Consider the following 113,295-nt stretch of genomic DNA (forward strand, 5'->3'; position numbering starts at 1 on the left):
AGAACCGCCTTGGCTCAAAGCCATCATAATAATCCTGTGGGGTTGACACCTCTTCTTCACCGCTAGGCTCAACCCACTCCAGCTTCTTTAGCATGTTGAAATACATGACGAAGGAGTGGTACCGGCACTTCACCAGTTTGTAGGGAATACCCCGCAGGTGCCAGTCTACCCGCTCGGCGTACTCCAATTCGGTGTAGGGCTCAAGTCCGGCTTTAATGCGCCAGTCATTTTCCCAGGCGGTGGCCTCTTCAGCATAGGCGGTATGAAGGGCGACCTTGTAATGGTAAAAGATATCAGCTTGGGGGGCGCCGCGGTTGGTATCAATTTTAGGTCTGCCCTCCGGACCGTGACCGAGAAGAAACTCCCTGATGAACCAGCCACAGCCGAAGGGGCGCAAGAACCCGCCCTGGGCTGGCCTTAACAGCTCAACCACCATTCTTCTCCTACAACCACGCCCGAGTCCTCATGAACTATCCTTCTTCCACAGCTTCCGATACCACTCGCGGTGCTCCTTGCCCGACACCTTCCTGTACTTAGCCGTTGTGTTGAAGCTCTGATGACCAAGATGCTCTTGCAATAGCCTGAGTCCATCCCCTGAGTCATCCAGTTTTACTGCATGGGTAGCAAATGCGTCTCGTAGTCTATGGGGGCTCACCCCGTGTATCTTGCCTGTCTCTGGGTTTATAAGGTTGGGGAGGCCAGCCCTCTTGGCACACTCTCGAACTACCTGCCAGGCTCGATGGCGGTTTATGCCGAAGATGAGTCTTTTGCCTTCTCTTGGGACTGGCCCGCCTCGCTGGATGTAATCCCTAAGCATCCGTAAGGTATTGTCATCGATGGGTAGTGTTCTCATTCGGCGGTGCTCTTGCTCTTGAGCCAATGCCTTCTCGACGCCGTTGCCGCAGAGTGGGCAGAATTTGTGGCTTTTGCCCAATCTTGTTCCGCACTTCGGGCAACTTATCTTCATCCGATACTTTAGATGCTCAATGACGACCGCACTGCTTCCAAAGGCAATGTCTTTTACCTCAAGGGCCAACGCCTCAGAGATACGACACCCTAAATGGAAAAGCAGTCTGATAAGCAATCGATCCCTGAGGTTGGCAGCTGACTCCTCTAGGCGTGCTATCTCATCGGGTTCCAAGTAGGCTCGGCTCGCTCTGATAGCTCTTCCAACATTCTGTAAGGGTTTTATGGATTCCCTTCGTCGCATACCGTTTCTCCTAATCGTAATGCTTGCACGCCGGTTTCTCACTAAGACTAATCGGCAATAATGGTCTGTCCTGACTATGTAGCCAAACATGGATAAGTAACGCACTCAGCCGGATCACTTTCACTACGAATAATGAGAAAAAAGTGTTAACCATTCCCTTTGCCGGTTCTGTTAGGACTCAACCGTTCCTTTTTTGGGGGATTTGAACAAAGGAGTTTCACCAGCCAAAAGCTTGTCCAATTGCGCTTTCGGCACTAGCAGGCGTTTCCCAACTCTGATTATTGGGATCTCGCCTCTAGCTACAGCCTCATAAGCTGAATTGCGCCCGATCCCAAGCCGTTTCGCACACTCTTCTACAGATAGCGTTAATCTGTCGTCCACCATTTCCATGCCTCCCCGTTGACATTACTTCTTTTTGGTATTATCCTATCATATATATACATATTTATTAGCCAATGAGCGCATGTGATAAAGCTAAGAATGTATTAATGCGCATTAATCATAACGAAGTTTTATTACAAGAAAGTGCGCATTAATCACTCTAAAGAGGTGCGAATATGGCAAGGGGACATTCCAGGAATGTAGAAGATTACGTTAAAGATGCAATCGTGAAGGTGAAGAAAGATAACCGTGATTTTTCCGCTAATCAAATCCGTAACCATCTACTTAGGGAGCACGACAAATATGGTCTGAAGAAAGAAGAAATACCTCAAAAAAGATCAATTCAAAAAATAATAGCCGACAAAATTTCTAACTTGCGGGACATGTGGACTAGCCCTCAAGAAAAACCCTGGACTTTGGGGAACTTAGAGCATCTCCTGCTTTCGCCAGACTCTTTAGCAATGCTGCTAAAAATGCAAATTTACTGGATGGAGAAAAGACTTACGCCTATGAGCAGACGCGAAGCAATATGGGTATCAAGGTTATACCCCACAATATTGACTTTGAATGAAGGCAAAGAGCCTCCCAACATCACTTGGTGGCTTTTTTGGTGGGTTTACGAATATAGTACGATGGAGCAAATATACCAAATCAAACACGGTAATCTAAAAGATTTTGAAACGTTCGAATTAGACTTAGATTTATTTCAATCAAAAGGCGAACCCGAGAAATCGAAAATTTGGGTTTTAACGCCTATTTGTTTAACTCAGCCTAAGGACGCACAGAGAGACTACACAAATTATTTGAATTCGTGTATGAAGTACCTTCCTTCTTTCAAGGGCCCGGTTCTAAAAAAAAGAACACCGGAAGAAAAAGAGATGATATTGGAAGCAATCAGCAAAGCTGCTGATGAAATTATTGAAGTTAAACCCGAGGAGGTACAAAAATGAGAGGACATATTGAAAAAAGGGGTAAGGATAGCTATTCTATTGCTATCAGCATGGGGAGGGACAATACTGGCAAGTATAAGTATCAATGGGTGAGTGTAAAGGGGATAAAGAAGGATGCTGAAAAGCGCCTAGCAGAAATGCTTCACCAGATTGATAATGGGACTTTTGTTAAGCCGGGTAAGACTACCCTTGCCGATTACTTGGAGAAGTGGCTAAAGGACTATGCTTGGCCTAATCTAGCTCCTAGGACGGCTGAAGGTTACGAATCCATTGTACGCCAGCACCTTATCCCTTCTCTCGGGAATATACCACTAACACAGCTAAAACCTGAACACCTTCAGCAATATTACTCTGAAAAACTATCAGGTGGCCGCTGTGACAGTAAGGGCGGTCTAAGCCGGACAACGGTTTCTCACCATCACACGTGTCTTCACCGTGCCCTAAAAATGGCCTTAAAGTGGGGACTCGTGAGTCGGAATCCGGCCGAGGCGGTTACTGCCCCACGCCCCCAGCATTCCGATATGCAAACTATGAATGAAGAGGAAGTGCAGACTTTTCTTGAAGCTGCTAAAAAGACGCTTTATTATCCCTTATTCTACATGGCCCTTTTTACGGGAATGAGGCGAAGTGAATTACTGGCCTTGCGCTGGCAGGACGTGGATTTACTCTTCTGCCAAGTACACATTTCCCGCTCTCTTCACCACCTGAGGGATGGTAGCATAATATTTAGAGCCCCAAAAACAGCTAAGGGACGCCGAATGATAGCCTTAACGCCGTCCACTGCCCTGATGCTTGGGAAGTATAGAGAAAATCAAGAAGCAACTAGAGCCATGTTGGGGATACCGTTGAAGGATGATGACCTAGTATTCAGCCATTTTGACGGGAAGCCGTTACTACCGGATACGATAAGCCATGCTTGGACTAAGATAGTGGAACATGCTGGCCTGAAGCATTTCAGATTGCATGATGGAAGGCATACCCACGCCTCACTCCTCTTAAAACAGAATGTGCATCCGAAGATAGTACAAGAGCGACTGGGCCATGCCACTATCTCAACAACGCTAGACCTCTATAGCCATGTCGCCCCTGGACTTCAAGAAGCCGCAGCCCGGCGCTTTGACGAGGCATTAAGTCCCAAGTATAATGAAATGGCTGATAGAGTAAGGCATGAAAATGAGGCTAATGAAAAGGTCTATTAGCAAATTATTAGCAACTTTTAGTTATGTCTACTTGGGGAACGCCTCAATGTCGTCATTTTAGCTTCAAAATAGAGCATATGCCAGCGTAGCTCAGGGGTAGAGCAGCGGTTTCGTAAACCGCCGGTCGTCGGTTCGAATCCGACCGCTGGCTCGGTGATTTTGGAGGCTGAAGAGGAGAATGGGCGGTTTGCTCTTCGGAACGGCGGGGGTTCCGCGCAGTGCCTGGCCACCATCAACAATCGGCGGCATTGAGCGTATTGCCGAGCTGGGACTGGGCTGCATGGAGATAGAGTTTGTCCAGGGTGTGAAGATGGGGGAGACAGCCGCGAGATTGGTTGGTGAGGCCGCGATTCGAACCGGTGTGAGATTGTCCGCGCACGCTCCCTATTATATAAATCTGAATTCTGATGATATGGAAAAGGTGAGGGCCAGTCAGAGCCGCATTTTACAGACGGCACGCATCGCCTCGCTCTGCCGGGCCGAAAACGTGGTCTTTCATCCCGCATTTTATATGGGACGACCGCCGGAAGAAGTATATAGTACTGTGAAGAATTACCTGGGTGAAATACTGGACCAGCTTGAGCGCGAGAGGATTCAGGTATGTATCAGGCCGGAAGTAACCGGCAAAGGCAGCCAGTTTGGCACCATTGAGGAACTGGTAAACCTCAGCGCCGAACTTGAGGGTGTGGCACTCTGCCTCGACTTCTCCCACTGGCACGCCCGTACCGGCAAGTTCAATTCCTATCCGGAGTTTGAAGCCGTCCTGCTCCAGATGAGGCAACGTCTGGGAGAGGCGGCACTGGAAAACATGCATATTCACGTTTCCGGTATCAGCTACGGTAAGAAGGGTGAATTGAAGCACCTCAATCTGGGTGAGTCTGATTTCCAGTACAGAGAACTGCTCAGGGTGCTGAAGGACTACGATGTCAAAGGCATGGTGATATGTGAAAGCCCGAACCTGGAGGAAGATGCGCTGCGGCTGCAGGCGACTTATAACAGTCTGTAATCCACAGCGAATACAAATGCATGTTATCCTGTGGTATAATGGAATGGCTAAAAGAGCCAGTATTAGGAGTGAAGTGTGAAACCAAGCTGGAAACGGAGTAGTTTAATTTACATCGCCATCCTGTTGGCGGCGGTGGCGTTGTTCGTTAATATCTTACCGTCGGCGAACAAACCTGAGGAAGTGCCCCTTAGTGAAATAATTGCCATGTCGCAGAATAAGGAAATCGCCGAGATTACGGTGGAGGACGACCTGCTGCTCATCACCACGCGTGATGAGACTGAACTGCGGGCATTCAAGGAGAGCAATGCCAGCATCTATGAGATAGAGGGTCTCAATCTTGAAGGCATCGTGGTGAATATCAAAGGCTCGTCTGGCATCGACTGGGGGAGCCTGATGCTCAGCTTCCTGCCGCTTATCATTTTCGGTGGTCTGCTGTTCTTCCTCTTTCGTCAGGCAAGAGGGGCAAATAATCAGGCGATGAGTTTTGGCCGGAGCCGCGCCCGGCTTTTCCCGGCCAATCGGCCTACGGTAACTTTTGGCGATGTAGCCGGTGTGGAGGAGGCCAAGCAGGAGCTGCTGGAGGTGGTTGAATTCCTGAAATCGCGGGAGAAATTCCAGGCGCTGGGCGCGCGCATTCCAAAAGGTGTCCTGCTGGTCGGACCGCCGGGCACGGGCAAGACGCTGATGGCACGCGCGGTGGCCGGTGAGGCTGATGTACCTTTCTTCTCGATAAGCGGCAGCGAATTCGTGGAGATGTTTGTGGGCGTCGGTGCCTCAAGGGTGCGTGACCTCTTTGACCAGGCGAAGCGCAACGCTCCCTGCATTATCTTCATTGATGAGATTGACGCGGTGGGCCGTCAACGCGGTTCTGGTCTGGGCGGTAGCCATGATGAGCGAGAGCAGACTCTCAACCAGATACTGGTGGAGATGGATGGTTTTGATACCAACACTAGCGTCATCGTTATGGCAGCCACCAACCGACCGGACATTCTTGACCCGGCGCTTTTAAGACCCGGTCGTTTTGACCGCAGGGTGATTCTGGACCGGCCGGATATTAACGGTCGGGTGGCCATTCTCAAAGTTCATACCAATGGCAAGCCGCTGGATAAAGAAGTGGACCTGGAGGTTCTGGCCAAGGGTACGGTGGGATTGAGCGGCGCCGACCTGGCCAATCTGGTCAATGAAGCCGCTATCCTGGCAGCGAGGCGCAATAAAAATGCCATTGGTATGTGTGAATTTGAAGAATCGGTGGACAGGGTGATTGCCGGGCCGGAAAGAAAGAGCCGCAAGATAAGCTCCAGGGAGAAAGAGATAACTGCCTATCATGAAGCCGGACATGCTCTGGTTGCCAGGATGCTGCCCAACGCCGACCCGGTGCACAAGATATCGATTGTGGCCCGGGGGATGTCGCTCGGTCATACCCGCCAGCTGCCCGTTGAGGACCGCTACCTGCTGACGAAGTCGCAGTTCAAGGATATGCTGGCCGGGCTCCTGGGAGGGCACACGGCAGAAAAACTTATCTTCAATGAAATGAGCACTGGTGCCCAGAGTGACATCGAGCAGGCTACCAAGATAGCCCGGGCGATGGTCACCAACTTCGGCATGAGTGATAAGCTGGGGCCGCGTACCTTCGGGCGCAAGGAGGAGATGGTCTTCCTCGGTCGTGAGATTTCGGAGCAGAGGGATTACAGCGATAAGATAGCCGAGCTCATTGATGAAGAGGTCTACGGACTTATCGAGGAAGCCCACGGGACTGCGCAGGAGATACTGGGCAAACACAAAGACAGGTTGGTGTCGATTGCGGAGCAGCTTATGGCTAAAGAGACGCTGGAAGGGGAGGAACTGGCAGCTATCCTGGGTGAGACGGCTCCAAAGCCGTCAAAGGAAGTCAAACCGGAACCCAGACCAGTCCCGGTCAAGCCGGTTGGCGAAGCTGAACTGGCGACCAAGCCCCAAAAAGCGCCTATAGTACCCCGTCTGGTCCCGAAGCAAACGCCGGCGGCTCCTGATTAAAGCCGGTGAAAGACGATTGAGAGGGGGCTACGCCCCCTCTTTTTTTGCCCCTATTCTTTACGGGCCACAACGTATTCAGCCAGTGCCAGCAACGCCTCCCGGCTGTTATTCTCCGGCAGGTCATTGAGGTTCTGGCAGGCCCGGGCGCTGTATTCCGAAGCCATAGCGTAGCACTCGTCCACAATCGGTGAGTTCCGCATCAAATCTATTGCCTGCTTAATGTTATCCTTGTCGTCTCGGTTCTCAAAGAGCCGTTTAATCGGGTTGTCTTCGGGGTAACGTTCCATCAGCAGCATCGCCGGCAGGGTAAGGGTTCCCTGCGTCAAATCCGAGCCAACCGGTTTACCCAGTTCTTCCTCGGTGCCGATGAAATCCAGAATATCATCCACGACCTGAAAGGCAATACCCAGGTAATATCCATATTCCCGGAGTATTTTGGTTGATTTCTCCGGGGCCTCGCTCAGGACGGCTCCTGACTCGGTGGCGAGGGAGAAGAGGGAGGCGGTCTTACGGGATATCTTCTTGAAGTACTGTTCCCTGGTCTGTTTCAAATTATATGTGCTGAAGAACTGGTTCAGTTCACCGCTGGAGATGGTGGCCAGCGTCTGTGAGAAGAGCTTGATTACGCGCGGGCACTGGGTATCGGAGACAAATTCGCCTGCCTTGGCGAAGAGGTAATCGCCGAGGAGTATGGCCGGCTCTTCTCCCCAGAGTTTATATATCGTAGCCCTGCCGCGACGCGTCATCGACTTGTCAATGGCGTCATCGTGGATAAGGGTGGCCGTGTGCATGAGTTCCACGGACACGGCCATGGGCAGCAGATATTTCAGATTATACTGGTAGAACTTGCCTGACAGCAGCGTCAGGGCCGGCCGAATACCTTTCCCGCCGCCACCCACCACGTAGTCCAGTTGCTCGGAAAGCCAGGGAAAATCAACTTTGATAATTGACCTGAGGTATTCTTTCACCTGGGACAGGTCATCCTGTATGGACTGGTATATTCCGCTGAGGTCCAAGGGTCTCCTTTCTCACCTACAATGGTGGTTGGCCGAGTTTCTTGGTTTCTTCTTCCACCAGGCTGTCATCAAGCTTGGAGAACAGGGGCTGTGGCGGCAGCAGCTTCTGCCCTGGTGGCAATGACTGTGGTTTCCAGCCGAAATCCTCGATGCTCCCGGTAAAGCCCAGGTATTCGTGCAGCTTCTGGGAGCTGAAAGGCAGGAAGGGATAGAGCATCGTTTTCAGATTGGCAATTACCTGAAGAGCGACATAAAGTGATTTAGCGGCATCCTCTCTATTTTCTTTGATTACTAACCAGGGTGACTTTCCATCGAGGTATCGGTTTGTCTCTTGGGCTAAAAGCATAGCTCGCATTATTGCTTGCCTAAAATGGCATTTTGATATGAGGTCGCCTATCTCACCAAGGAAAGCTTTTGAATCTGCCATGACACTCTTACTGAGGGCATCAAGCTCACCGGGCTCCGGTACACTGCCCTCAAAGTTACGGTAGACAAAGGTGAGCACACGGTGCACCAGGTTGCCGTACGTGGCCACCAGTTCGTCGTTATTGCGGCGCACAAACTCGCGCCAGGAGAAATCGGTATCGGAAGTCTCCGGCATATTGATGGACAGGAGGTAGCGCAGGGGGTCGGGGTCATAGCGGTCGAGGTAGTCAAGCAGCCAGACCGCCCAGTTCTGGCTGGTGGAGAGCTTCCTGCCTTCAATGGTCAGGAACTCGTTTGCCGGAACGTCATAGGGCAGGTTCAGGTTATCCCCGTAGCCCATTAACATCGCCGGCCAAATGAGGGTGTGGAATGGGATATTATCCTTGCCGATGAAATAATAACTCTTGGTATCATTATTCTGCCAGAACTGGCGCCATTTCTCCCCGTCGCTGCTTGAGGCGGCCCATTCTTTGGCGGCAGACAGGTAGCCGATGACAGCTTCAAACCAGACATAAATCCGTTTGTCATCAAAGCCTTCCAGAGGTACGGCCACCCCCCAGTCTATATCACGGGTAATTGCCCGGTCTTTTAATCCCTCCTCAAGGTAACGCGTGGAGAAGTTCAGCACGTTCGGTCTCCAGTGTGTCTGCTGCTTCACCCATTCCAGCAGCTGGTCATTGAAGGCGGTAAGTTTCAGGAAGAAATGCTCGGTATCACGGAAAACGGGCGTAGTGCCGCAGATGCGGCAGCGCGGTTCGATGAGCTCGGCAGGGCTCAGTTGTTTACCGCAGGCCTCGCACTGGTCGCCGCGTGCGCCGGGTGAGTTGCAGTAGGGGCACGTCCCCTCGACATAGCGGTCGGCGAGGAAGCGCTGGCAGTTGGGGCAGTAAGGTTGCGATAGCGTATCCTTGTAAATATAGCCGCGGTCCAGCAGGGTGAGAAAGATATCCTGGGTAACCCGGGCGTGGTTTTCCGTGCCAGTGGTGGTGAAGAGGTCGAACGAGATGCCGAACTTCTGCCAGGACTCGAGGAACTGCTGGTGGTACCTGGCGGCGATTTCGCTCGGTTTCTTACCTTCCTGCTCGGCCTTGATGGTGATGGGTGTCCCATGCTGGTCCGACCCCGAGACCATCAGTACCTCATTGCCTTTGGTGCGATGATAGCGGGCAAAGATATCCGGGGGCAGATAGGCACCGGCAATCTGTCCCAGATGGAGCGAACCGTTAGCATATGGCCAGGCAACGGCAATAAAAATTTTCTCGCTCATGCGACCTCAATCATGTTCTGGAATACCAGACTCAAGGAAGGTCAGTATCTGTTCCCCTTTTTCCGTCTTGTACTGGGCGTAGCCCTTCTTCAGGCAGCATTCAACGCAGTACCGCCTTATTTCACCTTCCTCGTCTTCGACTCCATCCCTTTCATCGACGGCAAGATATCGCTCGGGGTAGGGGATGTCGCGCTGACAATCATCGCATTTTACTTCTCCCAGTGAAACGCATCCACGACGCATTGCTCAACTCCTCTCCAAACTGTGACACGGATTCTGTTTTTTAATCCAGACCTTATTCATTTTAAGCCAGGCCCGGTATAGTTCACGGCGGGAAAGGCCGGTCTCCTCAGCCACTCTGGCGATGGCCTCCTTCGCTTTGACACCACTTTGATACATATCACATAGTCGTTTCTCAATATCCTCACCCGATTTACGTTTTTCTTCGCTTTTACCTTCAATAGCCAGGGTAAATTCGCCTCTGGGCTCGGTGAAGCGGGCGATTGCCTGGCTGATGGTTCCCCGGAACACTTCTTCATGAAGTTTGGTCAATTCACGGCAGACCGCAATCTGCCTGTCGCCAAGGACCAGCTGCAGGTCGTTGAGTGTCGGCTGCAGCCGGTGCGGCGCTTCCAGGATAAGCAGCGTTCCCGTTTCCTGTGCCACTGTCTTCAATGCCTGCTTCCGGGCACCGGCTCTGCGGGGAAGAAAACCGAGGTAGAGGAATCGGTCGGTGGGAAGCCCGGAGACCACCAGGGCCGTGATGACCGCTGATGGACCGGGTACCGGGATAATCGGGATACCGGTTCGGGTCGCTGCCCCGATAAGTTCATAGCCCGGGTCTGATACTCCCGGCATTCCGGCCTCGGAAACCAGTGCCACATCATCTTCCTTTAAGTAGTTTATAATATAATCAAGTTTGGCCTTTTTGTTATGCTCGTGATAGCTGGTCATCGGCGTTTTAATATGGTAAGCATTCAACAGTCGTTTTGTTTTACGCGTATCCTCGGCGGCAATCAGCCTGACTTCACGCAGAACACGGATGGCACGCAGGGATATGTCTTCCAGGTTGCCGATCGGAGTTGCTACCACGTATAAATTAGGCATGAATGTCAATTTTCCTAACGTAATTATTATAGCCTACGCTTCATTACCTGTCTAGCTTTGCGAGGGCGGGCAGGATTTCTTGACTTGTCCGCTGGCTTTTGCTATATTTGATATTCAAATGGTGCAGAAAAAAATGGAATCCCCCCAGTACAAACAACTACGACGTGCCTATGGCTTTGATGAAGTAGCTATCGTCCCCGGAGACGTCACGGTCAATCCTGACCAGATCAATATCGAATTAACCATTGAGAATTACACGTTCGCCCTGCCCATTATCGCCTCGGCTATGGACGCGGTAACCGATGTCGATTTCGCCGTGCTGCTGAGCAAAATGGGTGGCCTTGCCGTTCTCCACCTGGAAGGGGTGCAGACGCGCTACGATAACCCCAGCGAGATACTGGCCAGAATCGCACAGGCACCGCAGTCCGAAATAACCGGACTGATGCAGGAAATCTACGCCCAACCAATCAAGGAAAACCTCATCGGCGAGCGAATTCAGGAAATCAAAAAGCGGGGCGGGAGCTGTGCCGTTTCGGTGACGCCGGCCAACACCAAGACCTTTGCCCCGATTATGGTCGAGGCCGGGGCGGATATACTGTTTGTGCAGTCCACCGTAACCACAGCACGACACATTTCAAAAAGTTACCGTGGCCTGGTTTTCTCCGAGTTACGTGAGATGGTCCCTCTGCCGGTAGTAGTTGGCAACTGTGTCAGCTTCAGCGCCTGCCTCGATATAATGCGGACCGGCATCTCGGCAGTTCTGGTCGGCGTTGGGCCGGGTGCTGCCTGCACCACCAGAGAAGTCCTCGGTGTCGGCGTCCCTCAGGTGACGGCGACAATTGACTGTGCCGCCGCCCGGGACCAGTATTATCGCGAAACAGGAAGATACGTGCCGATAATCACTGACGGCGGCTTTCGCAAGGGTGGTGATGTCTGCAAGGCGCTGGCCGCCGGTGCTGATGCCGTGATGCTGGGTTCTATTTTCGCCCAGGCCAAGGAGGCGCCGGGGCTGGGCTTCCACTGGGGTATGGCCCACCCTCACCCGGCACTGCCCCGGGGAACCCGGATAAAGGTTGGCACCACCGGCACGCTGGAGCAGATACTCTTCGGTCCAGCGTCAGTCACCGATGGCAGTCAGAATATCATCGGGGCCATCCGCACCGCGATGGGCATCTGCGGGGTAACCACCATTCGGGAAATGCATGAGGCGGAAATGGTAATTGCGCCAGCGATTACCACGGAAGGGAAATCCTGGCAGAAGGCTCAGTCCGGTTCCTGAGAGTGTCCTGAGGAAAAGATTACTCTTCCTCCTCCTCCTCTTCCTCCACATCGGTTGTGACGGTGCTGATTTCCTCATGGATGCGCGGCAATAAAGCGGCCACTTTTATTCGCGGTCGTGCGGCGAAGTCCGATTGCTCGATTATCTGACGCAGCTCTTTTAACCTTTCCGCCTGTTTTATGGTTTTCACCGAGATGACTACCCCATCCACCCCTGCTTTCCACAGAGCTTTGAGTTCATCGCTGTCGACCGACGCCGGTACTGTCAGTAGCAGTGGTTTGAACAAAAGGTCGGAAAAACGCTGACAGAGCATGAGCTGATGCCAGGTAAGGGCGGGCTTTTCCTTTTCGTCATCGGTTAGCAGTACGGCTTCGACCGGCAGTTCGTTAATCGTTCTTATCAGGCCTTCACCCAGTGACGACTCTACAAGCAGGATTTTGCTCATTTTCTCAGTACCAGGAAGGCCAAAGTCCAAATTCAGGGGCAGGATGATGAAGTCAGCACCAGCTTCGGCTGATGCTTTTATCTGCTGGCGGCTTTTCTCTTCCAGCCACAGTCCCCAGGTCACGCCGGGCAATGACCGGGCAATATCGGTTACGGTATTCTTCTCTGCGCCAGTTTGAGCAATGATGGCAGCATCGGCACTGGAAACATAATCAGCCAGTTGCGCCATATTTTCTGCTGGCTCAACCCTGGCGATAAGCGCCATTTTCGGTTTTGGCTGGACTGCTCTGGCAGCCCTGAATCCCATTGGCGAGGAAACCGTTTCCGCAGTCTGGATTAGTCTATCGATCAGCTTGCTCACGCCACCTCCGTATGCTAGCTCAGTGTCTAGTCATCTGGCTGACTCTGGATTAGTATAGCACAAAGCTGGCCGCGGTAAGAAATCGACCCTATATCGCTTTTTAACAGAGTTTAAACGCCTCTTTTATGGGGAATTAATCATGCAGCTATAAGATGAAAGTAGCAATTAAAAATCTTTTTGAAAGGACGGTAGAGAAATGATAAAAACGGTGATCAGGCTGAAGGATGATATGGTTATGGTCTTTGATGACAGAGGGGAGCAGATGACTGCTTACCAGGGTCAGTATGAAAGCGTCAAGGAGAAGATACTTAAGGATGCTCCTCTGGAGGCTGTGTTCCTTCACTGGTTTGGCAGTAACTCTATCCCGGTAACCGTAAACATAGAGGAATGGTAGCCCGTGAGGTATTATCGGCAGGTGCGAAATATGTTGACCACCGGAGAAGTTGCCCGCATACTCAATGTCCATCCTAGTACGGTGAGGCGCTGGAACAACGGAAAATTACTGAAGGGTTACCGTATTGGACCGCGGGCAGACCGACGGTATCGACGGGAAGATATTGCGCTTTTCCTCAGGGAGAGATTTATCCAGATACTAGCAAGAGACGATTCCACATGGCTATTTTAGTGGGTTTACTCCCTATTCGCTTCTCTCCTTTAAAGGGCAGGTATCAGGTACATTAAATGAAAAAGCTACTGGTAATAATTGTGACAACGGTGATCGTATTCGCGGCTGGCTTCGGTGTGGGTACTTACTCTACGTATTTAAAAAGCGAGTCCCTGATATACATGTGGATTGAAAACACCCAGGCTTGGCAGCAAGAGGCTTACAAAAGTAAAGTGGCCGCTGATTACTATCGGCAGAACGCAGAGCTTAACATATATACCGCTGAGATATTAAAAGAACTGGTCGACAACTACTCGGCTGAAAATGCCGATCTGTTACATCAAATAGCCCTGTTGCAATACGAACTAAATAGGGCATTAAATCCCGGATGGGGGGTACCGAATTGAGCGAACTATTAATGGTGGCAGCAAACGCAACGTATGAAACAGTCAATGGGATATGCGTTCAACCAAATGCAAACAAAACCAATCCTAATCGGACTGTCTCAAGTAGCTGAATTATCCCCAACTGATGCCCAATTTATACCACCACAATGCTTATTATCCTTCCCCACTTTAAAGCTCACCACTTGCCAATTGGCGAAAATTATCGTGCTTAAATGATATTATTGACATAATCAAAACGTGACACTTGACAATAATAGTATTATTATTCTACAATTGGCACATAAGTAAAGAGGGTTGTGATACTCAAGATGGAGAGTAAGGTTACCGAGCACCAAGAGGCCGTGCTCGATATTCTCCTAGAAAAGGTGTATCGGGACAGCGGCCATGATTTCCGTGACTACCGACGAGGCACTGTGGCACGGCGCCTGGAAAGAAGAATGCTGGCCACGGGCGTAAAGACCTATATTGACTACATGTACTTTCTGGACTCGCACCCCGAGGAGTACGGCCAGTTTGCCAATTACCTCACCATAAAGGTAAGCCGCTTCTTCCGCAGTCCATATACATTTCAGCAGATGGCAGCGTTAGTGATACCGGAACTGTTGTTAAACAGAAAGAGACGGGGAGAGTCCTGCTTGAAGTTCTGGAGTGCCGGCTGCGCCCGCGGCGAAGAACCGTATTCAATAGCGATCATGCTGGCTGATTTCCTGGGAGAATCCCGTTCCGACTATGATATTACGATTTTCGCCTCTGATATTGGCTACCTCGATTTAAACAAATTGCGGTCCGGAATTTACACAGCGGCAGACGTTGAAGACCTGCCTTATTCCATTCTGGACAGGTATTTTATACCTGATGGCGATAACTACGAAGTGAGGGCGGATATCAGGCAGATGGTCCAGTTTTTCCATTTTGACCTTACTTCGGTGAACAGGCAGCCATTACCGGGGATGGACTGCATATTCTGTTGCAACGTATTGATTTACTTTCAAAGGCAACTTCAGGAGAGGGTGCTTGGCAAGTTTTATAATTCGCTGGCCGTGCCCGGATACCTGGTTCTCGGTGAGGTGGAGACCCCGACGAACGGTCTGCTCGAGAAACTGGAATGCCTTGATGGCAAGGCGAAGATATATAAGAAGGTCGATGCCAGTGGTAAGTGAAACATGAGGAGATGACGAGGATGGCGAAGAGTTCAGCTTTGCCGGAGGATGAAATATCCCGAAGAGCGAGCGCAATCAAGGCTCTTTCCCTGGGTATATTTGGCGCCGCCGCAGTCGGCGTGATTCTAACGATCATTTTTTGGCTCGTTGTTCCCTCTTACCCGGTTATCCCGATCACCACTGTAGCTTTGGCGATGATGCTGATAAGCTCGTCAGCCTACCGGCTGGCAAAAGCTGGTCGGGCCAGGTTAGCCGGCTACATTTTTGTGGTTGGCTCTCTCATCGTGGCGGCGGTCATTTCCCCTTTATTTGGGGGATTCATTGGACCGATGACTATTGTCTATCTATTTCCCATCCTGGTTGCCGGCACGGTGCTCGGCATAGGCTATAGCTTCCTCATTGCTACCTTGGCAACTGTCTTTTACTTGGCGATGATACCGGTGGAGCAGGCGGGTCTCCTACCGCAGCTGGTTGTCCAGGAAGAGGAAGCAGCGGTTATTTCTTACCTGGCCGTCGGTTCGCGGATAGTATTCTTCTATCTGGTCGCCTTCCTGAGCTGGTTTGCCGCTAGCCGGCTTCACCGGGCTCTCCAGAACGTCCGTACCTATGCGGCGGAGCTTCAGACCGCCAATGAAAAGCTCCAGTCCAGTGAAGAGGAGCTCAGAGCGGCTAACGAGGAGCTCCGGGCAACTGAGGAAGCACTGCAGGAATCGGAAGAGCGCTACCGCTCCTTGGTTGAGGCTGGGGAACATATGAGGGAGGGCATTTTCCTACTACAGGACACCGACAAAGTGAAAGCAGCCCACCTCTTTGCCAACGAGGAATGGTCTCGGATAACTGGCTACTCCATCAAAGAGCTTAGGGGAATATCGTACTATGACGTCATCCATCCCAGACACCGCGCCGCCGTAGCCGATAGAGTGCGATGGCGGCTGCAGCAGGGACAAGATATTCCTGGCCGCTGGGAAATCTCCGTTATCACCAAAGACGGTACCGAAGTGCCACTTGAAGTTTCTGGCGGCGGCCCGATTACCTACCACGGCAAACTGGCCACAGTCGGTTACGCTCGGGACATCACCGAGCGCAAGCTGGCGGAGGAGGCGCTCCGAGCATCCAATGAAGAGCTTCAGGCAACCAATGAGGAACTGAGGGAAGCGCAGGAGCAGCTGATTCGCTCGGAGCGGCTGGCGGCTATCGGTCAGCTGGCGGGAGGCGTGGGCCACGAGCTCAGAAACCCGCTTGGTGCCATCAAAAATGCCACCTACTATATCAAGGGTAAACTGGCTAAAAGTGAGTTGGCGGAGAAGGAGCCGCGGGTTCTGGAATTTCTTGACATCGTGGATGATGAGATAAATACCTCCAACAAGATCATCAATGACCTGCTCGGGTTTTCCCGTGTCGGCAAGCCAGCGGTTACACCCACGCTGGTGAAGAAGATAGTTGAAGAAGCCCTGGCACGGGCACCTGTTCCGGAAAACATAGAGCTGACCGAGAATCTGGACTCTGACTCGACTGAAATTGCAGTGGACGCGGGGCAGATTCAGCAGGTGTTGATTAACGTGATTACCAATGCGGTGCAGGCAATGCCAAAAGGTGGAAAATTAACCATTAGCACCAGAGAAAAAAGAGGGTTCCTGGAGCTGGATGTAACCGATACCGGAAGCGGCATAACCAATGAGACAAAGGGCAAGATTTTTGACCCCCTGTTTACAACGAAGGCAAAGGGTATTGGCCTGGGACTGGCCGTCAGCAAGTCAATAATTGACCGTCACGGCGGGCAGATCGAGGCCAAGAGCACGGCCGGCAAGGGGACCACGTTTACCATCAGGTTACCACTGAAGACACCGGTTCAGGAGGACAGCTTTGAAAAGCAGTAACGGGCAAACCAATATCCTGGTCGTTGATGACCTGCGCAGCATGCGGCTGACGCTCGGCGGCATACTGGAGGACGAAGGGTACAGTGTCACAACCGTGGAAGACGGCTATCAGGCCATTGAGGCGGTGCGGAATAGGCACTTTGATGCCATTTTCATCGATATCAAGATGCCCGGGATAGATGGAGTGCAGACCTTTCGGGAGATTAAAAAGATAGACCCTGATGCCACCGTGGTGATGATGACCGCTTACTCTGTGGAAGAGCTGGTCAAAGAAGCTCTGGAAGAAGGTGCCTATGCCATTATCTACAAACCGTTCGATATAAGTATGGTCATCGCCATCATCGAGGAAATGCTGACCAATAAAACACTGGTGCTCGTGGTCGATGACCATTTCGCTGACCGGGAGACGTTAAAGGCAATTCTCGAGGAAAAAGGATACCGGGTCGCCACGGCTGCTGATGGTAATGAGGCAATTGAGATGGTCAGGAGTCGCCATTATGACATCATTTTCCTGGACGTCAGGCTGCCCGATATGACCGGCTTCGAGACCTTTGAACAGGTGAAAAAGATAGACCCGCAGGCAACGGTGATAATGATGACCGGCTATGCTGAAGAAGACCTCATCAAAAGTGCCGTTGAGGCTGGTGCCTATACATGTCTATACAAGCCCTTTGATATGGAAAAGGTAATCACTCTGGTTGAGGCAGTGTCCAGGGGGAAACCAAAATGATGTCGGTACCAACCACTATACTGGTCGTGGAGGATGAGGCAGGGGCGAGGTCGACGCTATGTGGCATACTTGAAGAAGTCGACTACAGAGTTATTGGGCTGGAAAAAGGGGCTGACGCGCTAAAGATAATGAAAAAGAGCCCTTTCGATGTCGTTGTTGTTGACATAAAACTACCAGACATCAGCGGCTTGGAGATACTGGAGATGGCCAAGGAAATAAATCCAGAAGCGGCGGTAATTATCACCACGGGCTCTGCCAGCGTTGAGACTGCCGTGGACGCGGTTAACCAAGGGGCTTATGCCTATTTTACGAAACCGGTCAATCCGGATGAAATCAAGAACACCATTGCTAATGCGCTCAAGCAGCAGCGGCTCTCGCTGGAAAATAAAAAGCTGGTGGAAAGACTGCAGCGCTCCAGCAAGCTTCTCTTTGAAACCAATGAAAAGCTGCAGGATGACATCGCTCAGCGGAAGCGAGTCGAGGAAGCGCTGCGACTATCGGCACATCAGTGGCAAACCACTTTTGATGGCATCGGTGATGCGGTCTGTCTACTGGATGATGATGCCAAGATTATACGCTGCAACAAAGCGATGACCAACCTGATAGGCAGGTCGTACAGCGAGATAAACGGTAGAAACTGCTGTGAGCTGTTACACGGCCGGACGGAACCAGTTCAAAGATGCCCTTTTGTGCGCATGAAGAAATCACATCGCCGGGAAACTCAGGTGATATCTCTGGATGATAAGTGGCTCGAGATAGCCGTAGACCCTCTCGCTGACGACCAGGGCAATATCATGGGTGCGGTTCACATTATGGCCGATATTACCGAGCGCCGGCGGTGGGAAGAGATATTGCGGCAGTCTGAAGAGTTCAGTTCCACACTGCTGAAAAACGCTCCCTATCCAATGCTCGTGCTCAATGCCGATACCTCAATTAAATATGTTAATCCGGCACTGGAGGAAATGTCCGGCTTTTCCCTGTCTGAGGTTATTGGCATGAAAGCGCCGTATCCGTGGTGGACGGAAGAGACCTTGGGTAAAACGGACCGAGATTTTAGAGAAGCACGGAGTAAAGGTATCGTTGGAAGGGAGGAGCTATTTAAGAAGAAAAATGGTGAGCGGTTCTGGGTCAATATAAATGCAACCCCTCTCATTATAGACGGGGAGTATAAGTACTATATAGCGAACTGGGTTGATGTTACCGAGCGTAAACGGATAGAGGAACAGTTGAAAGAGAGCCGCGATTACCTGGAAAAGCAAAATGATGCGATTCCTGATGTGATATTCAATGTCAAATTGCCGGAAAGAACAATCCAGTATATTAACCGGTCTATTGAGAGTGCTTTGGGATACAAGCCAGAGGAATGTATAGGACAGAGTGTGGAATTTCTCTATCCCAGTCGGGAAATATACGAAGATGTTGGTAGAAGGATTCAGAAGGGGTTAGAACAGGGTAAAAGTGTAGTCATCTCGGAACACAGCATGAGAAGGAAGGACGGTTCCTTATTCCTTTTTGAAGCCCGAATAACGTTTTTATGGGAGGCCGATAAAGTCGTCGCCGCTATATCTGTGGTCAGGGATATCACCGAGCGCAGGCGAATGGAGCAGGAATTGAAGGAGAAAAGCAGGCTCCTGGAGATAAAAAACAAGGAACTTCAGGCGCAGAGTCAGGCGTTAAGGATGCAGGAGCAGGTGCTTGTTGAGAAGACCAGAGAACTGGAAGTGGCCAGCAAAGCGAAGTCCGAATTCCTGGCTCATATGTCACACGAATTGCGCACTCCGCTCAACGTCGTCATCGGCTTCTCAGAATTGATGCTGGATGGTGCGGTGGGAAGCCTCAATGAGGAACATAAACAGTGCCTCAATGATATTCTGAGTAGCGGGCAGCAACTGTTGAGCCTCATCAACGATATTCTGGACCTCTCTAAGATAGAAGCAGGCAAAATGGAATTAAAAATTAGGAATATCACGCTGAAGAATATTCTCGAGTCATTAAAAAATGAAATAATGCCCATAATTAGTAGGCGTAAGCAAAACCTTGAAGTAGTCATCGAGGACGAGCTGCCGCCGGTGCGAGCTGACAGGGACAAGGTACGGCAGGTGCTGATCAACCTGCTGAGCAATTCAACCAAATTTACTCCAGATGGTGGTCATCTTCGTGTCGAGGTGTTCAAAGACAACGGCTGGTGCCGGGTCAGCGTTATCGATGATGGCATCGGGATAAAAAAGAAGGACCAAAAAATCATTTTTGAACCTTTCAGCCAGCTTGATGGTTCGCTACTGAGAGAATCAGGTGGTACCGGGCTTGGGCTGGCCATTGCCAAGCAAATCATCGAAAAGCACGGTGGCAGAATATGGGTAAACAGTAAGTATGGTAAGGGGAGTCAATTTCATTTTACTTTGCCCTTGGTCATGCCTAGTACTGTTTGTCCCGTATAGGTAAATCTCAGGCGGATTGACGGGAGGTACAAATTGCTGAAGGAAAAAGTAATGATTGTGGAAGATAACCCGCAGAATATGAAATTGATTGAGATGCTTCTAAGGTCGAAGAGCTATGTCCTGCTCAAGGCATATGACGGTGAAGAAGCGCTGGATATAGCTACCCGGGAAGAGCCTGACCTGATTGTCATGGACATGCAGCTTCCCAGAATGAGCGGAATTGAGGTAACAAAGCGGCTCAGACAGATGCCTGTTTTCAGTCATACACCGATTATTGCGCTAACTGCCTATGCGATGAGAGGGGACAAGGAGCGTTTTCTGGAAGCAGGTTGCAATGCCTATCTATCGAAGCCGATCAGCACCCGTGAACTGCCTGTGATAATTGATCAGATGTTACAAGTGCACAAAAAAAATGTTGCTTAGGGTGGTGTGAAGATGGCGAAAAAGATACTGATTGTTGACGATGACCCCGCAATGGTAAGGCTGATTTCGCAGGTCCTAACCAGGAAAGGGTATGAAGTACTGGAGTCCAATAATGGTCAGGAAGCGCTGCGGATACTATACAGCTGCAAGCCAGACCTGGTACTACTTGATGTGGTTATGCCCACAATGGATGGCTGGCAGACCTGCGGTCGCATTCGTGACATATCGGCTACCATACCGATTATCATGCTCACCGGTCGGCGTAAAACGGAGGATGACGTGGCTCGTGGTCTAGATTACGGTGCTGATGACTATCTCATTAAGCCGGTAGGTAATAAGGAGCTGGTGGCAAGGGTGCAGGCAATGCTGCGTCGTGCTGAGATGCCTTCGGCTATGGAAGACCAGGGCAAAGATTCCACATTTAGCAATGGTTACCTTACCACGGATGTTGTCCAGCGTAAAGTGGTGGTAGATGGGAAACGTGTCAAATTAACGCCTATTGAGTTTCGTCTGTTAGCTCTCCTACTGCAGAACACGGGCCGCATTCTGACGCACCAGCAGTTGCTGGAAAAAGTGTGGGGCTGGGAATACGTCGACGACCTCGACTATGTGCGTATCTATATCTCGCATCTGCGGCGAAAGATAGAACCGAATCCTTCCCTCCCCAAATATATCATCACCGAACCCGGCGTTGGCTACTATTTTCAGAAGCCGGCCTGACGGTAAATCTCTTCAGCAAATCTTTAAGGTGAAAGCTCTGTGTCTTATACTTTACCTAATAATCCTGAAGCTGGTATAATCCTAGACGATATGTCAGTAGAGGTGGAGTTACTACAATCGAGTACCTATTTTTCGGGATTGAGTTCGAAAGAGCTTGATTCAATCCGGAAGTATATTTTTGAGAAAACGGTAGCGCGTGGAGAGATAATCCTCTTTGAAGGCGAGCCAGCTCGCGCGGTGCATTTTGTTATATCCGGTGTGGTGAAGGTATTTAAAACCTCCGCCGATGGCAAGGAGCAAATTCTATATCTGGCTCGGGCTGGTGACTCATTTAATGATGTACCCGTCTTTGATGGAGGGCTGAGCTTGGCCAGTGCCGAGGCACTGACACAGGTAGTACTCTACGGGATGGAAAAGGGTGATATGGAAGCGAGGCTGCGGGAACATCAAAAGCTGGCGGAGAATGTATTGCAGGTGCTGTCACAGCGAATTGAGCAGATAGTCTCGCTGGTTGAGGACCTTTCGTTCCGGCGCGTGACCGGGCGGGTGGCCAAGATACTGCTTGAGAATGCTGAAGACACGAGCGGACAACAGCCTAAACTGACCCAGCAGCAGATGGCCGCCATGGCTGGTACGGCAAGAGAAATGATTGGACGGTCGCTCAAACTGCTGGAGGATGAAGGAAAGGTGAGGCTGGAGCGCAATCGTATTGTTATCAGGGATAAGGAGGCGCTGCGAGAAATCGCCGGTGTCGGCACGTGAGACAAAAGTCGCTGACAGGGGGGCAAATCGGGTATTAAACTTTTGCTGTATGGAGAAAATGGGATAAATGACTGAAATGCTAATAATCGACCTTAGCAAGTGCAATGGTTGCGGTCTCTGTGTGGAAGTGTGCATGTGTCAGAAATTGGTCTTGGTTGATAACGTGGTCAAAATAAGGTCAAAGATAGAATGTCGGCAGTGTATGAGATGGTGCACGATGTGTGAAATGGTCTGTCCCACCGGGGCAATACAGTGCCCCTTCGAGGTGGTTACCGAAGAGTAGCAGCGTTTGGCTGACCTGTCCCGGCCATATTGATTTCCGGTTCTTTTTTAAATTCCAGCTATCTTTTAACCTGTTTTTTCGTTATTTTAAATATGGGACAAAAGTCACATACAGGAGCAATCTACCAGTCTAAAATAGGCTAGATAACAAGGAGAGGAGGTGCGTGATGAGGAATAGAAGTAACCTGAAAGTAAGTGAGCCGGTAGAAATAAAAGCCTGCCGGCATTACTGGCATATTGAAGAAGCTGATGGCCCGGTGAGCAGAGGTATCTGTAAGATTTGTGGTGAGGAAAAGGAGTTCCAAAATTCATGGATAGCTTCCAGCTATATGGGTAAGGATGCCCGGGTTTTCGATTTGCCCAACATGCTGGAGAGTGAAGATGAGGAAGAAAGCGGGGAGAAATCGTAGCTGTAGAGAGGTATGTATTCTACCATTCCAGGTTGGCAGCCGCCGCCATCGCTTTACTTAGTTTTAACCTGCTTTCCGTTAGCCTCGAACTGATTACCGCACCAAGGTTTGTCATCACCAAATAGCCTGCTTCTGGTTTTTTCCTGAAAAAGTTAATCAAATCCGAACTATTGATGCAGATGACCTCAGTTCTTTCCTGGCACTTTGCCGATGCCGTGTAGACATATGGCTCCAACATCGCAGACCATCCAAAGAGTTCGCCCGCCCTTGCCGTATGAACTGTGACTTCCATACCCCAGGGCTCGCGAACCTGGACCGTGACATCAACTCTGCCGCTACGGCAAAGGTACAACTCAGTGGCTTTTCTGCCCTGCAGAAAGCAGGAATCACCCTCGCGATAACTGCGTTCATGGCAAAGTTCCGCAATGTCCTTTAGTACCTCATCATTTATGCCCTCAAAAAGTGCAAATTCCTTTAGAATTTCTTGAGATATCATATTCTCCACCTCCATGCCTCAAATCAAAAAGGGTGCCAGCAAACGCATTCAATTTACGGCCACTAGCGTCCCACCGGACAGACTTTAATGCAGACACCACAGGCTAACCCCTTTTCACGTAGTTCAGTCCAGTTAATCCAGCATCTCCTAACATCTGTTCCTGTATTAAGGTTGATAGCCTGTATGGGACAAGCTTCACTACACTTTCTACAGCTATTAGGTGCTTGCTTCTCTAAGCAAATTTCCTCCTTTATCTCTTTACCAAAGTCCAGAGGAGCTTCTGTAACCACGCTAATCCATCTTTGTCTTGCCCCATATTCTGGGGTTAAGACAACTCCGCAGGCGCCAAGTTTCCCTAATCCTGCTGCAACGGCTATAGCCATGTGATTGAAGCAAGGCACAAAGCCAGTGTATCCTGCGTTATATTGTTCCCAGAGAATTGCGTAGCTATCAGTCTCAGGGAAGGTCATACTTCGATAGCCCTTATCCTCCGGCCACCTAACTAAGTTGTAAGCACAAGAGCCTAGCAGCTCGTTGAGGGTATCATAGTGTTTGCTGTAAATGCCGCTCGGAGTCGTCTGAAGTATCGAGTCAATTACTCTAACACCCAAAACTATGACAGACTTAACGCTGGGAAGGTAATCTTGGGGTTTATGACCCTCTGGCGCTCTCTGAAGCTCAGCACAAAAAGGGTCTGCCACTCCGAATAAGTCAAAAGAAAGGGACTCTGCCTTTTCCTTTACCTCTTCTGTCGTTAACATATTCGTTTTTACCTTCATTGGAAGACCTCTGCTCATTAAATCAAAAAGGGTGCCAGCCACCGTCACAATTTCATACGGTCACTGACACCCCATTCTTCATCACACACCTAATCCAATATGCTATTTCTAAGGCTGTATTACATCAGGTAGGATAATTATAAACCTATTTGACGTGATGTCAATACCATTTACCATTGGGGATTTGTCCTTGAACGGCGCCTCGATAGGCTCAAGACTACATTCATGAACACATTTGTTGTAAGATAATAGGGCAATGGTTGACTCAATAAAGCGGGTGGCCGTTCTCGGCTCCACCGGCTCCATTGGCCGGCAAACGCTTGATGTTATCAGGGCATTGCCACAGCGATTTCAGGTGGTCGGGCTGGCGGCGGGGAAAAACCTGGAACTGCTCGCCGAACAGGTTCAAGAGTTCAAGCCGGAATTCATCGGCTGCCCACCGGAAAATGATGACATTGATAAATTAAGAGGATTAGTTGACATAAAAAGTGATTTATTGCCCCTGGATGAGGTGGCGGCACATCCGGATGCAGACATAGCGGTCATTGCCACTTCCGGAAAGGCGGGGCTGAGGCCGACGCTGGCAGCGTTGCGGGCGGGCAAAAATATAGCGCTGGCCAATAAAGAATCGCTGGTCTCGGCGGGTGAGATTATCACCGGTGAAGCAAAGAAAAGCGGCGCCCGGATTCTGCCCGTTGACAGTGAGCACAGTGCCATATGGCAGTGTCTCAACGGTGAAAATCAAGAAGCAGCGAGGATAATTCTGACGGCGTCGGGTGGACCGTTTCGTCGGCTTTCACCAGAGCAATTGAAAGAGGTAACGGTGGCGCAGGCATTGCAGCACCCCTCGTGGAAGATGGGGAAAAAGGTGACCGTAGACTCGGCGACGCTGATGAACAAGGGGCTGGAGGTGATTGAAGCGCACTGGCTTTTCCATATGCCATACGACCGCATTGACGTGCTCATCCATCCCCAGAGCATCATTCATTCCATGGTGGAGTTCATCGATGGCTCAATCAAGGCTCAGCTGAGTTATCCGGATATGCGCCTGCCCATTCAATATGCCCTGTCCTATCCGGAACGATTTATAAATCCCCAGCTCCCCCGGATTGACTGGAGCCTGGTGAGGAGCCTGGATTTTGAACCCCCTGATTACGATAAATTCCCCTGCCTGCGACTGGCAATCGAGGCTGGGAGGTGGGGAGGGACATACCCGGCAGCGCTCTGCGCTGCCGATGAGGTAGCTGTTGAACTTTTCCTCGACGGGCGCATTCTGTTTACGGATATTGCCAGTTCCATCGAGCGGACGCTGGAGCAGCACCAGTCTATCAGTAAACCAGGCCTTGAGGAAATCGAGGCGGCGGATAACTGGGCCAGGGAGACATTGCTCAAAACGATAAGCGGAGTTAAGTAATGGAAGCGTTCATCACCGTAATTGCTTTCCTGGGAGTGCTGGTGGTGCTGATTATCGCCCACGAATTCGGGCACTATATCACTGCTAAAGCCTCGGGGGTCACGGTAGAGGAGGTCGGCATCGGTTTTCCGCCCCGACTGCTTTCGTTAAAGCGCGGTGGAACCATATACTCGCTGAATGCGATACCGCTGGGAGGCTTTGTCAAGATGGCCGGCGAAGAAGACCCCAAGGTTGCCGGAAGCCTCGCCAGCAAGAGCATCCCGGTCAGACTGCTGGCATTCAGCGCCGGTTCGCTGATGAACCTGCTATTGCCCCTGCTCCTCTTCTCGGTGGCATTTATGGTCCCACATAATATTGTCTACGGACAGGTGCAGGTCGATGAGGTATCTGCGAACTCGCCGGCGGCCAGGGCCGGCATCGTTACCGGAGACACTATCCTTGAGGTAAACGGGCAGAAAGTCAATAACATTGGCGATTTGCAGCGCCCTGTCCAGCTCAACCTGGGTCGGGAGATTGCCGTCCTCGTCGAGCATGCCGATGCCTCAACTGAGGAAGTGAGGGTAGTACCGCGCTGGCAGCCACCGGAAGGTGAAGGCGCCATTGGCGTTGCCGTGAGAATGGTTTCCCCAACGGTCGTCCGGCAGAGCTATCCCTTCTGGAGAGCGATACCGATGGGCGTGCGGGAGTGCATTGACACTTTCGTCCTCTTCAAAAACGGCATTATCGGCCTGATTATCGGCAGCGTACCCAGGATTGTCGCCGGGCCGGTGGGCATCGCACAGATAACCGGCGAGGTAGCCCAGGCGGGGCTCAGCCCGCTGCTTGAGTTCGCAGCCTTCCTGAGCATCAATCTGGCCATCATCAACCTTCTCCCCCTGCCCGCGCTGGACGGCGGGAGGATAGCGTTTGTTTTCCTGGAGTGGGTGCGACGCGGCAGGCGAGTGCCGGCCAGAATCGAGGGGATGATTCATATGGCCGGCTTTGCCTTGCTTATCACGTTTATCCTGCTCGTTACCTATCAGGATATCATCCGCATCGTCAGCGGCGAGAGCCTGCTGCCATGATAAAAAGACGCATTTCCAAGCAGATTAATATCGGCGGGGTGGCAATAGGAGGCGGTGCACCGGTTGTGGTGCAGTCGATGACCAGCACGGACACCCGCGATGTAAGGGCGACCATAAAACAGATAAGAGAGCTTGAAGAAGTCGACTGCGAGCTGGTGCGGGTGGCTGTGCCCGATGCCGAAGCCGCCCGGGCGATAATTGAAATTAAAAAAGGCATCCAAATTCCTCTCATTGCCGATATCCACTTTGACTATAGATTAGCGCTGATGGCGCTGGAGGCGGGCGTCGATGGGCTGCGCCTGAACCCGGGCAATATCGGCGAGGCGGAGAAGGTGAAGGCGGTGGCGGTGGCGGCCAAAGAGAGGAGTGTGCCCATCCGCATCGGGGTGAACGCCGGCAGCCTGCCGAAAACAAAGAATCCAGATTTAAGCGTTGCCGAGAGGATGGTCGAGGCAGCTTTAGAGCAGATACGGCTGCTGGAGAGCCTCGACTTCGACCTGATAAAGATATCGCTGAAAGCGTTTGACGTGCCGACAATGATTGAGGCCTACCAGAGCATTGCCAAGAAGATACCTTATCCATTGCACCTGGGCGTTACCGAGGCGGGCACGCCGAAGAAAGGCGTTATCCGCAGCGCGGTGGGCATCGGCACTCTGCTTTATATGGGCATCGGCGATACCATCCGCGTTTCATTGACCGCCCATCCCCGCGAGGAGGTCATCGCCGGCTACGAGATTTTGAAGAGCCTGAACCTGCGCCAGCACGGCCCGGTACTGGTCAGCTGCCCCTCCTGTGGTCGGGCGGAAGTTGATATAGTAAAATTGGCGGAAGAGGTGGAAGAGCAGCTTTTAAAGATAACCAGGCCGGTAAAGGTGGCGGTGATGGGCTGCGTGGTCAACGGCCCCGGCGAGGCCAAAGACGCCGACGTCGGCATCGCCTGCGGGAAGGGGAAAGGTGTTATCTTCAGGAAGGGAAAAAAGGTGGCGGTGGTGGAGGAAAAAGACTTCTTGAGCGCGTTGATGAGGGAAGTAGAAGGACTTTGATGCGTTTTATTAAAGAACACTGGAAGATTTTATTACCTGTAACCTTAATCTGGCTTGGCATATTGATAGGGATATGGACTACATGTAAGGACTGGGATATGCTTGCAGCCATAGGTGCGTGGGTTCTAGTTTTAGGCGTGTTTGCTGCAATTTTGCAAATAAATCAGGCGAAACGAAGCACTAATGCACAAATAGCAATGGGCTTATATAGGGAGTTACGTGATGAAAAAGCTATTCAAAAACTTCGTAATATATATACAATCGATGGAGGAAAGATTAAATATTTATCAAATCAACAGAAACAGGACGTAGATTATATTTTAGATAGACTAGACACATTAGGTAACTTAGTGATAAAAGGCATAGTTGACGATAAGTTGGCAATTGAAGCTTATGGAGGACCTCCAGCCTTAAGGTTCTGGTATGTGTTAAAAGATTATTTCAGAATGATACAGAAGCAGCGTGGTTATTACGGGGAAAATTTTGAAGCTTTTACTAGGCGTTCTCTAGAGTATTTTAAAGAAAATGATATTGAAATTAAATATTATCAAACTAGTATTGAAGATAAGGGGATACCGTTGGTGGAGACGTTAATGAAATTAATTGACGAGCAGAAGAGTGAAGCATTATGGGAAAATAAAAAGTATCCAAGAGGATTAGAAGAAATTAAGGAAGACAGAATGAAGGAACAGGCTAGAAGGCAAACCGAATCATCACAAGAGGGGAGTTCACAAGACAAACCAAACTAGATTGGAGTTTTAGCTTATGCGTCTATCACAGTTATTCGGCAAGACACAGCGGGAAATACCATCCGAGGCAGATACGGCCAGCCACCAGCTGCTGCTACGTGCTGGGATGATAATGCAGGTGGCGGCGGGGGTCTACTCCTATATGCCGCTGGGGTGGCGAGTGCTGAAAAAGATTGAGAACATCATCCGCGAGGAGATGGACCGGGCGGGGGGACAGGAACTATCAATGCCCGTGCTCCAGCCCGTTGAGCTCTGGCAGGAGACGGGGAGAGATAAATCTTTTGGCAAGGGGCTTTTCACCCTGCTCGATCGCCGGGAGCGCACCCTTGTCCTGGGGCCGACCCACGAGGAGGTGCTCACCCAGATGGTCAGCCACCACGTCCAGAGCTACCGCGACCTGCCCAAACTGCTCTACCAGATTCAGACCAAGTTCCGCGACGAGCCGAGGCCGCGCGGCGGGCTGATAAGGGTGCGCGAGTTCATCATGAAGGACCTCTACAGCTTCGACGTTGATGAAGCCGGGCTGGACGTGAGCTACCAGAAAATGATACAGGCCTACCAGAATATCTATGACCGCTGCTTCCTGCCCACGGTGCTTGTCGAGGCGGACAGCGGCGCCATCGGCGGCAAGGACTCCCACGAGTTCATGCTCATCGCCGAGACCGGCGAGGACGAGGTTATCTACTGTGATAGCTGTAAATATGCCGCCAATGCCGACAAGGCGGTCAGCGTGAAAAGAAAGATCGGGCCTGAAGAACCGCTGCCGTTGGAGGAGGTGGCCACCCCGGGCATGAAGACCATAGAGGAACTGGCCAACTTTCTGAATATGCCCAAAGACCATACCCTGAAGGCGGTATTTTACGTCGCTGATGGGCAGGTGGTCTTCGCTATGATAAGGGGCGACCTCGATGTCAACGAGGTGAAGCTGCAGCGACTGCTGAAATGCACCGATCTGCACCTGGCCACCGAGGCTGAGGTGAGTGAAGCGGGCATCGCTGCCGGCTACGCTTCGCCGATGGGCCTGAAAAACATAAAGATAGTGGCCGATGATTCGGTGACGGAGGGGATAAACTTCGTTGCCGGCGGCAACAAACCGGACACGCATATCAAGAACGTCAACTACCCGCGCGACTTCAAGGCAGACATCGTGGCCGATATCGCCCGGGCAAAGGACGGTGACGGCTGTCCCAAGTGCTCCGGTACATTGAAATCCATGCAGGGGATTGAAATCGGCCACGTTTTCAAGCTGGGCACTTTTCTCAGCACTGCACTGGGCGCCAACTTCATCGATGAAAAGGGTAACTCCCACCCGATAATCATGGGCTGCTACGGAATAGGGCTGGGAAGGCTGCTGGCTGCCGCCGTTGAGCACTACCACGACGACAAGGGCATTATATGGCCGCTTTCCATCGCGCCCTATCAGGTCTATCTCTGCCCTCTGTACCGTGAAGACGCAAATATATCGGACACTGCTGAAAAGCTATATGCCGATATGGAAAAAGCTGGCCTCGAGGTGCTCTTTGACGACCGTGAGGAGTCCCCCGGCGTCAAGTTCAACGATGCCGACCTGCTGGGAATACCGTTGCGGGTAACGGTCAGCCCGCGCACGCTGCAAAGCAACAGCGTTGAGGTGAAGTGGCGCTCCGAGAAGGAGGCCGCGCTGGTTCCCATTGATAAGGCGGTAGCCAGAGTGAAGGAACTCGTTAAAGCAAAGTGAGGTAGTACAAGATGGCGCTGATGACGCCGGAGCAGTTCGAGGAGAGCCTGAAAAAACAGAAGCCGCGCGTGTTCATGAACGGGAAAAGGGTGGCGGATGTCCTGGAGAACAGGAACACGCGCACCGTGGTGGAGGCGAACAAAGCCAGCTACGCCTGGGCCCTAGACCCCAGGTATAAAGATATCATGACCTGCTATTCGCCGCTGGTTGATGAGATTGTCAATCGCTATACCCACGTGAGCGCCAGCGTTGATGACCTTATCAAAAAGGCGGAGGCGGGGACCTTCACCGCCGAGATGCTCGGGACGTGCATCTACCGCTGCGTTGGCTACGACGCCTTTCATGCCCTGGCGAGCACCACCTGGGAGATGGACCGCGACCTCGGCACCGAATACCACCCGAGGTTTCTGGAATACCTGAAGACGGTGCAGCGTCAGGACTTGTCTGCGGCCGGCGCCCTCACCGAACCGAGGGGAGCGAGAAGTAAAAAAACACTGGACTGGTCCGACCCGTATCTTTCCTTAAAGGTGGTGGATAAAAACAAGGATGGCATCGTGGTGCGGGGGGCCAAAATCAACATCAGCGGCGCCTACGCCAGCCACGAGCTCGTGGTACTGCCCCAGGGCGCCCATGCCGAGGGTGAGGAAGACTACGCCATCGCCTTTGCCACGCCGGTGGATGCTAAAGGTATCACTTTTGTCTGCCAGTACACGCCCTATTCCGCAGAAAGAGAGCAGGCGGATGACCTTGAAGAGCTGGGTAATCCACTCTACGGCCAGCGCGAGACGTCAATGGTCGTCTTTGACAACGTCTTTGTGCCCTGGGAGCGCGTTTTTCACTGCGGCGAATATCCCTATTCCGGTAAACTGGTGGCCCGCTTTGCCCGGACGCACCGTATGACCTGCGGCGGGACGTGCAAGGTGGGCTTCATGAACCAGATTATCGGTGCATCAAGGCTGATTCAGGAATACAAAGGCCTGGAGAAAGCGGCCCACATCAACGAGCAACTGGCGGAAATGGTGGTGCTGCGGGAGACCAGTCGGGCCTGCGGCCTGGAGGCGGCGCGCCGCGGTGCAGAAGAACCTCCCGGCTCTGGCGTGTTCCTGCCCGACGAGTTGATGGGCAACGTGGCCAAGCTCAATGTCTGCAACGCTTTCTGGCGGGTGATGGCGCTGGCCGGAGATATAGGGGGAGGGCTTATTGTTACCCTGCCCTCGTTGAAGGAGCTGAAAAACCCCGAGGTCAAGAATTACGTGGAGGAGTTCTACAGCTTCGGCTCTGACGAGCCGACGGAAAACATCATGAAGGTTACAAAACTTCTGCAGAACTGGACGGCGGGGTTGCACGGCGTTGGAACCTGGCATGGCGCTGGGCCGGTGCAGACTCAGAAAATCATGCTGCAGCGGGTCATCAACTACGACCACGAGAAAGAGCTGGTCAAGCGACAATTGAAGCTCAAGGAAAAGGGCAAGAAATCAGAATCCAAAGATTAACCCCTTAAGGTGGCGCCCAGCTGCTGGCTCAGCTTCTTCAAGATTTGTTCCTGGACTTTGTTTACCTCTTCGTCGGTGAGGGTGTGGGTGGGCGACTGGTAGGTGATGCGGTAGGCGAGCGATTTCTTTCCTGCGGGCACCTGCTTCCCCGAATAGACATCAAATACGGTCACGCCTTTTACCAGTGAGAAACCTTCGATTATATCACCTATCTGCTGGTGGCTGACGCCGATATCAACAATCAAAGCAATGTCCCTGACCGTGGCCGGGAAGCGTGGTATCGACTGGAACATACGGTGCTCAGCCGTGAAGGGCAGCAGTTCAGTAACGTTGATTTCAAACAAGTAGACCGCTTCTGCAAGGTCGAAGGCTTCCATTACCTTGGGGTGCAGCTCCCCGATGACGCCGATTTCTTTATCATCAATGACAATGGCTGCCTGATGCGTTGGGTGAAAGCTTTCGTCATTACCCGGCTTGAAGCTGGCAGAAATGCCCAATTTCCCGAACAATCCCTCCAGCACAGCCTTGGCATCGAAGAAGTTCAGCGGCCCACCATCGCCGAGCCAGGATATATTGTTTCTGGACCCGCCGAGCAGGCCGCAAAGCACCTCAGGTTCATCGGGTAGCTCTTTTATTCTTGGCAGATAAATTTTGCCGAGCTCGAAAAGTCGGATACCGACTTCTTCATGTCTCCGGTTTGAGACCAGGATTGCCAGCAGATTGGCGCGCAGGTTGGGTCTTAGGTATTCCTGCTCTGCGGTCATGGGATTGGCCAGGCGGGCCGGCATCGGTTCAATCTTCTGGGTTTGAGGCTTGAGTCTGAGCAGCATTTCCAGGCTGGTGAGGGAATAGGTTATGGCTTCCTGAAAACCAAAGCCAACAAGTGTATCCCGTATCTTGCGTTCCAGGTCGAGCATGGACGCCGGACCGTGTGGCGGTATCGACTGACTCAGCATGGTCGTCGGGATTTTATCATAGCCGATAATGCGGGCGACCTCTTCAATGAGGTCAACTTCCTGTGTGATGTCGCTGCGCCAGTAGGGAGCGGTGGCTTTTATCTCGGTGCTTGAGGCACCGGGCTGGCATTCAAACCCCAGCGAGGTCAAAGTACTTATTATCTGGTCGGCGGTGAATTCCACGCCGAGGAGTTGCTTGGTCCGTTCCGTGGAGATAACGATTGGCTCCGGGTGTCGTTTTCCCGGGTAGGCATCCGCCACGCCTTTGGCAGCCTGGCCGCCACCGAGTTGCATTATCAACTGCGTGGCCCGTCTCAGCGCCGGCATGGTCAGTTCAGGGCGAATGCCCCGCTCGAAGCGCATGCAGGCTTCGCTGGGCAGAGACAGATGCTGGCCGGTATAGTGAATGCTGGCCGGGTTGAAATTGGCCGCCTCCAGCAGAATTGAGGTCGTGTCCTCGGTGACCTCACTGTTGGCACCGCCCATCACGCCGGCGATGGCTACCGCCCGCTCGGCATCGGCGATGACCAGCATGTTGCTGGAGAGCTTGCGCTCCGTGCCATCCAGACTGACAAGAATTTCACCCTCGGTGGCCCGGCGGACGATGATTTTCTTGCCTCGTATCAGCTCATAGTCGAAGGCGTGCAGGGGCTGTCCCAGCTCGAGCATAACGTAGTTGGTGACATCGACAATGTTATTAATCGGGCGCATGCCGCAGGCCAGGAGTCGCTGTTGCATCCATGGCGGGGACTCCCCGATTTTGACTCCGGTGATGAGGCTGGCGCAGTACCTGGGGCAGAGGTCGGCGTCAATGATTTCCACCGCGATGTTCTGGTCAATTGATGCGCCTGCTTCTTCGTAGGCTGCCTCATGTGCCTGGAGCTTCTGACTGGTTAATGCCGCCACCTCACTGGCGATGCCGATAACGCAGAGGCAGTCGGGCCGGTTGGGCGTTACATCCAGGTCGAGGACAGCGTCGCCGAGGTAATCGGCTAACGGTGCACCCACCGGCGCATCGGCGGGCAGAACTAAAATCTCAGTATGATTGTCCGAGATGCCGAGTTCCTTTTCCGAGCAGACCATTCCGCTCGACTCGACGCCGCGGATTTTGGCCGGCTTCAACTGGGTCATTTGTCCGGTGTGCCCGTCGATAAGCTCGGCGCCAACGCTGGCAAAAGCCACCTTATCGCCGATGTTGAGGTTCGGCGCACCGCAGACCACCGTCTGTTGCCCGGTGCCGAGGTCAACCGTGGGCAGGCGGAGGCGGTCGGCGTTGGGATGGGGATTGACCGCTGCAATCTGGCCGACCACAATATTATTCCATCTGCCGCCGATTACCTGTATCCCCTTGGCCTCAGTACCGGCCATAGTCAGCCGGTCCGCCACTTCTTCTGGCGTCAGATTGACGTCAACGAATTCCTTGAGCCACTTGAGCGGTACTTTCATCTTATCCTGTTAAAACTGTCTCAAAAATCTGAGGTCGTTACCGTAAAAAAGCCTGATGTCATCAATGCCGTAACGGAGCATGGGCAGGCGTTCGATGCCGATGCCGAAGGCGAAGCTGCTGTACGCGTCAGGGTCGATGCCGCCCCGCCGCAGCACCTCGGGATGGGTCATCCCGGCACCGAGTATTTCTATCCAGCCGCTGTGTCCGCAGAGCCGGCACCCTTTCCCGTTGCAGGTCAGACATTCTATGGCCATCTCAACACCGGGCTCAACGAAGGGGAAGAAATCGCAGCGGAAACGCACCTTTCTCTCCTCGCCGAAAAAGCGGCGGGCAAATTCGTAAAGCGTACCTTTAAGGTCGGCCATGGTGATACCCCTGTCCACGGCGACACCATCGATCTGGTGGAACATGGGAAGGTGGGTGGCATCCGTAGCTTCGTAACGATAGACCTTGCCCGGTTCGATTACCCTTATGGGTGGACTCATTTTTTCAATGACGCGTGCGGTCACCGCCGTGGTATGGGTGCGGAGGAGCATGTTGTACTCACCGCTCTCGGCCTTCGGCTCTACCCAGCAGGTCGACAAGGTATCGCGAGAAGGGTGTTCGTCGGGAATATTCAGGGCCTCAAAGTTATAGTAGTCCCACTCTACGTCCGGCCCTTCGACTATCTGAAAGCCCATGGAGGCAAAGATATCGTAAATTTCATTGAGGGTCTGTGTGATGGGGTGCAGACGACCGGTCGGCAGTGGGCGACTGGGCAGGGTGATATCAATGATTTCCCGCTGTGTTCCGGCAACCAGCTGTGTCTCTCGCAGGGCTTGTTCCTTCTCCTGCAGCCTGTTTTCCAGGTCAGCCTTGACCTGATTGGCCCGGGCACCAGCTGACTTTCTCTCTTCGAGGGGCAACGTGGCCAGGCTGCGCAGAATCTGAGTCAGGGGGCTCTTCTTGCCAAGGTAACGAACTCGCCATGATTCCAGCTCTTTAACGTCCTGTATCTTGTCCAGTTCCTGGAGCGCCTTTGTTTTCAGTTCGTCAAGCTGCTGTATCATTTTCCCGATACGGTCATTCCCTTGGTTTGGAAGGATAAATGAAGGATGGTGGCAAATGCCGATTGTTCCGTTTTGAACTTAAGCCTTCTCTCTCGCGGCGTTGACCAGATTGGTGAAAGCCTCTGGCTCTCTCGCGGCCATTTCGGCCAGCATCTTACGGTTTATGCCAATGCCGGACCTCTTCAGCAGGTTCATAAATTGACCGTACTTCAAGCCTTGGGCACGGCTGGCGGCATTAATCCGCAGAATCCACAGCTTTCTCATATCGCCTTTCCGCTCACGGCGGTGCTGGTAGGCGTAGCTCAAGGAATGCAGCATCGCCTCGTGGGCACGACGATAGAGGGTGTGCCGGGACGCCCTCTGCCCCTTGGTCATGGCGAGTATCTTTTTATGTCGGCGGTGGGTGGTAACCCCTCTTTTCACTCGTGGCAAGGAATGCCCCTCCTATCTAGCCAACCCCGTAGGGAATCAATCTTTTAATTCTGGTCCGGTCGGCGGAATGCAGCTCGATTTTACTATCGAAGAGCTGCTTTACCCGCTTGGCCTTGCGCCTTCGCAGGTGGCTCTTTGGGCCTTTGATGCGCATAATCTTTCCGTTGCTGGTGATATAGAAGCGGCTTTTCGCGCCTTTATGTGTTTTCAGCTTTGGCATCTTGAGTTTCCTTTATCTCTTCTTTGGCTTTCGCTTTGACAACCGGTGTCAGGATGATATTCATCCGTTTCCCTTCTGTAACAGGCTGCCTCTCTATGGAAGAACTATCGTCGAGTGCCTCTGTCATCCGTTGCAGCAGTTTCCAGCCCAGTTCCGGGTGTGTTATCTCACGACCCCGGAAAAGAACCGTTACCTTTACTTTATCACCGTCAGCCAGCAGTTTTCGTGCTTTCCTGGCTTTAGCCTCGAAATCATGAGTGCCAATCTTGGGTCGCAGCCGTATTTCCCTGAGCAAGGAGACTTTCTGGCTCTTTCTCATCTCCTGCTCTTTCTTTGCCTGCTGATATTTGTACTTTCCATAGTCCAGCAGGCGACATACCGGGGGGACGGCGGCCGGGGCGACTTCTACCAGGTCAAGGTCATGCTTTCGGGCGGTCTCCTGTGCCTGACTCAAGGGCATAATTCCTAACTGCTCCCCCTTCTCCCCCACAACACGAACTTCCTGAGCTCTGATCATCTGGTTGATGCGCAGTTGTTTAATTATGTCCTTATCTACCTCCTTCAAGCACGGGTATTATACGTTGAAGAACTATATCATATTATAAGTCAATAATCAAATTCAGAGAAGTATTGAACCATCTTAACCCGTCAATTTGACTTACCACCACCGCTCTCAATGTCTATCGCCCGGCTGGCAATGGCCGATTTAACGGTCTCCTTAAAATGCTCCAGGGACTGGGCAGCGCTCTGCTCGCCGCTGCGCAGGCGAATGGATACAGTTTTGGTCTCCACCTCCCTGTCACCCACCACCAGCATGTAGGGGATTTTTTCCAGCTGTGCCTGCCGAATTTTGGGATTGATTCGTTCCGCCCGGGCATCAACCTCGGCGCGAATGCCCTCATTTTTGAAGTCAGTCTCAATCTGGTAGGCATAATCGAGGTGACGGTCGGCCACGGGGATTACCCGTACCTGAACCGGCGCCAGCCAGACCGGGAAAGCGCCCCCATAATGTTCCAGCAGGGTGGCCAGAAAGCGCTCCATGCTGCCGAGCACGGTGCGGTGCACCATGACCACCGGGTGCTTCTTGCCATCCTCACCAATGAAGGTGACATCAAATCGCGGGGGTAGATTGAAGTCGACCTGAATGGTCGGGCCCTGCCATGCCTTCCCCAGCGCGCTTTCAAATTTAATGTCGATTTTCGGGCCGTAGAAGACACCTTCTCCCGGGTCAACTTTATAGTCGCGACCCGACCGCTCGAGCGCCTTGCGCAGGGTTTCGGTGGCCTCATCCCAGGTTTCCACCGTGCCGGCGTATTTCTCGGGCCTGGTGGAGAGAAGGAGTTGATAGTTCTGGAAATCGAAGGTGTCAATCATGAAGAGGGCGAGGTCAAGGACGCCAACGACCTCGTCCTCCAATTGGTCGGGTCGACAGAAAATATGGGCGTCGTCTTGAGTGAAACCTCTGACGCGGGACAGTCCGTGGAGCACGCCGGAACGCTCGTAACGGTACACGGTACCGAGTTCCGCATAGCGCAGGGGAAGGTCACGGTAGCTGCGCAGCCTGGTCTTGTAAATGGCGATGTGCCCCAGGCAGTTCATCGGCTTGAGGATGTACTCCTGCCCCTCGACGTCCATCGGGCTGTACAGGTAATCTTTATAGAATTCAAGATGTCCGCTGGTCCGCCACAGGTCGATGCGGGCGATGTGCGGTGTATAGACGAGGTCATAGCCACGTTTGGCATGTTCATCCTTCCAGAAGTCTTCAATGACACGGCGGATGACGGCTCCCTTGGGGTGCCAGAGGACAAGGCCGGGGCCATATTCATCCTGAATGCTGAACATATCGAGCTCTTTGCCCAGCTTGCGATGGTCTCTCTTGGCGGCTTCTTCCAGTCGTTTCAGATGTTCCTCTAATGCCTCCTCGGTGTCAAAGGCAACGCCGTATATCCGCTGTAGCATCGGGCGGTGCTCATCGCCTCGCCAGTATGCCCCGGCGACGTTGAGCAGTCTGAAAGCCTTGATTTCTCCGCTTGATTTCACGTGAGGGCCGCGACACATATCCAGGAACGAGCCCTGCTGGTAGAGGCTCACCTTCTCATCGGGCAGCTCTTCAATCAGTTCCAATTTGTAGGGCTGTGAGGCGAGAATCTGCTTTGCCTCTTCTCTATTTACTTCCTTCCGGATAAATGGTGTGTCGGAAGCGATGATTTTTTTCATCTTGTTCTCGATAACCGGCAGGTCATCCGGACCGAGGGGGCGCGGTAAATCAAAGTCGTAATAAAAACCGTCCTCAATGGCCGGACCGATGCCGAACTTGGCATCAGGGAACATGGACTGGACCGCTTCCGCCATAACGTGGGAAGCGGAGTGCCGCATGGTCTCCAGATTCTGTTCTCTTTCCTGGTCTGCCGTCGAAACCACTTTTAGAACCTGTCCTTTATAATGAAAACCTCTCACCCATCTTTGGGACGAGAGGCTTGGCCCATCCCTAGCTGTCCATCAGCCCTATTATACCAGCGACTTTCTACGAGTGCAAACGCTCTTGATAAATAAGTGCCAATTTGCCTCCCGATGTGGCAAACCGCTATAATGCCGAGTATCCACATGATAAAACGAGTATTCCCCATTCTAGCCCTGGCCTTATTTTCTTCCATGCTGGGCGCCGGCATTGTCGTCCCGCTTCTACCGCTTTATGCCGAAAGCATGGGGGCAACCGGCCTCTGGCTGGGGTTTATCTTCGCCGCCTTTTCTATCTCCCGCACCCTGTTCACACCGGTCTTTGCTCGGCTCTCCGACCGCAAAGGTCGGAAGCTGTTTCTCTGCATTGGCCTTTTCACCTACGCTCTGATTTCCTTCATATTTGTCCTGGCCACCGATATCTACCAGCTGGTCTTGATACGCCTGGTGCACGGCGTGGCTGGTGCCATGATTATACCCATTGCGCAGGCATATATTGGTGACCTTTCTCCCGAAGGCGAGGAAGGGAAATGGATGGGGTACTCAAATGCCGCTTTTTTCAGCGGTTTCGGTTTCGGGCCGCTCATGGGTGGGGTACTCGCCACCCAGTGGGGGATGGACCTCGCCTTCATTGCCATGGGTGTGCTTAACTTGCTCGCCTTTTTCATCGCGGCCATTCTGCTGCCCCGCAGCGATTTAAGAAAGCTGGCAGCAGCTCCAACACTGTCTTTCCTGGATATGCGCCATAGCAGCACCATGGTCGGTCTTTTCAGCTTCCGCCTGGCAATCGCGCTGGGCAGGTCTTCTTTTTTCACCTTTTTACCGCTGTTTGCCGCCATGAGCCTCGGCCTGCCGGCGAACCTTATCGGTATCCTGATAGCGGTTCACGTCCTCCTGATGTCAGCACTCGGAGTTCTGGGAGGGAGAGTAGCCGACATCTTTAATCGGCGGGCACTGGTGGTTATCGGGTCTATCGTGACTTTCGCCTATCTGTTTTTGGTGCCAATGTCATCCAGCTTCTCGACGCTGCTGGTACTGTGTACTCTGGGCAGTATCGGCAGTGCCGTCGCCACGCCGGCGGCCATGGCGATGACGGTGGAGGAGGGGAGAAAATACGGCATGGGCTCAGCCATTGCTGCCATCACGATGGCGATGAGCATAGGCATGGCGGTGGGGCCAATTCTGAGCGGCGCTATTGTTGACCTTATAAATATCAACGCCGCGTTCTATTTCAACGCCGGTCTGGCCCTGGTGGGCGCCGGTTTATTCGTGTGGTTTACACGGTCAAGGTAGAGAGGAATCACCGTGCCGTTGACCGGAATCGGCGGTTGACATAACTGACCAGGAAAAGGAGCACACCGCTTATCAGCAACGCTCCCAAATCCAGATACTTGACGGCGAATAGTTTGCTGATGAGGCCCACTGTACCACCACCGATAAGCGCCGCCAGTGCTCCGGCAGGAGTAACCTTCAGACGGTTCCTGAAAAAACCAGCGAGCACGGGTAAAATCACACCCGACGTATATATCGTGTAGGCAAAGAGAAGGGCGCTGATAACCCCCTTGAGCATTAATGCCACGACTAGTGCACATATACCCAGCAATACTATTGCCAACCTGGAACGCGGCAGAATGTTTTTCTGACTCGTTGCCGGTCGGAATCGCCCGATTATGTCTATGCTCAATATGGTGCTGGCGCTTAATAAGGTGGTATCCGCCGAGGACATCACGGCGCAGAGTAAGGCAGCCAGGACTATACCGCTCAGGAGCGGCGAAAACAATTCGCTGATTACCGTGGGAAATGCCTGCTCGGGCGCAATATCTGGGAACAGCGCAGCGGCGCCCATGCCGATGACGGTAATGGCGAAGGCCAGGGGGATGATAAGAGCCGCGGTCCACAGTGTGGCCGTCTTTGCTACCCCGTCATCCCGGGCACAGAAGATGCGGGAATACATGTCTGGCCCGACCACATAGGTCAGGCCAACGAGCAGCAGGAGGGTTATCAGAGCAGCACCGTCAAACTGCGTGCTCAACGGAAAGGCAAACCGCTCGGCGGGCAGTGAGCTTTGCAGTCCTTCCCATCCTCCCAGCCTGGTCAGGAGCAGGGCCAGGCCAACAAAGATGCCGACGAAAATAATCACAGCCTGTAATAAATCGGTGCGGATGACGGCATGTTGCCCGCCCAGTACCGTATAGGCGACGAAGATAACGGTGAAAATTACCATCCACATAGCCGGGCTGCCGGTAACCAGGATGCCCATTATTTTCCCGGCGGCGATAATCTGGGCGGCAATAATCCCTATCCAGGCAACGACAATGAGAATGGAGGCAGCCAGCGCCATCCGTCGGTCATATTGCTTTTCCACCAGTTCGGGAAGGGTATAAAGCGCCAGCTTCCTGACTTTCCGGGCAAAAAAGAGCCCCAGGAACACCAGGCCGATACTGCCCACCAGCAACCACCATGCCCCGGTCAATCCCTGTTTAAAACCCAGCCCCGCCATGCCGATGGTGGCTGAGCCACCGATGATGGTAGCCAGCAGCGAGCCAACGATGAACGGGGAAGAATTTTTTCTGCCGGCAACAAAAAAATCATCGACCTCTCTGGCCTTCCGACGGCTCGCCACACCAATGGCGAGCATCACCAGGAAATAAAGGGAGATGATTACCAGGCCGGTCATAAGTGGCTTGCGCCTTTCGTTCTCATAAGGACTTATCGCTCGCTATAATGTAAAACTGGCTTGCTGGAGTAAAAAGGGTTGGTAATAAGAAGGAAGAGACCTCAACCGCTTTAAAATATCGTTATTTCCTCGGCTTTTCCAGGCCGAGGAGCGCAATTTCAATGGATTGCCCGCATTTGGAGCAGGTAATATTGAGCGTTATCGGCTGCTGCATTACCCGTTCGGCAACGGCAGTAACCATGGAGTCGATGTTGTCCAGGCGCTGGTCCAGCATATCCAGGCGCTTGTTCATGCGCTCGATATCTGCTTTGGTATCTTCAGCCACCGAAGCGGATTTCCTGTCCTGCGCCAAATCAAGGCCTCCCAATGCGTTTGATTAACTAATTATACGTACCAGAGGATAATATGTCAAAACCGCATTCCCCCATATTGATTTATAAAGGCGATGGATGTATAATTTCAAAACCAAAAGGTGTGAACGTCGAACGTTAGGTAAGGAGGGAGTCAGATGCCTGAGGAGGAAGTCGGACAGGTAAGCGATTTCTTTGCTCATCCGGTGGTCGCCGGCATTGAGCTCACCGGCACGCTAAAGGTGGGTGACCAGATACACATCAAGGGGCACACTACCGACCTCGAAATGACAGTGAACTCAATGCAGATCAACAATGTAGACGTCACTGAAGCCAAACGTGGCGATTCCGTCGGAGTGAAGGTGACAGAACGGGTACGAGGCGGTGACCAGGTCTATAAAGTCACCACCTGATTGATTTCGCTGGTTACTGACCGATACCGGCGAATCAACATTGGCATGCCTGCTGGTGAAACTAGCCCATGGATTTAAGCAGGTTCGCCGTCTCAATGGCGCTGACTGCAGCGTCAAATCCTTTGTTGCCCGCTTTTGAACCGGCGCGTTCTATGGCTTGCTCGAGCGTCTCCGTGGTGAGGATGCTGTTGATGACCGGCACCCCGGTCTCAAGGCTGACGCGGGCTATACCCTTGGTGGCTTCCGAAGCAATGTATTCCCAGTGAGGTGTACCGCCGCGGATGACCGCTGCCAGACAGATAACGGCGTCGTACTTTTTGGACTGGGCCATTTTCTGGGCAATGAGCGGGATTTCAAATGAACCCGGCGTCCAGGCGACTTCGATGTCGGCCTCGTTGACGCCGTGGCGGAGCAAAGCGTCCTGCGCTCCGTCCAGCAGTCTTCGGGTAAAGAACTCGTTGAAGCGGGAAACAATGAGGCCGAACTTGAGCCCTTTGCCCAGCAGTGAGCCTTCATAACTTTTACCCATAGTTTTCTCCTTTACAGGGATTAATCACGGCTTTCGGGATTTGTCTTGGTCAGTTTCAGAGTATGTCCCAGCTTTCTCTCTTTCGTTTCCAGATAGTGCGTGTTAAACGGGTTCGGTACGGTGATAATCGGCACGGTCTCCAGCACCTTGAGCCCGTAGCTCTCCAGCCCGATTACTTTCTTGGGGTTGTTGGTGAGCAGGCGGATATTGTGCAGTCCCAGCTCGGCCAGAATCTGAGCACCAACACCGTAATCCCGCAGGTCCGGGGCAAAACCGAGCGATAGATTGGCCTCTACGGTATCCATTCCCTTGTCCTGAAGGGCGTAGGCGCGGATTTTGTTGTGGATGCCGATGCCCCGTCCTTCCTGCCTCATATAGAGAAGGACACCGCGGCCTTCCTCGGCGATGCTTTTCATCGCTATATTTATCTGTTCTCCACAGTCGCAGCGCAGGCTGCCGAATACCTCGCCGGTAAGGCACTGGCTGTGCACTCTGACCAGCACCGGTTCATCGGTGGCCACGTCCCCCATCACCAGGGCGATGTGTTCATCGGGGTCGATATTACTCCGGTAGGCGATGGCGGTGAAGTTGCCGTACGGCGTGGGCAGCTTGGCTTCGGCCACACGGTGTACCAGCCTTTCATGACGGAAACGGTAGGCAATGAGGTCGGCCACGCTCACGATTTTAATATCAAAACGTTTGGCCATTAGTTTGAGCTGGGGCAATCGGGCCATGGTGCCATCTTCATTCAATATCTCGCAGATAACTCCGGCGGGGTAGAGGCCAGACAGTCTGGCCAGGTCAACGATGGCTTCCGTGTGCCCGGCGCGTACCAGGACGCCACCATCTCGGGCACGCAACGGGAACATATGCCCCGGGCGGACAATGTCCTCGGGCTGCGTGGCGGGGTCAAGCACAGCTTTAATCGTCTCCGCGCGGTCGGTCGCCGAAATGCCGGTGCTCACCCTGTGCTTGGCTTCAATGGATACGGTAAACGCGGTGGTGAATTTGGAGGTATTTTGCTCCACCATTATGGGGATTTGCAGTTCATCAAGGCGATTCCCAGTGATGGGCAGGCAGATAAGCCCCCGACCATGCCTGGCCATGAAGTTGATGGCATCGGCGGTCACCATCTCCGCCGCCATGGCGAGGTCGCCCTCGTTCTCCCGGTCCTCATCATCGACGATAATGAGGCACTTGCCCGCTCTGATGTCCTCAATTGCTTCCGGAATCGTGGCCAAACCGGTACTCATCTCCGCTCCATTGACTCGTTATCCGATGGTGAAGCCGTGCTCAATCAGAAATTCCGCAGTCAATCCGCTGGCCTGCGGCTGGGTGAACTGCGCCGTGTACTTGGCGATGATATCCACTTCAAGGTTAACCACATCGCCCACTTTTCTGCTGCCCAGAGTGGTATTCCGGCGCGTATACTCAACCACGGAGACTCCAAAAGAGCTAATGTTCTTCTCCGTTATGGTCAGGCTGATGCCGTCAACCGCGATAAACCCCTTTGGCGCGGTGTAGCGCATGACCTCGGGCGGGGCTTCGAACCGGAAAAGGAGCGCGTCTCCTTCCCATTCCAGTGAGACAATGTGGCCAACATCATCTATGTGCCCCTGAACCATATGCCCGCCAAGCCGACCACCCAGCACCATCGGTCGCTCCAAGTTAACACTGTCTCCGGCTTTAATCAACCCGAGGTTGGTACGCTTCAAGGTCTCCGGCATGACGTCAACGGAGAACGAAGCGCGGTCGAAATCGGTGACCGTCAGGCAGGCGCCGTTTATGGCGATGCTGTCGCCCGGCTTCATTCCGTCAATGACCTGCGGCGCAGAAATGACCAGCTTTGTCATCGAAGCCGATAAGACCTTGCCTACCTCTTCTATTATGCCGGTGAACATGGCTTTTCCTTAACATAAAATTTGAATTATCGCCATTTTAACATTTTTACTATCGGAAATGCAACAGCCAGATTTGGTTCAGGGGGGTGTTAGCAGGCTAGTCAATACTGTAGGCTACCTGTACGGATAACCTGATTTCGGTTTCCCCCGGACTGATTGAGGTAGGCGCTGCCGCCGGTGCCGGCATTGGTGCTCCAGCATAGAACTCGCGCACCACCGGCATGGAAGCCCCGCTCTCGCTGATATAGGTTGGTCTGCCCAGCTTAACCTTGCCCAGGTCGGCCAGCTGCTCCGCCCTGGCCTTGGCATCGGCCATGGCCAGTTCACGGGCTTCTTCATAATAGACAGACGGGTCATCCACGGTAAAGCTGATGCTGTTGACCTTGATATAGTCACCGCCAGCCCGGGCTACCGCGTCAATGACAGTTCCCGTATCCTCCACGTTCCTGACCTTGACGGTCACCATGTTGGTGACCCGATAGCCGACCAGTACTTCTCGGCCATCCTTTTCCGACCATCTCCTTACCGGGTAGATGCTGAACTGCTGCGTTTTGATGTCCTTCTCGGCAATGCCGGAGTTATCGAGCTCATCAATCACCGCCGTCATGACAGTCGCTGCGTAGCTTTGTGCCTCGGCAACACTGCTCGACTGCACTTCCACACCCAGGCTGAGGATGGCGACATCCGGAACAACGCTGACCTTTCCCTCCCCGGTGACCCAGATGCCGTTGTTCTGCAGGTTGATTGTGCCGCCCAAGGCAGACTGGGCTTTGGGCGTTACCGATGGTGGCGAGAGCGATTCACACCCCACCAGACCGAGAATAATGCTCGGGAGCACCAGAGAAAGAACAATCAAGGATTTCCAGCTCATTGATTACCACCTTGTAATTTGAGTTTGTCTATTAAAAAGTATATCGAATAAAAGGGGGAAAATCAAGGCGACGCTATTCAGTGCGCTGGAATCACAGTGCCTTCGTCGTTCCGTCAGAGTTGAAAAGGAACTTCCTGGCCCACAGGGAAACGTAGACCAGACCGATAAGCACGGGCACTTCAATAAGGGGGCCGACCACCGCGGCCAGTGCCTGCCCGGAATTGATGCCGAACGTGCCCACGGCAACGGCGATGGCCAGTTCAAAGTTGTTGCTGGCGGCGGTAAAGGATATGGTCGCTGTCTGTGAATAGGCGAACCTCAAGGCCCAGGAAATGAGATATGAGACGCCAAACATGAGCAGAAAATAAGCCAGCAGGGGAACGGCGATGCGCAGCACATCCATGGGCAGGGTTACGATGTATTCGCCTTGTATGGAGAACATGACGAAGATGGTAAACAGCAGGCCGACCATGGCTGTGGGGCTGAGGCGGGGGGCAAAGACCTGGTCAAACCAGGTTCTGCCTTTGTAGCGTAGGACGGAAAAGCGGGTGATGATGCCGGCGACAAGCGGGATACCGAGGAATATGAGGACGCTTTTGGCGATGTCCCACATGGATACCCTGACGATGGTGGCCTCGTCGCCGCTGAGCCATGATGAGGCGATGGTGATGTAGAAATAGGCCAGCACGGAATAGAAGAGCATCTGGAAGATGGAATTCAGGGCGACCAACACCGCGCAGTATTCATTATCTCCTTCCGCCAGCAGGTTCCAGATGAGCACCATGGCGATGCACCGCGCCAGCCCGGTGATGATCAGTCCCTCGCGGTACTCCGGGTAATCTTGAAGGAACAGCCAGGCAAGGCCAAACATGATGACTGGGCCGATGAGCCAGTTCAGGATGATGGAGACGCCGAACATCTTCCAGGCCTGGGCGACCTTTGACAGCTCCTCGTACCTGACCTTGGTCAGTACGGGGTACATCATCCAGAGCAGGCCGATGGCGATGGGCAGCGAGACGGTATCGATGCGCAGGACATCGAATATAGTGGCTATTTCGGGGAAGAGGTAACCCATGCCCACCCCGAGCGCCATGGTAAGGAAAATCCAGACGGGAAGAAAACGGTCGATTACGGAAAGGCGGCCGGCAACATTGGCTGATGCGCCGCTAGTCATGTGGTTTCCCTTTCTGTGCTGGTGTGCAGCCCGGTCCGGTGCGTTTTGCCAGTTTCAGCCTGCGCCTGTCTTCGGTCAGCGTTTCGTTCTCGATAGGGTGGTGTTGCAGTAACTGAGCAAGACGCGTGGCGTAGCGATTTGCCGTCTCCCGGTCTATGGAATACAGGACCCACAGTCCATTGCGCTGTGTTTTCAGCAGACCGGCGTTCTGCAGGATGCCAAGGTTACGTGAGGCCCTGGTCTGGGAGATATCGAGTGCCTGCATCACTTCACAGACACAGCACTCCCGTTCCAGAAGCAGGTGGAAAATCCTGAGGCGGGTCTCATCGGACAGGGCCTTCATTAACTGAATGAAATCTCGCATGATAAAAAACCAAAATATATGATTATATGCGCATTTCCGCTTATATTTTACGATTTAATTTCATGTCCGTCAATGAAAATGGGTATTGGGCCGTCTTGCCGACGTTCAAAAGCGCCGAGGTGAAATGTTATAATGAGACGATGGATATCCTTGCCGACCTCAATCCTGCGCAGCGGGAAGCCGTTGAGATGATAAGCGGGCCGGTGCTGATTCTGGCCGGGCCCGGGAGCGGCAAGACAAGGGTCATCACCCACCGTATTGCCTATCTAATCAAGGTCTGTGGAGTCAGTCCGCACCGCATCATGGCGGTCACTTTCACCAACAAGGCGGCCCGGGAGATGGAGGAGCGCCTGCGGAAGCTGGTGCGCAGCTCCGTTGACGAGTTGACCATCGGGACCTTCCACGCCATCTGCGCCCGTATCCTGCGCCGTGATGGTAAAGCTGTTGGCGTCAATCCCGGCTTCGTTATATACGACGCCGAGGACCAGATGACCCTGGTTAAACGTAGCCTTCAGGCGCTTGAACTCGACCCCAAGCAGTATAACCCTCGGTCGATTCTCTCGGCGATAAGCGCGGCGAAAAGTCGACTCTGGACGCCGGAGGAGTACCTGAAACATCGACACAGCTACTTCGATGAGATCGTCCAGCGCGTCTACGAGCGCTATCAGCAGTTCCTCACCGAGAGCAACGCGCTCGACTTCGACGACCTCCTGTTCAAGGTGGTGCACCTCTTCCGAAATAATGTTTCGGTGCTTTCACGCTACCAGTCGCGCTACCTGCACCTTCAGGTGGACGAGTTTCAGGATACCAACCTGGTCCAGTACGAGCTGATGAAACATCTGGCCGGGAAGTACCGCAATCTATGTGTCGTGGGCGACCCTGACCAGTCTATTTATGCCTGGCGCTTTGCCGACCTTAGAAACATACTTAACTTTGAAAAAGATTACCCCGAAGCGAAGATAATCCTGCTGGAGCAGAACTACCGCTCCACCAAAATGATCCTGGAGACGGCCAGCTACGTCATCTCGGCCAACCAGCAGCGCAAGCCCAAGGGGCTGTGGACGGAAAACGAGACGGGGTTGCTGCCCGAGATCGTGGAGACCTATACCGAGCAGGAGGAGGCGCAGTTTGTGGTCAATGAAATCGAGGAGCTGGTGGGGCGAGGGGAGTTCAGTCGGGGCGACTGTGCCATAATGTACCGCACCAATGCCCAGTCGCGCGTCCTCGAGGAGGCGTTTGTTCGCTACGGCGTGCCCTACAAGCTGGTGGCCGGGACACGATTCTACGAGCGACGAGAGGTCAAAGATGTCATCGCCTACCTGCGACTCATTCTTAATTCAAGCGATAGCGTCAGCCTTCTACGTATCATCAATGTGCCCCAGCGCGGCATCGGGCAGCGGACGGTAGCCGAGCTGTCTCAATGGGCAAGGGCGCGGGCCATCGCCGAGTACCGGGCCCTGCAGTTGCTCGTCGGGCAGAAGGAAGGTGACGCCAAAGAGCACCGACCGACCTTTAATTCTCGTGCCGAGCGGGCGCTGACCGGCTTCGTCGCTTTAATGGAGGATTTCATTGCCAAAAGCAGAGATATGAACCTGGTCGACCTGTTCGACCGTGTCGTGGAGCGTTCCGGCTACCGGGAATACCTCCAGAATATGACTGACGGTGAGGACCGCTGGGAGAATATATTGGAACTGCGCACCGTGGCCCAGGATTATCGCGATTTGCCACCTCTTGAGGGCCTTTCCGCCTTTCTGGAAGGGGTGACGCTGGTGTCCGACGTCGACAGCTTCGATGAGCGGGTCGATGCCGCCACGCTGATTACCCTGCATCAGGCAAAGGGGCTGGAATTCCCGGTGGTGTTCATCGTGGGCATGGAGGACGGCATCCTGCCCCATATCAGGTCGTTCGACGACCCCGACCAGATGGAGGAGGAGAGGCGACTCTGCTACGTCGGCATCACGCGGGCCAAAAAGCATGTCTATCTGGTGCGCGCCTTCCGTCGCAGCTTCATGGGCAGCAGCAACATCAATCAGCCGTCGCGCTTCCTGCAGGATATCCCGCCGCACCTGATATCCGGTGGGGAGCGATGGCGCGGCGAGGACAGCGAGCTGGCCACGGCCATGTATTCCTGGAACCGGATGGCGGTGCCGCGACCGGAGCTCCCCGAACTGAGCCTCGGCGACCATGTTCACCACCCGCAGTTCGGGAAAGGGGTGGTGGTGAGCTATAAACCGGTGAAGGACGACGTTGAGGTGGTGGTGGCCTTCGATGGGGCGGGGATAAAGAAACTTTTGCTCAGCTTTGCTAATCTGGAGAAGGCGGAATAATTAATCGAAAACTATTGACAGTATACACGGTATCGTGTAAAATAGTAATAACATGTCCATAAAAATCCTGGACAAAAAGGTCATTTCCCAGATCGCTGCCGGCGAGGTGGTGGAGCGGCCGGCCTCGGCGGTGAAGGAGCTGGTGGAGAACGCGCTCGATGCCGGGGCGAGCCAGATAGCCGTTGAGGTTCGAGGCGGTGGCACCAGCCTCATCCGGGTCATGGACAACGGCGCCGGCATACCATCGGATGAAGTAGAACTGGCGTTTGAGCGCTACGCCACGAGCAAGATAATCGACCTGGCGGATTTGCAGTCGATTGCCACCCTCGGTTTCCGAGGGGAAGCCCTGCCCAGCGTTGCCGCGGTGGCGCAGGTGGATATCCTGACCAGTGCCGCCGGCGAGGCAACGGGCACCTATATCAGCGTCCAGGAGGGGAAAGTGTCGGTTCGGAAGAGCCAGGCCCGACCCCAGGGGACGACGGTAACCGTGCGCGACCTTTTCCGCAATGTACCGGCGCGACGTAAATTCCTCAAGTCGGTGCCCACCGAGAACGGCCACATCGCTAACGTGCTCAGCCAGTACGCCCTCGCCTACCCCAAGGTCGGCTTTGCCCTTTTCCTTGAGGGGAAAAAGGCGCTGGGCACGGTGGGGAGGGGTCGACTCATCGACAGCATCATCGAGGTGTACGGCGCGGAAGTCGCCCGACATATGCTGGAAGTTCCGGAGAGCGGGTGGGGGAGCGGAGAGGCGCAGGTCGGCGTTACCGGGATGATCGGCTCGCCGTCGATAAGTCGCTCCAGTCGTGGCTACCTGAGTTTCTTCATCAATCGACGCTGGGTGAGCAGTCGACTCCTCGCCTGGTCGGTGACGGAGGCGTACCACGGGCTACTGCCTCAGGGGAAGTACCCGGTGGCGGCGCTCGCCATTTCGCTGCCAGCGTCAGAAATCGATGTCAACATCCACCCCGCCAAGAGCGAGGTGAAGTTCCAGCACGAGCACCAGGTGTTTACCGCCGTCCAGAAAGCGGTGCGACAGACGCTGATTGCCCAGACGCCGGTGCCGCGCATTGAGGAGGTGGCTGTGACCTATGGCGCCCCCTCGCGACAGGCGGAAATCGACTGGTCGCGTATCGTGGCCAGCCAGGGAGTTGCCAGCCGCCCATTTGAAACACCGCAGCCGCTAACCGTCGCATTGCCGGTGCTGCGAGTTCTCGGGCAGCTGATGGGCAGCTACGTTGTGGCCGAGGGGCCCGACGGCCTGTATCTCATCGACCAGCATGCGGCGCACGAGCGCATTGTTTTCGAGAAGGTGAAGGAACAGCGCTCGAAGAATGAAATCGAGGTGCAGGGCCTGCTCGAACCGGTGCCCTTCGAAGTCACGCCGCAGCAGGAAGTCGTTATGAAGTGGCAACATCAGGCTCTGGCCGAATTCGGCTTCTCGCTGGAGCCGTTTGGCGACCGCACCTATCTGGTCCGGTCGGTGCCGCTGGCGCTGAGCGGGGGCGACTGGCCCGGGACGCTGCGGGAGCTGCTGGATTCGGGGGAGGCGGGCGACTGGGAGGAGAGGGTTGCCGTTTCCATCGCCTGCCACAGCGGCGCGGTGAAGGCGAACCAGGTATTGAGCGACGACGAAATGCGGGCGCTGGTGCGGCAGCTGGAGAAGACGGCCGTGCCCCACACCTGCCCCCACGGCCGACCCACGTTAATCCATATCGATGCCGCGCAACTGCGACGGGAGTTCGGGCGGGGATAGAAGTATTATGACTCTACCTCCTGAGGCTTCTGCAGCAGTTCCCAGCGCACCATGCCGTCCTCGATAAGCTGGCGGATTTTTCGCTCCTGAGGGGTGAGCTGCGCGCTCCGACCGGACTTTATCTCCATGATGACGATTTCCTCCGGCTCGCCGCGGGAAAGGCCCGGGAAAACGATTAAATCTATCGGGCTGCCGATGAAGCGGGCTTCGGTGGGGTCATATTTGAACTCGGGAAGGTAGGGCGCCATCTGTTCGGTGAACTTGCCCCCCAGCACCGCCCGACTCTGTGTCACAGCCTCGCGGACCGCCTTTTCCCTTTCCTCTTCCCACTTCAACCACACCTCTTCCTGCCAGTGCCTGAACTTATTTTCATATCGGTAGCGGGTGGTGAAGTACACGAGCAGGATACCCAGAATCGCGGCGACGGTTATTATGACAATGACTAGGGCAACGACATCCATGGCAAACCTCCCCGAATCTTATAGGTATACCGGATATTGTCAATGCTGAAGGTGATAGGCGCTTTTATTCGTATTATATATACCTTGGTTAGCTCGTCGGCTGCTGGCTGCTGCCCGGCTTTATCAGCGGAACTTTGGCGGCGCACAGCGGGCACTCTTCGGGATGGTAGGCAACCGTGGCGGCGCGGTGGCAGCTGAAGAGGGGAAAGCCGAAGTCCTGCGCCTGCTCGGAACGGTCGACCAGCACGCCGATGCCGATGATATTACCACGTAATTTTTTGACGGCAGCGATAACCTCGCGGATGGAGCTGCCCGTGGTCAGGATGTCATCAACGATAAGCACCCGTTCATCGGGGTTTACCGTGAAGCCTCGACGGAAGCTCCTTTCCTCGCCTTCTTTCTCGGCGAAGATACCGCAGACGCCCAGCTGTCGGGCGACCTCAAAGGCGAGGATGATGCCGCCGGTGGTCGGCCCGGCAACGACCTGCACATTCTGGCTGCGGAAGTGGTCGGCGATCATCCGGCAGAGTTGCTCGGTATAGTTGGGAAATTGCAGGACGCGGAATTTCTCCCAGTAAACAAGGGAGTGAAGTCCGGAGGTGAGCAGGAAGTGGCCTTTGAGCAGAGCCCCTGATTTCTGAAAAATCTCTTCCGTTTTGTCGACCATTCATACATCCAGGCAGGTATCAGCCTACCTATTTATATATATATTGTTGCACCAGGTATGAATTTATCAGGCTTACCAGCTGGTCTGACAGCGAGTGTTCTGGCACCAGTCCCCATATCGGTGGCGGCCAGATGGTAACCCAGGCTTTGCCGATGATGTTCTGGCGCGGGACCACCCAACCATTGTGCGAGTCATTGCTTTGATTGCGATTGTCGCCGAGAACGAAATAATTGTTTGCCGGTATCTTTTGCTTGGTGAGTGGGTAACTGGGCGGGCTCTTGATATAGGGCTCTTTCAATTCTATCCCGTTCACATAGACCGCGCCGTCTTTGACCTCCACCGTGTCCCTGGGCAGAGCAATGATGCGCTTGATGAATTCGCCCTTCTCACCGTTGCTCGGCTTGAAGACGATAACATCGCCTCTTTCCGGCTCGTGTATCCGATAGGCGACCTTGCTCACCAGGATACGCTGGCCGGTGTGAAAGCTCGGCTCCATGCTGATGCCGAGGACAATGACGGTGTCAATGGTGAAACGCAATAAGAAGAAAATGGACAGAGCGAGTACGACGGTGATTATAAGTTCCCGGAAAAAAGCTTTCATTGTCTGCTTACTCCTGGTTTCCGTCCAATTATAGCCTATTTACGCTTCGCTTGCCAGTTCCACCTATTGCGTTGTACTGAGCCAGAGTCTTTCCCCGTCAGTGGTAAATTCTATCGTGCCGTGGCGGTCAGTGCGGTAGATATTATCGGTACCGAGCTGCTGCTCAAGCTTTGCAATGACATCCGGGCGCGGGTGGCCGAATTTATTTTCGGCGCCAACGGATATCACCGCAATCTGCGGGTCGACCGCGGATAGAAATTCCCGGGTGGTGGAAGTATCGGAGCCATGATGGGCAACCTTCAATACGGTGCTGTCTAAAGCTGCTCGCCGAGCTGTAAGCTGTAATTCCGCTTCACTCCGTATATCGCCGGTAAGCAGGAAACTGACCCGGCCGGCCCTCAGGTGCAGGACCAGGCTGTTATTGTCTATGTCGGCATCCGCGTTTTGCAGGGTGTCCCGGGGGTGGAGCACCGTGAGCGTCGCCTCGGACAGAGCAATCTGCTGTCCGGCCCGGGCTGTGGTCTTCATAATCCCTCTTTCCATAATCAATCTCTGCCATTCCTCATATGATGGCGAATCACCGTCAAGACCCGGGTCGAGCACATTTTCCACGCGGAAACGTTTCAACACCTCAACCAGGCCGGCGAGGTGGTCCTGGTCGGGATGGGTCAGGATAACCAGCTCTATGGTCCTGTCCCAGAAGGGCATCTGCCTGCCGAGTTCCAGGTTTATCGCCTGTGGACTGGGACCGCCATCAATCAACACCTGCCGGGTTCCCTGCTGTATCAGGATAGCGTCGCCCTGTCCCACATCCAGAAAGCTGACGTGTAACCTGTCATCGGGCATGGCGGCGGCGCTAAACCAGACCAGAACCGCTATGGTGGCCAGAGGTGGAACCACCCATTTCGCAGGCAGCCGATTTACCAGACTCATCGACCTGCCAGCGCCCGAACTGAGTCTTGCCATCACCGCTGCTTTCCTGCCGGCTTTTAACTTTCGACCCAGGATGACTACTGCCGCCAGTGCTGCATAATATAGCCATAACCAGACCGGAGCCACTTTGCCCACTTCGATGAAGGCCAGGGGCGATGATGCCAGCCAGCTGACTATATAAAGCATGTAGGACAGAAAAAGCCAGGCCAGCCAGCCGATGACCTGGCCTGCAGGAAGTAATACAAGCCCGGCGATGCCGGACATCGCGCCGGCAAGGATTACCACGGGCAGCGCCGGCAGGAGCAGGAAAGTGGCCAGCGGCCCGGCAAAGGAAATTATGCCGAAGTAATAGGCCACCACCGGCCAGACGGCGATTACTGCCGCCATGGTAACGCTGAGGCTATCGCCGGTGAAGTTAGCTGCGGTTACGATTGCCCCTTCTTCACCGATGAATTTATTTACCGCCCTTCTGCCCAGCGACCGGAAGGGAGGAAAGAGAAAGACCAGTCCCGCCATGGCCAGGAAGCTCAGCTGAAAGGCAGCATCTCCCAGTATGTAGGGGCTGATGCCGACCATCACCGCTGCGGCAAAGGTGAGGGCAGTGATGGCACTGCGCTGCCTGCCCAGGAGTTCGGCGGTGAGAAACAGACTGGCCATGATGGCGCCGCGAACCACCGGCGGGTGCATGCCGGTGAGCAGCGCATACAGCCAGATAATGACCATGGCCAGCCAGACGTAAAGGTAATGTCGGCGGCCAAACAGCCACAAGCCGAGGCTGAGCATGATACCGGCGACGATGCCAAGGTGCAGGCCGGATATGGCCAGCAGGTGTGCCGTCCCGGTACGGACAAAGTCATCTTTGACTGATTGCGGTATGTTTTCACGAATACCCAGAAGGATTCCCTGGGCTAGTGATGCCTGTGGCTCGGGGAGCACTTCAGCCAGTGTCTGCGCCAGACCTGCTCTCAGTTCGTAAATCCAGGCCAGAGGTTTGAAGCCAGCCCCGCGCGCCTCGATTTCGATTTCAGGGTAGAGCATGGTGCCGTAAATTCCCTGGTGGGCAAGGTAGCCCCGGTAGTCGAAATCATCGAGCTGTGGCGGCGTCTCCAGCGCGCCGGTTACGTGGAGCTGGTCACCGTATTTGTAGCTGGAATAGCGCGGCACAAACAGCAGGGCACTTCCTTCGGCCGGTCTCCATTCACTTTCAGCGCGTATTTCCGTGGCGGAAAAGTAAAGATGAGTGCTACGGTCGCTGGTTTCAGGGTCTCTGGCGACCACCCCTCTGACATCAATGGTGCCGCGGTCATTGTAGAAGCGCAGGTCGTCGGCGTCGACGATATTCAGGCTCTGATAGGCGTACCATGCGGCAGTGAAAAGGGCAATCAGGCTGAGGCTGCTGATAATTATCCATTTGCGGTATTTCTTGGAAAAAAGAAGGAGCGGTAGCGGCACGAGGCCGGCTAGCAGCAGGGCCAGCGGCAGGTCGAATTGGGTCCCCAGATAGATGCCTGCTACCCAGGCGGCGCTGAGCAATATGAGTAGCACAAACGTCCTTCCCGAAGATTAATCGGAAATCGTGATAAGGTGCTTGATTTTTTCACAGGTCGCTGTCCCGATACCTTCCACGCTGGTTATTTCGCTGATATGGTTGAACTGCCCGTTCTGCTGACGATAATTCACGATAGCCTGAGCCCTCGTTTCACCAATGCCGGGGAGTGCCTGCAGCAACCAGGCCTCAGCGCGGTTCAGGTCAACCTTCTGTGGGACCTCTGCTTCATCGATAGACGTTATATAGAGCTTGATTCTGTCCAGGTCGGCGAAAGCGGTCGCCCCGCCCGCCGATTGTAGCAAAGCGTCGATGGAGTCTCCAGATGTCAGTGGATAGATACCAGGAACATTAACCGCGCCGGAGACGGATATCTGGCCAATGATTTCGGGTGATGGGGATATTGTGATTTCGATTGGTCGGTTGGGGTTATACTTCGACCAGATTAATATGCTGCCAGTCACAATCACGATAATGAGAAACAGGATAATCGCCGCCCAGAATTTATTGGACCTAGTCATAGTCGTCTCCTGAAGTGAATTTTATTTAATATTAAAAAATTCTAATAATTTCAAGAGAGATGGGGCAAAGCGTATTATCGAGGCGTCTCGCCCGTGATTAATCAAAATTAATTCAGGCCGTATGCCAGGACACGGCGTTTTTAATCTGAATTTGGTGGCGGCGGGCTGTATATGGCTGATGGCTTTTAAGACTCTTTCCTTTGAAGTCTCCATAGAACCATTCTGGTTTTTAAATACCGGTCAACTTGGAACGAAGTTCCTCTTCCAGTTCCGGAGTGGTCAGGGCGATTATCTGGTCTCCTTCGCGGAGAACGGTGTTCGGATTAGGTATGCTTGGTTTACGGTCCATAGGAATAACCAGTGCCAGTTTGGTTCCCTCGGGCAGCGGGACTTCTTTGATTGGTTTGCCAATGGTCTTTGAGTCTGGGGGAATTCTTATCTCTACAATCTCCAGCCCTTTATCAGCGCGGGTCATCAGATGCGTCAGCGGGTGCGTGGGTACCTCTTTCTCTATGGCTTCCAGGATGATATTGGTGGCACTTACGGTAACATCTATTCCCAGTTTCTTGAAAATGGCCTCGTTCTGGGGGTTTCGGATGCGGGCGATGGTACGCGGCACGTTGAATTTATGTTTGGCTACCTGGCAGGCGACCAGATTATCTTCATCGTCGCCGGTAACGGCCACAAACATGTCCGCCCTTCCGGTGCCTACTTCAGCTAGAATGGCCGCTTCGCAGCCGTCGCCCTGCACGCAAACACTGCCCATTTCCTCGTTGATAATGTCGCAAAAACGGGGGGTCTTCTCGATGATGAGTACCTCATGTCCCTCATTGAGCAGGGCTCTTGCCAGATAATAACCTACTCTACCACCACCAACAATGATGATATACATCTCTCTCCTCTTAGCTCTCTATTTTTTTCTTCACCAGCTCGGCGAAGATTGTGGTTGGGCTGAAGGCCTCTATACCAAGGGTATCATACATCTCCTGGCGCAAGGGGTCATAGATTCGGGAGATGACCCGTGGCACATTGAAAATATGCTTGGCAATTTGTGCGGCCATGACGTTCCGGTTGTCACCCTGTGTCATGGCGACGAAAACGTCTGCCTCTTCAATGCCGGCTCTCCTCAGTACATCCTCATCCACCCCGTTGCCGAGCAGCGCCGTGCCGCTGAAGTCAGGCGGTAACCTCCGAAAGCTGTAAGCATCAATATCGAGGACGGTGATTTCATGGCCGTCTTGCTCCAGCAGACTGGCTATTTGAGCACCGACTCTTCCGCAGCCCATAATGACTATTTTCATATTCAACCCCAGTTATTAATTTCTATTCTTGATATAGTATCACTGGACAGGGAGCATTTTTCAACACATAAGGTACCACATTACCCAGACTGAATTGCCCGAAGCGTTTCTTGTGCTTGATACCCATCAAGATTAAGTCGACCCCTCGGTCTACTGCTTCATCGATAATCGCTGGACCTGCCTCGCGGGCTTGAAGCGCTTCAGCCTCTACCTCGTGGTCTTCTTCTTCGGCAACAATCTCTATCTGGTCTAGTATATCTTCAGCCTTTTTAATTTCAGGCTCAATTTCGGCAGCAAGAGGTAAAGTGCGTTGTACGGTGATGACATAAACCGCCCAAATTCTACCCTTATCCTTCTTAACCAGCCTGCAGGCCAGCCTCATTGTCTCTTCGTCAGCTTCGGTGCCGCTTATCGGCACCAGAATTTTGTTAAACTCCATTACTTTCTATTCTAATTTTCTGTTTTGGGTCTAATTATAATTCTCTTATTAAAAAAGTACAATTCCTTTAGCAGGGTATTTATTTCTTATTTAATTTAAATTGATTCCCTCTTGACTTCTTGTCGCGTGGGTTACTGGCCCGGCGACTTTTCTTTAAGGTCCCTTATCTGGGTATCTACAATCCGTACTGTAGTGTCTCTGAGCACCTCTAACTCGTCGATAGATAAGTGTTCCAATTCCTCCAGATTATATTGGAGGGCACCGATGATTTCCCGGGAAGGGCGTCGCTTGGGGAGCATGAAGTAGGCATAAAGGGTGGCGATTACCACACCAAAAAAGGCAATCGTACTCAAAATTGACCAGACTGAACCGATTATCATTCCAGGAGCAGTAATTGGCCCCGGGCTATTGGCACCTTGCGTTTGCATGGCGGTGAAGGTCCACCAGAGCGCATAACCATAGGAGTTTATCTGCTCATTTGCTCCCCGCTCGGCGAGATAGACACCCCACGATGAGAGCAGCCAAAGTGCGACAAGAACAAATGTCAATGGTACCAGAGGCGTTTCGGTGGCTATCTGCTTAAGAAATCTGATAACTCCCGGGATGTCCGGAGTAAAGCGGAGCCTTCGACGTGGCCTTCGTCTGCGGACGCGGAGCACCTTGTCCCCGCGCAGTAAAGGTGTTAGTTGCTCAGGTGTTTCTCTGTCTTTCATATCGTTACCCCACTTTTCCCAATTTTACTGTGTAATTGCAATCAGCTATTTTATGCCCATCCAGGTCGGTTGTCAAATTCTATCTAACGATTAAAGGTATTGACAAGTGGCATATATCAGGCTATAATATGTGCCAAATGTCATAGGAAAAAGGTACGGCCATGATAATCAGAACAAGAGTATTTGAGCTGTGTAATGGACATTACTGCAACCTGTCAGAACTGGCACGTGCCATGGGACTTTCCGTGAGCCAGGTTTACCGGGTTCGCGAAGGGAAACGCCAAATAAATCAAAAATTTATTGTTGGGGCCAAGAAGGCGTTTCCCGGTTATGGACTTGACGACCTCTTTTATCTTGAGAATGAGCAGTTTAGTGGCTTTGCCATGGGGACAGGGGTCACTGGGCCTTATCGAGTTGTTAATTAACGGGAAAAAATTTAAATGGCAGAGAAAGAGTAGAGGTAATAATAATTAAATTGAAAAAGGGATGGTGATAAAATGCAACTGGTGGTCTTTCAATTGATTTATGGCATGGTGACAGATGTAATTCGGAATGTGTGTGGCTCTGTAAAGAAAGCATGGTCGGAGGCAGAGAGCGCTAACAAAGATGAGTTTCTATTGTCCCCAATAGCAATTAAAGAGCGAAGCCACGGAAAACGAATTAATCGAGATTGGAATTAGCGAATAAAGTCGCTGATTCCATCGATTCTCCTATTGACTAGCCCCGATTCTAAAGCCCGGTCTCTTCTGGCTCTACCTTGCGCAGTGTTTCCCTTACTTCAGGGTGGTCAATGTACAGCGTCCCGTTAAGGTGGTCAATCTCATGTTCCAGTACCTGGGCCAGCAGGTCTTCAGCTTTTATCCGCACTTCCTTGCCGTTCTGGTCGCGACCCTTCACGGTTACTGATTCAGCGCGTGTTATCTGCCCGAAGTAACCGGGAACGCTGAGGCAACCTTCATCAATAACACGCTCCCCCCTCCGGCGCACTATCTCCGGATTGATCAGAATAATGTCTTCTTCCTCGGGCATCCCGATGACGATAACACGTAGCGGGGCGCCCACCTGCGGCGCCGCCAGCCCAACACGGCCCGGCACGGCATGCATCGTCTCCTGCATGTCTCGTATCAGCTTTTTAATGGAGCGGTCGATGGTGCGGACTTTTTTGGCCTTCTGTTTCAGAACAGAATCTGGAACGCTGCGAATTTGAAGTATCGTCATCGTATTTTCCAGAACGAAAAATCGATTATAGTTTACTAGAGCAGGCTTACGGGGTCAATGTCAATCACCCAGCCCTGCGGGAAGGTTATTTGAGAAAGAAAAGGGGACAATTCGGTACCGCGCAGTATTATCTGCCATCGGTAGCGACCTCTTAGCCGGTGGATGAATGCCGGGGCAGGGCCAATCAAGCTGAGAGCGCTTATGCCCCTGGCGTCTCTTTCCAGTGTTAACACGTTTCTCATCTTTTCCGCCTCTCGCTGGCAGACAGCCTCATTGGTGTGGCTGTAGGTCAGGAGCGCCAGGCGGGAGAATGGTGGATTATGCAGCTGACGCCGATAATCGATTTCCTTTTCGTAGAAAGCGGGGTAATCATGGCTTGCTGCTGCCTGGATGGCATAGTGGTCCGGCGAGAAGGTCTGAATGATTACCTGTCCACCCAGGGGTCCTCGACCGGCTCGGCCGGCCACCTGGCTTAATAGCTGGAAAGTCCGCTCGCCGGCACGGAAATCGGGTAGATTCAGGCTCGTGTCCGCACTCACCACGCCCACCAGCGTTATCCGGGGCAGGTCAAGCCCTTTGGCTACCATCTGCGTGCCGATGAGGATATCCGCTTTGTGGTCGCGGAACTGGCGCAGAATTTTCTCGTGCGAGTCTTTGCTTCTGGTCATATCGCTGTCCCAGCGGAGCAGTCTTGCCCGCGGCATGGCGTAGCTGACTTCCTGTTCCAGCTTCTGCGTGCCCAAGCCCAGGTATTTCATCTGCCGGCTGAAACAGCGTGGGCAATTATCCGGCACCGCAGTTTTGTAATTGCACTGGTGACAGACAAGAACGTCTTCGGCGTAGTGGTGGGTCAGGGGTACCTCGCAGCGACGGCAGCGCAGCACGAAGCCGCAGCGACGGCACTGGATGAACGTGGCGCCACCCCTGCGGTTGAGGAATAGAATCACCTGCTCCCCACCGTTTACGGCCTTCGTGATTTCCCGCGACAGGGCCCGACTGAAAACGCTGCGATTACCAGCTTTCAGTTCCTCTCTCATGTCCACGACATCAACCCGTGGCAGTGGCGCGCTTTCCACCGGAACAACTCGTTCCGGAAGTCGGAGGAGTTCATAAGTTCCCTGCTGGGTGCGGAAATAGGTGCCCACATCGGGAGTGGCGCTTCCGAGAATGATCACCGACCCTGTCAGTTCAGCTAACTTTAGCGCCACATCGCGGGCGTGATAGCGGGGCGGGTTATCCTGCTTGTATGTCCATTCGTGTTCCTCGTCGATAACGATAAGCCCGAGGTCGGGCTGGGGGGCAAAGAGGGCGCTCCTGGGGCCGACGACGACGTCGAATTCGCCGTCCCTTATCCTCCGCCATTCATCATATTGCTCACCCGGTGAGAGCCGGCTGTGCAGGACAGCGACTCTATGTGGGAAGCGGGAGGCAAAGCGCTCTATGGTCTGGGGGGTGAGGGCGATTTCCGGCACCAGGATGATGCCCCGCCGGCCCAGTTTCACTGTTTCCGCGAGTGCCCGCAGGTATATCTCGGTCTTACCGCTGGCGGTAACGCCGTGGAGCAGGAAACCCTTTGCTTCTGACCTGCCACCATGTATCGCCTCGCGGATGCGTGAGAATGCATCTTCTTGAGCTCGGGTCAATTGCGGCGGTGATGCTGGCGCAATATCCTGATAGGAAATCGGCTCCCGTCTGACTTCGACCTCTTCAAAGGTAATAAACCCCTGGCGAACCAGGGCATCGGCGATTGCTTTGCTCACACCCAGTTTCTGTCGCATTTCTGCCCACGCCGCCGGTTCAGTTAGCTCGCTTAGAAAATCGATAATACTCGCCTGCTTGAAGGCCCTTTTCCTTTTGAGCTCTGCCGATATCTCCCGGGCACTGGCTGGGGGCACGTTAAGGCGCAGGAAGGGCACCGTCTTGGGCCGTATCTTTATCGGCTCCAGTTCGTAATTTCTTACCGCCAGCCCTCTTCTTGCCAATTGTGAGACGATGGCCTGTGCCTTCTTTTCCCCGAGTTTCTTCTCCAGCTCTCTCAGACTCACCCTCTCCTGCTTTTGCAGCAGCTCAAAGACCTGCAGTTGTGGTGGAGTGATACTGGACAGTATCTCCTCGTCAGGACTTGGCACCGCCGAGATAAAGGTCAGCGTTTTCCTTTCAAATCCCGGCGGCAGCATGAGGGCCACGGCATCGAAAAGAGGGGAGAGATAGTAATCGCTTATCCATCGGGCCAGATTTATCCGGGCGGCGGATAAAAATGGGCGGGGCTCAATAATATCAATGATATCCCTGGTCTCTTCCACGGCAGGGCGGGGGCTGAGCTCCATAACGATGCCCTGCAGCGTGCGCTCGCCAAAAGGGACCCATACTGCCTGCCCCACCTCGATATTCAGACCGGGGGGTATGGCATAGCTGAAAGTACGACGCTGGGCAACCGGGGAATTGACACTGACCTCAGCATATTTCATCCTGTGTTCCACCGATTGCCTTAAAACCTGGTTGCGCTGTCTTGTGGATGGTATTTATAACGTTAAACGTTGTCGGGACGGTTACTCTTCTGTTTTTTCTTCGGTCTCTTCTTCCGTCGGTGCTGTTTCCGGTTCTTCAGGAGCGAGCTCACCCTGAGCCTGGGTCGCTTCTGGCTCTGCTTCTTCTGCTTCGGGAACCTTTTCCTCTTCCGGTGGTTCTTCGGCCAGCTCGCCTTCCGGTGCCACTTCCGCCGCTTCTTCTGGAGGCGCCTCTTCTTCGGCCAGCGGCTCCGCTTCAGCTGGTTCCGTTACCTCAGATACAGCTTTCGCCGTTTCAGGAAGTGCCTCTTCCTGTTCGGCCAGCATTTCTTCTTCCGCCAGCTCTGCTGTCTCTGGTGCCTCCTCCTCTTCGGCCTCAGCGGCGAGCAGTTCCATTCGGGCCAGTTCTTTCTCCCGGTCCACCCGTCTTTCTTTGATGCGGGCTGCCTTACCGCTGCGTCCGCGCAGGTAATACAGTTTGGCCCGGCGTACCTTTCCGTGACGTATTACTTCCACTCGCTCTACTCTCGGTGAGTACAGCGGGAACGTGCGCTCCACACCGACACCATAGGCGATACGTCTGACGGTAAAGGTGGCGCTTACCCCGCCCCCTTGAAGCTTGATGACTACTCCTTGAAATGACTGGAGGCGTTCCTTACCGCCTTCAACTACTTTGGTGTAAACGCGTACCGTATCCCCAGAGGCGAGTTCGGGGATTCTGGGATTGCGTTTGACGTTTATCAACGAATCAACATTCATTTCTCAGGCTCCTTGTTCAAACTGGATTTGGCTTTATTCGAAGCGGTGAATTGCTCCACCAACTGCTTTTCTTCCTGACCGAGTTTGGATTTGTCGATGAGGTCTGGCCGGCGTTCCACGGTGCGCCATAAAATCTGCTCCCGGCGCCATCGGGCAATCTGGGCATGGTTTCCGGAGAGCAGGACTTCTGGAACCGGCCAGCCCCGAAAATCAGCCGGTCGAGTGTACTGGGGATATTCCAGCATTCCATTTACATGCGATTCTTCCTGCGCTGAATGTTCGGAACCGAGCACTCCCGGAAGCAATCGAATGACGGCGTCAATAACTACCAGCGCCGGCAGTTCGCCACCGGTCAGCACGTAATCACCGATGCTGATTTCATCGGTAACCAGGTGTTCTACCACGCGCTCGTCAATGCCCTCATAGTGGCCGCAGATCAGGATGAGATGGCTGTAGCTGGACAGTTCCGTCGCGATTTGCTGGTTGAAGAGACGTCCCTGAGGTGAGAGCAGGATAATAGGCGGTTCCGCAGCTTCAGATTCATCAGAAATCTGGGCTTTTACCGCGGCCACCGCTTCGAAAACGGGCTCGGGTTTAAACACCATGCCGGGGCCGCCGCCATACGGGTAATCATCAACGGTATTGTGTTTATCATGGGTATAATCCCGAATGTTATGCACGTTTATATTGACCAGGTTCTGGTCAATGGCCCGCTTGAAGATGCCGAAACTGAACGGCACGCCAAACATCTGTGGAAATATGGTCAGCACATCAATACGCATCGAAAATCCCTGCCACCTACTAAGAATGTTCGGTGACCACCCCTTTAATAATATCGACGGCATGCGGTATTGCTGGCAGCACTACCTCGAGGCATTCCCTGACCGCCTTGGGGCTCCCGGGCAGATTGATTATCAAGCTCCTGCCCCGAATCCCTGCCGTTGCCCGGCTCAACATCGCCATCGGTGTTTTACTCAGCGATACAGCCCTCATAGCTTCCGCGAAACCGGGGACAACCCGGTCTACAACGGTGAGGGTAGCTTCAGGAGTAACATCACGCTCGCCAAGCCCGGTACCGCCGGTGGTGATGATGACATCCGTCTCATTACTGTCCGCCCATTCCACCAGCTTCTGGCGGATAACATCCACCTCATCAGGGACAATCTCGTAGTGAACGATATCGCTGTCCAGGTCAGAGAAGAAATCCCTGATGACCTGGCCGCTTTCATCATAGCGCTGGCCAAGGGCTCCTTTATCACTGATGGTTAGTATGCCGACAGTAAACATTGTTGAGAACCAAAACAAATTTCATTTTACCACAGATGAAGCGGATAACCAAACGGGAAAAATTTTATGGAAAATTCAGTAAATTAAGTCCAAAAAGCTTGACAAACGTACGCTCCCGTGTTATAAAGAGTGTTATATAATGGTAAAAAGTGGGGAACAGTGGTAAATGGTGGGGTTATTTGCTAGCTGAGGACTGTCGATGTTTTACGGTGAGTACAATTACAAGATAGATGAAAAAGGCAGGGTAGCCATACCGCCGCGGTTCCGCAGGGAACTGAAGGACGGAGTAGTCCTGTCTCCGGGAGCGGAAAAGTGCATCAACATGTACCCGCTGTCGGAGTGGCGCAAGCTGGCTACCTCCCTTACCAGCAGCCCGCTGACACCCAATAAAATGAGAAGGCTCAAGCGGGCCATATTTTCTACTGCTTTCAACGTTGCCATTGATGGGCAGGGTAGGGTAGCCCTGCCAATACCACTGCGAGAGCACGCTGAGATTCAGGAAGACGTCGTCGTTACCGGAGCCAATGACTACCTGGAGATCTGGAATCAGGTTCTCTGGGAAGAAGAGAAAGCGATCAGCCAGGAACAGGCCTGGCAGATTATAGAAAGTCTGGAGCGACGTGATGAGTCCAAGTAAGCAGAGTTCAAATCATGTCCCGGTTATGCTTGAGGAGGCAATGGAGGCGCTGGCGGTCCAGGCCGGGGGCCGCTATGTCGATTGCACGGTTGGTAGCGGTGGACATGCTCGGGCCATACTGGAACGCAGTTACCCCGGAGGTCAGCTGCTCGGTATCGATGCTGACCCCGAAGCGATTAAGATAGCCCAGAAAAAGCTTGAGGCACATCGGAATTCTCTCCTTCTCGTCAATGACAACTTCGTCAATCTGCAGGTAACCTGCATTAAATATGATTTTTTCCCGGTGCACGGCATCTTATTTGACCTCGGCCTTTCTTCAATGCAGCTAAATGGAAGTGGACGCGGCTTTAGTTTTCAACACGATGCCCATCTTGATATGCGTTTTAACCCCGAGCAGGAAGTAACTGCCGCTGATATCGTCAATACTTCACCGGAAGCGGAACTGGCACGTCTTATCCGTAACTACGGTGAAGAAGGCTATAGTCGCCAGATAGCGCGCCTTATTGTGCGCGAACGCCCCATCACCTCAACTCTTCATCTGGCCCGCATCGTAGAGAAGGCAGTCGGCCGGAGAACGGGCAGAATCCATCCTGCCACCAAGACATTTCAGGCACTTCGGATTGCCGTGAACCTGGAGCTGGAAAACCTGGAGGTAGCGCTGAAACAGGCGGTGGAACTCCTCGGCTTTGACGGCAGGCTCGTGGTGATAAGCTACCATTCTTTGGAAGACCGCATCGTGAAACGTTTCATGCAGCGGGAGGCCAGGGGGTGTATCTGTCCTCCCGGTACGCCGGTCTGTATCTGCGGACATAAACCTCGCCTGAAACTCATTCGCAGACATGTGATTACGCCTTCCGAGAATGAGGTACAGGCTAATCCACGCAGTCGCAGCGCCAAACTGAGAGCGGCGTGCTCGATAGCGCAGGACGATTGCTTTGCCACAGATGAGATGGAAATTCTCTGGGCGGAGACCAAAGCCAGGGCCTGGAGAAGGCCGGCACTGTTACGCAAACTGCAGATGGTATTTGCCATGGCCTGAATTGGCCAGGGATAGAAATAACACTCGAAGGTGCAGCATCTAGAGAGGGAAAAAACATGGAACAGGTACAACAAGATAAATGGGAGGCTGGTGGAGCTGGAATAAGCACCGCTCTTGCTGACCTGAAGCTGAAAATAGCCGAACACCTGATCAATGAGGCTGATAATTACCGACCGGACGAAGTTTACAGCATTATGGCGGAAACCAAGGTTGGGGCAAGGAAAAGAACTTACATCGTGGAGAAGCTGAGGATGGTCTTTTCCGTATCCTGATACCGCCAGATAAATTTATGACAATGGCCAGGGAGGTTCTGGAAATGTGAACAATAACAGAGCTTTAATAAGTAAAACTAATGAGAAGGAGGGCTAGATGAAAAATCGAACCGTAGCGGCAATTGATGTTGGTACCACCAAGGTATGCACGGTTGTTGCTGACCTTAATGAAGCCGGTAGGCCGCGCATCGTCGGTGTTGGTATCGCCCCATCAGTCGGTCTGCATAAAGGTCTGGTAGTCAACATCAATGAAGCCAGAGAGTCAATCAAAGAATCAGTAAGGAAAGCGGAACAGTCAAGCAACTACAGAGTTGAATCAGCCTATGTCGGCGTGACTGGGCGCCATGTTACCTCGCTGAACAACCGCGGTGTGGTGGCGATAACGCGGAACGACCGCGTGGTGCGCACCGATGACCTGAGGCGTGTCCTCTCTTCGGCACAGAGCGTCAAAATCCCCAGTGACCGAAAACTCCTCCATGTTATTCCGAGGGCATATGCCGTTGATGGTCAGGCTCACGTCAAGAACCCGATCGGCATGCATGGCTTCAGGCTTGATGTGGAGACCCACGTCATCACCGCTGCCGTAACCTCAGTACAGAACCTGGTCAAGTGCATTCGCAGCATCGGCATTGATATTGAGGACCTCGTTCTGGAGCCTCTTGCCAGCAGCGAGGCAGTACTGACTCCGGATGAGAAGGAAGTCGGCGTTATTCTGGCTGACATCGGCGGCGGGACAACTGATATCGCTGTCTTCAAGGAAGGCAGCATCTGGCATACCTCGATATTACCTGTCGCCGGCTATCAGCTTACCAGAGATATATCCATTGGTCTGGGTCTGCCATTTGACGTGGCCGAGGAGATGAAGAAGCGATACGGCAGTGTGATGCCCGTCTATGAAAGCAAGACCGAGGACACCACGGCGATATCCCAGGATGGACACGGCGTCTCATATCAGGACCTGTGCGACATCATCCGCGCCCGCATTGAAGAAATTATGAAGCTCATTCTGCTTGAACTGCCCAACTCAGAATACGAAACGCTGGTTCCGGCAGGGCTGGTACTCACCGGTGGTAGCGCCAATCTGGCAGGCATTGCTGCGCTGGGGCGTGAGGTATTGCAACTTCCGGTCAGGGTGGGTACTCCATCCAATATGGAAGGAATCTCCGATGCTCTCTGCGACCCGGCATACGCGACAAGCGTTGGCCTGCTGGCCTGGGGCGTTAATCATGAGCGCAACCAGAGCTGGACACGCTGGAGCTTTGGCTCGGCGGTCCGACGCCTCGCTTTCCGGCTGAAGAAACTCTTCGGCTAGCAATCAGGTTAATAACGTTATTTAGATTAATGTAAAAAGGAGGGGGAAATGGCAAAGTCAAGTTTTGTGGCGAATCCGGCCAAAATCAAAGTTATTGGCTTGGGTGGTGGCGGCTGCAACGCGATAACCCGCATGGTCAGGGAAGAAATCCAGGGCGTGGAATTCATTGCCATGAATACCGATGCCCAGGCCTTGGCGGTTACTGAAGCTCCCATAAGAGTTCAGCTTGGCGAGAAACTGACCAGAGGGCTAGGCGTTGGCGGCGACCATAACCTGGGCCAGAAAGCTGCTGAAGAGAGTCGTGAGGAGCTTAGTGAGATTGTCAGCGGTGCGGATATGGTGTTCATTACCAGTGGTATGGGTGGCGGCACCGGCACCGGGGCAGCGCCCGTCGTGGCAGATATAGCCAAACAAAGTGGCGCCCTGACCATTGCCGTGGTCACCAAGCCGTTCGGCTTTGAAGGCGTCCACCGCACGCAGGTAGCCAATGAGGGCATTACCAGGCTGCTCGGCAGAGTTGATACCCTGATAATCATTCCAAACGATAAACTGCTATCACTCTGCGACCAGAAAACGGGCGTGGATAGCGCCTTCAAGCTGGCCGACGACGTTCTCAGGCACGGTGTTCAGGCTATCGCTGAAGTTATCACCACTCCCGGGCTGATCAACCTGGACTTCGCCGATGTGAAGTCCATCATGAAGGACGCTGGGCCGGCCTGGATGTCAATTGGCCGGGGCTCAGGTCAGAATCGTGCTGTGGAGGCTGCCAAGCAGGCTTTGAATAGCCCGTTGCTGGATGTCACCATCAATGGCTCGAAAGCGGTTCTCTTCAACGTGGTCGGTGGCACCAGTCTCACCCTGTTCGAGGTGAACGAAGCGGCTGACGTTATCCGGCAGGCGGTGGACCCTGAGGCCAATATCATTTTCGGTGTCGCCCACGATGCGGAAATGGAGAATGACGTCCGGATTACTCTGATAGCCACCGGGTTTGTGGCCAAGCTCGGGCTGACCGGAGCGGGCCAGGATGATGAACTGACTCAGCTTCTCAAAGGTATCAAGAGCGAGGATGAGCTGGATGTTCCATCGTTCCTGCGCCGTCCCATGATCAGCCACAGACGTCAGGCAATAACACCAGCCATGAAACCATTGCAGCCGCCGTTGATGACTCCGGCATCTAAATCAACAGATAAGCAGCTTTGGAAATAGGCATTATCCGGCAACAACAAAGACGGTGTGAGGGGCCCAGCTGTAGTTGAAGCGGAGAGCGGGCGTGTGATACATTATAGACAGGAGCAAAAGGGCGTGGCTTCAAACGGAGTTGCAGGTTACCTCATTGGAAAAGGCAAGAACCGCAACGGCAATGGGCTCAGGTTTGCTTACTGTCCCTACTGCAATAAAAAGGGGCTGTATAAAGTGGCCCGCAGGTATGAGCGTTGCCGGTGTTGCGGCTTGCACCGGGTGCTATTGCCAGGGCAGGACTTCTGATTATCTGAATCTCTGGGAATAGGACTGTTTACCGGCTAGAAACCAAATGGTCGCGACTGTGTTTTTATTGACAATTATTCCCACAATATTTATCCTAATAATGTGACGCTGTTCATTCAATGCGCGTTGAATCCGTAGTTATATAGTATTTGGCATGAGAGTCATTGCCGGTAAAGCAAAAGGGCACCAGCTGAAAGCCCCCAGAGGAACCGTTACCCGTCCCGCGACCGATTTGGTCAAGGGGGCCATTTTTTCCATTCTGGAGAATATGGCTGATGATTGGTCACAGGTGCTCGACCTTTTTTCCGGCAGCGGACAACTCGGGGTAGAAGCATTGAGTCGTGGGGCGGGCTGGGTTGACTTTGTTGAACGGGCACCGCAGTGTTGTGCTATAATAAAACAAAATCTGGAAAAGACGGGTTTTTCTAATCAAGCGCATGTTTATTGCTGCAGCGTCGCCAAAGCACTTTCCTTTTTGGACAAGGAGTACGATATAATCCTGATGGACTCTCCTTATTCTAATGCGTCAATTGGAGACCTGATAACTCAGTTAGCCGAATCCAGGCTGGTCGGCTATAGCTCGATAGTCATGGCGACGCATTCATCTCTGCTTCCATTTAATTCCACGTATGGTGCTCTGAACATGGTTAAGGAGCATCGCCATGGCGATAGCTGTATTGCTGTGCTCCGCAAGGGAGGTACATTGTGACTGTAGCTGTTTACCCGGGGACCTTTGACCCGATTACCAACGGCCACCTTGATATCGTGCAGCGGGCGGTCAAGTTATTTGACAGGGTAATAATCGGGGTGTACGAAAAATCAAACAAGCACCTCGTCTTCACCATCGACGAACGCGTGGAGTTGACCAGACGGGCGGTAGCCGGTATATCGAACGTTGAGGTAAAAGTATTCAGTGGGTTGACGGTTGATTTTGTCAGAGGAGAAAAAGCTCAGGTCATGATACGTGGCCTGAGGATGAATGCTGATTTTGAAAAAGAATTTGAGATGGCAATGATGAACCGTAAACTGGCTCCGGACCTGGACCTGCTCTGCCTGATGGCAAGCCAAGAGTATCAGTTTCTCAGTTCCAGCTTGCTGAAGGAAGTAGCGCGGCTGAATGGTAATGTCAGTGACCTGGTACCGGAGCATGTGGCGGAAGCTTTACGAAAGAAAGTTCACAATACAGTATAATCGATGAATTGGATATCCAGTGCTTTTTACCCAAATGCGCCCTTTTAAGTAGAAAAGGAGGTAAATGCATGGCGTACAAGATTACGGAGGAGTGCATAAGTTGTGGGGCGTGCGAGCCGGAGTGCCCGAACGAGGCAATAACCGAAGGAGAGACAATCTACGTTATTGACCCCAGCAAATGCACCGAATGTGTTGGCTCTTATGATTCCTCACGATGCGCTGAAGTGTGCCCGGTTGATTCCTGCGTGGCTGATCCGGATCATAAGGAAAGCCGCGAGCAGCTTCTGGAAAAGTGGAAGAAGCTGCATCCGGGAGAAACGCCGTCAGTTACTTAGTGTAACTAGACTTACAATCCCATACCTGCAATTTAATAGAATAGGTGGGGGCTACGGTTGTGTTAATTCAATATCGCGTAGCCCCCATATCTAAATCTCTTGCCTCAGAGATTAATAGCTATTTCTTATTGAAAGAACGAACGCACCGAGTCGAATTCCTCGGGCAGTAGCGCCAGCACCATAGGGAAGCGGTCCAGCAGAAAGGTAGCCAGGGCTGATTCCGCAATCGGTTCGGATATGCCCAGGAATTTGGTCCAGATAGCCAGCAGGGCACTGCAGAATATGGCCCCCATTATCAGGCCGAGGAGTGCCCCACCAAGTCGATTTACCCAGCCAAGCAGTATGATGGAGGCAAACCATTTCAAAACGCCGGCGATTATGCTGGCGATTAATATCACAGCGATGAGTATTATGGCAAAGGCAGCTACCCGGGCCACTGTTTCCTGAGGGATGAAGGTGAGTCTATCAGCCAGGGCAACGTAAAAACGTCCGGCCAGAATAACGCCAACGATCACTCCGACGAGCGTCAGCACCGCCTTAATGATGCCGATTCTCAGGCCAATGAAGGCGGTGATACCGATTACAACGATGATGGCGATGTCAAGCCAGCTCATGGTTTATCAAACCTTTAACGTTACCGTTTAAATCCTTATATCCTGATTAATATTATACCAATATTATTATCATTCATAGTGCAGCGCGTCAATAGGGTTGAGTCGGGCGGCTTTCCAGGCCGGCCATACACCGGAGAGAAGCCCGATGGTTAACGAGACCACAAAGGCCAGTATGATGATGTCAGCGGAGACAGCTGCGGCCAGTTTGAAACCGCCGATGTCTAACTGTGAAATCGCCCAGGATAGAAGCCAGCCCCCGGTGATACCGATACCGCCGCCGACAAAGCCCAGCGTTGCCGCCTCAATGAGGAATTGCATTAGAATATCGCGGCGTTTGGCCCCCACCGCTTTGCGGATCCCGATCTCCCGAGTCCGCTCCGTAACGGAGACGAGCATGATGTTCATGATGCCGATACTGCCCACCAGCAGTGAGATGCTGGCGATGGCGCCCAGGACGATGGAGAATATCCCTGTTACCTGGCCGACGATTTCCAGTACCTGTTCCTGGCTGACTATGGCAAAATCATTCTTATCATCGCCCTTCAATTTGTGGCGGCGGCGCAAAACGGATTCAATTTCCTCGGTGACCTCTTCACTGAGTTCCAGGTCGGTAAGCTGGAAACTTATTGAAGCAACTGCGTCCTCGCCGGTGGCGGTCTTCTGGGGGAAGAGCCTCGTCTGGTAGGTGGTGATGGGCACAATCACGACATCATCAAAGCTGACACCGAACATCGCGCCGCCTTTGGCCTCGAGAACGCCAATGACGGTAAAACGCTGTTTCTTCATTTTTACCTGCTTGCCTACGGCTTCATCGTCACCAAACAGGTCTTCGGCCACTCCGCTGCCCACGACGACCACGTTGGCACGCTGTGCCACGTGATGGTCGGTAAAAAACTGTCCGGACGCCACCGAATATTTCATAACATCCAGATATACCGGAGTCGCTCCATGAAGCAGTCCTCTCTTGGTTTCGCCATCCGCGGTTAGGGTGATGAAATTCTCGTTTACCGGGGCGATATTGTCGATGCCGTTGACGTTCTCCAGGGCACGGGCATCATCCATGGTGAGCGTTGGTGGCGCATATGCCGGAGACAAAGAGAACCCTCCCTCCACTTCAGGGTTGCGGGGCATTATCGTAAGTACGTTAGCACCCAATTCCTCATAAGCGGAGGTAATGGTAGCCTCGGCGCCCCTGGCCACTGACATGAGCGTGATGACTGACCCCACCCCGATGATTATGCCCAGCATGGTCAGCGAAGACCGCAGCTTGTTGGCGAATAGCGACCTGATGGCGATGACAATAGAATCTACAAATTTCAATTATGTCTCCTGCTGTTTAATTGATATTAAACGCCGATATCTTTTCGTTTGCGTATTATTTCATCATTGTGCGTAACTTTTTCGTCGCTGATAATCCTGCCGTCCAGCAGGCGTATTATGCGCTGGGTCTGCGTGGCAATGTCCATTTCATGCGTGACCAGAATGACGGTAATCCCTTCCTTGTGAAGCTGGGAAAAGATGCGGATAATCTCCGTGGTGACGGCACTATCCAGGTTGCCCGTAGGCTCATCCGCCAGAATAAGTGAAGGATTGTTCACCAGTGCCCGGGCAATGGCCACGCGCTGCTGCTCGCCGCCGGAGAGTTCGGTGGGTTTATGGGTGGCCCGTTCTCCCAGCCCAACCCTTTCCAACGCTTCCAGGCTTCTCTTGCGCCGCCCTCCGCCGCCACTGTATATTAAAGGCAGTTCCACATTGGAAAGGGCCGAGGCGCGCGGAAGGAGATTAAACGTCTGGAAGACAAAGCCGATTTTCTTGTTTCTAAACTCGGCGAGCTTGTTATCATTGAGCCGGCTGACATCCGTACCTTCCAGCATATATTTGCCTGCAGTAGGCTTGTCCAGAAAGCCGATGATGTTCATCAGTGTTGACTTTCCTGAACCGGACGCCCCAACGATAGCCACCATGTCTCCCTGATTGATGGTCAGGTCTATTCCCCGGAGAGCCGGGACCTCAACCTTGCCCATCCGGTAGATTTTGGTGATATTATCAAGCTGGATCATTTGGTGCTCCTATTCTTAATAATCTCAAATAACGCGGTCAGTATAAAACATGCCCGATATTACGGGCGTTTACTCCTGGCCAGTATCGTTTCTCCGACCTTGAGGCCGCTGATGATTTCCGTATCGAAGCCGTCGCTGATGCCGACTATTACCGGCCTTTCTTCAAGTTCATCGTCCTCAATGACCACGCTGACTACGGGATTACCCTCGCTATCTTCGCTGATGGCGCGAGCCGGCACCAGCAAGACATCGGTACGGCTGGCCAGAACGATATCGGCATTAGCACTCATGCCGATCCTCACTCCCGAGTCCTCCGGTACATCAAGCTCAATTTTAACTTCGTAGACGATAACGCCGCCGATCTCGAGCGGTACCGGATAGATGGTGGTGACCACGCCGCTGTACTCCTCGTCGGACAGTGCGTCAAGGGTTATAATCACCTCCTGCCCTACCTCCACGTCAGGGATATCGATTTCATCCACTTCCACCACCAGCTCCATACTGGTGGGGTTAATCAGGCTTATAACCTGTCTGGGCGCCACCGATGGTGACGGTATCGTATCGCCTTCTTCCGCGGTGATACTGGCCACCATGCCATCGAATGGGGCAGTGATGATTCCTTCTTTCAGGTCTTTCTTCGTCTGTTCCAGAGATTGCCGGGCCAGTGCCACCGCCTGTTTGTTTTGCTCAACGGCTGCTCTGGCTGCCTCAATCTGCAGTTCCTTTATGGCGATGTCCTCATTCATCCCATCGAGGTTTTTCTGGGCCTGGGCTTCGGCCAGTTCGGCCGCCTCCAGCTGCAGCTTGGCGATGGCTACTTCTTCGGTATCATAGGTGCTTCTTTTAACGTCCAGCACTGCCTCTGCTATGTCTAATCTTCTTTGTGCATATTCCACCGTTGGCGTGGGCAGGCCTTGGTCAAGCGCATACTCTAGGAATGCCTTGGCGTTGTCCACGTCTTTCTGCGCTGTCTCAATGTCCGGCCAGGTGTATATATCCTGGGTTTCATCAACATGGTGCTCAGCCGACCTCACGTTTATCTGGGCATTGAACAAAGCCAGCTCCAGCCCATCTTGCTGGTCCAGAACATTATCCAGATTGTATTCCGCGATTTTCTGGCTCAGCTCTGCCTGGATGAGCGCTACCTCGGCCTGGGTAAGCGCATACTGGGCCTGGTCCCTGGCCAGTTCCAGAGAGTCAGTATCGAGTTCCGCCAGAATTTTACCTTTGGTAACCCGGTCACCTTCCTCAACATATATCCTGGCGATGCGACCACCGCTGCCAAAGCTCAGATTGGCATCCTCTGATGTCTCTATGTTGCCGCTACCGCTGACCGTAACGAACAGGTCTCCCTTTTCCACTTCAACATACTGTTCTGCCTCTTCCTCGCCCTCCCCCAGGGGATTGCAGGCAGTAACCGCTATTAAGATGAGCAGGAGTAGAAAAGCGGCGATGATTCGTACTTTTTTCATTCTGTGTCCTCCTAGGTAAGCACATCGTGCCTTGCTAATGACTTCACTCTACTGCTTGGTTACCTTCTGGTGTTCTTTCTCCCATCTTTCCAGCAGGGTGGGGAACTCGTGCTCCAGAAAGGTATACACATCGCGCATCTCCACCAGCCATTTCCTCGTCACGGGGGTCTTATCGCCAAGCAGTTCAAGCCCGTGTTCGGCAAGCTGCCGGACCATTTTAATTTCTTCAGTAAGTCCACGACCTACCATATGCTGCCAGGCATCGGAGCGCAGACGGAAGTAATCATGCCTGACACCGGGCAAGCTGAGACGTTCGATAAGGCCGATCTGGATGAGGAGACGGGTCATGGTGCTGATGGAACCCTTGCTGGCCATTAAGGCTTTGGTAAGCTCTTCGGGTGATTGGTGCGGGGGGTCAGAGATGAGAAGCCAGCCCAGAATACGGCCGGCCATCCGGGGCATACCCGTTTGCTCGAAAACTATGCCAACTTCTTCCGCAAACTGTTTATCTTTGGTCTGACTGTCTTCCATCCACCTTACCCCGGTTCTATTTCTTTGCTCATTATTATAGTGAGTATAGAACGTTTTGTCAAGACTGAACGTATTGAATTTAAAGAATTTAATAAAAATTTAACAAAAAGATTTAAAGCCATGCAGGATTGCAGCAGGTTATTTGCCGAGTTCTCTGGCTCTGCGATAGGCAGCCTCGACTGCCTGCTGAACCAGTTCGCGAAAGTGCCCGTTTTCAAACTGCTGCAGGGCGGCGGCGGTGGTACCACCGGGTGAAGTGACCATACGGCGCAATTCGGCAGGGGATTTCCCGGATTTCTGGAGCAGATGGCCGGAACCGAGCATGGTCTGAAGCACCAGTTCCTGTGCCGTATCCTCGGAAAACCCGACCCTGGCCGCAGCTTCAACCAGGCACTCAACAAAGAGGAAAAAGTAGGCCGGGCCGCTACCGCTCACCGCTGTGGCCATATCGAGATATCCCTCATCAGCGACAAAGATCTCCTTGCCCATGGTGCTCAGGATGGCTCTCGCCTGTTCTTTCTGAATTTCTGTCACCTCAGGAGTGGCGGTCCAGACGCTGATTCCTTCGCCAATCTGGGCCGGCGTATTAGGCATTACGCGAATGACTTGGCGATGGTCAAAACCTTTACATAATGTCTCAACTCTAGCTCCAGCGATGATAGAAAGGACAAGCTGGCCTGCTCTAATCTGGCCGCTTAGCTCGGGTATTAGTTCGGGCAGGTTCTGCGGTTTGATGGCAAGAATAATGATGTCGCCATGACCAGCCGCCTCAGCATTGTTATCAGTCACGGAAATTCCGTAGGTCTGCTTCAGGTACTGGCGGCGTTCCTCCTTAATGTCGCTGACCCAGACGGCCTGCGGAGTGCTCAGGCCACGGTTCAGAGCGGCGGCCAGTATTGCTTCCCCCATCGCCCCGCCGCCGATGAAAGCTATCTTCACTTTGCTTCACCCCTTACTTCACCACGAAATTGTACAGTCCGTGGACATATATTTCCTTGACGACTTCTTTCCCCTTCAGGTGTGGCTGTACCCGCATTGATTCCGCAGCAATTTGTCTAGCTTCAACCTCGGTGGTAGACGCCGGCACGGCGATGCGGTCGCGGAGCTTGCCGTTCACCTGGACCACCAGTGTGATTTCCTCATCCTTGGCCAGTTCCTCATTCCACTGCGGCCAGAGCTGGTTGTGGATGCTATACTGACGACCTGTCCTCTCCCAGAGTTCTTCGGTGAGGTGGGGGGCGGTAGGCGCTAGGAGCCGGAGCAGGGTATCAATTGACTCTTCCCACACCGGAGTGCTGACGGAGCCGGCCTCCTTTATTCCGGTGAGGCAATTGGTGAACTCCATCAACGCCGATAGCATGATATTGAAGCGGAATTTTTCTATGTCCCGAGTTACCCGCCTGATGGTCTGATGGGTAAAACGGGATAATTCTCTCTCCGCTTTCTCTGTGCTGTCAGGCGTCGCCTTTTCGCTGACCTGATAGCCACCGAGCGCCAGCTGCCATATCCGGTTCAGCCAGCGGCTGATGCCGCTGATGCTGCTGTCATTCCACTCGCCACCCTGCTCCCATGGTGCCAGGAACATGAGGTAAGCCCGTACTGCGTCTGCGCCCAGCTCGGCTACATAATCGTCCGGGGTAATCACGTTGCCGAGCGACTTGCTCATCTTCTGCTTCTCGGCGATGATAATCCCCTGGTTGAAGAGGCGGGTAAAAGGCTCATCGAAGTCGACTATTCCAATGTCGCGCAGTGCCTTTATAAAGAAACGGGAGTAGAGCAGGTGCATCACGGCGTGTTCCGCTCCGCCGGTATAGAGGTCCACCGGCATCCAGAACTTAAGCTTATTATCGTCAAAGGGGGCATCGTTGGTGTCAGGGCTGGTATAGCGCAGGAAATACCACGAAGAGCACATAAAAGTATCCATGGTATCCGTCTCGCGCTTGCCGGGCCCTCCACAGCGCGGACAGGTGGTATTGACAAACTGCTCGTGGTATTTCAGTGGTGATTCGCCGGTCGGCCTGAACTCGGCATCTTCGGGCAATAATACGGGCAGGTCTGCCTCGGGGACGGGGACAATGCCGCATTTATCGCAGTAGACCATTGGGATGGGGGCACCCCAGTAACGCTGGCGCGAAATAAGCCAGTCCCGCAGCCGGTAGCTGACAGTCCGTTTGCCCCAGCCTTTCTCCTCGAGGAAATCGGAAACAGCCTCGATGCCCTGCTTGCTGGGGATACCGTCGAACTGGCCGGAGTTCACCAGTGTTCCTTCTTCGATGTAGGCCTCTTCCAGCTCTTCACCCTGCCAACCCGGCGGCGCGATAACCACGGGTATTGGGATATCGTACTTCCTGGCGAAGAGGAAATCACGCTCGTCATGGGCCGGTACGCCCATCACCGCTCCCGTGCCGTAGCTCAAAAGCACGTAGTCGGCAATCCAGATGGGAACTTTCTCTCCGTTCAGACGGTTGGTGCAGTATGACCCGATAAAGACGCCGTCCTTTTCTTTCTCGGTGGATAATCTCTCTATTTCGCTCAGCTGTCTTGATTTGGCAATATATGCGTCAACCTCAGCTTTTTTATCCGGCGTGGTCAGCACGGAAACCAGCGGGTGCTCGGGCGCGAACACCATGAAGGTGACGCCGAAAGTGGTGTCCGGACGGGTGGTGAAGACCCGGATCTCTTTTTCCGGTACGCCCGGGTGGTCAAGGGCAAAGGATATTTCCGTTCCCTCGCTTCTGCCTATCCAGTTGCGCTGCATGATTTGAATACGTTCCGGCCAGTCGATGCCGTCGAAATTCATCAGTTCATCGGCGTATTTGGTGATGCGGAAGAACCACTGCTCAAGGTCGCGACGGGTAACCGCGGTATTACATCGCTCGCAGAAACCGCTAGCCAGCACCTGCTCGTTGGCGAGCACCGTCTGGCACTTGGGACACCAGTTCACCGGAGCTTTGCCACGATAGGCCAGGCCGGCTTCATACAGCTTCAGGAAAAACCACTCCGTCCACCTGTAGTACTCGGGAAGGCAGGTGACCACTTCCCGGCTCCAGTCGTAGATAGCGCCGATGTTCCGGAGCTGGCGGCGCATGTTCTCAATGTTCTGCATGGTCCAGGTGAAAGGGTGAATACCGCGCTGGATAGCGGCGTTCTCGGCAGGAAGGCCGAAGGCATCAAAGCCCATCGGGTGGAGAACGTTATAACCCTGCATTCGCTTGAAGCGGGCGCGGACGTCCGACGGCGCCATGGCATACCAGTGCCCGATGTGAAGGTCTCCGGACGGGTAGGGGTACATGGTCAGCGCGTACCATTTCGGCCTCGGGTCATCATCGCTGACCTGGTAGAGTTTGTCTTTTTCCCAGCGCTGCTGCCATTTCGCCTCGATTTCCTGAGGGTTGTACCTGTCTATCATCTATCCTCCGTTGCCAGAACGGTATCCAGATACCTGAACACGTAATAAATGAATCAAAGAAAGGAGATATTTGTGAAAAGAGGGGTATAACCCCTCTCATGACGCTCACCTTCCTCTTAGTTCACTACATAAGTCTAGCTCAATTGACCGAGGCTCGTCAATAAGCTGGCCTTTGCGCAGTCGAGGGGTTTTAAAAAGCAGAGAGACTGGATACTCATACGCTCGCTATCCAGTCTCTCTTATATTGTTTACTTTATAAAATTGAGATTGGTTTAAGCTTTCCCAATTCGGAACATTTTGGTGCCGCATACGGGGCATACACCCTGAGTTGCCGGTTTGCCATTCTTCATGGTGATTTGCCTGGCGTCTTTCATCTCCCTTTTGGAGCGGCACTTCACACAATATGCCTGCATAATTTCCCTCCTTTAGTTTATTAGGATTAGTAGCAAGAATAAACTATTCCTTCCGTGTTGTCAATAGCCACAACGGTCAAAAAGGAATGAATTTGAGTGTTACGTGGCAAAAAAATCCTGTAGACTGGGCTCATTTCTTATCTAGCCTCTGTCCTATGGCCTCATACTTGTCCGCAGCCAGAGTGTGAACGTTGCTCATCCTCTAAAATATCAACTATAATTAGTCGATTCGGGGCGAAAATAGCAGTGAAAATCATACTCACGGTTATTGGGGTCGTTATTCTTATCCTGGTGCTGCTTCGGTTAGTAAGGAAGTCGACCAATTTTCCGGCACCGGCTTATATCGGGAGGATCCTTGATAGCGATTTCCGGCGCTTTTCCCAACCGCCCAGAACCATCGTTGAGCGCAGCGGCATTACGCCGGGAATGACTGTCATGGAGCTTGGTTGTGGCAGCGGTGCCTATACCACCTTCATGGCCCGGACGGTCGGCGAGCAGGGGAAATTATACGCGGTTGATATCCAGCCGGCGATGCTAAGACAGCTTGAGCGCAAGCTGGACAAAGCGGAAAATCAGGATATCAAAAATGTCGAGTTGAAAGAGGCGAGTGCCTATGAACTGCCCTTCACCGACGATTTTTTTGACCTGGCGTATATGGTTACCGTGCTCATGGAGATTCCGGATAAAAGACGAGCACTGCGCGAGGTGAAAAGGGTGCTCAAGCCGGGCGGCATTCTGGCGGTCACCGAATATTTCCCCGACCCTGATTATCCTTTCCGTTCCACGGTAATCAAACTGGGCAGGCGGGAAGGGTTCATGCTCGATGACACTCAGGGAAACTTCTGGAACTACACGGTCAGGTTTAAGAAACCACTCTCTAGCTAGCGAAAGGAGTAGACGGTGCAGATTCCTTGGCGATTAACCGACAAGGTTTTCTATGGCTGGGTGGTGGTGGCCGTTTTTCTGGTGATTGGCATCACGCTCTACGGCATACATTTCTCTTTCGGCGTGTTTTTCAAGTCGATTGAGGCTGAATTCAACCTTACCCGGACGGCAACCTCAACCATACTTTCGGCCAACTTATTGCTGGCTGGTTTCTTCTCTTTCTTTTTCGGCTGGGCTCTGGACCGTTATGAACCGCGACGTGTTGTCCTGCTCATGGCGGTCTTTACCGGCCTGAGTCTGGTGCTGACCAGCCAGACCAATGCCCTCTGGCAGCTATTTATCACCTACAGCCTGTTGCTGGCCATGGGCACCGGGCCTCTCTTCGTTGTGCCGATGTCGGCCGTCTCTCGATGGTTTGATAAAAAGAGGGGGCTGGCGCTGGGTCTCTCCAGCATGGGAATAGGGCTGGGGACAATGGTCATGGCACCGTTTGCCACCTATCTCATCACCAATTACAACTGGCATACCGCCTATCTGGTGATAGGGCTGATTTCCTGGGTAATAGCGATACCACTAACACGGTTATTGAAGAGAGACCCGCGTGAGATCGGCGCTCTGCCCGACGGGGCTAAAATAGGCGATGCAGGGCCACCGCCTGAAACAGAGACTTCGCCGCCGGCTCAGCACCCTTTCCTGTCCATCGTTCAGAATCGTAATTTCTGGGTTTTCGCGTCTATTTGGTTTCTATTTGCTGCCGGTCTATTTCTTATAGTTACCCACCTTGTTCCCCACGTCACTGACATCGGCTTTTCATCAATAGAGGCGGCCACCGTGCTCAGCCTCCTCGGCTTCGCTTCCATCCCGGGCCGATTATTAATGGGCATCGCTTCCGATAGGATAGGGAGGAAAATAACGTTCATGGTCAGCACACTGCTTCAGGCGGTGGCGATAGCCTGGCTGATATGGGCACAAGGGCTGTGGAGCCTGTATATATTTGCGCTCGTTTACGGCTTCTTTTACAGCGGTTTTGGTTGCAGCGGGGCCGCGCTAATCAGCGACACTTTCGGCGTGAAGAATATCGGGGCCGTGCTGGGATTGCTGGAAATCGGCTTTGGCATCGGGGCGGCGACCGGTCCCGCAGTCGGGGGATACATCTTCGATGTCAGCGGCAATTACACGGCCGCCTTTATTATCGCAGCCGTGGCTATGCTGGTGGCCACCTTGCTGGTTACCATGGTGAGGCGGGAAGCACCGGGGCGAAAAGGTATATGACCGCCAAGTTGAGTTCAAGCCTGGTGGCCAGGAGCGATACCCGTGTTATTTGAAAAATACCGGGACAAGGTTTTTTACGGCTGGGTGGTGGTTGCCACCTTTTGTATTGCCGGCACGGCTATCTGGGGGATTCGCTTTTCCTTTGGCGTGTTCTTTAAATCACTGGAGAGCGAGTTCGCATTGAGTCGGGCGGCTACGTCAGCCATCTTTTCCGTACAGATGGTACTGGGCGGCATATTTACCATTCTGGGTGGCTGGGCTCTGGACAGGTACGGCCCAAGAGTTGTTTTTCTTCTCATGGGCATTTTTACCGGCCTCAGCCTGCTGCTCACCGGACAGACCGGCGCCCTCTGGCAGATATTCTTTACCTACAGTCTGCTGCTGGCGATAGGAACCAGTGCCATCTATGTCACGGTGATGTCAACCGTCTCCCGCTGGTTTGAAAAGAAACGTGGCTTGGCTCTGGGCATTGCCAGCATAGGTGCTGGAATGGGCCCACTGGTGGTGGCTCCCTTTGCCACCTATCTGATTTCCGCCTTTGACTGGCGAACGGCGTTTACCATCCTTGGTATCATTGCACTGGCGGTGGTGATTCCATTATCCTGGCTTCTCAGGCGAGACCCTCAGGAGATTGGTGCACTACCCGATGGAGCAGAATTCTCGGCAAGTACGGCATTGAATCAGAAAACGGCAGTATCGGCGGATTATCTTTCCCCGTGGCAGGCGTTCCGAACCAGGAGCTTCTGGTTGGTGGTTGTCATCTTTTTCCTCTATGCCGTCACTATATTTATAATCATGACGCATCTGGTGCCCCATGTGACTGACCTCGGGTTCTCCGCGGTGGAGGCAGCTACTGTCCTCAGCGTGGCCGGTGGGGCAACGCTTGCCGGCAGGGTATTGCTGGGGGTGGCGTCAGACCGGCTGGGAAAGAAAACGGCGGCGATGCTCTGTACCCTAATGCACGCTGGGGGCATGCTGTGGCTGCTCTGGGCACAGGAGATGTGGATGTTCTATCTTTACGCGCTCGTTTTTGGCCTTGCCTGGGGAGGGATGGGACCGGTCATGGCAGTGATAATCGGGGAAACCTTTGGCCTCGGCCGAATGGGGGCCATTCTGGGAATACTCGATGCCGGTTTTAACATTGGGGCGGCGGTAGGCCCTATAATCGGCGGCGTCATTTTTGATCTGAAACAGGACTATTCCCTATCCTTTTTATTGGGAGTGGGGTTGATGCTGGTGACCACCGTGCTCATCGCATTTATCAGGCGGGAAACGGGCAGAGCCGTGGCCAGCAAATGACGGGTTCGTTAATAAACGAACATGGAGGCCGCGAGCTGCGCCAGCCTCATCGCAAAGCCCGGGATGATGCCCAGCAGCAGGACACCGATGCAGCACAGAAACAGTGCCAGTCGCAGGGCTCCGGAGGAGGGTACTTTCTCTGCGGATGCTGCCTCACCCAGCCACATCACCTTGACCACGCGCAGATAGTAGTAGGCGGAAATGACGCTGTTTATTACGGCGATTATCACCAGCCAGAGCAGGCCGTGGTTCACCGCAGCGCTGAAGATATAAAACTTGGCCATGAAACCGGCTGCCGGCGGCATACCGATGAGCGAGATTAAGCAGAGTGTCAATGCCAGCGCCAGCAGCGGTGCCCTTTTCCCCATCCCTGAATATCCCTCGATGAGGTCGCTGTCCAGCTTGCTGGAGATGGCGATGATGGCGATGAAGGCGCCCATGTTGGTGAAAGCGTAACTGGTAAGGAAAAAGAGGACTCCGCTCTGCCCCAGGATACTCCCACCAGATGCCATCCCCATGGCCGCTAGCCCCACCATAAGGTAGCCGGCCTGGGCGATGCTGGAGTACCCGAGCATGCGCTTGATATTGGCCTGTGGTATGGCGGTGATGTTGCCGATGGTCATGCTGAGCACGGCCAGCGCGGCAAATATAAGCCCCCAGTTCTGGCTCAACCACTCGGGCATGCCAAAGGCGGAGAAGAAAATCCGCAGGATAACGGCGAAGCCAGCCGCCTTGCTGGCCACGGACAGGTAGGCGGTGATGGGAGTCGGGGCTCCCTCGTAAACATCAGGCACCCACATCTGGAAGGGAACGGCGGCGATTTTGAAACCGAACCCGGCAACCAGCAGCACGATGCCCATCAACAATCCGGGGCTGGCTAAAAGCGTCATCGGGGGCAGTGTCTGCAAAACCTGAGCGATTTCTCCCAGCTGCGTTTTGCCGGTAAAGCCGAAGACCAGTGCCATGCCGTAGAGCAGCACCGCCGAGGCAATTGCTCCCAGCAGCAGATACTTCAATGACGCCTCGGTTGATTTCTTGTCTTTCAGGAAACCGACCAGTGCGTAGAGGGAGATGCTGGTCAGCTCGAGGGCGATGTAGATGGCAATCAGGTTGGTGGTGGCGGCCATAAGCATCATGCCCAGCGTGGCAAGGAGCACCAGTGCGTAGTATTCACCCTGGAAGCGCGAGAACTTGCTAACGTAGTCGGTCGAGGAGAGGATTACCAGGAAGGCGACACCCAGAAAGAGCACCTTGAAGAAAAGGGCAAAATTGTCCACGGCCAGCATGTTGCTGAAGATGGCCGGGTAGCTGCCCCCCCACATGGCGATGGTAACGCCGCCCGCGATTACAAGCCCGGAAATGCTGACCTGTGCCAGCCACCGCTTCTGCTCAATGAATAAATCGAGCAGGATAACGATGGCCGCGATAGCAACCAGGGTTATTTCCGGTATGAACAGGGCCAGGTTCAATATCTACTCCTTGTTATCATTCTAGCCACCTAAAAGTCCCACAACGGGCGAAATCCCGAGTTTTATCACGTCGGTGAGAATGGCCGGATAGATACCCACCAGCATAATCACCGCCACGAAGGCGAACATATAGACTCTCTCCAGAACATCGGCGTCAGCCGTGCCGTCGTACTGCTCCAGCGGCGGGCCGTAGAAAACGCGCTGCAGCATCCAGAGTATATAGCCGGCGGTAACCACCACACCGAGCACGCCGAGGATAGTATACCCCTGAATCCAGGGCACAACGGTGGAGGTGTAGCTGCCGACAAATACCAGGAACTCGGCGGCGAAGCCGCTGGTGCTCGGCAGCCCCAGCGAGGCCAGACCGGCGAGGGAGAAGACCACGGTGATAATCGGTACCTGCCGTGCCAGGCCGCCCAGCCGGCGCAGGTCACGTTCATGAGTGTTATGCATCACCAGCCCCACCATGGCGAAGAGCAGGCCGGTGACCAGCCCGTGGCTGAACATCTGGAGGGCGGCGCCGACCAGGCTCACCTTACCCAGGGCGAAAATGCCCAGCAGTACATAGCCCATGTGGCTGATGCTGCTGTATGCGATCATCCGTTTGAAGTCGGTCTGTCGCATGGTAACCGCGGCACCGTAGAGCACACCGATGATTGCCAGTATGACCAGGATGACGGCATATTGCTGTGCTACCGACGGAAACATGGTTACGCACAGGCGTATCATGCCGTAGCCACCCATTTTGATGAGCACCCCGGCCAGCATGACGCTGACCGCCGTCGGCGCGTCGGTATGGGCATCGGGCAGCCAGGTGTGGAACGGGAAGACGGGCAGTTTAACGGCAAAGCCGATGAGGAGCAGGAAGAAGATGGCTGCCGCCGGCATTATCGACTGCACCAGACCGAGACCCTGTTTACCGATTTCCAGCATACTCAGGCTGCCGGTGGTGAAATACAGGCTCAGGATGCCGGCCAGCATAAAGGCGCTGCCGAACAGCGTGTACACAACGTACTTGATTGCGGAGTACTCCTTGCGTCCTGCCCCCCAGATGTTTATCAGGAAATACATTGGGATGACCTCTATCTCCCACATTACGAAGAAGAGCAGCAGGTCAAGCGAGAGGAAGACGCCGAGGATGCTGGTTTCTAAAAGCAGGAGCCAGGCGAAATACTCGCGTACCCTCATGTCAATCTTCCAGGAGATGAGCACCGCCAGAAAACCCAGGAAAGCGGTGAGCACCATCAGCGGCAGGCTCAAGCCATCCACGCCCAGGTGATAGTAGGCGTTAATCGGGGCAATCCACAGCGCCTTTTCCTGAAACTGAATCAAACCGGCGGCTTCCGGCGACCGGTCAAACAGGGCGAATAGGATGAGGGACAGGGCCAGCGGCACGAAAGTGAAGAGAGCCGCCGTCCACTTAATCAGCCGGTCACGGTTGGCGAGCACAAAGGCAATGAGCACCGCCCCTGCCGCGGGCAGGAAGAGTATCGTTGTCAGATAGCCCGAACCCAACAATTTAAGCTCCTTTTTCTAACCAAAGAAGTAAATAACGAAAACAATCGCCAGTATGCCAATGCCGATAAACAGGCCGTAGAGCTGGAGCTGCCCCGTCTGGGCGTATCGAACGGCTCGTCCGCTGGCGATGGCGCCATTGGCCACACCGTTGACTGCCCCGTCCACGACCCGGTTATCGAACTGCTCAAAGCTGGCGAAAAGCCCTTTGAGCAGGGCATTCTTGACGATGATGTTCTCATACAGTTCATCGAACCAGTATTTCCGGTAGAACAGGGTATGGAGCGGCTTGAACATGCCGCCCACGCGCTCCGCTGAAATCCAAGATTTACTGTACATGGCGTAAGCGAGTAAAATGCCCAGCCCGGCCAGTATCAGCGATATCCAGGGGAGCGGCTGGGTGAAGGGGTGGAAGAGGCCTTCAAAGAAGCCGTGCGTACCGCCGTGCCCCATGAAGGCGCCGAAGTGGCCGGTTACGTTCCAGAGTCCGGAGAATATGGATAGAACGGCCAGAATTATCAGGGGTATGGTCATCACCCTGGGCGATTCGTGGGGCTGGCCGTGGTGGCTGTCATGTCCGTGGGTGTTGGGGTCACCGCCCCGGTATTCCCCGCCGAAGGTCATAAAGACGGCGCGGAACATGTAGAAGGCGGTCATGAATACGGTAATAATCGCCAGGTAAAACAGCACGGGCTGGCTGGCGAAAGCGCTGATTACTATCTCGTCCTTGCTCCAGAAGCCAGAGAGCGGCCAGATGCCGGCGATGCTCAATGAGGCGATGACGAAGGTGACGTAGGTCCAGGGCATGTATTTACGCAGGCCGCCCATCAGGCGCATGTCAAAGGTGCCGGTGGCATGGTTGACGCTGCCCGCCCCGAGGAACAGGAGCGCCTTGAAAAAAGCGTGGTTGAACAGGTGCCAGATGCCGATGGCCACCCCGCCGGTGCTCAGCCCCAGCATCATGTAGCCGAGCTGGCTGATGGTGGAGTAGGCCAGCACGCGCTTGATATCGTTCATCACCAGCCCCATCGAGGCGGCGAAAATGGCGGTAATCCCTCCTATAATGGCCACGGTGGTCAGCGCCTCTGCTGAGTGCTCGAATAGGGGGAACATGCGGGCGACCAGGAAGACGCCGGCCGCCACCATCGTTGCCGCGTGAATTAAAGCGCTGACCGGGGTCGGGCCTTCCATGGCGTCGGGCAGCCAGACGTGGAGCGGGAACTGGGCTGACTTGCCCACGGCGCCGGCGAAGATGCCGATGGCCGCCCAGGTAAGCACGGTGCCTGCCAGCGCGCCGGCAATGGCCAGTTCATGCAGTTCGTGGATATCAAAGGTGCCCGTGTTCAGGTAGAGCAGCAGTATGCCGGCCAGGAAACCGAAGTCGCCGAGCCGGGTAACGATGAACGCCTTCTTGGCGGCATCGGCGGCGGACGGTTTGTGGAACCAGAAACCGATGAGGAGATACGAACACAGCCCCACCATTTCCCAGAAGACGAACAGGAAGAGCAGATTATCGGCTATCACCAGTCCAATCATCGAGGCGGTGAAGAGCGACATCCAGGCGTAGTAGCGATGGTAGCCGGGGTCGCCGTGCATGTAACCCTGCGAGTAAATCTGCACCATCAGGCTGACCACGGTAACCACGACGAGCATCACCGCCGTCAAAGAATCCATAATCAGGCCGAGGTGAATAGTCACCCCGTCTTCGATGACCACCCAGGTTATGTCGGGGACGGGTATCTCGTGGTGTGGTGCCGCCATCACGGCGAAGAGCGCCCAGACGGAAAGGGCCAGCGAGCCACCAATCGATAAGATGGTGATATAGCCGGCTATCTTTGATTCCGCCCTGACGAAAGGACGGATGAAGAAAGCGATGATGACAAACGAGAAGAGCGGGAGCAGGAATATCAGCCAGGCCAGTTGATGCGGCATCATAGCTTCCTCAATACATCCCGAATCACGTGTTCTTTGTCCTTTGGCACCAGGACAGAATACTCGGTAAATTCCTGGCCAATAGGTATGCCGGAAGCCGGTATGATGCGGGCGGGAATCCCTTCTCCTTCAAAGAGCTCCTTCCACATCTCGGCGACCATCAGGCTTCTGGCTTTTTTGACTTCAATCCACATCTTGTTACCACTTCAGTAAATCGATTTTGCTGACATCTATATCTTCCAGTCCGCGGTAGATGGCGAAGATAATCGCCAGTCCCACGGCTACTTCGGCCGCTGCCACGACAATGACGAAAATGGCGAAGACCTGGCCGGTAAGCAGCGCCGGCACCACGTAGCGCGAGAACGCCACCAGCGTGATATTGACCGCATTGAGCATCAGCTCGATGCACATCAGGACGATGACCGCATTGCGCTTGGCCAGCACGCCGTAAAGGCCGATGGAGAACAGGATGGCGGATAATATCAAATAATGCTGCAGGCCGATGACCATTTGCTTACTTCTCCCTCGCCAGGACAATCGCTCCCAGAATGGCGGATAGCAGCAACACCGCGGCGATTTCCACCGGCAGGAGATAGCCACCCTCGCCGAAAAGGCTGTTGGCCAGCGCGGAGGTGGTCGGTGCCGTCGGTGGCACGCTTGATATCTGCCACGGCGTATTGATTAACGTCAGGACTAATACTTCCAGGAACAGCAGGGCAACGATAAAAGCGGGGATTTGAAAACGGCTGTTGGGGCTGCCCCGTTGTACCTCTCTGGTCATCATGATGGCCAGGATTATCAATACCGATATGGCGCCCACATAGACCAGAATCTGGACTGCGGCCAGAAAATCGGCGCTGAGGGTAATGTAAAGCCCGGCCACCACGAGGAAACACAGTATCAGCGAGAGCGCCGCCCGGAAAACGTTCCGCAGCAGCACCACGCCCAGCGCGGCGATTACCGCCACCACCGCCAGCATCCAGAAAGAGATAGCCATTCCCATTACTGCTTCTCCGTTACCTTCTCCACAAGCAGGGTCTGCCTGGGCAATTTCTCGGCTTTGTCCGGGAAGAAGTAGCCGCTGACTTTCCGCTCCGGCGTTTCCAGCATATCCTCTTTACCCTGTACCAGTTCGCCACGGCGGTATTTAGCGCACTCAAAGGCGTGGCTGAGGTACAGCGCTTCAAAGGGACAGGCCTCAACGCATAACCCACACTGGATGCAGTAGCCGGTGTCCACCTGGTATTTCTCCACAACATATTTATTCTCCGTCATTTCCGTAGAGGTGACGATATCAATGGCACCCTGAGGGCAGGTCTTGGCGCAGGTGCCGCAGCCGGTGCATTTTTCCAGATTCCAGATGAGCTCATTGCCCCGGAACCGCCGCGAGATATTGAGTCGCTGCTCCGGGTACTGCGACACCGTCGGGTGGCGGAACAGGTGCCTGATGGTTACCGTCAGGCCCTTGGCAATGCCGATTCCATACCGTTCAAACTTCAATTCTACCCCGTCCTAATTTAAAGAAAAATTTTGACCATATGAGAACCATTGTAGCCGTGATTGCTATGTTTACCATGACCATCAGCCACCATAGTTCGGTGGGCCAGCCGGCCAGCACCTGTAATGCCGTAATAAATAGATTGAGCAGTGACATGGGGAAGAGGAATTTCCAGGCGAAGGCCATCAGCTGGTCGATTCTTAGCCTGGGCAATGTTGTGCGCGTCCAAACCATGACGAAGAAGACGATAATCACCTTGATAACGAACCAGAGCCACGGCGGCAGCAACGGGCCTCTCCAGCCGCCGAGGAAAAGGGTGGCGATGATGGCGGAGATGGCCACTGCCTCGGCGTACTCCACCAGATAGAACATGGCGAATTTCATACCCGAGTACTCGGTGTGGAAGCCGGCCACAATCTCGGAGTCGGCCTCCATGAGGTCGAACGGGCTGCGGTTGATTTCGGCACAGCCGGCAGCGAAGAAGAGCAGGAAGCCCAGCGGCTGCAGCAGGATAAAGGGGATACCCTGCGCCACCACAATCTGGTTCAAAGAAAGCGAGCCGGCAATCAATACCACGCCGACAATGGCCAGCACCAGCGGGATTTCATAGCTGACGATGGCGGCAACATTGCGCATGGCGCCGAGGAGTGAATACTTGTTGCTGGAGCCCCACCCGGCCATGAAGATGCCGACGGTGGACACCGAGCTGATAGCCACAATGTAGAGGATACCGATATTGAGGTCGGCCAGCAGGGCGCCGTTTTGAAAGGGTATCACGGTGAATATCATCAGCGCCGGGGCGAAGGCAATCACCGGTGCCAGCCAGTGAACGAGTTTATCGGCGGCGTCGGGCACGATGTTCTCTTTGAGCAGCACCTTGACGGCGTCGGCCACGGGCTGGAGGAGGCCAAAAGGTCCGGTGCGGTTCGGCCCGAGGCGCGACTGCATCCTCCCCATCCCCCTCCGCTCGATATAGATGACGCCCATCACCATGGTCAGGACAAAGCCGATGATGACCACGGTGAAGAAAAGCCAGTGCCACCAGAAGCCACCCGGCCAGTCCGGAGGGATGGGCTGTAAATGAACCAGGTTATAAATATTTAAATCTGCTATTGCCATTAACGGTCAATCTCACCTACGGTAATATCAATACTGCCGAAAATGATGATTAAATCAGCCACTTTCCAGCCGCGTGTCATATCGCGCAGCGCCGTCAGGTTGAGCAGGCTCGGTGGACGGATATGGCAGCGGTAGGGAGCTATGGAATTATCTGATACCAGATAAAAACCGAGTTCGCCCTTGGGCGCTTCGATGCGGGCGTATGCTTCACCGGCCGGTGGTCGTATCAGGTGAGGCACCTCGGCTCTGGTGGGACCGGACGGTATCTGGTCCATCGCCTGCCTGATGATGCGCAGGCTCTGCCGCATTTCCTCAACCCGCTGACGGTAGCGGTCGTAGCAGTCGCCGGTTTCCTGTGTCGGGACATCGAAGTCAAAGCGGTCGTAGATGGAGTAGGGGTCAGCCTTGCGGATATCCCACTTCACACCGCTCGCCCGGAGCACCGGTCCGCTCGCCGAGCAGTTGATAGCCTGTTCTTTGGTCAGGATGCCGACGCCCTTGGCGCGGGCAATCAATATTTCGTTTTGCATCAGAAGGCGGTCGTACTCGTCCATGAAGCGTGGCATCAGGTCCATGAACTTGCGCAGGGCGGGCATGAACTCTTCGGGCAGGTCCTGGCTGACACCGCCCACCCGCATGTAGTTATAGGTAAGCCGCTGGCCGCTGACCATCTCGAAGAGGTCGACGATTCTCTCCCGTTCCCGGAACATGTAGAGGAAAGGGGTGAAGTAGGCACCGCAGTCGTTCAGGAAGGCACCAACGGCAATCAGGAAGGCCGCGATGCGCTGGAGTTCAGACATGATAACCCGTATGTATTCAGCACGTTCCGGGACTTTTATGCCGGCCAGTTTCTCCACCGACAGGCAGTAGGCGAAGTTGTTGTTCATCGAGGAAATATAGTCGAGTCGGTCCGTAAGCGGGATGAAACCGCTGTAAGTCCTCTGTTCGGCGAGCTTCTCTATGCCACGGTGCAGGTAGCCGAACACCGGTTCAATATCGACCACCACCTCACCGTCGAGTGTCGCCCGCATACGGAAAACCCCGTGAGTGCTCGGATGCACCGGGCCCATATTGAGCACAAAAGGTTCGGTTCGGACTGCCATTATACAAAATCCTTCCGCAGGGGATGTCCTTCAAAACCTTCCCAGAGGAAAATGCGCTTCAGATTGGGATGTCCTTCAAACCTTATTCCGAAAAGGTCGTATATTTCCCGCTCCTGGAAGTCAGCCCCCTGCCACAGGCTCACCACCGAAGGCAACGACGGATTCTCGCGGTCGTAGCATCGAGCCTTAACCATCAGGCTGTGATTGTGCTCCAGGGAACTGAGCATGTAAACGACCTCGAAGTGGTCATAGAAATCGGTAGCGGTGACAAAATTGAGAAAATCAAAATCCAGGCCTTCGGTGTCTTTGAGAAAACGGGCAACGTCGGTAAGAGAATCGCTCCTCACCACCAGGTTATCCGGGCTGGATTCAACCACGCTGCCGGGCAGCTTTTCTTCTATTTTACTGGCGATTTCCTTGCCGGAAAGTGCAGCTGTCATCTCTGGAGTATCTTTCTCACATCAATGTTTTTTCGTCGGGCAATCTTCTTCTGCAGCATCTGAATGCCATAAATAAGGGCTTCGGGGCGGGGAGGGCAGCCGGGAACGTAGACATCTACGGGAATGATACGGTTGTACCCCGGCACCACGGCATACGATGCCGAGGCGAAAATACCGCCGCTGATGGCGCAGGCGCCCATCGCGATGACCCATTTGGGCTCCGCCATCTGGTTGTAGATGCGCCTTACATTCGGTGCCATTTTCCAGGTCAGAGTGCCGGCGGTAATCATCAGGTCGGCCTGGCGGGGCGAGGCGCGCAGTATCTCCATGCCGAAACGCGCCAGGTCAAAGCGCGGGCCGTTGGCGGCAATCATCTCGAAGGCGCAGCAAGCGGGAAAGCAGATGGCCGTCCAGAGTGAGGAACGCCGACCCCAGTTAATCAACGCGTCCACCGAGGTCAGCAGAATATTCTGCTCCACTTCCTCATCGAGCCACCGGTCAGGGTCAGGAATCGGTTCCTGGCTTTTCGCCTTCAGGTCTTCAATAACCTGCCCCTCTTCCCGGTCCAGCTCGATATCCGAATAAATGTACTGTCTGGCAGGCTTTATTTCCATTCCAGAACCTTCTTCTTCCAGGCGTAGATGTAACCGACCAGAATAATGGCCACCAGGATTAAAATAGCGATAAAGCCAGCACTGCCCAGTGCTCGCAGATTGACCGCCCACGGGTACAGGAATACCACCAGGACATCAAGGACCAGAAATATCAAGGCATAAAAATAGTAATGGAAGTTGAACTGGACCCAGGTCTTGCCGATGGTTTCCATGCCGCATTCAAAGATGGAATTTTTGATGGGATTGGGATTATGCGGGACGATTTTAAGAAACCTGAGGGCGATGGGAATAATTACCATGAGAAGGGTGAAAAGAACAGCTGCGATGAGAAACAGTCCAATGTAGCCATAGTTCGTGAGCAATCGTCTGCCTCACAAAGAGAATGTATTGTCGTAGTATATCATACTCGTTTTTGGCAAGGCAAGTTGTTTTCAGAAATGGCTTTGTGGCTAACTGCGGAAGATTAAAAGAAACACGGCGGTAATGGAGCTGATAAAAGAGGCAATTGCGGCGCCGACAAAGACATTCACCAGAATATTTCTGACCATCTCAAGCGTCTCGTAGGGCCAGTTTAGTTTCTCAATAAAGACGTTAAACCAGCCCTGCCCGAGCATAAATGTAATAATCGTTAAAAAAGCGGAGATAAAGAAGACGTAAAGTATTACTTTAAGAGTGGTGTTTCCGCTGCTTTTAATCTCTTCTGCCATCTCACGCCACCTGATGAAAGTGTAAACGCAGTATAAAGCGCCTTTCGTGCTATGTCAACAGTAAAAGAAAAATCGGGATTAGCATCAGTGCTGTACGTCAATTGACACCAGTTCGATTCCTTTTGTAAACTGACTTCATCTAGGTATTAATCAGTCAATATATTAACCTTGGAGTGATATAACTGTGTCTCTGAAAAACGTTGCCCGGGAATTGGCCGAATTAATCAAGCGTGACGATGCTGATTATATTGAGGCGCATCTTGAGGAAAGCCAGACCAGCCATATTGTGTATCGAGGAAGAGAGCTAGAATCGATTGGCCGGTCGGAGGCGGTTGGAGGCAACGTGCGGGTGATGGTCAAGGGGGGCTGGGGCTTTGTCAGCTTCAATAACCTTGAGGACTTGAAGGTCAGGGTTGAGATGGCCATCAGGCAGGCCAAGCTGGTTGGCCGCGAGAAAAGCCAGCTGGCAACGGTGTCTCCAGTGGTGGACAGGGTACCGGCAGAGGTGGACAGAGACCCCGTGGCCATACCTCTCGCCGAAAAGAAGCAGATACTGGACGAGTACAATGAAATCGTCTGGCGGAAGCCCGAGATACAGACCTCTAACATTGGCTACATTGACAGCCGTAAACAGACCATTTTCCTGAGTTCACTCGGCAGCTATATCGAGCAGGAAAGGGCGGACATTAACCTGCGCATCGCGGCTGTTGCCGCTCGCGAAGGCGATATCCAGCAGGCAGGGTTGAGCGTGGGCAGTCGTGGCGACCTTACGCCAATCCGGCAGCTTCATCGGGAGGTGGAGCGTCTCTCGCATCACGTTGTGGAACTGCTCTCAGCCCCTAAGGCCAGGGGCGGCGAGTACACGGTGGTCCTCGACCCGGTGCTGGCCGGCGTCTTCGTCCATGAAGCCTTCGGGCATTTGTCCGAGTCGGATTTTGTCTACGAAAACGACCGCGTACGTGAACTTATGGCACTGGGAAAACAGTTCGGCAGTCAGGAGCTCAATATTGTGGACACGGCCACGCTGCCCGGACTTCGCGGCAGCTACAAATACGATGATGAAGGCGTTCCCGCCACCAGAACGTACCTCATCAGGGAAGGCAAACTGGTGGGCAGGCTGCACTCAAGGGAGACAGCAGCCAAAATGGAGGAGCAGCCCACCGGTAATGCCCGCGCCATAAGCTATCGCTACCCTCCCATCGTCCGCATGACCAATACCTATATTGAGCCGGGCAAGGTGTCCTTTGAGGACATGCTCGGTGATATCAAAGAGGGAATCTACGCCAAGAACTGGTACGGTGGCACCACGAGCATGGAGATGTTTACCTTTTCCGCAGGTGAGGCGTACATGATTCGCAATGGCAAAATCGCTGAGTCACTGCGGCCGGTGGTGCTGACCGGCAACGTGTTTGATACGCTGAAAAATATCGATGCTATCGGCAATGACCTTGATATGAACCAGGGAGGTGGCTGTGGAAAGGGAGGGCAGATGCCGCTGCCGGTCTCCAATGGCAGCCCTCATATCCGAATCCGTCGCTGTCTGGTGGGAGGTAGTTAACGTGGAAGAGATACTGATTCAGGCGAAAAAAGCAGCCGAGGATGCGGAGGTCTTTTCAGTATCATCTGAGGAGACCCAGGTAAGTTTCGAGACCAATCGGCTGAAGCATCTCCAGACAAAACAGCAGACCAGCGTGGCGCTGCGCATCATTCGTCAGGGCAGGCTCGGTTACGCCGTCACCACCAACCCTGATGAACACCCAAACCTGGTAGATAATGCCGTTGAGACATCGCGGTTCGGTATGACGGCCAGGTTTGAGCTACCATCGACAAATTCATATCCGCAGATTGAGGTTTTCAGCGCTGACGTCGAATCCGTACCCGTAGAAACAATGGTTGAGCTCGGCGAACAACTCATCTCCGCGGTTACCAAGCACACTCCGGGCATCATCTGCGAGGCCGAGGTGACCAGAGGAGTGGTCTCAGTACGGCTGATGAATTCTCGTGGCGGGCAGGCGGAGTACCGCAAAAGCTATTTCAGCTTTGGCATCGAAGGCAATTTAACCCAGGGCACCGATATGCTATTTGTTGGAGATAGTGCCAGCTCTTGCCAGCCGATAATGGAGCCAGGCACCGTAACCGATACTGTGCTTCAGCAACTGGAGCTGGCAAAGGAACAGGCAACGGTGCCCACAAAATCGCTGCCGACCATCTTCACCCCGAATGGAGTGGCCAGCGCCCTCGTCATGCCGCTGATGGCGGCCTTCAACGGCAAGACGGTACTGGAAGGGGCTTCCCCGATTGGGCAAAAGCTTGGTGAAAGGGTCTTTGACCAAAAATTTCAACTATGGGATGACCCGGTGATTCCCCTCCGGCCGAGCAGTCGACCCTGCGATGATGAAGGTGTGCCCAGCCAGCGCACCCCGCTTGTTGAGGCCGGGAAAGTAACCAGCTTCCTCTACGACCTTCAGACCGCTGCTCTGGCAAATACCCGGAGCACCGGCAACGGCAGCCGGGGTCATGGCGGATTGCCGTCTCCATCTCCGAGTGCTTTCGTGGTGGCTCCGGGCAGCTCCACCTTTGGCGATATGGTGGGGGACATCAAGGAAGGGCTGGTGGTGGAGCAGCTTATGGGTGCCGGACAGGGTAACATTCTGGGCGGCGATTTCAGCGGCAATGTCCTGCTAGGCTACAAGGTGGAAAATGGTAAAATAGTGGGTAGAGTGAAGGATACCATGGTTTCCGGGAATGTCTATCAGGTGCTGAAAGAAATCGTTGCCCTTGGCCGTGAGTCCAGGTGGGTGGGGGGCTTTTTACAGACCCCGCATATATACTGTCCCGCTCTATCGGTGGCGAGTAAGGGGTAGCCCAGGTAATTGAGGTGATGAGGAGGTTGAAATGAATTGGCTTCAAATCGTAGTAGCAATTTTGTTCGTCATCTTTTGGTGGATTGGAGGTACGTTAGTTATCATCCAGAGAATGCCATCAGATATTAAGCCAGTGATTTTTATAGGCAATCGGTTTGGTTTAATTCTTGGTATGTTTAATTTGTTGTTCTTCTTCGGTGCTGCCTTTTATCTTGGTTTCACTTGGTGGCCTTTAGTTTTGATAGCACTATTTATTGGTATTCTTTCAAGGTTCATTGTGTCCGATGCTTTTGTCTTAAGATTCATCATATTCCCACTATACATCGTATATTCTCGGTTGGTAATAAGGAGGTTGAAGTGAAAAGCAGACCACCTTCGGCACCAGCTGTAGTTGTGGGTACCATGCTATTGTTTATATTTATTACGATTCCTAGCATAATCCTTACTATCTCCCATTTTGTTTTGCTACCAATAGGATGGTTCTTGAGTGTTTTTACAGGTAAACCGTCTTCGCTTCGGGCTCACTTTATTACTCTTAAGCTAAGCCCAATATTCCTAATTCTAGTAATTCCAGCCATTTTCTACTTTTATGTCTGGGTACCATTGGCTTGGATATTCTTCACTTGGATGGTAATTTACTATATAAGTCGTAGGTGGACGGGAGCCGTACAACGAGACAGACAGATGGAAGAAGTATTAAAAAGGATGGACGCTCATGAAAGCAAGATAAAGGAATCTGAGAAGGATGGATAGAATTCCGCACTAAATAAACTTGTTCTAAGTACTAACAAACCGATGAGCACTAAGTTTAAAAATAAAGGAGTCAAAGCTACCAAGCGACTTTGCTCGCTTTTAGCCCATATGACGGACAGCCAAGGGGAACAAAAATATGAATGATGGTTGGTATGACACTGCACAGATTTGCGCTAACGGACATGTAATCAACTGGATGTCAATCTCAAAACCTGAGAATAACCGGGGGTTCTGTGGTAAGTGTGGAGCACCAACCATTACCAATTGTCAATATTGTAATGCTAAGATAATGGGCTACTATCATGTAGGACGCTTTACATATGAGGAACATAAAAAAAGAATGCGTGAGATACTGCACCCACTACCTAATGCTACACTTGATTATAATACTGGTTTGACACTGCCAAGCTTCTGCCCTGAATGCAGTGAACCATATCCGTGGACAGAAGCAAAACTCAAAGCCGCACAAGAGCTAACTGATGAACTTGATAGCTTGAAACCAAAAGAGCGTGAACTTCTGAAGAAAAGCCTTGATGATATTGTGCGGGATACGCCTCAAACCACTGTGGCAGCAACTCGGTTCAAAAAGCTTGTTGCTAAGGCTGGACCAGTTGTAGCAGATAGCTTTAGGAAAATTTTGGTAGATGTATTGAGCGAAACGGCCAAGAAAGTAATCTGGCCATCTTAAAATAAGAGGAGTCCAAGAGGGGCGAAGCCCCTCTCCCAAATCTTCCCCTTCCCCTTATCGAAGGGGAAGGGGATAAAGGGGATGGGGTTACCTCATAAAACTTAGTAGAATAAATTGAGGTGTGGTGAAATGAATGAGTTAGTCAAGCTTAAAGCTCGTCCCAGGTTAAATTCACCGAATATACTCGCCGCCTGGCCAGGCGTTGGGAACGTCGCCATGATTGTGGCTACGTATCTCTTGAGAAAGCTGAAATTTAAAGAACTCGGCGAGATTGAACCGTCGTACTTCTTCGACCCTGTCGGGGTGGTGGTCAAGGACAACGTGGTTGAGGAGCCGAAATTTCCGCAGAGCAAGTTCTACTACTTGAAGAACAAAGGCGGAGGCAGCGACCTCATCGTATTCATCGGCGAGGACCAGCCAGCAGCTAAAGGCTATGAGCTTGCCAACTGCGTCCTCGACGTTGCCGATAAGTTTAAGGCACCGAGGATATTCACCTGTGCCGCGGCAATGACCCGCATCCATCACACCGAATCGCCCGGGGTGCTGGGCGTGGCCACCAGCCCATCGGCAGCGGCCATTTTCAAGAAGTACAACCTGATGCATGCCGGTAACCTGCAAATCGCCGGATTGAATGGGTTGTTGCTGGGGGTGGCCAAGGAACGTGAGATTGATGGCATCTGCCTGCTCGGGGAAGTACCGGTCTACGCCACCCGTATTCAGAACCCGATGGCAGCGATGGCGGTACTCGAGGTGATGACCACGATGCTGGGCGTGGAGATTGACCTTGATGAACTGGCACAACTAGCGGTGGAAACGAAGCAGAGAATGAAGCAGGTGGCCTCGCAGGCGATGGGCGAGTATATTGACTATTTCACCGAGCCGATATGGGAGCGTGGCGAGGAAGAGGAGGACGAGGAGGAGTAATCTGAGGTCAGAGCGTGATGCTGGGCACCAAAGTCAGACTGCGTGAGAAAAAATTAACCGACGCCCGCAACGATTACCGGTGGCAGACCAATCCGGAACTGGTCCGACTTGACGCCATGCCCCTGCTGACCAGCTCTTTCCCGCGATATTTGCTTGACTATACGATGGCGCTGGGCAATCCTTCACCGAAACGCCGTACCTTTGCTATAGAAACCCTTGACGGCAGGCACATTGGCAACTGTGTTTATTACAGCATCGATAGGGAGAAGGAGGAGGCGGAGCTGGGTATCATGATAGGTGAACGGGACTGCTGGGACAGGGGTTATGGCACCGATGCCGTGGACACGCTCGTGGATTATATTTTCACCGAGACCGGTCTGCAGCGGATTTACCTGAAAACTCTGGACTGGAATGGGCGGGCACAGCGTTGCTTTGTTAAAAGCGACTTCATCCCCTGCGGAGAAATGGTGAAGAACGGGCATCGCTTTGTGCTCATGGAGGTGAGGAGAGAACAGTGGCAAAAAGAGCAGGGTCAGATTAAAGGAGCTGATTTTTGAAAGCGATTTACACTTCGCCGATTGACTGGCTCGGCGACCGCGTGCGCATCCTTGACCAGCGCAAATTGCCTGATGAAGAGGTATATCTGGAGCTGGGCGACTACAGGGATGTTGCCTCAGCCATCACAGAATTGAAAATAAGGGGCGCTCCGGCTATCGGGGTGGCTGGAGGCTATGGGATCGCCCTGGGGGCACTAAAAATTGAATCTGAGCAGAAGGACGATTTTCTGAAGAAGCTTGACGCGGTGATGGCCACCATCGCTGCCACCCGACCCACCGCCCGCAACCTCTTCTGGGCGATTCAGCGCATGCAGAAGATGGTTGAATCGGGTAATGATATAAATGAGATTAAATCGGCGCTGGTTGATGAGGCGGTGAAGATACATGCTGAAGCGGTGGAAGCAACAAGGAAGCTTAGCCAGTTTGGGACAGAGCTCATCCGTGATGGAGATACCGTCCTCGTACACTGCAACGCCGGACCGCTGGCCACCGCCGGCTACGGCACGGCGCTCGGCATTATCTTATTTGCTATAGAACAGGGGAAAAAGGTCAACGTGCTGGCTACGGAGACGCGTCCCGTGCTGCAGGGGGCACGGATTACTACCTGGGAGTTGAAAAAAGCTGGGATACCCGTCACCCTCATCACCGACTCTATGGCGGGCTACTTCATGCAGCGCGGTGAGGTTAACTGTGTTATCGTTGGGGCCGACCGCATTGCCGCCAACGGGGATACGGCCAATAAAATCGGCACGTATACCCTGGCGGTGCTGGCGAAGGAAAATAACGTCCCGTTCTACGTTGCCGCCCCCACCTCCACCATTGACCCCTCCCTCGCCTCCGGAGACGAAATCCCCATCGAGCAGAGAAAGCCGGAGGAGATAACCCATATTAAGGGCGTGCGCATCGCGCCGGAAGGCATTGCGGTACAAAATCCCGCCTTTGATGTTACCCCCCACCAGTACATCACCGCCATCATCACCGAAAAAGGGATAATGAAAGAGCCGTTCGGGGAGGGGATTAGAGGGATTTGTAGAGGATAGATGTGATGGAGAGGAAAAAGCTAGAAAGATTTCCTGAAGGAGTATTGGAACACATCTCCAAAATTATTGGTGAATACAGAACAGGCACTCAGATTGCAGAGCTTCTAAGGATCGCTGGTTACCCTAGAAAAAGCCAAGTTATAGGCACTAAGTGGCGTTATCTTTATGATGTTTTTACGGAATTCAATGATGAGCCAGAAGGCCAGTATCATATAGCAAAAATTATTCAGTCTTTCTGTGACCCTACACAGTGGATTGGTAGAGAACATTTACGCAAGGAAGTAATGGATGCCATTAATGAAGGATTGATCCACGTTGGATTACAAGTTAATGAGTATGGCAAAGCTGTTATTACCAAACAAAAGATAACTCACGCTGCTATCGAAGTGCCACCAGAGAAGGTGATGGAACCAAAATTGATGATAGTCGCACCAGTTTTTGGAGCCAAGGATATAAAAACAGAGGAAGACTTGTGTTTCGTACTGATGCCCTTCAAACCTTCATTTGATAGGCTGTTTGGAGAGAGAATAAAACCTGCTGTTGAGGCTTGTGGCCTAAAGTGTCTCAGATCGGATGACTTGTTCTCGCCTACGCCAATTTTGGAAGATATTTGGACTTATATTTGCAAGAGCAAGGTCATTATAGCCGATGTCACCGGTAGAAACCCAAACGTATTTTATGAAATGGGGATTGCTCACACGGTTGGTAAGCCTGTTATTATAATAACGCAAGATAAGGGTGACATACCGTTTGACATAGCACAGTTTCGGTACTTTTTATATTCTGACGATGCTGCTGGGTGGGACATACTCTTTAGCAATATCACTTTATCGCTCAAAGGTATACTCGCTGGAAGATGAAGAACTAACAATAGGAGGTCTCTAAATGCCTGATGCTAAGATAGCGGTAATCGGCGGGAGCGGGCTGTATGACATCGAGGGGATGGAAAATATAGAAGAAGTTGACATAAACACGCCGTTCGGCAAGCCGAGCGATAAAATCGTGGTGGGGAAGCTGGAGGGAATTGGGGTTGCTTTTCTGCCCAGGCACGGGCGGGGGCACCGTATCCTCCCCACCGAAGTCCCTTACCGGGCCAATATCTACGCCCTGAAGTCCATCGGGGTGGAGAGGATAATCGGCATCAACTCGGTGGGGAGCCTGAAAGAGGATTTCAAGCCCAGCGACCTGCTCATTCCCGACCAGCTCATCGACCGCACCAGGGGGAGGGTGAGCACCTTCTTCGGGGAGGGAATCGCCGCCCACATCTCCTTCGGCGAGCCGTTCTGTCCGTCACTGAGCCAGCTGGTCTATGGGGCAGCTAAAGATGCTGGCGCCACGGCGCACCGGGGCGGCACCTACGTGGTCATGGAGGGGCCGGCGTTCTCCACCAAAGCGGAATCATTTCTCTACCGCTCCTGGGGGGCGGACGTCATCGGCATGACGGCGCTGCCTGAGGCCAAGCTGGCGCGCGAGGCCGAAATCTGCTACGCTGTTATCGCCTGCATCACCGATTACGACTGCTGGCGCAGAGGCCATGACGCGGTCACCGCCGAGATGATAATCGGTCGTCTGCGCCAGAATATCGACACCGCCAAGCGCATCATCAAGCTGGCAGTGCAAAAAGTCCCGGCAAAACGCGATTGCGATTGTGCCACGGCGTTGAGCACGGCACTGATTACCGCGCCTGACGTCATGCCGGAGGCGCAGAAGAAAAAGCTCGATTTGCTCATCGGCAAGTATCTGAGAAAGGGATAACTATATGCCTGGAGTGGAATTCAACTGTTTGCCAACGATTATCGGCAGCATGCCCCATACCGACCCTGGTGTGGCGTGTTCGCAGATTGCCCATTATCTCAGAGACATCCCGGCCTGGCCGCAGCTGCCCAGGCGCTCGTTTCTGGAGAATATGTATGTCCAGTACAGCCAGGGGTTCCCCGGGGTGATGGTCAACGAGGCGGAGAAGAAAATCTATGTGAATCGCAATCAGGACCTGGACCAGCCTCTGGAACAGCTTTACTCGGCCTTTCTGGAGAACAGGTCAGATGAATTTGCCATCAGCGCCGATTATGCCGCCGGGCTCTACCGCTTTTTGGCGCTGGATAACCTGGCACCGAAAGCAGTGAAAGGGCACGTGACGGGTCCGGTTACCTGGGGGCTTACCGTGGCCGATGAGGATGGCAAGGGCATCCTTTACGACGATGTTCTGGGCGATGCCGTGCCCAAGCTGCTGCGACTGAAAGCGACCTGGCAGGAGAGAGAGCTGAAGCAGATATGTCGCCGCACCATTATCTTCGTCGATGAGCCGTATATGTCGGCCTTTGGCTCGGTGGGCATGATGCTTTCGAAGGAGAAGGTGGTCAGCCTGCTTAACGAGGTATTCGGCGGTATCGAGGGGCTCAAGGGTGTCCACTGCTGCGGCAACACCGACTGGTCGGTGATACTGGGGAGCGATGTCGATATCATCAGCTTTGACGCCTATAACTACGCCCAGTCACTGAGCCTCTATCCTGAGGATGTGAAAAGATTTCTGGAGCGGGGCGGCACCGTCGCCTGGGGAATTGTCCCCAACGAGGAGGAAGCCCTGAAACGTGAATCCGCGGCCAGCTTGAAAGACCGCCTTGAAGAAGCGATAGCGCCTTTTACCAGAAACGGCGTTTCTTTCCGTCAGTTAATCGCGCAGGGGCTGGTGACGCCGAGCTGCGGACTGGCCTCGCTGGCCAGCGAAGAGGCCGCCGTCCGCGTGCTGGAACTACTCGCCGAGCTTTCCCTTTCGATAAGGAGACGCTATGGAATGTAACATTGAAGTTAATAAAGCCGGATGCGCCTGCACCTATGAGACCTGTTCCAGAAAGGGCAAATGCTGCGAGTGTGTTGCCTATCACCTGAAGGATGACGAGCTCCCCGGCTGTGTGTTCCCACCTGAGGTGGAGAAGACCTTTGACCGCTCCTTCAGCCGGTTTGCCGAGATAGTTACTAGGGGAAAAAGATAATATAGTGGGCCTTGGCACCTATGAAGACAGTATACCTGCTTACCGGCAGGCCGGGGACAGGAAAGACCAGCCTGGTCAGGCAGGCAGTCGCGGAATTAAAGGGAAAAGCAGGCGGCTTCTACACCGAGGAGATACGTGTTCAAGGCACGAGGCTCGGCTTCAAACTTATCACGCTGGACGGTCAGGAGGCAGTGCTGGCCCACGTTGACTTTCATAGCCGATACCGGGTGGGAAAATACGACGTTGATATTGACAGCCTGAATAAGGTGGGAGTTCCCGTGCTGGAGGAAGCAATCGGGCAGCGCGATGTCATCGTCATCGATGAAATAGGCAAGATGGAATTGTTTTCAAATCGCTTCCGGGAAGTCGTGCTGGAAGCAATTCAGAGTGGTAAGCGGGTGCTCGGCACCATCATGCTCAAACCTGACCCGTGGGCAGATGATATCAAACGTCAGCCGCAGGTCAAACTCGTTGAAGTTACCCGAACCGATTATTACCGAGTGCTGGCTGATATAAAAAGCTGGGTAAAAGATGGGGTGTAGTAAGAGGGGGCGAAGCCCCCTCTAAAATGCCTTTCCCCTCTCCTTATCAAGGAGAGGGGGATAATGGGGGTGAGGTTGAAAGTGATTCGGAAGGTAAAAAGCAGGTTGAGGGAAACCTTGAAGAAGGTATGGACTTATGTCGCAGTTTCCAGAGCTGATTAAAGCACTGCTTGACTCGAAGTCCTATCCACATTCGCCGTCGCGGGTGGACCTGGTCCAGACTCAGATGTCCTTCGTTTTTCTCGCCGGCGACCTTGTTTACAAGGTGAAGAAACCGGTGAATCTGGGATACCTGGACTACACGACACTGGAAAAGCGTCACTTTTTCTGCCAGAGAGAAGTCGACCTGAACCGGCGCCTCTGCCCCGATGCTTATCTGGACGTTGTCGCCATCACCGGGCAGGAGGACCGGGTATCCCTGGATGGGCCCGGCAGGCCCCTGGAGTATGCCGTGAAAATGCGTCGACTCCCTCAGGAGGCGATGATGAACGCCATGCTCCTTCGTGACGAGGTAACGCCTGAGATGCTGGCTTCAGTGGCGGAAAAGCTGGCCGAATTCCACAAAAAAGCGGAGACAAACGCCGCCATCAGCGCCTTTGGCGACCTGGATATTATCAGACAAAATACGGTGGAAAATTTCGAACAGACCAAGAAATATATCGACACCACCATTTCCCCTGAGAAATACCAGCGTATCAAAACCTATATGGAATACTTTATGGCGCGGAACACTCCTCTATTTCGCCGACGCATCAGCGAGGGCAAAATCCGTGACTGCCACGGCGACCTCCACGCCGCCCATGTCTGCTTCTGCAACGGCATATGCATCTACGACTGCATTGAATTCAACGACCGCTTTCGCTATGGCGATGTCGCCTCGGAAGTAGCTTTCCTGGCCATGGACCTGGACCATTACGGTAGAACCGACCTGTCGCGCCAATTTGTAAATGCCTATACGGCAGCGAGCCAGGATGCAGAGTTAAAAGCGTTGCTCAATTTTTACAAATGTTACCGGGCGTATGTTCGGGGTAAAGTGGAGGGTTTCAAGCTCGACGACCCCCATATTGCAAAAACGGAGAAGGAGAAAGTATTGGCTATAGCTCGAGACTATTTCGAGCTTGCCGATTCATATACCGCACATGAGGGGTGACGAAGTGAGAAAACCGTTTCGGCAGTTTATCGAAACCGAGCTGGGCTCAGGTTTTGTGCTTATCGCCTGCGGTCTTCCCGGTACCTGGAAAACGGAGGCAACCGAGGAGGTGGCTAGGATTACCGGCTACCCATTGCTGCGAACCGACCTCATCAGGCTGGAGCTGCTGAAAAATGAAGACGTTTTTGACGAAAAGGTGGCCGCCGATATGGATAAGCGCACCATGGTCTATGACGAGATGTTCCGGCAGGCAGCGGAAGAAAGTCTTGATAAAAAAGGCGGAGGGGTGATACTGGATGCGACCTTCATCACCCAATCGTTGCGGCGGCGGGCCGCGGCCATTGCGGCGGAGCGCAATTACAGGTTTGTTATCCTGCAAACCGACTGTCCGCAGGCGGTAGCCATCAGGAGAATCCTGGCGCGGACCAAAGATAACTACCAATCAAATGCCCTCACCGAACAGGCTTACCTCAACAATAAAAAGAGGTTCGAATCAGTAGACCTGGATGATTTAAAGAGCCTGCATCCGAACCTGGATATCGCTCATCTGACCGTTGATACCAGTCAGGACCCACCGGAAGACTGGTACATCATCGGTGTAGCGAGAAAGTAGGGGCGGCTAGACATTTTCTCCCTGATAGGTTCCCCGGTAGCCCCTGGTCTTCCCAGTCAGTTTGAAGAAAATAAGTTGCACGATTCGGGCATTGCGCTGCAGTCGGAATCCCTGAGGGTTATAGACAACCATAAGTGACTGCGAGCGTCCCGCGTAGCCGGCATCCCATACCGCCGTGTTGATAGTGACGCCGCAGCGGAGCAGGCTGGAACGGGGCGCCGCGAGCGCGGTGATATCTTCGGGCAGGTTGACGATTTCATTGTAGGTAATCAGGTATATGCCGGCTACAAGGTCAATGTAGCCCAGTCCGTCAAAGACAAGGGGAGCCAGTTCGGAGACCTGGCGCTGGCTGTTATCCACGGCTATGGTACCGGCTGACTGGAGCAGAGAAACCTCGCGCAGGGTGAGGTCGATGCCGTTGGGTTGGAGCTGCTGCTCCAGGTCCACCCAGCCCTCCACCAGAGGTAACTTCCCTTTCAGCAATCGGCGTATTTCGGCACGCGACAGTACAGTGGTCATTTTTCCGTTCTAAAATGAAGTCGTTGTCTAGTATACACTTTTCTGACCGTATTTTTCACATTTTTGGTGTTTCCTTTACAGATGGTGCCGCTTTCAGTACAATAAGGCCGATAATGATTAAAGCGGTCTTCTTTGACCTGTACCATACGCTGCTTGGCTATGACCCACCAAGGGAAGAACTCCAGGCAGAGGCTTTGAAGGACTTTGGCATTGAGGTGAATTCGGAGAGCCTTCTCCACCCCCTGGTTGTCGCCGATGAGTATATCTACCGGGAACATGCCCGTGTTTCGCTGGGCCAGCGTTCCAAGGAAGAGCAGATGGCGGTCTGGGCGCAGTACGAGCGCATACTGCTCAGGGAAGCCGACATTGAAGCCGATGACCAGCGCATTATGGGACTGCTGGGGAAGATGAGAGAGTTTGAGCTGAAGCAGGTGCTTTTCGACGACGTTTTGCCCACACTGAACGAGCTCAAGAAACAGGGACTGACTCTGGGCCTCATTTCCAATGTGGATCAGGATATCACCACGCTATTGGACAACCTGGGACTGACAGCTTTGCTTCAGGTGGTGGTGACCTCACAGGACACGGGCTTCAACAAACCGAGTCCGGAGATATTTCAGGAGGCGGTGAAAAGGGCTGGAGTTCGGGCTAACGAAGCCCTCTACGTCGGCGACCAGTACCAGATCGATGTCGTCGGCGCCAATCGGGCCGGGATGAAGGGGATTTTGATCGACCGCATTGATTATTTTACCGAAGTGAACGATTGTCCCCGTCTTCATAACCTCATGCAGATACTGGAATACCTGGCCTAACCACATAGTCTTATCGCTGGCTCTTACTATTCTGCATCCGTACCCAATGGACAAACAGCGCATTTCCCCTGCGTGCAGAGTGTTTTATAGATGTGAATTAATCCCTGCTGCCGCTGTGCCGAATTTATGGGCACGCAACTGCGGCCAAGCTGCCTTGACATGTGTCTTTCAATGGCGTTGGTGCTCGTTTTGGGGTAGGCGGTGAATATCGCCAGAGACCTGGCCGCCAGTTCCGGTTGTGCATTGAATCCGCTCCAGGCGTAGGTAAAAGGCAGGATGATGTTGACGACAATGGCGGTGGCACGGCTGTTCCCGATGAGTGCCGGGACGATGTGTCTGCTGTAGCAACCGAAGTCATAGTATGTCTTCCAGTAGTCACTGGCCATTACCATCAGGGCGGCTTCAAGCGCCAGGCACGCTTGGTCAATTTGCGTCTTCGATATTAACTTGATGCTCTCTTCTAATATACCCTCTTCACGATAGCGAAGTATCAGGTAGCTTATGCCGGCAATGCGACGTACGGGGAAGTTGTTCGGTCTGACTTTAACCAGGCGCCAGCTATCGGCTGACATTACGTGCCCGCGGTCATATCCAGACCAGTATCTTTCCAGTAATTCAACCCGGTGGTCACTTGTTACGGCAAAGTCACGGATGCCGCGTTGCGATGGCAGTAAACCGGCGGTACCCAGAAGCAGTGCTTGCTGTCGGGGAAGGCTTTGGTCATCCAACTGATAACGCCGAGCTAGGGCTTCCAGATGGTGTAAGGGCACTTTGTGGGCCAGTTCCTCGAAGGGGAGTTTGTTTTTCGAATAGCCCAGTGCCCCCATTATTCCCCGGTAAAATATCTGTTCCGGTGTGTCTCTGCTTAATTCGCCTCGAAATGCGGTCGCTTTGGCCAAGAAACGTTCCCGCCCGGCAGTATCCAGTATTTTATCTATTTCATTTATCGGCATCGATTTAACGGCTTGATAGCAGGGCAGGGCAAAGACATCTGCGCCATAATCGGTCCCCATTCGCTGTTTGGCAGTGCTTTCCAGGTGTTTGCTCAGCGCGAGAACCGGGACCTGCTTTCCATTCTGCAGCTGAGTAACCGGCTCGGTATCACGCCACATCACCGCGTGCAGGATGGTGCGATTATAAGCCGGGTCCTGATGATGGCGATGCCGCTTCCAACCACTTGACCACCGGTGAAATTCGATGTCGCCCTTCACCAATCCCTGGCGCGTTAAGATGACGGCGTCTCTTAGATCAGCCCCCCGGTCATCGTTTCCCCTCCCCGGGTAGATAAGGTGAATTGGCTCGTCTTCCTCTGTGATGAGAGCGGCTCTACGGGGGAGCCGTTGCCAGACCTGAATGAGGTAGTATTCCGATATTCCAGCTTCAGACGCCGCTGCCCGGCCCTTTTGCCGGCAGCGTTCGCTCTCTTTCTGTCTGCCCGGTATAGTCGCTGGCAAGGTGAACATAATACACCATATTTGGGTGGATACAGTATATCACAATAATCAGGAGGTGATAATTTACCTGACGTGGTAATGATACACGGAAACGTGTATGGTGTCAAGAACCAACCGGACTATTTTCGACGGTTAGGCGGTATATTTAAACTTGGACTGCTCGGCGACGATGGAGAGAAGGGTGGCTGAGGCGCCGCGTGGCTGGTACATCCCGGTCTCCCACTCGCTGATGGTCTGCTGGCGGGTTCCTAGCTGGTCCGCTAGCTCGCGCTGGGTGAGCCCCAGATGTCGGCGCAAATCCTGGATGCGCTTGCTGTCCCAGCTTATCTTGCGTGCATCATACTGTCTGTTCATCGTGCTCATCTTACACGATTCAGTGTATGCTGTCAAAGGCACAACGTTATTGTGCAATATAAAACATAAAGAATATCAAGAAAAACCGAAATTATTGAAGAAAATAAGAGGAAATCGATGTATAAATGACCGTCAATGGTGCTAAGGGGCTAAATATGGTAATCTATGGTGTTGAAGAGAGTATAACATTGATGCTATTATATTTTTAGCACTCTCAACCAGAGAGTGCTAAATAATGAGAATCAGTCATTGTTTAATTAAATAAAAGGAGGATAGGAATGGCAGTCAAGTTGCAGCCGCTCGCAGACAGATTGGTGGTGAAACCGATTGAAGCTGAGGAAAAAACCAAGGCGGGGATCTATTTGCCGGATACAGCCAAAGAGAAACCGCAGGAGGGCGAGGTCGTTGCGGTGGGACCCGGCAGGCTATCCGATGATGGCAAGCGCATTGCCATGGATATCAAGGTAGGTGACATCGTAATCTATGCTAAATACGGCGGCACCGAGATAAAGCTCGACGATGAAGAATATATGATTCTGCGCGAGAGCGATGTTCTGGCCAAGAAGGGCAAGTAAGTACCGAAACACTGTAAGGAGGGAAAAATGGCGAAACAGATAATATTTGATCAAGAGGCGAGGCAATCGCTGAAAAAGGGGATAGATGTTCTGGCGAACGCCGTCAAGGTGACACTGGGCCCGAAAGGGCGTCCGGTAGCCTTGGACAAGAAGTGGGGAGCACCATCCGTAATCGATGATGGCGTTACCATTGCCAAAGACATTGAACTCCAGGACCCGTTTGAGAATATGGGCGTGCAGCTGGTCAAGGAAGCAGCCAGCAAGACCAATGATGCCTGTGGTGATGGCACCACTACTTCCACCATTCTGGCGCATGCTATCATCACCGTGGGTTTCAAGAATGTGGCTGCCGGGGCTGACCCGCTGGCGCTGAAAAGGGGCATCGAGAAGGCAACCGGTGCCATCATTGAGGAACTGAAATCGGTCTCAACACCGGTTAAAGACAAGGAACAGATTGCCCAGGTGGCAACCATCACCGCCAAAGACCGGGAAATCGGCAACCTCATTGCCGAGGTAATGGACAAGGTGGGAAAAGACGGCGTGATTACGGTCGAAGAGTCCAAGGGCATTACCTACGAGACGGAATATGTCGAAGGTATGCAGTTCGACCGCGGCTACATCAGCCCTTACTTAATCACCAAACCGGAACGCATGGAGGCGGAGATTGAGGACCCCTACATCCTGATTACGGATAAGAAGATTTCGGCCGTATCCGACCTTCTGCCGGCGCTGGAAAAGATACTGCAGGTATCGAAGAACCTGCTTATCGTGGCGGAGGATGTCGACGGCGAGGCTCTGGCCACCCTGGTGGTGAACAAGCTGCGCGGCACCCTCAATATCCTCGCCGTAAAAGCACCGGGATTTGGCGACCGGCGCAAAGCGATGCTCGAGGACATGGCCATTCTCACCGGCGGCAAGGTAATCTCCGAGGAAGTCGGGCGCAAGCTGGACTCGGTTACCGTTGAGGACCTGGGTCGGGCGCGCCGGGTAACCTCGGACAAGGACAAGACCACCATCGTTGAAGGTAAGGGGGAAGACGAGGCAATCAAGGCGAGAATCAAGCAGATAAAAGCCCAGATTGAGGAGACCACCTCTGACTTCGACCGCGAGAAGCTTCAGGAGCGGCAGGCCAAGCTGGCCGGTGGTGTGGCGGTAATCAAGGTTGGCGCCGCCACCGAGGTTGAGCTCAAAGAGAAGAAGCACCGCGTTGAAGATGCCCTTTCGGCAACGCGAGCTGCCGTAGAGGAGGGCATTCTGCCCGGCGGCGGCGTGGCCCTGCTCAATTCACTTTCAGTTCTGGATAAAATTGATGTAAAGGGAGACGAAGCCACCGGCGTCGATACCGTGCGCAAGGCGGTGGAAGAACCGATTCGCTGGATCGCGGTCAACGCGGGTCAGGACGGTTCGGTGGTCGTCGATGCGGTCAAGAAGAGCCCGGCCGGCACCGGCTACGACGCCGAGGCTGGCGAATATGGCGATATGGTGCAGAAAGGCATCATCGACCCTATGAAGGTCGTCCGGAGTGCCCTGCAGAATGCCGCCAGCATCGCCTCCATGGTGCTGATTACCGAAGCGCTGGTGACCGATATTCCGGAGAAGGAGAAGGCACCGCCGATGCCCGGTGGCGGCGGCATGGACTACGGCATGTAAAGCTGGATAGATCTACTGCGTAAATATTGCCAGTAAATGATAGAGCCGCGACCTTTCGGGTCGCGGCTCTTTTTTATCTCGGAGAGGAGGGCGAATCTTCAGGACCTGATTCTGGGAAGTTTAAGAGACAGACTTACTAACGGGGATTTTGGGAAGAGTGGAGTCTCCTTTATAGTATTGTGATTTTGGATTAAAGAACAGGCTTGATATCGGGGAGTCTAAGAGGGGCGAAGCCCCTCTTTTAATTGTATTCCCCCTCTCCTTTGAAGGAGAGGTTCAAAAGGCAAAACTTTTAAAAAGACTTTTACTTTGGTCTATTAAAATCGTTCCTTTTTACACTGCACAATTAGATGAATTGTTGGATTCCGAACAATTCTAAAAGGAAAGACCGTTTGTTTTTAATGTTTTCAAGGCTGAAGCTCTGGCAGCACAAGGTCGAGGCCCTGACCCGATGGTATGACTATGACCTTGATGTCTTCTCCAAGCCTATCGAGCAGGATATACTGCAGGACCTCAGGTGTTAGAGATCCCTCGATGTCCCTGTTGGCGGCAACTTGGGCCTCAGTGACCACACGGATATACTCGGCTTCACCTATCGCCTTGGCTATTCGTGCGTCTGCTTCTCCTTTAGCCTCTGCCTGTCTCTGTTGGGCTTCGACCTTGACACGCTCCAGCTTGTTCGTTGCCTCAAGTACTGCCTGTTCTGCGGCGACTTTGGCTTCAATAGCCGCCGTAAACGTTTCACTGAACTGGAAGTTGGTTATCGATACTGTCTCTGTTACAATGCCACGCTCGAACAGTCGATTCGACAGGCTATCGGTAATGGCAGCCTTGACCTCGTCACGTCTCAGGATAAGGTCTTCTGCGTTGAATTTAGCAGTGACCTGCTTGATGGTCTCCTGAATGGCCGGAGCGGCTATCCTGTCAATGAACTCCAGCCCCAGTGTTCTGTAGACCTCAGCGGCCATGCTCGGGTCTAAGTGCCAGTTGAGAGCAATGGTGGTGCTGACATCCTGGAGGTCATTCGTTACTGCTGACGAATCAGCTTCATATTTTTGGGTCTGGACTGACATCTTCACCACGGAATCGATAAACGGCAGCTTCGTCTTGAGACCCTCATCTAGAATACTGCCAGTAATGGCGCTGAACCGAATGACTACCCCGCGATGGCCGGCAGGAATAGTGGTGAACGAGCCGTAGATGAGACTTGCAACGATCACGACGACCCCGATAATGCTGCCAATGCTACCCTGAAGTCGAGCTTTGGGATCCCCCTGACTTCCCTTGTTTGTCTGCCAAACGTAGCCTCCGATGATAAGGACGATGATACCAATAATGAGCAGTAAAATCATTGTCGACTCCTTTTAAAGGTTTTTCTTCTTGATTTGGGCTTATATGGTCCTGCGAAATAAATAGATGCCATCTCACCACCCCCTACATCTCTTTATGCACACCATGTCAACGTGTATCAAGTAGCCGAAAGCGTTTACCGTCGTGACGCGTAGCTGTAGCCAGGGCTTCCGTTACGCTGTGCCTTTCTTGCTCGGCGGCACTCGGGACAACGCTTAGGTTCATTCTCAAAGCCACGACATGAATAGAATTCTTGTTCTCCGGCAGTAAAGGTGAACTGTTGCCCACAATCAGAGCAGTGAAGGGACTTGTCTTGAAAACTCATTGGATGACCTCATCTCTTACGAATTTTAGTTAGAGTTCGGGTCATCCAATACTTAAGATAAATCTGAGTGAAGATGCTTGTAATGACCTAAACGTGAACTATATATATTATACACTTAATAGAGCGTCTTTGTAAAAAATAAACTTAAAAACCTAACCTTCGAGGTAGAAACAGGCGCTTGAGGCCTCACAAACTAAAGTATAGCTGTTAATGAAAATATCACATTACACAGAATTGTGCCAATTACACATTTTGACGTTCTGTTGGGTACTTAACAAAAGGGGCTTTTGTCCTATTTGACAACCTAGCTTGATTTTCAGCTTCATTATTTAACATTTAGTCAAAAAGGGGTATTTCAAGAACTAGCTACTTTCCGGGTAATCCCAGAGGGGGTTAATTAACAATAAAAAGAAAAGCCTCCCTGACTGGGAGGCTTCAGTTATCATGTTAGAAAGCTACTGTGGCTGGAAACCAGAAATGGTTTCTACTTCCTAACTATTGTTTACCAATCTCTTGTTTTCTTACGATTCGCCGTCGCGGTCGCTGCGAATAGCGTAGTTCTTTGTCTGGCACAGGCTTGGTGTAATCAAAGTCTTGAAGCGTCATACGCTCCAGCGGCGCGTTAAGAAGCCGTTCAAGAGCACGTATCTTATCCGCATCAGCATTTGTCACAAATGTTAATGCATCACCATTTTTATCGACCCGCCCGGTACGGCCGATTCGGTGGATGTAGTCATCCGTACTCTCGGGCATATCGTAATTGATGACGTGGGAAATACTCAAAACATCGATACCGCGGGCAGCAATATCGGTCGCCACCAGAATCTTGATCGAGCCGTTACGGAAGCCTGTAAGCGCGGTCTGTCTCTGATTCTGTGACAGATTCCCCTGCAGTGAAGTCACCCTAAAGCCGACTCTTACCAGTTGCTGCGCTACACGTTCGGCGCGGTGTTTGGTGCGTGTAAAGACAAGCACCGATTCTGTTTGGGTGCCATTTAGAATTTCCTTCAACAGCGCCGTTTTGAGGTGTTGTTGTACCGGGTACAGAACATGTGACACCGTTTTTGCCGGCAAGGTGCGGCCGATCTGCACAGTGACCGGGTCATGCAGGATTTCACGCGCCAGGCGCCGGATATTGTCGGGCATGGTGGCAGAAAAAAGTAGGGTCTGTCGCTTGTTCATGATACACGACAAAATATTACGAATATCGGGTAAAAAACCCATGTCGAACATCCGGTCAGCCTCGTCAATGACGAGGATTTCCAGGTCTGATAAACTCATAGTTCCTTTCCAGAGGTGGTCGAGCAGGCGGCCCGGGCAGGCCACTGCGATTTCAACGCCGCTACGCAGATTCCTGGTCTGCTGTTCTATGCTCACCCCGCCGTAGATAGAAATGCTCTGCAGTCCGATCCTGCTCCCCAGGGTGTTGATAACCTCGCAGGTCTGCTCGGCCAGCTCGCGCGTGGGTGAGACTATCAGAGCCCGAACACATCCTCGCGGGCCTGATCGCAGACGCTCTAGAATAGGCAGTACGAAAGCCACCGTCTTACCCGTTCCGGTCTGGGCCAAACCAATGATATCCCGCCCCTGCATAATCGGTGGGATGGCCTGTAATTGTATTGGTGTAGGTATGGAATAACCGAGCGCACGTACACCAGCCATGATGCTCGGATGCAAATTAAAGGTTTCGAAATTCATTTAACTCCTTGAAAAAATGCTGATTAAGCACCTGCATTACAGGTGTTTAATTAACTATGTCTCTTCTTTCTCTTTTTTTATTAAGTTGGCTATTACTTCTGATATTGAGGGGAACCGTTCCGCGCTTATCTGAGAGATGAAGGGCTTCAACGACATTAACAATCCGGTTCCTCAGTTTTTTCCCTTCGAGATTGGCAATCGCGGTTGCGCCTTCAGATTTCGAGGCCATTTCAACATATCCATAGCCCCTCGGTTGACCGCTGCCGATATAATTGTCGTTCATGATGGTTACAGATATCACCTCCCCAAATTCTGTGAACTCTTTACGCAGTTCATCTTCGGTCGTTTCGAGCGATAGGTTGCCCACATAGATATTCATGGTACCCCCCTTTTATCAAATCGGTTACGCTGCCCCGATTTGTGACGGGTGAGTCAGTAAAGGCATATGCAACTGCCAGTACTAATTCAAGTCGCCGGGTTGACTAATACCTTCGCTGCCTGCCACCACCCGAGCGGCCGCCTCTACCACCACCGTAACCACCGCTGCCATAGCCGCCACTCCTCCTGTCGCCGTAGGAACCACCACCCCTGTTGTCTGTGCGAGGACGCGACTCATTAACCACGATAGTACGGTCTTTCAATGTTTTACCGTTAAGCCCCGTGATAGCGGCTTCGGCCTCAGACTTTGATGCCATTTCCACGAAGGCAAAGCCC

At 53.2% G+C, this 113,295-nt stretch carries 123 protein-coding genes and 1 tRNA gene (1 of these 124 only partly in view); 57 read left to right on the forward strand and 67 right to left on the reverse strand.

Annotated elements, in window-relative coordinates; all coding sequences use genetic code 11:
• The 3 genes from KKD83_09290 to KKD83_09300 form a co-directional block, all read right to left on the reverse strand.
• Positions 1-436, reverse strand: a 436-nt coding sequence (locus KKD83_09290; protein ID MBU2536338.1) for a hypothetical protein, incomplete at its 3' end; no start/stop codon positions are given.
• A gap of 27 nt (positions 437-463) precedes the next feature.
• Positions 464-1,210: a tyrosine-type recombinase/integrase gene (locus KKD83_09295; GenBank protein MBU2536339.1), complete on the reverse strand. Its 747-nt coding sequence runs from the start codon at positions 1,208-1,210 to the stop codon at positions 464-466.
• Between the two features lie 171 nt (positions 1,211-1,381).
• A complete protein-coding gene (locus tag KKD83_09300; GenBank protein ID MBU2536340.1) occupies positions 1,382-1,600 on the reverse strand; it encodes a helix-turn-helix domain-containing protein in 219 nt (72 codons plus the stop codon).
• Positions 1,601-1,767: 167 nt separating this feature from the next.
• Between KKD83_09300 and KKD83_09305 the strand changes: the two genes are divergently transcribed.
• From KKD83_09305 to ftsH, 5 genes are all read left to right on the forward strand, one after another.
• Positions 1,768-2,541 carry a hypothetical protein gene (locus tag KKD83_09305; protein MBU2536341.1) on the forward strand — a complete coding sequence of 258 codons (774 nt, stop codon included), beginning with the start codon at positions 1,768-1,770 and terminating at the stop codon, positions 2,539-2,541.
• Entirely contained in the window at positions 2,538-3,740 is a 1,203-nt protein-coding gene (locus KKD83_09310) for a site-specific integrase (protein ID MBU2536342.1), read from the forward strand. The genes KKD83_09305 and KKD83_09310 overlap by 4 nt, the downstream gene beginning before the upstream one ends.
• A gap of 79 nt (positions 3,741-3,819) precedes the next feature.
• Positions 3,820-3,891 (forward strand) — tRNA-Thr (locus KKD83_09315).
• Positions 3,892-3,918: 27 nt separating this feature from the next.
• On the forward strand, positions 3,919-4,746 hold the full coding sequence (locus KKD83_09320) for a TIM barrel protein (protein ID MBU2536343.1): 828 nt from the start codon (positions 3,919-3,921) through the stop codon (positions 4,744-4,746).
• A 75-nt stretch (positions 4,747-4,821) separates the two neighbouring features.
• Positions 4,822-6,759 (forward strand): ATP-dependent zinc metalloprotease FtsH, encoded by a 1,938-nt coding sequence (gene ftsH, locus KKD83_09325; protein ID MBU2536344.1) that lies wholly within the window; start codon positions 4,822-4,824, stop codon positions 6,757-6,759.
• 50 nt (positions 6,760-6,809) lie between these two features.
• Here the strand turns inward: ftsH and KKD83_09330 are convergent, their stop codons facing one another.
• From KKD83_09330 to rsmI, 4 genes are read right to left on the reverse strand one after another with little or no spacing between them, the layout of a single operon-like run.
• On the reverse strand, positions 6,810-7,775 hold the full coding sequence (locus KKD83_09330) for a polyprenyl synthetase family protein (protein ID MBU2536345.1): 966 nt from the start codon (positions 7,773-7,775) through the stop codon (positions 6,810-6,812).
• Positions 7,776-7,791: 16 nt separating this feature from the next.
• Entirely contained in the window at positions 7,792-9,468 is a 1,677-nt protein-coding gene (gene metG / locus KKD83_09335; GenBank protein MBU2536346.1) for a methionine--tRNA ligase, read from the reverse strand.
• 6 nt (positions 9,469-9,474) lie between these two features.
• Entirely contained in the window at positions 9,475-9,711 is a 237-nt protein-coding gene (locus KKD83_09340) for a hypothetical protein (GenBank protein ID MBU2536347.1), read from the reverse strand.
• A 3-nt stretch (positions 9,712-9,714) separates the two neighbouring features.
• Positions 9,715-10,575 carry a 16S rRNA (cytidine(1402)-2'-O)-methyltransferase gene (gene rsmI / locus KKD83_09345; protein MBU2536348.1) on the reverse strand — a complete coding sequence of 287 codons (861 nt, stop codon included), beginning with the start codon at positions 10,573-10,575 and terminating at the stop codon, positions 9,715-9,717.
• A 133-nt stretch (positions 10,576-10,708) separates the two neighbouring features.
• On the opposite strand from rsmI, the gene KKD83_09350 reads away from it, so the two are divergent.
• Positions 10,709-11,854, forward strand: a complete 1,146-nt coding sequence (locus KKD83_09350; protein ID MBU2536349.1) for a GuaB3 family IMP dehydrogenase-related protein — start codon at positions 10,709-10,711, stop codon at positions 11,852-11,854.
• Positions 11,855-11,873: 19 nt separating this feature from the next.
• Here the strand turns inward: KKD83_09350 and KKD83_09355 are convergent, their stop codons facing one another.
• Positions 11,874-12,659 carry a hypothetical protein gene (locus KKD83_09355; GenBank protein MBU2536350.1) on the reverse strand — a complete coding sequence of 262 codons (786 nt, stop codon included), beginning with the start codon at positions 12,657-12,659 and terminating at the stop codon, positions 11,874-11,876.
• Between the two features lie 196 nt (positions 12,660-12,855).
• On the opposite strand from KKD83_09355, the gene KKD83_09360 reads away from it, so the two are divergent.
• From KKD83_09360 to KKD83_09415, 12 genes are all read left to right on the forward strand, one after another.
• Positions 12,856-13,053 (forward strand): hypothetical protein, encoded by a 198-nt coding sequence (locus KKD83_09360; GenBank protein MBU2536351.1) that lies wholly within the window; start codon positions 12,856-12,858, stop codon positions 13,051-13,053.
• A 30-nt stretch (positions 13,054-13,083) separates the two neighbouring features.
• Complete coding sequence (locus KKD83_09365) at positions 13,084-13,284, forward strand: helix-turn-helix domain-containing protein (protein MBU2536352.1); 201 nt, start codon at positions 13,084-13,086, stop codon at positions 13,282-13,284.
• A 56-nt stretch (positions 13,285-13,340) separates the two neighbouring features.
• On the forward strand, positions 13,341-13,670 hold the full coding sequence (locus tag KKD83_09370; GenBank protein MBU2536353.1) for a hypothetical protein: 330 nt from the start codon (positions 13,341-13,343) through the stop codon (positions 13,668-13,670).
• Between the two features lie 296 nt (positions 13,671-13,966).
• Positions 13,967-14,830 carry a protein-glutamate O-methyltransferase CheR gene (locus KKD83_09375; protein MBU2536354.1) on the forward strand — a complete coding sequence of 288 codons (864 nt, stop codon included), beginning with the start codon at positions 13,967-13,969 and terminating at the stop codon, positions 14,828-14,830.
• Positions 14,831-14,850: 20 nt separating this feature from the next.
• Positions 14,851-16,707 (forward strand): PAS domain S-box protein, encoded by a 1,857-nt coding sequence (locus KKD83_09380; protein MBU2536355.1) that lies wholly within the window; start codon positions 14,851-14,853, stop codon positions 16,705-16,707.
• Positions 16,694-17,437 (forward strand): response regulator, encoded by a 744-nt coding sequence (locus KKD83_09385; protein ID MBU2536356.1) that lies wholly within the window; start codon positions 16,694-16,696, stop codon positions 17,435-17,437. Before KKD83_09380 ends, KKD83_09385 begins: the two co-directional genes overlap by 14 nt.
• Entirely contained in the window at positions 17,434-19,875 is a 2,442-nt protein-coding gene (locus tag KKD83_09390; GenBank protein MBU2536357.1) for a PAS domain S-box protein, read from the forward strand. The genes KKD83_09385 and KKD83_09390 overlap by 4 nt, the downstream gene beginning before the upstream one ends.
• A gap of 36 nt (positions 19,876-19,911) precedes the next feature.
• Positions 19,912-20,298, forward strand: a complete 387-nt coding sequence (locus KKD83_09395; protein ID MBU2536358.1) for a response regulator — start codon at positions 19,912-19,914, stop codon at positions 20,296-20,298.
• A 6-nt stretch (positions 20,299-20,304) separates the two neighbouring features.
• Positions 20,305-21,018, forward strand: coding sequence for a response regulator transcription factor (locus tag KKD83_09400; protein ID MBU2536359.1), 714 nt, complete (start codon positions 20,305-20,307; stop codon positions 21,016-21,018).
• A 138-nt stretch (positions 21,019-21,156) separates the two neighbouring features.
• Positions 21,157-21,780: a Crp/Fnr family transcriptional regulator gene (locus tag KKD83_09405; protein ID MBU2536360.1), complete on the forward strand. Its 624-nt coding sequence runs from the start codon at positions 21,157-21,159 to the stop codon at positions 21,778-21,780.
• Between the two features lie 67 nt (positions 21,781-21,847).
• A complete protein-coding gene (locus tag KKD83_09410) occupies positions 21,848-22,063 on the forward strand; it encodes a 4Fe-4S binding protein (GenBank protein MBU2536361.1) in 216 nt (71 codons plus the stop codon).
• 166 nt (positions 22,064-22,229) lie between these two features.
• On the forward strand, positions 22,230-22,472 hold the full coding sequence (locus tag KKD83_09415; protein MBU2536362.1) for a hypothetical protein: 243 nt from the start codon (positions 22,230-22,232) through the stop codon (positions 22,470-22,472).
• Positions 22,473-22,491: 19 nt separating this feature from the next.
• Here KKD83_09415 and KKD83_09420 read toward each other — a convergent pair whose 3' ends face one another.
• Together KKD83_09420 and KKD83_09425 are read right to left on the reverse strand one after the other, a co-directional pair.
• Positions 22,492-22,968 carry a cyclic nucleotide-binding domain-containing protein gene (locus KKD83_09420; protein ID MBU2536363.1) on the reverse strand — a complete coding sequence of 159 codons (477 nt, stop codon included), beginning with the start codon at positions 22,966-22,968 and terminating at the stop codon, positions 22,492-22,494.
• Between the two features lie 62 nt (positions 22,969-23,030).
• The gene (locus tag KKD83_09425) at positions 23,031-23,747 is read right to left on the reverse strand and encodes a 4Fe-4S dicluster domain-containing protein (GenBank protein ID MBU2536364.1); all 717 of its coding nucleotides are present in this window, start codon (positions 23,745-23,747) and stop codon (positions 23,031-23,033) included.
• A 256-nt stretch (positions 23,748-24,003) separates the two neighbouring features.
• On the opposite strand from KKD83_09425, the gene KKD83_09430 reads away from it, so the two are divergent.
• From KKD83_09430 to KKD83_09455, 6 genes are read left to right on the forward strand one after another with little or no spacing between them, the layout of a single operon-like run.
• Positions 24,004-25,161, forward strand: coding sequence for a 1-deoxy-D-xylulose-5-phosphate reductoisomerase (locus KKD83_09430; GenBank protein MBU2536365.1), 1,158 nt, complete (start codon positions 24,004-24,006; stop codon positions 25,159-25,161).
• Positions 25,161-26,225 carry an RIP metalloprotease RseP gene (gene rseP / locus KKD83_09435; protein ID MBU2536366.1) on the forward strand — a complete coding sequence of 355 codons (1,065 nt, stop codon included), beginning with the start codon at positions 25,161-25,163 and terminating at the stop codon, positions 26,223-26,225. Before KKD83_09430 ends, rseP begins: the two co-directional genes overlap by 1 nt.
• Entirely contained in the window at positions 26,222-27,268 is a 1,047-nt protein-coding gene (gene ispG, locus KKD83_09440) for a flavodoxin-dependent (E)-4-hydroxy-3-methylbut-2-enyl-diphosphate synthase (protein MBU2536367.1), read from the forward strand. The genes rseP and ispG overlap by 4 nt, the downstream gene beginning before the upstream one ends.
• On the forward strand, positions 27,268-28,017 hold the full coding sequence (locus KKD83_09445; GenBank protein MBU2536368.1) for a hypothetical protein: 750 nt from the start codon (positions 27,268-27,270) through the stop codon (positions 28,015-28,017). The genes ispG and KKD83_09445 overlap by 1 nt, the downstream gene beginning before the upstream one ends.
• A 16-nt stretch (positions 28,018-28,033) precedes the next feature.
• Positions 28,034-29,734: a proline--tRNA ligase gene (locus KKD83_09450; protein ID MBU2536369.1), complete on the forward strand. Its 1,701-nt coding sequence runs from the start codon at positions 28,034-28,036 to the stop codon at positions 29,732-29,734.
• 11 nt (positions 29,735-29,745) lie between these two features.
• Complete coding sequence (locus KKD83_09455; protein MBU2536370.1) at positions 29,746-31,227, forward strand: aromatic ring hydroxylase; 1,482 nt, start codon at positions 29,746-29,748, stop codon at positions 31,225-31,227.
• Here the strand turns inward: KKD83_09455 and pheT are convergent.
• From pheT to thrS, 6 genes are all read right to left on the reverse strand, one after another.
• The gene (pheT, locus tag KKD83_09460; GenBank protein MBU2536371.1) at positions 31,224-33,629 is read right to left on the reverse strand and encodes a phenylalanine--tRNA ligase subunit beta; all 2,406 of its coding nucleotides are present in this window, start codon (positions 33,627-33,629) and stop codon (positions 31,224-31,226) included. The genes KKD83_09455 and pheT overlap by 4 nt on opposite strands.
• A 9-nt stretch (positions 33,630-33,638) precedes the next feature.
• A complete protein-coding gene (gene pheS / locus KKD83_09465; protein MBU2536372.1) occupies positions 33,639-34,679 on the reverse strand; it encodes a phenylalanine--tRNA ligase subunit alpha in 1,041 nt (346 codons plus the stop codon).
• Positions 34,680-34,757: 78 nt separating this feature from the next.
• Positions 34,758-35,111, reverse strand: a complete 354-nt coding sequence (rplT, locus tag KKD83_09470; GenBank protein ID MBU2536373.1) for a 50S ribosomal protein L20 — start codon at positions 35,109-35,111, stop codon at positions 34,758-34,760.
• A 16-nt stretch (positions 35,112-35,127) separates the two neighbouring features.
• Positions 35,128-35,331 carry a 50S ribosomal protein L35 gene (rpmI, locus tag KKD83_09475; protein ID MBU2536374.1) on the reverse strand — a complete coding sequence of 68 codons (204 nt, stop codon included), beginning with the start codon at positions 35,329-35,331 and terminating at the stop codon, positions 35,128-35,130.
• Positions 35,309-35,848: a translation initiation factor IF-3 gene (gene infC / locus KKD83_09480; GenBank protein MBU2536375.1), complete on the reverse strand. Its 540-nt coding sequence runs from the start codon at positions 35,846-35,848 to the stop codon at positions 35,309-35,311. The genes rpmI and infC overlap by 23 nt, the downstream gene beginning before the upstream one ends.
• A gap of 131 nt (positions 35,849-35,979) precedes the next feature.
• Positions 35,980-37,707 carry a threonine--tRNA ligase gene (gene thrS, locus KKD83_09485; GenBank protein ID MBU2536376.1) on the reverse strand — a complete coding sequence of 576 codons (1,728 nt, stop codon included), beginning with the start codon at positions 37,705-37,707 and terminating at the stop codon, positions 35,980-35,982.
• A 228-nt stretch (positions 37,708-37,935) separates the two neighbouring features.
• On the opposite strand from thrS, the gene KKD83_09490 reads away from it, so the two are divergent.
• The gene (locus KKD83_09490) at positions 37,936-39,081 is read left to right on the forward strand and encodes an MFS transporter (GenBank protein ID MBU2536377.1); all 1,146 of its coding nucleotides are present in this window, start codon (positions 37,936-37,938) and stop codon (positions 39,079-39,081) included.
• Between the two features lie 7 nt (positions 39,082-39,088).
• Here KKD83_09490 and KKD83_09495 read toward each other — a convergent pair whose 3' ends face one another.
• Positions 39,089-40,465, reverse strand: coding sequence for a sodium:solute symporter family protein (locus KKD83_09495; protein MBU2536378.1), 1,377 nt, complete (start codon positions 40,463-40,465; stop codon positions 39,089-39,091).
• 121 nt (positions 40,466-40,586) lie between these two features.
• Positions 40,587-40,817 (reverse strand): hypothetical protein, encoded by a 231-nt coding sequence (locus tag KKD83_09500; GenBank protein MBU2536379.1) that lies wholly within the window; start codon positions 40,815-40,817, stop codon positions 40,587-40,589.
• A 156-nt stretch (positions 40,818-40,973) separates the two neighbouring features.
• On the opposite strand from KKD83_09500, the gene KKD83_09505 reads away from it, so the two are divergent.
• On the forward strand, positions 40,974-41,228 hold the full coding sequence (locus tag KKD83_09505) for a translation elongation factor-like protein (protein MBU2536380.1): 255 nt from the start codon (positions 40,974-40,976) through the stop codon (positions 41,226-41,228).
• A gap of 61 nt (positions 41,229-41,289) precedes the next feature.
• Here the strand turns inward: KKD83_09505 and ribH are convergent, their stop codons facing one another.
• From ribH to KKD83_09535, 6 genes are all read right to left on the reverse strand, one after another.
• Positions 41,290-41,757 (reverse strand): 6,7-dimethyl-8-ribityllumazine synthase, encoded by a 468-nt coding sequence (gene ribH, locus KKD83_09510; protein MBU2536381.1) that lies wholly within the window; start codon positions 41,755-41,757, stop codon positions 41,290-41,292.
• A gap of 20 nt (positions 41,758-41,777) precedes the next feature.
• Positions 41,778-43,010, reverse strand: a complete 1,233-nt coding sequence (locus tag KKD83_09515; protein ID MBU2536382.1) for a bifunctional 3,4-dihydroxy-2-butanone-4-phosphate synthase/GTP cyclohydrolase II — start codon at positions 43,008-43,010, stop codon at positions 41,778-41,780.
• 18 nt (positions 43,011-43,028) lie between these two features.
• Entirely contained in the window at positions 43,029-43,658 is a 630-nt protein-coding gene (locus KKD83_09520; GenBank protein MBU2536383.1) for a riboflavin synthase, read from the reverse strand.
• Between the two features lie 97 nt (positions 43,659-43,755).
• On the reverse strand, positions 43,756-44,529 hold the full coding sequence (locus tag KKD83_09525) for an SIMPL domain-containing protein (GenBank protein MBU2536384.1): 774 nt from the start codon (positions 44,527-44,529) through the stop codon (positions 43,756-43,758).
• Between the two features lie 91 nt (positions 44,530-44,620).
• Complete coding sequence (gene arsB / locus KKD83_09530) at positions 44,621-45,703, reverse strand: ACR3 family arsenite efflux transporter (protein ID MBU2536385.1); 1,083 nt, start codon at positions 45,701-45,703, stop codon at positions 44,621-44,623.
• Positions 45,696-46,067, reverse strand: coding sequence for a metalloregulator ArsR/SmtB family transcription factor (locus tag KKD83_09535; protein MBU2536386.1), 372 nt, complete (start codon positions 46,065-46,067; stop codon positions 45,696-45,698). Before KKD83_09535 ends, arsB begins: the two co-directional genes overlap by 8 nt.
• Positions 46,068-46,207: 140 nt before the next feature.
• Here KKD83_09535 and KKD83_09540 point away from each other — a divergent pair, with 140 nt between their 5' ends.
• Both KKD83_09540 and mutL read left to right on the forward strand, forming a co-directional pair.
• A complete protein-coding gene (locus KKD83_09540) occupies positions 46,208-48,394 on the forward strand; it encodes a UvrD-helicase domain-containing protein (protein MBU2536387.1) in 2,187 nt (728 codons plus the stop codon).
• 52 nt (positions 48,395-48,446) lie between these two features.
• Complete coding sequence (gene mutL, locus KKD83_09545) at positions 48,447-50,147, forward strand: DNA mismatch repair endonuclease MutL (GenBank protein MBU2536388.1); 1,701 nt, start codon at positions 48,447-48,449, stop codon at positions 50,145-50,147.
• 5 nt (positions 50,148-50,152) lie between these two features.
• On the opposite strand, the gene KKD83_09550 is transcribed toward mutL, so the two are convergent.
• The 9 genes from KKD83_09550 to KKD83_09590 all read right to left on the reverse strand — a co-directional run bounded on the left by KKD83_09550 (position 50,153) and on the right by KKD83_09590 (position 57,329).
• Positions 50,153-50,608 (reverse strand): Holliday junction resolvase, encoded by a 456-nt coding sequence (locus KKD83_09550; protein MBU2536389.1) that lies wholly within the window; start codon positions 50,606-50,608, stop codon positions 50,153-50,155.
• Between the two features lie 88 nt (positions 50,609-50,696).
• Entirely contained in the window at positions 50,697-51,275 is a 579-nt protein-coding gene (pyrE, locus tag KKD83_09555) for an orotate phosphoribosyltransferase (protein ID MBU2536390.1), read from the reverse strand.
• 28 nt (positions 51,276-51,303) lie between these two features.
• Entirely contained in the window at positions 51,304-51,876 is a 573-nt protein-coding gene (gene lepB / locus KKD83_09560) for a signal peptidase I (GenBank protein MBU2536391.1), read from the reverse strand.
• Between the two features lie 63 nt (positions 51,877-51,939).
• Complete coding sequence (locus tag KKD83_09565; protein MBU2536392.1) at positions 51,940-54,354, reverse strand: DNA internalization-related competence protein ComEC/Rec2; 2,415 nt, start codon at positions 54,352-54,354, stop codon at positions 51,940-51,942.
• 18 nt (positions 54,355-54,372) lie between these two features.
• On the reverse strand, positions 54,373-54,876 hold the full coding sequence (locus KKD83_09570; protein ID MBU2536393.1) for a ComEA family DNA-binding protein: 504 nt from the start codon (positions 54,874-54,876) through the stop codon (positions 54,373-54,375).
• Positions 54,877-55,105: 229 nt separating this feature from the next.
• On the reverse strand, positions 55,106-55,768 hold the full coding sequence (locus KKD83_09575; protein MBU2536394.1) for a TrkA family potassium uptake protein: 663 nt from the start codon (positions 55,766-55,768) through the stop codon (positions 55,106-55,108).
• 10 nt (positions 55,769-55,778) lie between these two features.
• A complete protein-coding gene (locus KKD83_09580; GenBank protein MBU2536395.1) occupies positions 55,779-56,177 on the reverse strand; it encodes a TrkA family potassium uptake protein in 399 nt (132 codons plus the stop codon).
• 22 nt (positions 56,178-56,199) lie between these two features.
• Entirely contained in the window at positions 56,200-56,616 is a 417-nt protein-coding gene (locus tag KKD83_09585) for a universal stress protein (GenBank protein MBU2536396.1), read from the reverse strand.
• Positions 56,617-56,747: 131 nt separating this feature from the next.
• Positions 56,748-57,329 (reverse strand): two pore domain potassium channel family protein, encoded by a 582-nt coding sequence (locus tag KKD83_09590; protein MBU2536397.1) that lies wholly within the window; start codon positions 57,327-57,329, stop codon positions 56,748-56,750.
• A 161-nt stretch (positions 57,330-57,490) separates the two neighbouring features.
• On the opposite strand from KKD83_09590, the gene KKD83_09595 reads away from it, so the two are divergent.
• Entirely contained in the window at positions 57,491-57,754 is a 264-nt protein-coding gene (locus KKD83_09595) for a helix-turn-helix transcriptional regulator (GenBank protein MBU2536398.1), read from the forward strand.
• Between the two features lie 304 nt (positions 57,755-58,058).
• Here the strand turns inward: KKD83_09595 and def are convergent, their stop codons facing one another.
• From def to mog, 5 genes are all read right to left on the reverse strand, one after another.
• On the reverse strand, positions 58,059-58,547 hold the full coding sequence (def, locus tag KKD83_09600) for a peptide deformylase (protein MBU2536399.1): 489 nt from the start codon (positions 58,545-58,547) through the stop codon (positions 58,059-58,061).
• A 35-nt stretch (positions 58,548-58,582) separates the two neighbouring features.
• On the reverse strand, positions 58,583-61,015 hold the full coding sequence (gene priA / locus KKD83_09605) for a primosomal protein N' (protein MBU2536400.1): 2,433 nt from the start codon (positions 61,013-61,015) through the stop codon (positions 58,583-58,585).
• 81 nt (positions 61,016-61,096) lie between these two features.
• Complete coding sequence (rplS, locus tag KKD83_09610) at positions 61,097-61,813, reverse strand: 50S ribosomal protein L19 (protein MBU2536401.1); 717 nt, start codon at positions 61,811-61,813, stop codon at positions 61,097-61,099.
• Positions 61,810-62,595, reverse strand: a complete 786-nt coding sequence (trmD, locus tag KKD83_09615; protein MBU2536402.1) for a tRNA (guanosine(37)-N1)-methyltransferase TrmD — start codon at positions 62,593-62,595, stop codon at positions 61,810-61,812. The genes rplS and trmD overlap by 4 nt, the downstream gene beginning before the upstream one ends.
• Positions 62,596-62,614: 19 nt before the next feature.
• Positions 62,615-63,100: a molybdopterin adenylyltransferase gene (mog, locus tag KKD83_09620; protein ID MBU2536403.1), complete on the reverse strand. Its 486-nt coding sequence runs from the start codon at positions 63,098-63,100 to the stop codon at positions 62,615-62,617.
• Between the two features lie 199 nt (positions 63,101-63,299).
• Between mog and mraZ the strand changes: the two genes are divergently transcribed.
• From mraZ to KKD83_09665, 9 genes are all read left to right on the forward strand, one after another.
• On the forward strand, positions 63,300-63,737 hold the full coding sequence (gene mraZ / locus KKD83_09625; protein ID MBU2536404.1) for a division/cell wall cluster transcriptional repressor MraZ: 438 nt from the start codon (positions 63,300-63,302) through the stop codon (positions 63,735-63,737).
• Positions 63,724-64,776 (forward strand): 16S rRNA (cytosine(1402)-N(4))-methyltransferase RsmH, encoded by a 1,053-nt coding sequence (gene rsmH / locus KKD83_09630; protein MBU2536405.1) that lies wholly within the window; start codon positions 63,724-63,726, stop codon positions 64,774-64,776. Before mraZ ends, rsmH begins: the two co-directional genes overlap by 14 nt.
• A gap of 56 nt (positions 64,777-64,832) precedes the next feature.
• Positions 64,833-65,048 carry a hypothetical protein gene (locus tag KKD83_09635; protein ID MBU2536406.1) on the forward strand — a complete coding sequence of 72 codons (216 nt, stop codon included), beginning with the start codon at positions 64,833-64,835 and terminating at the stop codon, positions 65,046-65,048.
• Between the two features lie 97 nt (positions 65,049-65,145).
• Positions 65,146-66,360, forward strand: a complete 1,215-nt coding sequence (gene ftsA / locus KKD83_09640; protein ID MBU2536407.1) for a cell division protein FtsA — start codon at positions 65,146-65,148, stop codon at positions 66,358-66,360.
• Between the two features lie 48 nt (positions 66,361-66,408).
• Entirely contained in the window at positions 66,409-67,566 is a 1,158-nt protein-coding gene (ftsZ, locus tag KKD83_09645; protein ID MBU2536408.1) for a cell division protein FtsZ, read from the forward strand.
• 66 nt (positions 67,567-67,632) lie between these two features.
• On the forward strand, positions 67,633-67,845 hold the full coding sequence (locus KKD83_09650; protein MBU2536409.1) for a hypothetical protein: 213 nt from the start codon (positions 67,633-67,635) through the stop codon (positions 67,843-67,845).
• A gap of 154 nt (positions 67,846-67,999) precedes the next feature.
• Positions 68,000-68,554 (forward strand): RsmD family RNA methyltransferase, encoded by a 555-nt coding sequence (locus KKD83_09655; GenBank protein ID MBU2536410.1) that lies wholly within the window; start codon positions 68,000-68,002, stop codon positions 68,552-68,554.
• A complete protein-coding gene (gene coaD / locus KKD83_09660) occupies positions 68,551-69,036 on the forward strand; it encodes a pantetheine-phosphate adenylyltransferase (GenBank protein MBU2536411.1) in 486 nt (161 codons plus the stop codon). Before KKD83_09655 ends, coaD begins: the two co-directional genes overlap by 4 nt.
• Positions 69,037-69,104: 68 nt before the next feature.
• A complete protein-coding gene (locus KKD83_09665; GenBank protein MBU2536412.1) occupies positions 69,105-69,371 on the forward strand; it encodes a YfhL family 4Fe-4S dicluster ferredoxin in 267 nt (88 codons plus the stop codon).
• A gap of 125 nt (positions 69,372-69,496) precedes the next feature.
• Here the strand turns inward: KKD83_09665 and KKD83_09670 are convergent, their stop codons facing one another.
• The 8 genes from KKD83_09670 to KKD83_09705 all read right to left on the reverse strand — a co-directional run bounded on the left by KKD83_09670 (position 69,497) and on the right by KKD83_09705 (position 77,870).
• Positions 69,497-69,985 (reverse strand): CvpA family protein, encoded by a 489-nt coding sequence (locus KKD83_09670; protein MBU2536413.1) that lies wholly within the window; start codon positions 69,983-69,985, stop codon positions 69,497-69,499.
• A gap of 69 nt (positions 69,986-70,054) precedes the next feature.
• Entirely contained in the window at positions 70,055-71,305 is a 1,251-nt protein-coding gene (locus KKD83_09675) for an ABC transporter permease (GenBank protein ID MBU2536414.1), read from the reverse strand.
• A gap of 26 nt (positions 71,306-71,331) precedes the next feature.
• The gene (locus KKD83_09680) at positions 71,332-72,045 is read right to left on the reverse strand and encodes an ABC transporter ATP-binding protein (protein ID MBU2536415.1); all 714 of its coding nucleotides are present in this window, start codon (positions 72,043-72,045) and stop codon (positions 71,332-71,334) included.
• A 59-nt stretch (positions 72,046-72,104) separates the two neighbouring features.
• Complete coding sequence (locus KKD83_09685) at positions 72,105-73,517, reverse strand: efflux RND transporter periplasmic adaptor subunit (protein ID MBU2536416.1); 1,413 nt, start codon at positions 73,515-73,517, stop codon at positions 72,105-72,107.
• A gap of 48 nt (positions 73,518-73,565) precedes the next feature.
• On the reverse strand, positions 73,566-74,048 hold the full coding sequence (locus tag KKD83_09690) for a MarR family transcriptional regulator (GenBank protein MBU2536417.1): 483 nt from the start codon (positions 74,046-74,048) through the stop codon (positions 73,566-73,568).
• Positions 74,049-74,186: 138 nt separating this feature from the next.
• A complete protein-coding gene (locus tag KKD83_09695) occupies positions 74,187-74,987 on the reverse strand; it encodes a pyrroline-5-carboxylate reductase (protein ID MBU2536418.1) in 801 nt (266 codons plus the stop codon).
• A 13-nt stretch (positions 74,988-75,000) separates the two neighbouring features.
• Complete coding sequence (gene leuS, locus KKD83_09700) at positions 75,001-77,457, reverse strand: leucine--tRNA ligase (protein ID MBU2536419.1); 2,457 nt, start codon at positions 77,455-77,457, stop codon at positions 75,001-75,003.
• 272 nt (positions 77,458-77,729) lie between these two features.
• Positions 77,730-77,870 carry a hypothetical protein gene (locus KKD83_09705; GenBank protein MBU2536420.1) on the reverse strand — a complete coding sequence of 47 codons (141 nt, stop codon included), beginning with the start codon at positions 77,868-77,870 and terminating at the stop codon, positions 77,730-77,732.
• A gap of 342 nt (positions 77,871-78,212) precedes the next feature.
• Here KKD83_09705 and KKD83_09710 point away from each other — a divergent pair, with 342 nt between their 5' ends.
• Genes KKD83_09710 through KKD83_09720 form a run of 3 tightly spaced genes read left to right on the forward strand, consistent with a single transcriptional unit; the run spans position 78,213 to position 81,326 of the window.
• Positions 78,213-78,755: a methyltransferase domain-containing protein gene (locus KKD83_09710; GenBank protein ID MBU2536421.1), complete on the forward strand. Its 543-nt coding sequence runs from the start codon at positions 78,213-78,215 to the stop codon at positions 78,753-78,755.
• Positions 78,756-78,770: 15 nt separating this feature from the next.
• Positions 78,771-80,027 carry an MFS transporter gene (locus tag KKD83_09715; GenBank protein ID MBU2536422.1) on the forward strand — a complete coding sequence of 419 codons (1,257 nt, stop codon included), beginning with the start codon at positions 78,771-78,773 and terminating at the stop codon, positions 80,025-80,027.
• A gap of 42 nt (positions 80,028-80,069) precedes the next feature.
• Positions 80,070-81,326, forward strand: coding sequence for an MFS transporter (locus KKD83_09720; protein ID MBU2536423.1), 1,257 nt, complete (start codon positions 80,070-80,072; stop codon positions 81,324-81,326).
• An 8-nt stretch (positions 81,327-81,334) separates the two neighbouring features.
• Here KKD83_09720 and KKD83_09725 read toward each other — a convergent pair whose 3' ends face one another.
• The 13 genes from KKD83_09725 to KKD83_09785 all read right to left on the reverse strand — a co-directional run bounded on the left by KKD83_09725 (position 81,335) and on the right by KKD83_09785 (position 91,723).
• Entirely contained in the window at positions 81,335-82,789 is a 1,455-nt protein-coding gene (locus KKD83_09725; protein ID MBU2536424.1) for an NADH-quinone oxidoreductase subunit N, read from the reverse strand.
• 27 nt (positions 82,790-82,816) lie between these two features.
• Positions 82,817-84,310: an NADH-quinone oxidoreductase subunit M gene (locus KKD83_09730; protein MBU2536425.1), complete on the reverse strand. Its 1,494-nt coding sequence runs from the start codon at positions 84,308-84,310 to the stop codon at positions 82,817-82,819.
• 18 nt (positions 84,311-84,328) lie between these two features.
• Complete coding sequence (gene nuoL, locus KKD83_09735) at positions 84,329-86,245, reverse strand: NADH-quinone oxidoreductase subunit L (GenBank protein ID MBU2536426.1); 1,917 nt, start codon at positions 86,243-86,245, stop codon at positions 84,329-84,331.
• Positions 86,242-86,436 carry a hypothetical protein gene (locus KKD83_09740; protein MBU2536427.1) on the reverse strand — a complete coding sequence of 65 codons (195 nt, stop codon included), beginning with the start codon at positions 86,434-86,436 and terminating at the stop codon, positions 86,242-86,244. The genes nuoL and KKD83_09740 overlap by 4 nt, the downstream gene beginning before the upstream one ends.
• Positions 86,437-86,440: 4 nt before the next feature.
• On the reverse strand, positions 86,441-86,746 hold the full coding sequence (nuoK, locus tag KKD83_09745) for an NADH-quinone oxidoreductase subunit NuoK (GenBank protein ID MBU2536428.1): 306 nt from the start codon (positions 86,744-86,746) through the stop codon (positions 86,441-86,443).
• 10 nt (positions 86,747-86,756) lie between these two features.
• Positions 86,757-87,239: an NADH-quinone oxidoreductase subunit J gene (locus KKD83_09750; GenBank protein MBU2536429.1), complete on the reverse strand. Its 483-nt coding sequence runs from the start codon at positions 87,237-87,239 to the stop codon at positions 86,757-86,759.
• Positions 87,240-87,244: 5 nt separating this feature from the next.
• Positions 87,245-87,742, reverse strand: a complete 498-nt coding sequence (locus KKD83_09755) for an NADH-quinone oxidoreductase subunit I (protein MBU2536430.1) — start codon at positions 87,740-87,742, stop codon at positions 87,245-87,247.
• Complete coding sequence (gene nuoH / locus KKD83_09760) at positions 87,732-88,859, reverse strand: NADH-quinone oxidoreductase subunit NuoH (protein ID MBU2536431.1); 1,128 nt, start codon at positions 88,857-88,859, stop codon at positions 87,732-87,734. The genes KKD83_09755 and nuoH overlap by 11 nt, the downstream gene beginning before the upstream one ends.
• The gene (locus KKD83_09765) at positions 88,859-89,962 is read right to left on the reverse strand and encodes an NADH-quinone oxidoreductase subunit D (GenBank protein MBU2536432.1); all 1,104 of its coding nucleotides are present in this window, start codon (positions 89,960-89,962) and stop codon (positions 88,859-88,861) included. The genes nuoH and KKD83_09765 overlap by 1 nt, the downstream gene beginning before the upstream one ends.
• A complete protein-coding gene (locus tag KKD83_09770; GenBank protein ID MBU2536433.1) occupies positions 89,962-90,402 on the reverse strand; it encodes an NADH-quinone oxidoreductase subunit C in 441 nt (146 codons plus the stop codon). Before KKD83_09770 ends, KKD83_09765 begins: the two co-directional genes overlap by 1 nt.
• Positions 90,399-91,016, reverse strand: coding sequence for an NADH-quinone oxidoreductase subunit B (locus KKD83_09775; GenBank protein MBU2536434.1), 618 nt, complete (start codon positions 91,014-91,016; stop codon positions 90,399-90,401). The genes KKD83_09770 and KKD83_09775 overlap by 4 nt, the downstream gene beginning before the upstream one ends.
• Positions 91,007-91,378: an NADH-quinone oxidoreductase subunit A gene (gene ndhC / locus KKD83_09780; protein MBU2536435.1), complete on the reverse strand. Its 372-nt coding sequence runs from the start codon at positions 91,376-91,378 to the stop codon at positions 91,007-91,009. Before ndhC ends, KKD83_09775 begins: the two co-directional genes overlap by 10 nt.
• An 87-nt stretch (positions 91,379-91,465) precedes the next feature.
• Complete coding sequence (locus KKD83_09785; GenBank protein ID MBU2536436.1) at positions 91,466-91,723, reverse strand: hypothetical protein; 258 nt, start codon at positions 91,721-91,723, stop codon at positions 91,466-91,468.
• A gap of 184 nt (positions 91,724-91,907) precedes the next feature.
• Between KKD83_09785 and KKD83_09790 the strand changes: the two genes are divergently transcribed.
• From KKD83_09790 to KKD83_09850, 13 genes are all read left to right on the forward strand, one after another.
• Complete coding sequence (locus tag KKD83_09790; GenBank protein ID MBU2536437.1) at positions 91,908-93,281, forward strand: TldD/PmbA family protein; 1,374 nt, start codon at positions 91,908-91,910, stop codon at positions 93,279-93,281.
• Positions 93,232-94,587, forward strand: a complete 1,356-nt coding sequence (locus KKD83_09795) for a TldD/PmbA family protein (protein ID MBU2536438.1) — start codon at positions 93,232-93,234, stop codon at positions 94,585-94,587. The genes KKD83_09790 and KKD83_09795 overlap by 50 nt, the downstream gene beginning before the upstream one ends.
• An 889-nt stretch (positions 94,588-95,476) precedes the next feature.
• Positions 95,477-96,028, forward strand: a complete 552-nt coding sequence (locus KKD83_09800; protein MBU2536439.1) for a DUF2321 domain-containing protein — start codon at positions 95,477-95,479, stop codon at positions 96,026-96,028.
• Positions 96,029-96,157: 129 nt separating this feature from the next.
• Entirely contained in the window at positions 96,158-96,952 is a 795-nt protein-coding gene (locus KKD83_09805; GenBank protein MBU2536440.1) for a PAC2 family protein, read from the forward strand.
• Between the two features lie 17 nt (positions 96,953-96,969).
• Positions 96,970-97,509, forward strand: a complete 540-nt coding sequence (locus KKD83_09810; protein MBU2536441.1) for a GNAT family N-acetyltransferase — start codon at positions 96,970-96,972, stop codon at positions 97,507-97,509.
• Positions 97,506-98,549: an S-methyl-5-thioribose-1-phosphate isomerase gene (gene mtnA / locus KKD83_09815; GenBank protein ID MBU2536442.1), complete on the forward strand. Its 1,044-nt coding sequence runs from the start codon at positions 97,506-97,508 to the stop codon at positions 98,547-98,549. The genes KKD83_09810 and mtnA overlap by 4 nt, the downstream gene beginning before the upstream one ends.
• Positions 98,550-98,554: 5 nt before the next feature.
• A complete protein-coding gene (locus tag KKD83_09820; GenBank protein MBU2536443.1) occupies positions 98,555-99,409 on the forward strand; it encodes a hypothetical protein in 855 nt (284 codons plus the stop codon).
• A 25-nt stretch (positions 99,410-99,434) separates the two neighbouring features.
• Complete coding sequence (gene mtnP / locus KKD83_09825) at positions 99,435-100,304, forward strand: S-methyl-5'-thioadenosine phosphorylase (protein MBU2536444.1); 870 nt, start codon at positions 99,435-99,437, stop codon at positions 100,302-100,304.
• 4 nt (positions 100,305-100,308) lie between these two features.
• Positions 100,309-101,346 (forward strand): methionine synthase, encoded by a 1,038-nt coding sequence (locus KKD83_09830; GenBank protein ID MBU2536445.1) that lies wholly within the window; start codon positions 100,309-100,311, stop codon positions 101,344-101,346.
• A complete protein-coding gene (locus KKD83_09835; protein MBU2536446.1) occupies positions 101,336-101,539 on the forward strand; it encodes a hypothetical protein in 204 nt (67 codons plus the stop codon). Before KKD83_09830 ends, KKD83_09835 begins: the two co-directional genes overlap by 11 nt.
• Before the next feature lie 20 nt (positions 101,540-101,559).
• The gene (locus tag KKD83_09840; protein ID MBU2536447.1) at positions 101,560-102,081 is read left to right on the forward strand and encodes an NTPase; all 522 of its coding nucleotides are present in this window, start codon (positions 101,560-101,562) and stop codon (positions 102,079-102,081) included.
• Between the two features lie 136 nt (positions 102,082-102,217).
• Positions 102,218-103,231, forward strand: a complete 1,014-nt coding sequence (locus tag KKD83_09845) for a hypothetical protein (protein MBU2536448.1) — start codon at positions 102,218-102,220, stop codon at positions 103,229-103,231.
• Positions 103,232-103,235: 4 nt separating this feature from the next.
• Positions 103,236-103,844, forward strand: a complete 609-nt coding sequence (locus tag KKD83_09850) for an ATP-binding protein (GenBank protein ID MBU2536449.1) — start codon at positions 103,236-103,238, stop codon at positions 103,842-103,844.
• A 6-nt stretch (positions 103,845-103,850) separates the two neighbouring features.
• Here the strand turns inward: KKD83_09850 and KKD83_09855 are convergent, their stop codons facing one another.
• The gene (locus KKD83_09855) at positions 103,851-104,363 is read right to left on the reverse strand and encodes a deoxyuridine 5'-triphosphate nucleotidohydrolase (GenBank protein MBU2536450.1); all 513 of its coding nucleotides are present in this window, start codon (positions 104,361-104,363) and stop codon (positions 103,851-103,853) included.
• 113 nt (positions 104,364-104,476) lie between these two features.
• Here KKD83_09855 and KKD83_09860 point away from each other — a divergent pair, with 113 nt between their 5' ends.
• Positions 104,477-105,175, forward strand: a complete 699-nt coding sequence (locus KKD83_09860) for an HAD-IA family hydrolase (protein MBU2536451.1) — start codon at positions 104,477-104,479, stop codon at positions 105,173-105,175.
• Positions 105,176-105,201: 26 nt separating this feature from the next.
• Here KKD83_09860 and KKD83_09865 read toward each other — a convergent pair whose 3' ends face one another.
• Together KKD83_09865 and KKD83_09870 are read right to left on the reverse strand one after the other, a co-directional pair.
• Positions 105,202-106,638 carry a DUF2851 family protein gene (locus KKD83_09865; protein MBU2536452.1) on the reverse strand — a complete coding sequence of 479 codons (1,437 nt, stop codon included), beginning with the start codon at positions 106,636-106,638 and terminating at the stop codon, positions 105,202-105,204.
• A 123-nt stretch (positions 106,639-106,761) separates the two neighbouring features.
• Entirely contained in the window at positions 106,762-106,983 is a 222-nt protein-coding gene (locus KKD83_09870; GenBank protein MBU2536453.1) for a helix-turn-helix domain-containing protein, read from the reverse strand.
• Between the two features lie 278 nt (positions 106,984-107,261).
• Between KKD83_09870 and groES the strand changes: the two genes are divergently transcribed.
• Positions 107,262-107,558: a co-chaperone GroES gene (gene groES, locus KKD83_09875; protein ID MBU2536454.1), complete on the forward strand. Its 297-nt coding sequence runs from the start codon at positions 107,262-107,264 to the stop codon at positions 107,556-107,558.
• Positions 107,559-107,585: 27 nt separating this feature from the next.
• Entirely contained in the window at positions 107,586-109,208 is a 1,623-nt protein-coding gene (gene groL / locus KKD83_09880) for a chaperonin GroEL (GenBank protein ID MBU2536455.1), read from the forward strand.
• A gap of 407 nt (positions 109,209-109,615) precedes the next feature.
• Here groL and KKD83_09885 read toward each other — a convergent pair whose 3' ends face one another.
• The 5 genes from KKD83_09885 to KKD83_09905 form a co-directional block, all read right to left on the reverse strand.
• Positions 109,616-110,560, reverse strand: a complete 945-nt coding sequence (locus KKD83_09885; GenBank protein ID MBU2536456.1) for a prohibitin family protein — start codon at positions 110,558-110,560, stop codon at positions 109,616-109,618.
• A gap of 134 nt (positions 110,561-110,694) precedes the next feature.
• Positions 110,695-110,883, reverse strand: a complete 189-nt coding sequence (locus KKD83_09890; GenBank protein MBU2536457.1) for a zinc-ribbon domain-containing protein — start codon at positions 110,881-110,883, stop codon at positions 110,695-110,697.
• Between the two features lie 495 nt (positions 110,884-111,378).
• The gene (locus tag KKD83_09895) at positions 111,379-112,581 is read right to left on the reverse strand and encodes a DEAD/DEAH box helicase (GenBank protein ID MBU2536458.1); all 1,203 of its coding nucleotides are present in this window, start codon (positions 112,579-112,581) and stop codon (positions 111,379-111,381) included.
• A 46-nt stretch (positions 112,582-112,627) separates the two neighbouring features.
• Entirely contained in the window at positions 112,628-112,960 is a 333-nt protein-coding gene (locus KKD83_09900; GenBank protein ID MBU2536459.1) for an RNA-binding protein, read from the reverse strand.
• A 103-nt stretch (positions 112,961-113,063) separates the two neighbouring features.
• Positions 113,064-113,295, reverse strand: partial view of an RNA-binding protein gene (locus KKD83_09905; GenBank protein ID MBU2536460.1) — the 3' portion only. 125 nt of this gene lie beyond the right edge of the window; the window shows 232 of its 357 coding nt (coding positions 126-357); its start codon lies beyond the right edge, outside the window — the gene reads right to left on this strand; the stop codon is at positions 113,064-113,066.

It is taken from the genome of Chloroflexota bacterium, from assembly GCA_018829775.1.
In the GTDB taxonomy this organism is placed as follows: Bacteria; Chloroflexota; Dehalococcoidia; order Dehalococcoidales; family RBG-16-60-22; genus E44-bin89.

What these genes read in the sequence shown, in the direction of transcription:
- KKD83_09490 (MBU2536377.1), top strand. Translation starts at nt 37,936, where the DNA reads ATGATAAAACGAGTATTCCCCATTCTAGCCCTGGCCTTATTTTCTTCC.
- leuS (MBU2536419.1), bottom strand. Translation starts at nt 77,457, where the DNA reads ATGATAGACAGGTACAACCCTCAGGAAATCGAGGCGAAATGGCAGCAG.
- KKD83_09455 (MBU2536370.1), top strand. Translation starts at nt 29,746, where the DNA reads ATGGCGCTGATGACGCCGGAGCAGTTCGAGGAGAGCCTGAAAAAACAG.
- KKD83_09540 (MBU2536387.1), top strand. Translation starts at nt 46,208, where the DNA reads ATGGATATCCTTGCCGACCTCAATCCTGCGCAGCGGGAAGCCGTTGAG.
- KKD83_09360 (MBU2536351.1), top strand. Translation starts at nt 12,856, where the DNA reads ATGATAAAAACGGTGATCAGGCTGAAGGATGATATGGTTATGGTCTTT.
- mraZ (MBU2536404.1), top strand. Translation starts at nt 63,300, where the DNA reads ATGTTTTACGGTGAGTACAATTACAAGATAGATGAAAAAGGCAGGGTA.
- KKD83_09380 (MBU2536355.1), top strand. Translation starts at nt 14,851, where the DNA reads ATGGCGAAGAGTTCAGCTTTGCCGGAGGATGAAATATCCCGAAGAGCG.
- KKD83_09845 (MBU2536448.1), top strand. Translation starts at nt 102,218, where the DNA reads ATGTCGCAGTTTCCAGAGCTGATTAAAGCACTGCTTGACTCGAAGTCC.
- KKD83_09425 (MBU2536364.1), bottom strand. Translation starts at nt 23,747, where the DNA reads ATGAAGGTAAAAACGAATATGTTAACGACAGAAGAGGTAAAGGAAAAG.
- KKD83_09810 (MBU2536441.1), top strand. Translation starts at nt 96,970, where the DNA reads ATGCTGGGCACCAAAGTCAGACTGCGTGAGAAAAAATTAACCGACGCC.
- KKD83_09310 (MBU2536342.1), top strand. Translation starts at nt 2,538, where the DNA reads ATGAGAGGACATATTGAAAAAAGGGGTAAGGATAGCTATTCTATTGCT.
- KKD83_09595 (MBU2536398.1), top strand. Translation starts at nt 57,491, where the DNA reads ATGATAATCAGAACAAGAGTATTTGAGCTGTGTAATGGACATTACTGC.
- KKD83_09415 (MBU2536362.1), top strand. Translation starts at nt 22,230, where the DNA reads ATGAGGAATAGAAGTAACCTGAAAGTAAGTGAGCCGGTAGAAATAAAA.
- KKD83_09665 (MBU2536412.1), top strand. Translation starts at nt 69,105, where the DNA reads ATGGCGTACAAGATTACGGAGGAGTGCATAAGTTGTGGGGCGTGCGAG.
- KKD83_09860 (MBU2536451.1), top strand. Translation starts at nt 104,477, where the DNA reads ATGATTAAAGCGGTCTTCTTTGACCTGTACCATACGCTGCTTGGCTAT.
- KKD83_09870 (MBU2536453.1), bottom strand. Translation starts at nt 106,983, where the DNA reads ATGAACAGACAGTATGATGCACGCAAGATAAGCTGGGACAGCAAGCGC.
- KKD83_09770 (MBU2536433.1), bottom strand. Translation starts at nt 90,402, where the DNA reads ATGACAGCTGCACTTTCCGGCAAGGAAATCGCCAGTAAAATAGAAGAA.
- KKD83_09690 (MBU2536417.1), bottom strand. Translation starts at nt 74,048, where the DNA reads ATGGAAGACAGTCAGACCAAAGATAAACAGTTTGCGGAAGAAGTTGGC.
- def (MBU2536399.1), bottom strand. Translation starts at nt 58,547, where the DNA reads ATGACGATACTTCAAATTCGCAGCGTTCCAGATTCTGTTCTGAAACAG.
- pheT (MBU2536371.1), bottom strand. Translation starts at nt 33,629, where the DNA reads ATGAAAGTACCGCTCAAGTGGCTCAAGGAATTCGTTGACGTCAATCTG.
- KKD83_09350 (MBU2536349.1), top strand. Translation starts at nt 10,709, where the DNA reads ATGGAATCCCCCCAGTACAAACAACTACGACGTGCCTATGGCTTTGAT.
- rsmH (MBU2536405.1), top strand. Translation starts at nt 63,724, where the DNA reads ATGAGTCCAAGTAAGCAGAGTTCAAATCATGTCCCGGTTATGCTTGAG.
- ribH (MBU2536381.1), bottom strand. Translation starts at nt 41,757, where the DNA reads ATGGGTAAAAGTTATGAAGGCTCACTGCTGGGCAAAGGGCTCAAGTTC.
- KKD83_09365 (MBU2536352.1), top strand. Translation starts at nt 13,084, where the DNA reads ATGTTGACCACCGGAGAAGTTGCCCGCATACTCAATGTCCATCCTAGT.
- pyrE (MBU2536390.1), bottom strand. Translation starts at nt 51,275, where the DNA reads ATGGTCGACAAAACGGAAGAGATTTTTCAGAAATCAGGGGCTCTGCTC.
- ftsZ (MBU2536408.1), top strand. Translation starts at nt 66,409, where the DNA reads ATGGCAAAGTCAAGTTTTGTGGCGAATCCGGCCAAAATCAAAGTTATT.
- KKD83_09585 (MBU2536396.1), bottom strand. Translation starts at nt 56,616, where the DNA reads ATGGAGTTTAACAAAATTCTGGTGCCGATAAGCGGCACCGAAGCTGAC.
- KKD83_09865 (MBU2536452.1), bottom strand. Translation starts at nt 106,638, where the DNA reads ATGTTCACCTTGCCAGCGACTATACCGGGCAGACAGAAAGAGAGCGAA.
- KKD83_09830 (MBU2536445.1), top strand. Translation starts at nt 100,309, where the DNA reads ATGCCTGGAGTGGAATTCAACTGTTTGCCAACGATTATCGGCAGCATG.
- KKD83_09445 (MBU2536368.1), top strand. Translation starts at nt 27,268, where the DNA reads ATGCGTTTTATTAAAGAACACTGGAAGATTTTATTACCTGTAACCTTA.
- KKD83_09820 (MBU2536443.1), top strand. Translation starts at nt 98,555, where the DNA reads ATGGAGAGGAAAAAGCTAGAAAGATTTCCTGAAGGAGTATTGGAACAC.
- KKD83_09410 (MBU2536361.1), top strand. Translation starts at nt 21,848, where the DNA reads ATGACTGAAATGCTAATAATCGACCTTAGCAAGTGCAATGGTTGCGGT.
- KKD83_09885 (MBU2536456.1), bottom strand. Translation starts at nt 110,560, where the DNA reads ATGATTTTACTGCTCATTATTGGTATCATCGTCCTTATCATCGGAGGC.
- KKD83_09535 (MBU2536386.1), bottom strand. Translation starts at nt 46,067, where the DNA reads ATGCGAGATTTCATTCAGTTAATGAAGGCCCTGTCCGATGAGACCCGC.
- KKD83_09590 (MBU2536397.1), bottom strand. Translation starts at nt 57,329, where the DNA reads ATGAAAGACAGAGAAACACCTGAGCAACTAACACCTTTACTGCGCGGG.
- KKD83_09370 (MBU2536353.1), top strand. Translation starts at nt 13,341, where the DNA reads ATGAAAAAGCTACTGGTAATAATTGTGACAACGGTGATCGTATTCGCG.
- KKD83_09775 (MBU2536434.1), bottom strand. Translation starts at nt 91,016, where the DNA reads ATGGAAATAAAGCCTGCCAGACAGTACATTTATTCGGATATCGAGCTG.
- KKD83_09785 (MBU2536436.1), bottom strand. Translation starts at nt 91,723, where the DNA reads ATGGCAGAAGAGATTAAAAGCAGCGGAAACACCACTCTTAAAGTAATA.
- KKD83_09495 (MBU2536378.1), bottom strand. Translation starts at nt 40,465, where the DNA reads ATGACCGGCCTGGTAATCATCTCCCTTTATTTCCTGGTGATGCTCGCC.
- KKD83_09305 (MBU2536341.1), top strand. Translation starts at nt 1,768, where the DNA reads ATGGCAAGGGGACATTCCAGGAATGTAGAAGATTACGTTAAAGATGCA.
- KKD83_09855 (MBU2536450.1), bottom strand. Translation starts at nt 104,363, where the DNA reads ATGACCACTGTACTGTCGCGTGCCGAAATACGCCGATTGCTGAAAGGG.
- rseP (MBU2536366.1), top strand. Translation starts at nt 25,161, where the DNA reads ATGGAAGCGTTCATCACCGTAATTGCTTTCCTGGGAGTGCTGGTGGTG.
- rplS (MBU2536401.1), bottom strand. Translation starts at nt 61,813, where the DNA reads ATGAATGTTGATTCGTTGATAAACGTCAAACGCAATCCCAGAATCCCC.
- lepB (MBU2536391.1), bottom strand. Translation starts at nt 51,876, where the DNA reads ATGAAAGCTTTTTTCCGGGAACTTATAATCACCGTCGTACTCGCTCTG.
- groL (MBU2536455.1), top strand. Translation starts at nt 107,586, where the DNA reads ATGGCGAAACAGATAATATTTGATCAAGAGGCGAGGCAATCGCTGAAA.
- rpmI (MBU2536374.1), bottom strand. Translation starts at nt 35,331, where the DNA reads ATGCCAAAGCTGAAAACACATAAAGGCGCGAAAAGCCGCTTCTATATC.
- KKD83_09670 (MBU2536413.1), bottom strand. Translation starts at nt 69,985, where the DNA reads ATGAGCTGGCTTGACATCGCCATCATCGTTGTAATCGGTATCACCGCC.
- KKD83_09900 (MBU2536459.1), bottom strand. Translation starts at nt 112,960, where the DNA reads ATGAATATCTATGTGGGCAACCTATCGCTCGAAACGACCGAAGATGAA.
- mtnP (MBU2536444.1), top strand. Translation starts at nt 99,435, where the DNA reads ATGCCTGATGCTAAGATAGCGGTAATCGGCGGGAGCGGGCTGTATGAC.
- KKD83_09550 (MBU2536389.1), bottom strand. Translation starts at nt 50,608, where the DNA reads ATGGATGTCGTTGCCCTAGTCATTGTCATAATAACCGTCGCCGCGATT.
- KKD83_09840 (MBU2536447.1), top strand. Translation starts at nt 101,560, where the DNA reads ATGAAGACAGTATACCTGCTTACCGGCAGGCCGGGGACAGGAAAGACC.
- KKD83_09895 (MBU2536458.1), bottom strand. Translation starts at nt 112,581, where the DNA reads ATGAATTTCGAAACCTTTAATTTGCATCCGAGCATCATGGCTGGTGTA.
- KKD83_09765 (MBU2536432.1), bottom strand. Translation starts at nt 89,962, where the DNA reads ATGGCAGTCCGAACCGAACCTTTTGTGCTCAATATGGGCCCGGTGCAT.
- KKD83_09575 (MBU2536394.1), bottom strand. Translation starts at nt 55,768, where the DNA reads ATGTATATCATCATTGTTGGTGGTGGTAGAGTAGGTTATTATCTGGCA.
- KKD83_09525 (MBU2536384.1), bottom strand. Translation starts at nt 44,529, where the DNA reads ATGAGCTGGAAATCCTTGATTGTTCTTTCTCTGGTGCTCCCGAGCATT.
- KKD83_09580 (MBU2536395.1), bottom strand. Translation starts at nt 56,177, where the DNA reads ATGAAAATAGTCATTATGGGCTGCGGAAGAGTCGGTGCTCAAATAGCC.
- ftsA (MBU2536407.1), top strand. Translation starts at nt 65,146, where the DNA reads ATGAAAAATCGAACCGTAGCGGCAATTGATGTTGGTACCACCAAGGTA.
- KKD83_09515 (MBU2536382.1), bottom strand. Translation starts at nt 43,010, where the DNA reads ATGAGTACCGGTTTGGCCACGATTCCGGAAGCAATTGAGGACATCAGA.
- nuoH (MBU2536431.1), bottom strand. Translation starts at nt 88,859, where the DNA reads ATGGCAATAGCAGATTTAAATATTTATAACCTGGTTCATTTACAGCCC.
- KKD83_09680 (MBU2536415.1), bottom strand. Translation starts at nt 72,045, where the DNA reads ATGATCCAGCTTGATAATATCACCAAAATCTACCGGATGGGCAAGGTT.
- metG (MBU2536346.1), bottom strand. Translation starts at nt 9,468, where the DNA reads ATGAGCGAGAAAATTTTTATTGCCGTTGCCTGGCCATATGCTAACGGT.
- KKD83_09520 (MBU2536383.1), bottom strand. Translation starts at nt 43,658, where the DNA reads ATGTTCACCGGCATAATAGAAGAGGTAGGCAAGGTCTTATCGGCTTCG.
- ispG (MBU2536367.1), top strand. Translation starts at nt 26,222, where the DNA reads ATGATAAAAAGACGCATTTCCAAGCAGATTAATATCGGCGGGGTGGCA.
- KKD83_09420 (MBU2536363.1), bottom strand. Translation starts at nt 22,968, where the DNA reads ATGATATCTCAAGAAATTCTAAAGGAATTTGCACTTTTTGAGGGCATA.
- KKD83_09300 (MBU2536340.1), bottom strand. Translation starts at nt 1,600, where the DNA reads ATGGAAATGGTGGACGACAGATTAACGCTATCTGTAGAAGAGTGTGCG.
- nuoL (MBU2536426.1), bottom strand. Translation starts at nt 86,245, where the DNA reads ATGATGCCGCATCAACTGGCCTGGCTGATATTCCTGCTCCCGCTCTTC.
- mog (MBU2536403.1), bottom strand. Translation starts at nt 63,100, where the DNA reads ATGTTTACTGTCGGCATACTAACCATCAGTGATAAAGGAGCCCTTGGC.
- KKD83_09800 (MBU2536439.1), top strand. Translation starts at nt 95,477, where the DNA reads ATGAATGATGGTTGGTATGACACTGCACAGATTTGCGCTAACGGACAT.
- KKD83_09505 (MBU2536380.1), top strand. Translation starts at nt 40,974, where the DNA reads ATGCCTGAGGAGGAAGTCGGACAGGTAAGCGATTTCTTTGCTCATCCG.
- KKD83_09890 (MBU2536457.1), bottom strand. Translation starts at nt 110,883, where the DNA reads ATGAGTTTTCAAGACAAGTCCCTTCACTGCTCTGATTGTGGGCAACAG.
- infC (MBU2536375.1), bottom strand. Translation starts at nt 35,848, where the DNA reads ATGATCAGAGCTCAGGAAGTTCGTGTTGTGGGGGAGAAGGGGGAGCAG.
- KKD83_09655 (MBU2536410.1), top strand. Translation starts at nt 68,000, where the DNA reads ATGAGAGTCATTGCCGGTAAAGCAAAAGGGCACCAGCTGAAAGCCCCC.
- trmD (MBU2536402.1), bottom strand. Translation starts at nt 62,595, where the DNA reads ATGCGTATTGATGTGCTGACCATATTTCCACAGATGTTTGGCGTGCCG.
- KKD83_09635 (MBU2536406.1), top strand. Translation starts at nt 64,833, where the DNA reads ATGGAACAGGTACAACAAGATAAATGGGAGGCTGGTGGAGCTGGAATA.
- KKD83_09570 (MBU2536393.1), bottom strand. Translation starts at nt 54,876, where the DNA reads ATGACTAGGTCCAATAAATTCTGGGCGGCGATTATCCTGTTTCTCATT.
- thrS (MBU2536376.1), bottom strand. Translation starts at nt 37,707, where the DNA reads ATGCGGCACTCCGCTTCCCACGTTATGGCGGAAGCGGTCCAGTCCATG.
- KKD83_09450 (MBU2536369.1), top strand. Translation starts at nt 28,034, where the DNA reads ATGCGTCTATCACAGTTATTCGGCAAGACACAGCGGGAAATACCATCC.
- KKD83_09740 (MBU2536427.1), bottom strand. Translation starts at nt 86,436, where the DNA reads ATGTGGATTGAAGTCAAAAAAGCCAGAAGCCTGATGGTCGCCGAGATG.
- KKD83_09795 (MBU2536438.1), top strand. Translation starts at nt 93,232, where the DNA reads ATGGCAGCCCTCATATCCGAATCCGTCGCTGTCTGGTGGGAGGTAGTT.
- KKD83_09750 (MBU2536429.1), bottom strand. Translation starts at nt 87,239, where the DNA reads ATGGCTATCTCTTTCTGGATGCTGGCGGTGGTGGCGGTAATCGCCGCG.
- arsB (MBU2536385.1), bottom strand. Translation starts at nt 45,703, where the DNA reads ATGACTAGCGGCGCATCAGCCAATGTTGCCGGCCGCCTTTCCGTAATC.
- KKD83_09805 (MBU2536440.1), top strand. Translation starts at nt 96,158, where the DNA reads ATGAATGAGTTAGTCAAGCTTAAAGCTCGTCCCAGGTTAAATTCACCG.
- KKD83_09390 (MBU2536357.1), top strand. Translation starts at nt 17,434, where the DNA reads ATGATGTCGGTACCAACCACTATACTGGTCGTGGAGGATGAGGCAGGG.
- priA (MBU2536400.1), bottom strand. Translation starts at nt 61,015, where the DNA reads ATGAAATATGCTGAGGTCAGTGTCAATTCCCCGGTTGCCCAGCGTCGT.
- KKD83_09340 (MBU2536347.1), bottom strand. Translation starts at nt 9,711, where the DNA reads ATGCGTCGTGGATGCGTTTCACTGGGAGAAGTAAAATGCGATGATTGT.
- rsmI (MBU2536348.1), bottom strand. Translation starts at nt 10,575, where the DNA reads ATGCCTAATTTATACGTGGTAGCAACTCCGATCGGCAACCTGGAAGAC.
- KKD83_09705 (MBU2536420.1), bottom strand. Translation starts at nt 77,870, where the DNA reads ATGCAGGCATATTGTGTGAAGTGCCGCTCCAAAAGGGAGATGAAAGAC.
- KKD83_09430 (MBU2536365.1), top strand. Translation starts at nt 24,004, where the DNA reads ATGGTTGACTCAATAAAGCGGGTGGCCGTTCTCGGCTCCACCGGCTCC.
- KKD83_09685 (MBU2536416.1), bottom strand. Translation starts at nt 73,517, where the DNA reads ATGAAAAAAGTACGAATCATCGCCGCTTTTCTACTCCTGCTCATCTTA.
- pheS (MBU2536372.1), bottom strand. Translation starts at nt 34,679, where the DNA reads ATGATACAGCAGCTTGACGAACTGAAAACAAAGGCGCTCCAGGAACTG.
- groES (MBU2536454.1), top strand. Translation starts at nt 107,262, where the DNA reads ATGGCAGTCAAGTTGCAGCCGCTCGCAGACAGATTGGTGGTGAAACCG.
- KKD83_09320 (MBU2536343.1), top strand. Translation starts at nt 3,919, where the DNA reads ATGGGCGGTTTGCTCTTCGGAACGGCGGGGGTTCCGCGCAGTGCCTGG.
- mutL (MBU2536388.1), top strand. Translation starts at nt 48,447, where the DNA reads ATGTCCATAAAAATCCTGGACAAAAAGGTCATTTCCCAGATCGCTGCC.
- KKD83_09295 (MBU2536339.1), bottom strand. Translation starts at nt 1,210, where the DNA reads ATGCGACGAAGGGAATCCATAAAACCCTTACAGAATGTTGGAAGAGCT.
- KKD83_09835 (MBU2536446.1), top strand. Translation starts at nt 101,336, where the DNA reads ATGGAATGTAACATTGAAGTTAATAAAGCCGGATGCGCCTGCACCTAT.